Raw genomic sequence first — 93,467 nt, forward strand, 5'->3', positions numbered from 1 at the left:
GTACGCCCCGCCCTCAAGCAGGTCACGGGCGGCGGTCGCGGTGGCCGGCGCGGTGGCGGCAGCAGCAGTGACGGGCCGTACGGGCCCTACAACGGCGGCCGCTGACCCCTGCCGACGGTTCCTGACCGCGAGCCCCTGACCGCCGGTCCCCGGCGGTCAGCCCTCGGCGCGGGAGAGCAGGACCACGGCCACGTCGTCGGTGAGCTCGCCGCCGTTGAGGCGCCGGGCCTCGGTGACGGAGGCCTCCAGGAGACCCTCGCCGCTCAGCCCGCGGTCCAGGTGGCGGTTGATCATGTCGACCATGCCGTCCTGGCCCAGTCGCTCCTTGCCCTCGCCGATCCTGCCCTCGATGAGGCCGTCGGTGTAGAGCATCAGGCTCCAGGTGCCGCCCAGCTCGACCTGGCGGCGCGGCCACCGGGCCCTGGGCAGCAGGCCGAGCGCCGGGCCGCTGTTCTCGTACGGGAGCAGGCGCGCGCGGCGGCCCGGCCGGGAGATCAGCGGGGCCGGGTGGCCGGCCAGGCACAGGCCCGCGCGCCGGCCGTCCGGGGCGATGTCGACGGTGCAGAGGGTCGCGAAGATCTCCTCGTTCGGGCGTTCCACCTCCAGGACCTCCTGGAGGGTGGCCAGCAGGTCGTCGCCGCACAGGCCGGCCAGCGTCAGGGCGCGCCAGGCGATGCGGAGCTCGACGCCGAGGGCGGCCTCGTCGGGGCCGTGGCCGCAGACGTCGCCGATCATGGCGTGGACGGTGCCGTCGGGGGTGCGGACCGTGTCGTAGAAGTCCCCGCCGAGGAGGGCCCGGCTGCGGCCGGGGCGGTAGCGGGCGGCGAAGCGGAGGTCGGAGCCCTCCAGCAGCGGGGTGGGGAGCAGGCCGCGTTCCAGACGGGCGTTCTCCTGGGCGCGCAGTTTCGATTCTGCAAGCTTGTACTGGGCGATGTCGGCCCGTTTTCTCTCCACGGCGTAGCGGATGGCGCGGCTCAGCAGCCGGCCGTCCAGCTCGTCCCGGTAGAGGAAGTCCTGCGCGCCGACGCGGACGGCCTCGGCGGCGCGCTCGGCGTCGTCCTCGCCGGTCAGGACGAGGACGGCGTGCCGGGGCGCGATGCGCAGCACCTGACGGAGGGCGGCCAGCTGGTCCACGGCGGTGGGCGCGCCGGCGCCGACGGCTCCCGGTACGGCCGGTGCTTCCGCCATGCGGGCGCCGGCGTCCGGGAGGGACAGGTCGAGGAGGATGCAGTGCACGTCGGGGGTGAGCAGCCGCTCGGCCTCGGTGAGGTTGCGGGCGGTGCGGAGCCGGATGCGGTGGCCGTCGGCGTCGAGGATCTCGGGGACGGTGAGACCGCCGGCCGGGTCGTCCTCGATGACCAGGAGGGTCAGCGGGAACGTGTGAGGGGTCCCTTGTGGAGTCGCCGGCGGGGTCGCCTGCGCCGTCGCCTGGGCGAAGGCGACCGCAGTGGCAGTGGCAGCGCCGCCGGCGGTGCCGGTGGTGGTGCCGGTGGAAGTGGCGGTGGAAGTGGCGGTGGGCGGTGCGGCGGTGTGCAGAACAGCCTGACCGCCCTCCGTGGCCGGGGTGTCCCTCTGCCGCGGTACGGGTACGGACATCGTCTCCGGTTCCTTCCCTCCCCCCGAGGGTGCGCTCGTCCGCAGACCCTAGCGGTCCCGGCCCGGCGAGCGGAATGCCGTTCCGGGGCGGGGCCTCCGGCATATGCCGTTATCGCGGGGGAAAAACGGCCTCACTGATGACAAAGGTCACGGTGGGGCCGCAGTCCGTCCCGCCTGGCGAGACGTCGGGCAGGCCCGTGTGGTTGCCTCCGCGCGCGTTTTTCCGGGACTGCGCCCCGGACCCCGCGCCTGATCGCCGACGAGACCGGAAGGTTCCGGGGGCTACGCGTCGGGGCGGACCACGGCCTTGATCGGCATGGAGCCCGCGCCCGCCATCGTCACGTTGCGGCCGGGGCGCGGGGCGTGGACCATCGCGCCGTCGCCGACGTACATGCCGACGTGGCTCGCGTCGTCGAAGTAGATGATCAGGTCGCCCGGGCGCATGTCCTTGAGCGCGACCTTGGGCAGCAGCCGCAGCTGCTCCTGCGAGGTGCGCGGGATGCCCCGGCCCGCCGCCAGCCAGGCCTGCGAGGTCAGACCGGAGCAGTCGAACGAGCCCGGGCCCTCGGCGCCCCACTCGTACGGCTTGCCCATCTGCGCCGTGGCGAACTGCACGGCCCGCCTGCCGGCCTCCGTCGCCTTGCCGTTGACGTCCTTCATCGCGCCCGACGACAGCCACGCCGTCTGCGCCTTGTACTGGGCTTCCTGCTCCAGCTGGATCAGCCGGGCCTTCTCCTCGGCCTCCAGCTTGCTCTCCAGCTCCTCCGCCGCCTTGATCTTCTCCTGGATCTGCTTCTTCGAGTCCTCCTGCTTGACCCGGTTGGCCTCCAGCGTCTTCCAGCGGTCACTCGCCTCCTGGGCGTACCGCTGCAACTCGCTCTGGGTCCGGCTCAGTTCGGAGAGGAGGTCCGAGGTGGCCTTCTCGCCCTGGCGCAGCCGGCCCGCCCCGTCGAGGAACTGGTCCGGGCTGTCGCTCAGCGCCAGCTGCGCGCCCGGCGGCAGGCCGCCGGAGCGGTACTGGGCGCGGGCGGCGGCGCCCGCACGGCTCTTGAGGGTGGTGATCCGTTCCTGGCCGGCGACGACCAGGTTGGCGATCTCGACGATCTTCTCCGACTGGGCCTTGGTCTCGGCCTCGGCGAGGTTGTAGGCGTCCGTGGCGGTGCCCGCCTGCCGGTAGAGCTCCTCGATGTCCTTGCGGACCTGTTCGAGGGACTTGCCGCCCGGTCCGGGCAGCGGGGCGGCGGGATCCCGGGGCGAGGCCGGTGCGGCGGGTGCGGTGGGTGAGGCGGGGGCGCCCGGCGCCGCGTACGCCATGCCCGTCGCGAGACCCGGCGCCGTCAGTATCGCCATCGCGCACAACAGCACGAGCGAGCTTGCGCCTCGTCGCCTTACGGTCCCCATGGTCCCCCCAGGCACCCGTGTCAGATCTCGTATCAGATCTGACTATTCATCAGTAACTTTCCACTGCCATCGGGATGGTGCCACGAGTCGATGAATTCCGACACCCTTGTGGAGGGCGTTCCGATCTTGTCCGCCCCAACGGACGCCGTGCCCCCGCCCCGCACGGACCAACGGCCCGCCCACGCCCCCGGTTCCCCACCCGCACCCCCGGTTCTGCGCCGGCACCGCCTTCACCCCACCGGACGCAACGCCTCCCAGCGCACCGTCAGTTCCCCCTGCCGCCACCGCCCCGGCCCGTCCGCCAGCGGCCAGTCGACGGCCAGCGCCCGCGCCGTGCGGATCCAGCGCTGCCGCGCCCCGTACGAGGCGTACGGGGCCGCCGCCGCCCACGCCTTGTCGAAGTCGCGCAGGAACGCGTGCACCGGCTCGCCCGGCACGTTCCGGTGGATCAGCGCCTTCGGCAGCCGCTCCGCCAGGTCCGAGGGGCGCTCCAGGGAGCCCAGCCGGGTCGCGAACGTCACCGTGCGCGCCCCCTCCGGGCCCAGTGCCACCCACACGTGCCGCCGCCCGATCTCGTCGCAGGTCCCCTCCACCAGCAGCCCGTCCGGAGCCAGCCGGGCGCACAGCCGCGCCCAGACCTCCGCGACCTGCTCCTCGTCGTACTGGCGCAGCACGTTCGCCGCGCGGATCAGCGCGGGACGCGCCCCGCCGTCCAACGGGACCTCGAAGCCCCCGTGCCGGAAGCTCAGGCCCTCCCGCTCGTACGGCTTCGCCCCCGCCACCCGCGCCGGCTCGATCTCGATGCCGACCACCCGCACCCGCGGCGCCGCCTCCCGCAGCCGCGCCAGCAGCTCCACCGCCGTCCACGGCGCGGCCCCGTAGCCGAGGTCCACCGCGACCGGCGCCTCCGCGCGACGCAGCGCCGCCCCGTGCGCCGCCGCGATCCAGCGGTCCATCCGGCGCAACCGGTTCGGGTTCGTCGTCCCGCGCGTCACCGAGCCCACGGGGCGGCCAGGGGCGCGGCCGGGCGCGCGGCTGGGGGGCGGGGTGGTGCGGGAGGCCATGAGCCGAGGGTAAGCGGAGCGCCCGTGCCGCATGAAAACCCGGCGGTGCCCCGAGAAAAACGGGGAAACCCCGAGGAAAACCGGGGACCCCGGAATGCGGGGGACCGCCATCCGGGTTGCACTCCTTGCAGGGCGCCCCGCGCGTCCTCGCAGGCATGCCATCCAGTCATGCCGCCCGCCCGGCCGTCAGGCCGTCCCCCATGCCGTCCGAGCGTTTCGCGCACACCGTCCGAGCCGAGAGGAACTGCTCCCTTGAGCCAGTACGTGTCCCGCCTCGGCGGCAGCCTCAGCGGCCGCCTCGCCGCCGCCCGTGCCACCCGCCACGAGCCGCCGCGCCTGCGCCTGCCCGCCGTGGGCCACCACCGCAAGCCGCGCCGCGTGGCCATGCTCAGCGTGCACACCTCGCCGCTGCACCAGCCCGGCACCGGTGACGCCGGCGGGATGAACGTCTACATCGTGGAGCTGGCCAAGCGGCTCGCCGCGATCAACATCGAGGTCGAGATCTTCACCCGGGCCACCACCGGCGGGCTGCCGCCCGTGGTCGAGCTGGCCCCCGGGGTCCTCGTACGGCACGTGGACGCGGGCCCGTACGAAGGCCTCGCCAAGGAGGAGCTGCCGGCGCAGCTGTGCGCCTTCACGCACGGCGTGATGCAGGCCTGGGCCGGCCACCGGCCCGGCTACTACGACCTGGTCCACTCCCACTACTGGCTCTCCGGCCACGTGGGCTGGCTCGCCGCCGAACGCTGGGGCGTGCCCCTCGTCCACGCCATGCACACCATGGCCAAGGTCAAGAACGCGGCGCTCGCCGAGGGCGACACCCCCGAGCCCGCCGCCCGCGTCATCGGCGAGACCCAGATCGTGTCCGCGGCCGACCGCCTCATCGCGAACACCGCCGAGGAGGCCGACGAACTCGTCCGGCACTACGAGGCCGACCCCGGCAAGGTGGCCGTCGTCCACCCCGGCGTGAACCTCGACCGCTTCACGGTCGGCGACGGCCGGGCCGCCGCCCGCGCCCGCCTCGGCCTCCCGCAGGACGCCGTCATCCCGCTCTTCGCCGGGCGCATCCAGCCGCTGAAGGCCCCCGACATCCTGCTGCGCGCCGTCGCCGTCCTGGTCGACCAGGACCCCTCGCTGCGCCGCCGCCTCTTCGTCCCCGTCGTCGGCGGCCCCAGCGGCAGCGGCCTCGCCAAGCCGGAGGGCCTGCAGAAGCTCGCCGCGAGGCTCGGCATCGCCGACCTCGTGCACTTCCACCCGCCGGTGGCGCAGGACGGCCTCGCGGACTGGTTCCGGGCGGCGTCCGTGCTGGTCATGCCCTCGTACAGCGAATCGTTCGGGCTCGTCGCGATAGAGGCCCAGGCCGCCGGCACGCCGGTCCTCGCGGCCGAGGTCGGCGGACTGCCCGTCGCCGTCAACGACGGGGTCACCGGCATCCTCGTGCCCGGGCACGATCCGGTGGACTACGCGCGGGAGCTGCGGCGCTTCGTCGACGATCCCGCGCTCGCGGACCGGATGGGCACCGAGGCGGCGCGGCACGCGCAGTTCTTCGGCTGGGACACGGCGGCGAGCGGCACGGCCGACGTCTACACGGCGGCCATGCATGATCACCGCCGTCGCGTACGCTCCCACCATGGCTGACGCTGACACCGCCGCGATCATCGAAGCGACCCTGACCGGCGCGGAACTGAGCTGGGAGTGCCCCTCCCCGGGCACGTACGTCGTCCAGCTCCCCGGCACCCGCAAGCTGAGCACCACCTGCTCGCTCCGGGTCGGAAAGCACTCCCTCTCGGTGAACGCCTTCGTGATCCGCCACCCCGACGAGAACGAGGCGGCCGTCCACCGCTGGCTGCTGGAGCGCAACCTCAAGCTGTTCGGCATGGCGTACGCGGTGGACCGCCTCGGTGACGTCTACCTGACGGCCCGGCTCCCGCTGTCGGTCGTCACCGCCGAGGAACTGGACCGCCTCCTCGGCACGGTCCTGGAGGCGGCGGACGGCTCCTTCAACACCCTGCTGGAGCTGGGCTTCGCGAGCGCGATCCGCCGCGAGTACGACTGGCGCGTCTCCCGCGGCGAACCGACCTTCAACCTCGACGCCTTCAAGCACCTGACGCAGCCGTCCTGACGGGGCCGCGCCCCGGACCCGCGGGGCCCGCGGCGCCGCCGCCCCTAGCCTGGGCCGCCCCGAGCCTGGGCCGCGCCGTGCCTGGGCCGCGCCGAGCCTGGGCCGCGCTAGGCCTCGGCCCCGGCCGGAGCCGGCTTCGCCACCGGTGCGGGCGCGCCACCGGCCACGGCCGCGCCACCGGCCACGGCCGCGCTCGTCCCCGCCTCGTCCTCGGAGAGGCCCCGCATCAGGAGCCAGTACCCCGCCGCCGCCACCGTCCCCAGCACACCGGTGGCCCCCCACAGCCAGTCGGCCCCGTACCGGTCGATCACGAAGCCCGCCATCAGCGGCGCCACCAGCGAGGCCACCGCCCAGGACAGGTTGTAGACCCCCTGGTAGCGGCCGCGCCCGTGCACCGGAGACAGCCGCACGACCAGGCTCATCTGGGTCGGCGAGTTCACGATCTCCGCCAGCGTCCACACGCACACCGTCAGCGCGTACGCCCACAGCGGCCCGGCGAAGGCCGTCAGCGCGAACCCGTACCCGGCCAGCAGTGCCGAGATCACCAGCAGCTTCTGCGGGTCGTGCCGTTCGATGAAGGCCGTGACCGGGATCTGCAGCAGCACGATCAGCGCCCCGTTCACGGCGAGGACCAGCCCGTAGTCCCCGGGGGAGAAACCGGCGCCGCCCATCGCGACGGGCAGGCCGACCGAGCCCTGCGTGAAGATCAGCGAGATCAGGAACGACAGCCCGACCACGCCCATGAACCGCCCGTCCCGCAGCACGCCCGCGAGCCCGATCGCCGGCTCCTCCCCGGTGGTCGCCCTGCCCGCGGCGGCGGGTGAGGGCCCGCCTTCGGGCCGGGACTCGGGCAGCTTCACGTACACGAGCACCGCGCACGTCAGGGTGAGCGCGGCCTCGCCCAGGAAGCCGGCCAGGTAGCTGTACTCCGCGATCACGCCCGCCGCCGTCGCGCTGATGGCGAAGCCGAGGTTGATGGCCCAGTAGTTGAGCGCGAAGGCCCGTGCGCGGTCCTCCGGGCGGACGATGTCCGCCATCATCGCCGCGACCGCCGGCCGGGAGGCGTTCGAGGTCATGCCGACGAGCAGGGCCACGGCGGCGATCGCCGCCGGGTGCTCCATGAAGCCGAGCAGCGCCACCGAGAACGCGGTGGAGGCCTGGGCCGCCAGCAGGGTGGGGCGCCGTCCCAGCCGGTCGGTCATCACGCCCGCGACGAGCGAGGAGACGACGCCGCCGAGCCCGTGGAGGGCGACCACCAGTCCCGCGAAGGAGGCCGAATAGCCCCGGTCCAGGGTCAGGTACAGGGTCATGAAGGTGGCGACGAAGGCCCCGAGCCGGTTGATCAGTGTGCTCGTCCAGAGCCACCAGAACGCGCGGGGCAGACCCGAGACGCTCTCCCGGGCGGCCCGTCTCAGACTGGCAGCGGACATAAGGATTCCCCCCGGAGACGTAAGTGTCACTTAAGCAGAGTGAACATTACGATCGGTGGGCCCCCGGGCGCCAGTCGATTGACGCGCGAGGTCAATCGGAGGAGCCCGCCTCGCGCGCGGGCGCTCCCGCCCGTCCATTAGGCTCGTACGCATGGCCGACGCACCGTACAAGCTGATCCTCCTCCGCCACGGCGAGAGCGAATGGAACGCGAAGAACCTGTTCACCGGCTGGGTGGACGTCAACCTCACCGAGAAGGGCGAGAAGGAGGCGGTCCGCGGCGGTGAGCTGCTGAAGGACGCCGGCCTGCTGCCCGATGTCCTGCACACCTCCCTCCAGAAGCGCGCCATCCGCACCGCGCAGCTCGCGCTCGAGGCGGCGGACCGCCACTGGGTCCCGGTGCACCGCTCCTGGCGCCTGAACGAGCGCCACTACGGTGCGCTCCAGGGCAAGGACAAGGCGCAGACCCTCGCCGAGTTCGGCGAGGAGCAGTTCATGCTGTGGCGCCGTTCGTACGACACCCCGCCGCCGCCGCTCGAGGACGGTTCGGAGTTCTCGCAGTCCGACGACCCGCGCTACGCGTCGATCCCGCAGGAGCTGCGCCCGCGCACCGAGTGCCTCAAGGACGTCGTCGAGCGCATGCTGCCGTACTGGTACGACGGCATCGTCCCGGACCTGCTGGCCGGCCGTACGGTCCTGGTCGCCGCGCACGGCAACTCCCTGCGCGGTCTGGTCAAGCACCTCGACGGCATCTCCGACGCCGACATCACGGGCCTGAACATCCCGACCGGCATCCCGCTCGTCTACGAGCTGGACGCCGACTTCAAGCCCCTCAAGCCGGGCGGCACCTACCTCGACCCGGACGCGGCCGCGGCCGCCATCGAGGCCGTCAAGAACCAGGGCAAGAAGAAGTAAGCACCGCGATCAAGCCCCTGACCCGCGCGTACGGTGCAGGTCAGGGGCTTTCGGCTAGGCGCTCTCGAAGTGACTAGTCGGGGTAGGTCCTGAAGGTGACGACGGCGGCCTCCTCGCCCTCCCAGGTGGCGTCGACCTGCACCGCGTCGATCCCCCCGGCGCCGAAGTTGGGCGCCTTCGGGTAGCCGAGGTGGAGGTGGAGTCCGCTGTGGTCCTCGATCGGCCCGCGCGCGGAGCCCTGGGATGAGAACCGCCCGTCGGGGTGGGAGTCGAGCCAGCCCCGGACCTCCGAGCGCGGCATGCGGAACGTCCCCGACCACTGGCTTGGGAAGGCCGGGTCGTCCAGCTCGAAGCAGTCCTCGCGGTCCGCGTGGGGCGGCAGCTTCCAGCCCATCGCCGTCATCGCCTTCCCGCACCCCGCGGCGACCTCCGCCGTCTCGCCGGCGTGCTTGAGCGCGAAGAGCAAGCCGCAGAACCAGACCAGTGCGGGCAGCTCCACCGCGATCACGAAGAGGACTGCCCCGGCGATCATCCATTTCGTCCGCCGCGGCATGCACAACTCCAAGATCGATTCGAACGTGTTCAGGATCTAGGACGTGCAGGGGGGCCGCACGGTTGCGCGCGCACGCGAAGGGCCCCGGCCGAGGGAACTCGGGCGGGGCCCTTCACGTGCGTCGAGCCGGGACGGGCGGGGTCAGCCGCCGCACTGGCAGGGGGCGCCGGACTGGCAGCCGCAGCCGCAGCCGGAGCCGCAGCCGCACGCCGCGAGCAGCGGGAGCCGCAGCGGCTCGGGCCTTGGCGGCTGCTCCTGCTCCGGGGTGATGGGGACGGGGGAATCGGGCATGGTTCCTCCTCGCAGGCGGTGTACAGGGAGTCGTACGGCCTTCGCCTCATTCATGCCCAGCGGCACCGGCGCGTCAACGGCGCATTGGGGCTCGCCGTGCTCATCGCGCTTGCTGTACCCGCCGCGCTCGCCGTGCCCGCCGCCTCGCGGGGCGCCGTCGTGCCCGCCCCCGCCCCCGGTGTCAGATGCCCTCGACCTGCGTGGGCTGCTGGAGGTCGTCCGCGTGCTCACCCGTCACCAGGTAGACGACGCGCTTGGCCACCGACACCGCGTGGTCGGCGAAGCGCTCGTAGTAGCGGCCCAGCAGCGTCACGTCCACCGCCGTCTCGATGCCGTGCTTCCAGCGGTCGTCCATCAGGTGCTGGAACAGCGTGCGGTGCAGCTGGTCCATCTCGTCGTCGTCCTGCTCCAGCTGGAGGGCGAGGTCGACGTCCTTCGTGATGATCACCTCGGCGGCCTTCGCCATCAGGCGCTGCGCGAGCTGCCCCATCTCCAGGATGGTGGCGTGCAGGTCCCGCGGCACCGCCGTGTCCGGGAAGCGCAGCCGGGCGAGCTTCGCCACGTGCTGTGCCAGGTCGCCGCTGCGCTCCAGGTCGGCGCTCATGCGCAGCGAGGTCACGACGATGCGCAGGTCGGTGGCGACCGGCTGCTGGCGGGCCAGCAGGGCGATGGCGCGGGCCTCCAGGTCGTGCTGCAGGTCGTCGACCTTCTGGTCGGCGGCGATGACGCTCTCGGCGAGCTTCAGGTCGGCGTCGAGCATGGACGTCGTGGCCCGCCCGATCGCGGAACCGACGAGCCGGGCCATCTCGACCAGGCCTTCTCCGATCGAGTCCAGTTCCTCGTGGTACGCGTCGCGCATGTCTCGTGTCCCTCTCTCGACCTACTACTGCTGTACTGCCCGGGGCGGGCCGGGGCGGCCTTCGGCCCCACGTTGACACGGTGAGCCGCAAACGCGTCCGACTCCGGCATCACAAGTGAATCAGCCCCGTCGCCAGGGTGAACTCTGGGCGACGACTGTTCGAGCTGCCACCCGAACGGCTGTGGAAGTGTCGTCCGGCCTGCTTAACCTGGATCCATGGACGTGAACGCGGCGGTCGCCGCAGCTGCAGCGATCGCCGGTCTGTGCACCGGTGTGATCGCCATGCTGGCGTTCCGCTGGAGCGAGCGCGACCAGGCCCGCCCCACCCGGAGCTCCATGCGCCCCGACATCAACGCGGTGCTCCCGCCCGGCGTGGACACCGTCCTCTCCGTGCTGCGCTCCTCCGCCGTCGTACTGGACGAGGGCGACGCGGTGGTCAAGGCCAGCTCCGCGGCGTACGCCCTCGGCCTGGTCCGCGGCGGCAAGCTCGCCGTCGAGCCCATGCTCCACATGGCCCGTGACACCCGGCGCGACGGGGAGATACGCCAGGTGGAGCTGGACCTGCCCCGGCGCGGCACCGGCCGCGGCGAGGCCCTCGCCGTCTCGGCGCGCGTGGCCCCGCTCGGCTCCCGCCTGGTGCTCCTCCTCGTCGAGGACCTCACCGAGGCCCGCCGCATCGAGGCCGTACGCCGCGACTTCGTGGCCAACGTGTCGCACGAGCTGAAGACCCCGGTCGGCGCGATCTCCCTGCTGTCCGAGGCCGTCATGGACGCCTCGGACGACCCCGAGGCGGTCAGCCGCTTCGCCGGCCGCATGCAGATCGAGGCCACCCGGCTGATCAACCTCGTGCAGGAGCTCATCGACCTCTCCCGGGTACAGAACGACGACCCGCTGGAGGACGCCGAGCCCGTACGCGTGGACACGCTCGTGGCCGAGGCCATCGACCGCTGCCGCCACACGGCGTCCTCGAAGCAGATCACCATGGCCGCGGGCGGCACCGCCGACCTGCGGGTCTGGGGCCACCGCGGCCAGCTCGCGGCCGCCCTCGGAAATCTCGTCGAGAACGCCGTCAACTACAGTCCCGCCCGCACCCGCGTCGGCATAGCCGGCCGCAGGGTGGCGGCACCCGGGGGAGACTTGATCGAGATCGCCGTGACCGACCAGGGCATCGGCATCCCGGAAAAGGACCGCGAGCGCATCTTCGAGCGCTTCTACCGCGTGGACCCGGCCCGCTCCCGCGCCACGGGAGGCACGGGACTCGGCCTTGCGATCGTGAAGCACGTGGCGGCCTCGCACGGCGGGGAGGTCTCGGTATGGAGCTCGGAGGGCCAGGGCTCCACGTTCACCCTGCGACTCCCCGAAGCGGCCGCGCCGGCCCCGGCGCCGACCCCCCACACCCACTCCACCCCTGCCTGAACCAGAACCGCATCAGCCATTCCTGCCCCGGAGGTCCTTCCGTGACCCGAGTGCTCGTCGTCGAGGATGAGGAATCCTTCAGCGACGCCCTGTCGTACATGCTCCGCAAGGAGGGCTTCGAGGTCGCCATCGCCGCGACCGGGCCCGACGGGCTGGACGAGTTCGAGCGCAACGGCGCCGACCTCGTCCTCCTCGACCTGATGCTCCCCGGCCTGCCCGGCACGGAGGTCTGCCGGCAGCTGCGCGGCCGCTCCAACGTCCCCGTGATCATGGTGACCGCCAAGGACAGCGAGATCGACAAGGTCGTCGGGCTGGAGATAGGAGCAGACGACTACGTCACCAAGCCCTTCTCCTCGCGGGAGCTGGTCGCCCGCATCCGTGCGGTCCTGCGCCGCCGCGGCGAGCCGGAGGAGGTCACCCCGGCGGCCCTGGAGGCCGGGCCCGTACGGATGGACGTCGACCGCCACGTGGTCACCGTCGCCGGCGGCAAGGTGGACCTCCCGCTGAAGGAGTTCGACCTGCTGGAGATGCTGCTGCGCAACGCGGGCCGCGTACTGACCCGCATGCAGCTGATCGACCGGGTCTGGGGCGCCGACTACGTCGGTGACACCAAGACCCTCGACGTCCACGTCAAGCGCCTGCGCGCCAAGATCGAGCCGGACCCGGGCGCGCCGCGCTACCTGGTGACGGTCCGCGGCCTCGGCTACAAGTTCGAGCCGTAAGCCGCACCCCGCCGCGCGGGGCGGTGTGCGTACGGGAAGGGCCCCCAGCCGCCGGTGCGGATGGGGGCCCTTCCCGTACGCGTACGCGGACGGCGCTACGCCGCCCTCGGGCTCAGTGGCCCGCGCTGTGCGAGGGAGAACCCGACGGCGTGCCGGGGGCGGCGGCGCCCGACGGGGCGCCGGCCGGGCTGCCGGACGGGGTGGCGCCCGACGGAGTGCCGGAGGGGGAGCCGGACGGGGTGGCGCCGGCGGCCGGGGCCGCGGTCGGGGCCACGGTCGGACCGTAGGGCGCGTACATGCCGGTGGCCGGGACCACGAAGGCCTCCAGCTCGACGCCGCCCGTGCTGCTCAGCTGGAAGAGGACCTTCTGCACTTCGCCGTCCCGGACGGACGCGGCCCCGTCCTCGATCACGGCGGAGGCGTTGCCCTTGCCGCCGATCACCACGGAGCCGAGCGCCGGCACGGTGACCTTGCCCGAGCCCTCGGCCGGCTTCAGCGTGACCTTGCCCTTGCCACCCGGGAGGGTGATGCCGTCAAGGGTCTGCGCCTTGGTGCCGTTGTTGAAGAGCGTCGCCGAAACGACCGCGGGGCCCTTCTCGCCCTTCTGGCCCTGGGTGATCACCAGTCCGTTCTGGACCTCGATCTCGCCCTTGGTGACAGCGGCGTTGTCCGGCTTGATCTGGAGGGTCTGCGCGTCCCGGCCCGCACCGCACGCGGCCAGCGAGGCGATCGAGAACACGACGGCGGTGGCGGCGAGGGCGCCGCGTCGAAGGCTGCGGCTCACGGCGGCGGCAACTCCTTGGACGAACGGAAGGGGCGGGTGGGCGCTCGGAACGGCCGAGGTAAAGCCGCTCTAAGGGTGTGTCAGCGCGCTTAGGTTACCGAGCCGCCGCCCCGCCCCCGCACCCGACCCTCCGCAGCGGGGGCGCCACCCTGCGGGCGCCCCGCGATCTTGCATTCCGCCCGCCCTTCCGGGGGCCCTTCCCCGGGCCGATCATGTGGCGCGCGCATATCGTGCGCCGCGCGCCCGGTGATCAATTTCCGGGATTCCCCCGAACACCCCTCCGTGATCAATTCCGGATTGGGCCGGAACCCGCTGCGCGGGGGCGGCCGCCAGTCGAACGGAGTAGTTCGGTTTCCCGACTCCGAAACCGGCAAAACGGGACGTACATCACACGGGCGGGGGTGTCGGGCAGGTGTAGCGTGGCCCTTTCGCCCGGTCCGCGCAGCGCCCCCGACCTGCGAATACCCCCTTCCGCAAGCCCTTCGCAGCACGTTCGTGTCGCTGTTGTCAAGCCCCGAGATGTGCCCTGACCTGCGAAAACGCCATTCATAACAGTCAGTTCTCGTGTTACCCTGGATAGCCACGGAAGGGGTACCTGTCACATGACGTTCAAGGTTGGCGACACCGTGGTCTATCCCCATCACGGGGCCGCGCTGATCGAGGCCATTGAGACTCGTCAGATCAAAGGCGTGGACAAGACCTACTTGGTGCTCAAGGTCGCCCAGGGCGACCTGACGGTTCGTGTGCCTGCGGACAATGCGGAGTTCGTCGGCGTTCGCGACGTAGTCGGCCAGGACGGGCTGGACCGGGTCTTCGAGGTGCTCCGCGCACCGTATGCAGAAGAGCCGACGAACTGGTCCCGGCGCTACAAGGCAAATCTGGAGAAGCTCGCTTCTGGCGATGTCATCAAGGTCGCCGAAGTGGTGCGTGACCTGTGGCGTCGTGAGCGTGAGCGCGGGCTTTCCGCGGGTGAGAAGCGCATGCTCGCGAAGGCACGCCAGATTCTGGTGAGCGAGCTCGCGCTCGCTGAGAACACGAACGAGGACAAGGCCGAGGCCCTCCTCGACGAGGTGCTCGCGTCCTGACGCGAGGCACCCCGTGCACAGCCTCTGTGCACAGTCTGCCGCGGTGCCCGATGACAACGTCTCTCCTCCACGAGAGACCTGTTGCCGGGCGCTGCGGCATGTCTGTATCCGCACGTATCCGTACTCTTCTGCACTGCCGCACCGCCACCGCACCGATGGCGCGCCGGGCCCGGGCAGCCTGCTCGACCGGTCGTCACGGAAGGGGCGAGGGCGTCGCACCCGGCACCCTTCAGGCCATACCCATGTCGGCCGAAGTCACAAACCTGGCTCGGAGCTACTGATGTCTGACGTAACGCGCCCCCACCGCACCGCCGCGGTGATCCCGGCCGCCGGCCGCGGGGTACGCCTCGGCCCCGGTGCCCCCAAGGCCCTGCGGGCCCTCGGCGGCACCCCGATGCTCGTCCACGCCGTCCGCGCCATGGCCCGCTCCCGGGCGGTCTCCCTGGTCGTGGTCGTCGCCCCGCCCGCCGAGGCCGCCGAGGTGCGCCTCCTGCTGGGCGAGCACGCGCTGCCCGAGCGGACCGAGCTCCTCGTCGTCCCCGGCGGCGAGACCCGCCAGGAGTCGGTGCGCGCCGGCCTGGCCGCGCTGCCGCAGGACGTCACCTCCGTACTGGTCCACGACGCGGCCCGCCCGCTGGTCCCCGTGGACACCGTGGACGCCGTCGTCGAGGCCGTACGCGACGGAGCCCCCGCCGTGGTGCCCGCGCTGCCCCTGGCCGACACCGTCAAGGAGGTCGAGCCCGGCAAGCCCGGCGAGGCCGAGCCGGTGATCGCCACGCCCGAGCGGGCCCGGCTGCGCGCCGTGCAGACCCCGCAGGGCTTCGACCTCGCCACCCTCCTGCGGGCGCACGCCGCGATCGCCGTCGACGGCGAGGGCGCCACCGACGACGCCGGCATGGTGGAACGGCTCGGCGTCCCCGTCGTGGTGGTCCCCGGCCACGAGGAGGCCTTCAAGGTCACCCGCCCGCTCGACCTGGTCCTCGCCGAGGCCGTACTCGCCCGCAGGAGGGCCACCGATGCTTTCTAGTCCGCAGAGCCCGCAGAGCCCGCAGAGCCCGCAGAGCCCGCACGCGCCGCTGATCCCGCTCGTCGGCATCGGCACCGACGTGCACGCCTTCGAGACCGGCCGCGAGCTGTGGTGCGCCGGGCTGCTCTGGGAGGGCGAGGACGGCCTCGCCGGCCACTCCGACGGCGACGTCGCCGCGCACGCCGCGTGCGACGCCCTCTTCTCCGCCGCCGGTGTCGGCGACCTCGGCGCCCACTTCGGCACCTCCCGCCCCGAGTGGTCCGGCGCCGCCGGCGTCACCCTCCTGGCGGAGGCCGCCCGGATCGTCCGCGCCGATGGCTTCGAGATCGGCAACATCGCCATCCAGGTGATCGGGGTGCGCCCGAAGATCGGCAAGCGGCGCGAAGAGGCACAGAAGGCGCTCGCCGTCGCGGCCGGCGCCCCCGTCTCCGTATCCGGCACCACCACCGACGGATTGGGCCTCACCGGCCGGGCCGAGGGGCTCGCCGCGATCGCGACCGCCCTCGTGTACCGGACGAACCGGGCCTGAACACCCGTGGCAACGGCACTTCTTCCCCGACAAAGGTGCCCCGCGTCCCCAAAGGGCGCGGGGCACTGCTACAGGCGCACTACCCTGGATGCCGTGACTATTCGCCTGTACGACACCAGCGCCCGGCAGATCCGCGACTTCACCCCGCTCACCGCGGGCTGTGTCTCGATCTACCTGTGTGGCGCCACGGTGCAGGCCGCCCCGCACATCGGGCACATCCGCTCGGGCCTCAACTTCGACATGATGCGCCGCTGGTTCGAGTACCGGGGCTACGAGGTCACCTTCATCCGCAACGTCACCGACATCGACGACAAGATCATCGCGAAGGCCGCCGAGCAGCGCCGCCCGTGGTGGTCGATCGGCTACGAGAACGAGCGGGCCTTCAACGACGGCTACAGCGCCCTCGGCTGCCTCCCGCCCACCTACGAGCCGCGCGCCACCGGCCACGTCACCGAGATGGTCGAGATGATGCGCGGCCTCATCGAGCGCGGTCACGCCTACGAGTCCGAGGGCAACGTCTACTTCGACGTGAAGTCGTACCCCGGCTACCTCTCGCTCTCCCGCCAGGAGCTCGACAACATCCGCCAGCCGGAGTCCACCGGCGAGACCGGCAAGCGCGACGCCCGCGACTTCGCCATGTGGAAGTCCGTCAAGCCCGGCGAGCCCTCCTGGGAGACCCCGTGGGGCCGCGGCCGTCCCGGCTGGCACCTGGAGTGCTCGGCCATGGCGCACAAGTACCTCGGTGAGGCCTTCGACATCCACGGCGGCGGGCTCGACCTGATCTTCCCGCACCACGAGAACGAGATCGCCCAGGCCAAGGCCTTCGGCGACGCGTTCGCGAACTACTGGGTCCACAACGCCTGGGTCACCATGGCCGGCGAGAAGATGTCCAAGTCCCTCGGGAACTCGGTCCTCGTCTCCGAGATGGTCAAGCAGTGGCGCCCGATCGTCCTGCGCTACTACCTCGGCACCCCGCACTACCGGTCGATGATCGAGTACAGCGAGGAGGCCCTGCGCGAGGCGGAGTCGGCCTTCGCCCGGATCGAGGGTTTCTACCAGCGCGTCATCGAGAAGGCCGGCGGCACCGTCGAGGCCGCGGCCGAGGTCCCGCCCGCCTTCGCCGAGGCCATGGACGACGACCTCGGTGTCCCGCAGGCGCTCGCCATCGTCCACACCACCGTCCGCCAGGGCAACAGCGCGCTCGCCGCCGACGACAAGGACGCGGCCATCGCCCGGCTGTCGGAGGTGCGGGCCATGCTGGGGGTCCTCGGTCTGGACCCGCTCGACCCGCACTGGGCCGGCGAGGCCGACCGCGGGGAAGACCTCCACGGCGCCGTGGACACCCTCGTGCGCCTCGTCCTCGAACAGCGCGAGTCCGCCCGGTCCCGCAAGGACTGGGCGACCGCCGATGCCATCCGCGACCAACTCCAGCAGTCCGGGCTGGTCATCGAGGACAGCCCGACGGGCCCGCGCTGGACGCTCGGCCCCCGCTGAGCCCGGTGCCGGCCGCGTGCCTGCCGGCTGAGCCTGGTGTGCCGCCCGGCGCTCCGGGCGGCACACTCTTCATACGTACATACCGCAGCACCAACGAAAACAGGTAGAAGTCATGGCCGGGAACAGCCAGCGCAGGAACCGCCGCACGTCCAACAAGAAGGGCGCGACGGTCGGCAGCGGTGGCCAGCGGCGCAAGGGACTGGAGGGCAAGGGCCCCACGCCCAAGGCCGAGGACCGCAAGAAGCACAAGGCGAACCGCATCAGCAACGCCATGGCCCGCCAGGCGGCCAAGCGCCGTCCGGCCCCCCGCCGCGGTGGCCCCAAGGGCACCAGCGAGATGGTCGTCGGCCGCAACCCGGTCTTCGAGGCGCTGCGCGACGGCGTACCCGCCACGACGCTCTACGTGCAGCAGTTCATCGACAACGACGAGCGCGTCCGCGAGGCCCTCCAGCTCGCCGCCGAGCGCGGCAACATCAACCTGATGGAAGCCCCGCGCCCCGAGCTCGACCGCCTGACCAACGGGCTCAACCACCAGGGCATGGTGCTCCAGGTCCCGCCGTACGAGTACGCGCACCCCGAGGACCTCACCGCGGCGGCCTACGACGACGGCGACGACCCGCTGATCGTGGCCCTCGACGGCGTCACCGACCCGCGCAACCTCGGCGCGATCGTCCGCTCCGTCTCCGCCTTCGGCGGCCACGGCGTGGTCATCCCCGAGCGCCGCGCCGCCGGCATGACCGCCGGCGCCTGGAAGACCTCCGCCGGCACTGCGGCCCGCACCCCGGTCTCCCGCGTCACCAACCTGACCCGCGCCCTCCAGGACTACAAGAAGGCCGGCATGACCATCGTCGGCCTCGCGGCCGAGGGCGAGCACACGGTCACCGACCTGGAGGCGCTCGGCGGCCCGGTCGTCATCGTCGTCGGCTCCGAGGGCAAGGGCCTCGGCCGTCTCGTCGGCGAGAACTGCGACTACCTCGTGCGCATCCCGATGCCGGGCGGCGCCGAGTCCCTCAACGCCGGTGTCGCGGCGGGCGTCGTGCTCTACGAGGCGGCCCGCCGCCGCGCGGACCGCGGTCGCGTCTGATCGGCGGCCGCTTCCGATCCGCGGCCGCGTCCGATCCGCGGATCCCTTGATCCACTTGGCTCACGGAAAGTGACCCGTGAGCGTGTCACCCCGCCCGTTTCGGGCGGGGTGGCTTGATCTTGACGGGTCTCGGACACATCCCTGCCGTCAAGGCAGTGTCCTAAACACTGATCACTCGGTTAGATGAGTGTGGACACCAGAACGTCAGGGTTCGACGACCAGCCCGCGCTGAGCATGGTCAAGGTGCCGTGCGATCCCGCACAGGTCATCGTCAACCACGCCAGCTTCCGCGTGCGGCTCGCACCGAGCCCGAGCGCGCGTTCCAAGCCCGCCAAGGCCCCCGGCCGCGCGCCCGTCCTTGGCGGCGCCGTGGTGGCGGCCGCCGGGGCCACCCGCCGCCGCGCCCCCGTGGTGTGGAGCGGCAAGTCCGACGCCGGCGACGCCGCGGCCATGGGCGGACTGCTCCAGGCCGTGCGTGAGGCCGGGCGCGGCCACGACGGGTACGACGGCGGCGAGTACGACGGCGGAGCCACCCAGGTCATCCCGCGCATCGACCTCGCCCACGACCTCGCCGAGGACACCCTCGCCACGCCGACCGTCATCGGCCAGCGCAGCTACGGGGACCCCGCCGAGACGCGCCCGCTGGCCGCCGTACGGGACCTGCCCCACCAGGAGCCGCCCGGCTCCGGGCGCGGGCCGGACAACCGGCGGCCCGCAGCCGACAACCGGGGACAGGCCTCGTACTACCCCGGCCGCCGCATGAACCTCGGTGTCGTGCTGCTCCCGCTGCGCGTCTTCCTCGGCTTCATCTCCATCTACGCCGGCATGGGCAAGCTGTGCGACCCCGTCTACTTCGACGGCGGCGAGCGCGGCTCCATGGTCACCTGGCTGCACACGCTCACCCCGTGGGCGCTCGCCGAGCCGCTGCGCGACTTCGCCCTCGCGCACCCCGTCGGCGCCGGCCTGAGCGTGGCCTTCCTCCAGGTCATCGTGGGCGTGCTGACGGTGTTCGGCCTGTGGCAGCGGTTCGCCGCCTGCTTCGGGGCGCTCCTGTCCGCCGCGCTGCTGATGACGGTCAGCTGGAAGACCGTCCCCGCCTACGACGCGCCCGACATCATCTACCTCGCCGCCTGGAGCCCGCTGATCATCGCGGGCGCCCCGGTCTACTCCCTCGACGGGCGCCTTGCCGGCGAGGCCTGGCGCACCCTCGGGCCGCGCTCCGAGATCTGGCGGCTGCGGCGGCGCGTGCTGCGCCGCGGTGCCGTCATGGCCACCGTCGTGTGCGGGCTGACCCTGCTCGTCGGTTCGCTCCTCGGCGGCGCCGTCCGATCCACCACCGTCGTCACCGTCCCCGGGCCCGGGCAGGCCCCGACCAACTACCTGCCGGGCCGGCCGCTGCCGCAGACCCCGGCCAGGCAGCAGCCCGCCGCGCAGCCGACGACCAAGGCGGCCAGCCCCTCGGCCTCCGCCACTCCCACCGAGCCCGCCGCGAAGTCCGGCAAGAGCGCCTCGGGCGCCCCGAGCCGGGAGACCTCCGGGACGGGATCCCAGTCGCCCACGGCGACGCGGGGCACCACCGGCAAGCAGCAGACCCCGCGCAGCACTCCCCGTCAGTCCACCTCGCCCCGGCAGCCGTCCTCCTCGGGCAGCTCGAACGGCGGGGGCGGTACGCCGACGAAGCAGCCCGGCCTGATCGGCGGTCTCATCGGCTGAGCCCCGCCGACGCGGGTCGGTACGACGACAGGGGCCCGGCGCGCGCGAGCGTGCCGGGCCCTTCGCGTGCGCCGGGCGACGCGCGTGGCGCCGTACGCGGGCCGGGCCGGGCCGGGAAGGGTGGGCGCCGGGGCCGGGAAGGGGCTCAGGAGCCCGCCTGCGCCGCCAACTCCCGTGCGGCCTCGGTCAGGTCCTTCGCGGTGTCGATGGCCCGCCAGTAGGCCCCCTGGGGCAGCGGGAAGCCGGCCAGCCGCCGCTCGCGCGCCAGGCGCGGGAAGGTGGTGCGTTCGTGGTCCCCGAAGTCCGGGAGCAGCGCGGCGAATTCGGGTCCGAAGACGTAGACGCCGGCGTTGACGGGGTACGGCGACGGCGGAGCCTCGATGAAGTCCAGCACCTGCCCGAACTCGTTGGTCTCCACCACCCCCCAGGGGATCCGCGGCCGGGCCAGCGCCAGCGTGGCCACGGCGCCCCGCTCGGCGTGGAAGGCCGCCATCTCGCGCAGCGAGAACCGGGTCCAGATGTCGCCGTTCGTCGCGTACCAGGCGCCGTCCGGCTGCGGGAGGTGCTTTGCGGCGTACTTGAGGCCGCCGCCCCGGCCGAGCGGCTCCTCCTCGACCACCGTGGTCACGCGCAGCGGCAGCCGCGCCCCGGCCAGCCACTCCTGGAGCACGCCGGCGAGGTGCCCGCAGGAGATCACCGCGTCCGTGACGCCCTCGGCGGCGAGCCAGGCCAGTTGGTGTCCGATGATCGGCACCCCCGTCCCCGGGATCTCGACCATCGGCTTGGGGCGGTCGTCCGTGTACGGACGCAGCCGCGAACCCTGGCCGCCCGCCAGGACGACTGCCTGGGTGGGGGCGGCGGGGAACGCGGCTGCGGAGGAAGCGGACGGAGCGGATCGGTGGTCGTCGGTCATGGCCGCCAGCGTAGGGACGCGAGGTGCGTCAGCCCATGGAGGCGACGCCCGTGGCGTACGAGGTGTCGCACACGGGGCGGGCGTACGACTGGGCCTTCGTGGGGCCGTACACGTCGACGGCGGCCCGTCCCAGTGCCCGGGCGATCCCCACGCAGTGCTCGGCGAGCGACGGCCGCCGGTTCACCTCCTGCTGGAGGTGCGTGAGGACGTCGTCCGGCGCCTGGCCCTGCTGCAGATCGCCGACGAGCCGGTCACGCAGCACCTCGTGCGCGGCGCGCGGCTTCGCCGGGGCGGAGACGCCCTCGGCGGAGGCGGTCAGGATCTGGGAGGAGGACGTGTCCGCCCAGGGGACCATGGTGACCGCGAGGGTCCCGGACAGGACGAGGACGACGGGCAGGACCAGGGCGAGGGATCGGCCGATACGGCGGGCAGTGTGGGTCACGAGGGCGAGAGTAGCGCTCGGTGAAGATTTGGCGACATTTAGTCACCCTGTCGAGGGATGGTTCGACGTGGCTTTTCGAATTGCGGGTTGACGGAGAGGGCCGAATGGCCCGGTCTGCCGGAGTTGGGCAACGCACGGCCGAGGGGCGCCCCTTGGCGGAACGCCCCTCGGTCGAGCCCTGTTGCCCGGTCAGTCGGAGAGACGCTCTCCGGAGGAGGTCGAGAACACGTGGATCTCGCCGGCCCGCGGCACCACGTGCAGGCTGGAGCCCTTCTCGGGCACCTGGCGGCCGTTGACGCGGACCACGAGGTCCTGCGCGCCCTTCTCCGCCGGGGTGGAGCCGTACACGTACCCGTCGGCGCCGAGTTCCTCGACGACGTTCACGTCGATGGTCAGACCGCCGGTCTCGGCGAGGTCGAAGTGCTCGGGGCGCACGCCGACCGTGACGGTGCGGTCGCCCGCGTCGGCCGCGGCGGACAGGGCCTCGCGCGACACCGGGACGACGCTGTCGCCGAACTTCACGCCGCCGTCGGTGATCGGGACCTCGACCAGGTTCATGGCCGGAGAGCCGATGAAGCCGGCCACGAAGAGGTTCGCGGGACGGTCGTACATGTTGCGCGGGGTGTCGACCTGCTGGAGCAGCCCGTCCTTCAGGACGGCCACGCGGTCGCCCATCGTCATCGCCTCGACCTGGTCGTGGGTGACGTAGACGGTGGTGATGCCGAGGCGGCGCTGGAGGCTCGCGATCTGCGTACGGGTGGACACGCGGAGCTTGGCGTCCAGGTTCGACAGCGGCTCGTCCATCAGGAACACCTGCGGCTGGCGCACGATCGCGCGGCCCATCGCGACGCGCTGGCGCTGACCGCCGGAGAGCGCCTTGGGCTTGCGGTCGAGGTAGGGGCGCAGGTCGAGGATGTCGGCCGCCTCCTCCACCTTCTTGCGGATGGTGCCCTTGTCCACGCCGGCGATCTTGAGCGCGAAGCCCATGTTGTCGGCGACGGACATGTGCGGGTAGAGCGCGTAGTTCTGGAACACCATCGCGATGTCCCGGTCCTTGGGCGGCAGGTGCGTGACGTCGCGGTCACCGATGCGGATGGCGCCGCCGTTGACGTCCTCCAGGCCGGCGAGCATGCGCAGCGAGGTGGACTTGCCGCAGCCGGAAGGACCGACGAGGACGAGGAACTCGCCGTCCTCGATCTCCAGCTCCAGCTGGTCGACGGCGGGCTTGTCGCCGCCGGGGTAGAGCCGGGTCGCCTTGTCGAAGGTGACAGAAGCCATGGTGATGAATCCCTTCTACCGGCAGGAACGTGCCGGACGATCCGAGTGGAAGGAAGAATGGGTCTAGTCCAGTAGCACCGGACTCCGCCCGACGCTACCTCCCGGAACGCCGTCTGTCAGCACCCGGGGGCGGGGAGACCGGCGGACGCGCCCCGGGGCTCCGGCTCAGGTCGGGGCGTCCGAGGGGGGTTCGGGTTTCGCGTGGAGGATCTCGCGGGCCTGGTCCGCGGCGCGGGCGATGCTCTCGGCGACGAAGTCGACGAAGCGGGCGATGTTCTCCAGGCGGGCGGCGGCCGGGGTGCCGGGGCCGAGGACGCCGACGCCCTGGCGTGCGGTCTCGGCGAGCAGCGCGTTGGCGCGGGCGCCGGCGATCGTCGACTGGTACATGACGTCGTCGTCGACGACGTAGCGCTCGCGGCGGCGGTCGTCGCGCTCCCGGCGGATGAGGCCCTGGCTTTCGAGGAACGCGACGGCCTTGGAGATGGAGGCCGGGCTGACCTGGAGGCGCTGGACGAGTTCGGACGCGGTGAGGCTGCCCGCGTCGGTCGTGTAGAGGGCCGCCAGCACCCGGGCCGTCATCGTGGGCAGGCCCTGCTGGGTGAAGAGGGTCGTGAACGTCTCCTCGTACGCGCGCACGGCCTCGGCGTCGCGTCCGTGGGCCTGCTCGGGCGCCTGCGACCCCCGGGGTGCGGGCTGCCGGCGCCGGTGCGCGCGGCGTTCGGTGGCGCGGTGGGCCAGCTCCGCGCGGTAGGCGGCGGGGCCGCCGTTGCGCATGACCTCGCGGGTGATCGTGGAGGTGGGGCGGTCGAGGCGTCTGGCGATCTCCGCGTAGGCGAGGTCGTCGGCCAGTCCCAGCGCGATCTGCTGGCGTTCCTGCTGGGTGAGTCTGCCTCCCGGCATCGCGGTCTCCTTCGTGGTGCGGTCGCTCCAGCATAGCGTTCATCCGTCGCTCATTGCAACGCGATGAAGGATGGCTGTTGCGTTGAAATCAAAGCCATTGCAATGAAATACCTGCTCTGAGCTGCGGTGATTAGGTTCGTGCGCAACGAGTCTGTTGCTCGATCTGTGAATGCAACGTAGCTTTTCGTTCATCAGAAACGGCGGGCCGACCGAGTGCCCGCCACTGGAGAAAGAGCAGAACCATGCAGAAGTTCGCCACCGCCACCCCCGTCTCCGCCCACCTCGACATCCCCGCCGGCCTCATCCGGTTCATCGCCGCCGACCGCTCCGACACCACCGTCGAGGTCCTGCCCGCCAACGCCACCAAGAGCCGCGACGTGAAGGCCGCGGAACGGACCACCGTCGAGTACGCCGACGGAGTCCTGCGCATCACGACCCCGGACGCCAGGAACCAGCTCCTCGGCGCCAGCGGATCCGTCGAGGTCACCGTCCAGCTGCCGGCCGGCTCCCGCGTCGAGGCGAAGACGGCCGCCGCCGACCTCCGCGGCGTCGGACGCCTCGGCGACATCACCTTCGAAGGCGCCCAGGGCACGGTCAAGCTCGACGAGACCGCCACCGCCCACCTCACCCTCATGGCCGGCGACATCACCGTCGGCCGCCTCGGCGGCCCCGCCCGGATCACCACCCAGAAGGGCGACATCCACATCGCCGAGGCCGTCCACGGCGCCGTCGAACTGCGCACCCAGGCCGGCGACCTCACCATCGGCGCCGCCCGCGGAACCTCCGCCACCCTCGACGCCGGCACCGGCCTCGGCCGCATCCACAACGCGCTCCACAACACCGAAGGCGCCGCCGCCGGCCTCACCATCCAGGCCACCACCGCCTACGGCGACATCACCGCCCGCAGCATCTGACCCGCAGCCCCTGAGGAGCACCCATCATGACCAACCCGGCCATCGCGGCGAACGGGCTGCGCAAGGCGTACGGCGACAAGGTCGTGCTCGACGGAGTCGACCTGACCGTCCCCGAAGGAACGGTCTTCTCCCTGCTCGGCCCGAACGGCGCGGGCAAGACCACCGCCGTCAAGATCCTCTCCACCCTCGTCGGCGCCGACGCCGGCGAGCTGTACGTCGGCGGCCACGACCTGGCCGCCGCCCCGCAGGCGGTCCGTGCCGCGATCGGTGTCACCGGGCAGTTCTCCGCCGTGGACGGGCTGATCACCGGCGAGGAGAACATGCTCCTGATGGCGGACCTGCACCACCTGTCCCGGCGCGAGGGGCGGCGGATCACCGCCGAGCTGCTGGAACGCTTCGACCTGGTGGAGGCGGCGAAGAAACCGGCCTCGACCTACTCCGGCGGTATGAAGCGCCGCCTGGACATCGCGATGACGCTGGTCGGCAGCCCGCGGATCATCTTCCTCGACGAACCGACCACCGGCCTCGACCCCCGCTCCCGGCACACCATGTGGCAGATCATCCGCGAACTGGTCACCGGCGGCGTCACCGTCTTCCTCACCACCCAGTACCTGGAGGAGGCCGACGAACTCGCCGACCGCATCGCCGTCCTCAACGACGGCCGGATCGTCGCCCAGGGCACCGCCGAGGAACTGAAGCGGCTCGTCCCCGGCGGACACGTACGGCTGCGCTTCGCCGACCCGGCCGCCTACCGCTCCGCCGCAGCCGCCCTCGGCGGGGTGACCCGCGACGACGCGGCCCTGTCCCTGCAGATCCCGAGCGACGGCAGCCAGCGCGAACTGCGCTCCGTACTGGACCGCCTGGACTGCGCCGGCATCGAAGCCGACGAGCTGACCGTCCACACCCCCGACCTCGACGACGTCTTCTTCGCCCTCACCGGCGCGGGCGACATCCCCAACCAGCCCAAGGAGGCCGTCCGATGAGCTCCTTCTCCCTCGCCGTCCGCGACTCGACGACGATGCTGCGCCGCAACCTGCTGCACGCCCGGCGCTATCCGTCGCTCACGCTCAACCTGCTGCTGATGCCGATCATGCTGCTGCTCCTCTTCGTCTACATCTTCGGCGACGTGATGAGCGCCGGTATCGGCGGCGGCGCGGACCGGTCCGCGTACATCGCGTACGTCGTCCCGGGCATCCTGCTGATGACCGTCGGCGGGACCGTCGTGGGGACCGCCGTGTCCGTCTCCAACGACATGACCGAGGGCATCATCGACCGCTTCCGGACGATGGCGATCCACCGCGGATCGGTGCTCGTCGGGCACGTCGTCGGCAGCGTGCTCCAGTGCGTGACGAGCGTGGTCCTCGTCGGAGCCGTCGCCGTGGCCATCGGTTTCCGCTCCACCGACGCGAGCACCCTGGAGTGGCTGGCGGCGCTCGGACTGCTCGTCCTCTTCGCCACGGCGCTCACCTGGATCGCCGTCGGCATGGGCCTGGTCAGCCCGAACGCCGAGGCCGCCAGCAACAACGCGATGCCGCTGATCCTGCTGCCGCTCCTTTCCAGCGCCTTCGTCCCGGTGGACGCGATGCCGGGCTGGTTCCGGCCGATCGCCGAGTACCAGCCCTTCACGCCCGTCATCGAGACGCTGCGCGGCCTGCTCCTCGGCAGCGGGATCGGACACAACGGATGGCTCGCGGTGCTCTGGTGCCTGGGGCTCGCGGTGCTCGGCTACTTCTGGTCGGCCGCCAAGTTCAATGGCGACCCGAAGTAACCGCTCGGGTGACGTCCGCAGCTCTCAATCTGATGGCCCCGGGAAGAGCGGTCTGTGTAGAGTGATGGCGGCTTGCCTCCTTAGCTCAGCTGGCCAGAGCACCGCTCTTGTAAAGCGGGGGTCGTCGGTTCGAACCCGACAGGGGGCTCCGTTCCCGAAGGCCCCGGACCTGCTTGGTCCGGGGCCTTCGGCATGCCCGGGGTGCGGCCGGCCGGCCGCAGGGGCGTCCGCCGCCGGGGCGTCCGTGGCGGCGGCGCGCGTCAGTGGCGGCCGGAGATGCGGTCCGCCAGGCGGGCCAGCGGGGTCGTCGTGGGCCGGTGGGTGGCCGTCTCGCGGCGGTCGGCCTCGCGGTAGGCGGCGTAGAGGGCCTGGACGCCGAGCCAGCGGAAGGGCTCCGGCTCCCAGCGGCGGACCTTGTGGCCCACCCACGGGAGGGCGGTGAGGTCGGTGGACTCGCCGAGGACGAGGTCGCGCAGGGTGCGGGCGGCGAGGTTGGCGGTGGCGACGCCCGAGCCGACGTAGCCGCCGGCCCAGCCCAGGCCCGTGGTGCGGTCCAGGGTGACGGTGGCGCACCAGTCGCGGGGGACGCCGAGGACACCGGACCAGGCGTGCGTGATCTCCGTACCCGTGAGCTGCGGGAAGAAGGAGAAGAGGAGGTCGCTCAGGGCCTCGATGGTGGCGGGCTGGGTGCGGCCGTCGTTGTCCGTGCGCGAGCCGAAGCGGTACGGGACCCCGCGGCCGCCGATCGCGATGCGGTCGTCGGCGGTGCGCTGGGCGTACATGTACGCGTGGGCCATGTCGCCGAGGACCGGGAAGTCCGACCAGCCCAGTTGGTCCCAGGTCTCGGCGGGGAGCGGGGCGGTGACGATCATCGAGGAGTTCATCGGGAGCCACGAGCGCTTGTGGCCCTTGAGGGCGGCGGTGAAGCCCTCGGTGCAGCGCAGGACGTACGGGGCGCGGACGGTGCCGTACGGGGTGACGGCGCGGCGGGGGGCGATCTCGGTGACGGGGGTCGACTCGTGGATGACGACGCCGAGGCGTTCGCAGGCGGCGGCGAGGCCCTTGACCAGCTTGAGGGGGTGGATGCGGGCGCCGTGCGGGCTCCAGCTGGAGCCGACGGCGTCGGCGATGTTGATGCGGCGGTGGGTCTCGGTGGCGTCGAACAGTTCGCGGTCGCTCTCGCCGAAGGAGAGTTCGGCGGCGTGGAAGGCCTTGAGCCGGGCGAGCTGGGCGGGGGTGCGGGCGACTTCGAGGACGCCGCCGCGGTGGACGTCGGCGTCGATGCCCTCCTTGGCGGTGACGCCGATGACCTCGGTGACCGTCTCGTTCATGGCGTTCTGGAGGCGGCGGGCGGCCTCGTGGCCGTGGAGGGCGGCGTAGCGGTCGCGGCCGGCGATGCCGTTGTAGAGCCAGCCGCCGTTGCGGCCGGAGGCGCCGTAGCCGCAGAACTTCTTTTCCAGGACGGTGATGTGGAGGTCGGGGGCGGCCTGCTTGAGGTAGTAGGCGGTCCACAGGCCGGTGTAGCCGCCGCCGACGATGACGACGTCGGCGGTGGTGTCGGCGGTGAGGGGCGCGCGGGGTGGGGTGGCCGCGCTGCCGGGGTCGGTCGCGTACCAGAAGGAAATACCGCCGTTGATCGTCATGGGGGAGTTGGTACACCCGGTTCCGGTGGGGCGTCCAGGGGCTGGTTGTCGTGCGTTGGGGCGGGTTTCCAGGCCGGATGACCGATGTGGGAGGGGTGGCGGGGGCCGTAGGGTGGTGGATGTTTTGCCATGGTTTCGGGTGAGAGGTCTGGTTGCTGACGGGCGGCTTGCGACGGGCGGCTTGAGCAGGGCGGGGCGCGCGGGACGGCCGCCGGGTCTCGCCGAGCTACCTTCGGATCATGGTGGACTTCGGGGCGGTTCCGGACGGCCTGGTCGAGGCGCAGCTCAGGTTCAACGGCGACGCGGGGCGGGACTTCGTCGCCGCGCTGCCGGGGCGGGCGGCGCGGTTCCTGGAGCGGTGGGAGCTGCGGTGCACCGGGCCGGCCATGCACGGGGTGACGGCGTTGGTGCTGCCGGTGGAGCGGGCCGACGGGAGCGCGGCCGTACTGAAACTGGTGGCGCTGGACGAGGAGAGCGCGGGGGAGCCGCTCGCGCTGCGCGCGTGGGACGGGCAAGGCTGCGTACGGCTCCTGGAGCACGACGCGGAGACGGGCACCCTGCTGCTGGAGCGGCTCGACGAGCGGCAGCACCTGTCGGCGCTCGCGCGGCGGGACGCGCGGCGGGCGGTGGGGGTGGTCGGGGAACTGCTGGCACGGCTGACGGCGGTGCCCGCCCCGGCCGGGCTGCGCGGGCTGGGCGAGATCGCGGCGCGGATGCTGGCGGACGTACCGGGGGCGGTCGGGCAGCTGGCGCAGGAGCGGGAGCGGCGGCTGCTGCGGGACTGCGCGGCGGCGGTGGCGGAGGTCGCGGGCGAACCGGGGGACCGGCTGCTGCACTGGGACCTGCACTACGACAACGTCCTGGCGGGCGGCCGGGAGCCGTGGCTGGCGATCGACCCGAAGCCGCTGGCGGGGGATCCGGGCTTCGACCTGCTGCCGGCGATCGTCGACAACTTCCGTGCGCAGGAGGTGCGGTGGCGGTTCGACCTGCTGACGGAGGCGGTGGGACTGGACCGGGAGCGGGCCCGGGCGTGGACGCTGGGGCGGGTGCTGCAGAACTGCCTGTGGGACCTGGAGGACGGGGAAGTACGCCTGGACGAGCAACAGTTGACGGTCGTGGAGGCCCTGCGGGCGCGGTGAGGAGCGGCCGCCGGCCCCCAGGACGCCCCTAGGCCGTCTCTTTCGGATCTCGCCTGACCCGCGCGGCCTGGCACCGCACCTCGCCGCGTTGTCGGGGCGCCCAAGTACGTCCAGTACTCGGGCGCCCCTCCGCCTTGCGACGCACGGCGTCAGCCGACGCGGGCTTGACCGGCAAGATCCAAAAGAGACGACCTAGGCTGCCCGCATGATCCGTAACGCAGAAGTGACCGATGTGCCCGTCATCCACGCGATGATCCGCGAGCTCGCCGCGTACGAGAAGGTGCCGCACGAGGCGCGGGCGACCGAGGAGCAGCTGCGGGAGGCGCTGTTCGGGGACCGCCCGGCGGTGTTCGCCCACATCGCGGAGACCGACGACGGCGAGGCCGTCGGCTTCGCGGTGTGGTTCCTGTCCTTCTCCACCTGGCGCGGGGTGCACGGCATCTACCTGGAGGACCTGTACGTGCGGCCGGGCGCGCGCGGCGGCGGCCACGGCAAGGCACTGCTGGCGGAGCTGGCGCGGACGTGCGTGGAGCGCGGCTACGAGCGGCTGGAGTGGTCGGTCCTGAAGTGGAACGCCCCGACGATCGCCTTCTACGAGGGCCTGGGCGCGCAGCCGCAGGAGGAGTGGTCGGTGTACCGCCTCACGGACGACGCGCTCCGCAGGCTGGGCAAGGCCGAATGAGCGGACCGGCGCCCTTGCCGCCGATCGCCACCGCGCCCTGCAGCGATGCCGGGTACGTGGCGTGGCGGGATGACGTCGCCGAGGCTCTGGACAACCTGCCTGTGCACCTGGCGCACCTGGAGCAGCCTGCGGACCGGGGCACGGCAGGTGCCGAGGCGGTGGCCGCCCGCGCGGAGGCGGAACGCCGGCGTCAATCAGGCAGCGGGGAAAGCTCCTTGCCCTGTGTGTCTACGTCCCCCTGACCCTGCCGGGCACTGAGCACGAGGCGGGGTCTGCGGGGCGGGGCGAGCACGTGTGCGCACCCCCCCACGGTGGAGGAGAGCGGCTGGACCTCCAGCCACTCTGTCCTCGAGGTGGTCATGGACGACATGCCGTTCCTCGTGGACTCCGTGACGAGCCGGCTGTCCTGCCAGGGCCGCGGCGTCCACAGCGTGATTCGGACACCCCGTCCCGGGGCGGAGGCGATCGTCTACGTCACGCAACGGCGCGCGACGGGAGTCAGAAGGTATGAGACCCAAGCAGCGCCTCGCCCAGAGAGAGGACGACAGGATGACCCGCACCACGAAGCCCATCACGCCGCTTCCGGCATTCGAACTCCGTTGTGGGGGGATCCACCTGACCATTCAGCGCGTACCCGTGTGGCTGATCACTTTCGTCACCACTGCCGCCGGATCGGGCGCCGCCTGGTGGGCTCACCGGTGAGCAGCGTGCACACTCCACGCGGAAGCCATCGCGCTCACCGCGGCCCTCCGCCACCTGCGGAGTGTGCGCGGCCGGCGCCTCGGAGCGCGCGTCCTGCAGCGGTGCCGCGTACGTGGCGGGTCCGGGGTGATGCGGCGCGGGTTGTCAGTGGGGGCGGTCACGATGGGGGGATGGTGCGCAAAGGGCAGGAGCAGACGGTGAAGGCGGCGCGACGGCCGGAGTTGCGGTTGCCCGAGCTGGTGGCGTGGGACGGGGGTGGGCTGGAGTCGGACGGAGACTACGACGGGCTGGAGTTCGCGGACCTGGATCTGGCGGGACAGGAGGGGATCGGGGCCCGGTTCATGGACTGCGCGGTGCGGCGCTGCGCGCTGGACGAGGCGGGGCTGGCGAAGGCGCGGCTCCTGGACTCGGTGCTGGAGGGGGTCCGGGGGGTGGGGACGGACCTGTCCGGGGCCTCGTGGCGGGACGTGGAGCTGGTGGACGCCCGGCTGGGCGGGGTGCAGATGCACGGGGCGGTGCTGGAGCGGGTGGTGGTCCGCGGGGGGAAGATCGACTACCTGAACCTGCGGAAGGCGCGGCTCAAGGACGTGGTCTTCGAGGGGTGCGTGCTGGTGGAGCCGGACTTCGCGGGGGCGGTGCTGGAGCGGGTGGAGTTCCGGGACTGCGCGCTGCGCGGGGTGGACTTCAGCGGCGTGCGGATGAAGGACGTGGACCTGCGGGAGGCCACGGAGCTGGGGATCGCGCGGGGGGTGGACTCCCTGGCCGGCGCCGTGATCAGCCCGGCCCAGCTGTTCGACCTGGCCCCGGCGCTGGCGGCGCAGCTGGGGCTGCGGGTGGTGCCGTAGGCCGGGTCCGCCGGGGCGGGCGGGGTGGTGGGCCGGTCAGGGGTAGCGGTGGCGGGGGGCGTGCGGGTCGTTCCAGCGGGCGGCGTGCGGGAGGGCCAGCAGGCGTACGGCGTGGAGGAGTTGCGCGCCGGCGCCGTCGGCGCGCAGGCGTGCGGGGGCCTCGCGCGCGAGCCAGTCGGCCAGTTCCGTCCGGACGGCTTCCACCTCCTCGTCCGACCAGACGGCCCACGTCGACCAGGGGAGCGAGTCCTCCAGGAGGTCCCCTTCCCACTCGTCGACCGTGTCGGTGAGGTGCCGGTCGGCGACGGGGTGGCGCAGCTCCTCCCAGACCGCCAGCCAGGGGCCGATGGTGCCGGAGGCCTCGGCACACAGCGGCAGGAGTTCGTGGACGGGCACCGCGGGGGCCGGGGTGAGGAGCGTGTGGGCCCACCAGGCGTGCAGGAACTCCCGTACCGCCGCGCTCTGCGGTGCGGGCCACCGCTGCCATGCGGCGCGGTGGAACGAGGTGCCGACCCTGCCGATGTCGTACGCGTGGTCGCCGAGGCCGCCGGTCAGCGCGCGGGCGAACTGCGGCAGGACCCGGCGCAGCACGGCGCCGTGATCGTCCCAGTCGGCCGTGCTCCAGGTGCGGTGCAGCAGGTCGGGGTCGAGCCCTGCGTCGGGGAGCTTCAGCAGGGCGAGCTCCTCCGGGCTGCCCCAGTGGCAGTCGCACTGGGTCTCGTCGGCCCGGGCCGTCATCCCGCGGAAGGTGACGTCCAGGTGGTCCAGCGCCCGGTCGAGCCGGGCGGCGGCAGCGGCGGCGGAGGGGCCGGCGGGGCCCTGTCCGCGGCCGGGTCCGGCTTCGGGTTCGGGTTCGTTCATGGTCGCAGGTGCCTCACCGGGACTCCGGACCGTTCGGGCCCGAAGGGCGCGACCCTACCGGACGGTCGCCACGGGCGCCCGGCCCTGTCCTGCCGTTCAGGCCGGGACGCGCGGGAACTTGGCCTGGAGGGTCCAGATGACGGGGTTGTCGGCGAGGCCGTCGTGCATGTCGATGAGGTCCGCGACCAGGTCGTGCAGGAAATCGCGGGCCTCGCGGCGCAGCAGCCGGTGGCTGAAGGTCAGCGGGGCTTCCTCGGCCGGCATCCAGTCGGCCTCCACGTCGACCCAGCCGAAGCGGCGCTCGAAGAGCATCCGGTCCGTGGACTCGGTGAAGTCGAGTTCGGCGTGCTGCCGGTGGGCCGAGCGGTTGCCGCGGGGGTCCTGGTCGAGCTGTTCGACGATGTCGCAGAGCGCCCAGGCGAAGTCCAGGACGGGCACCCATCCCCAGGCTGTGGACACTTCCCGGTCCGCGGCGGTGTCGGCGAGGTAGACGTCCCCGCAGAACAGGTCGTGGCGCAGGGAGCGGACGTCCGCCGAGCGGTAGTCGGTCTGCGGGGGGTCGGGGAAGCGTCGGGAGAGGGAGTAGCCGATGTCGAGCACGTACCCGATGGTGTCACGGGTCCCGGGCCCGGGACGTCCGCACCCCGGACCGACGCAGGCCCCGGGAGGGCGGGGGACGCGTCAGGACGGGAGGAGCCGCTGCTCCTTCGCGACCGAGACCGCGCCCGCACGGGTGTCGACGCCGAGTTTGTCGTAGATGCGGCCCAGGTGGGTCTTGACCGTGGCCTCGCTGATGAACAGGGCGCGGGCGATGTCGCGGTTGCCCAGGCCGCGGGCCAGCTGGCCGAGGATGTCCAGTTCGCGGTCGGTCAGGGTGGGGCGGGCGCCGCGCATGTGGGCCATGACACGGCTGGCGACGGGCGCGGAGAGGGTGGTGCGGCCCTCGGCGGCCGAGTAGATGGCGGCGAAGAGTTCCTCCGGGCGTTCGGCTTTGAGGAGGTATCCGGTGGCGCCCGCGCCGATCGCCCGGGTGATGTCCGCGTCCGTGTCGTACGTGGTGAGGACGAGGACGTGCGGGGGGTGGGGGGCGGCGGTGATGCGGCGGGTGGCCTCCACCCCGTCGATGCCCGCGCCGAGCTGGAGGTCCATGAGGACCACGTCGGGGCGGAGCTTCGCGGCGAGGGCGACGGCCTCCTCGCCGCTGCCCGCCTCGCCGAGGACCTCGATGTCCGGCTCGCTGCCGAGGAGGGCGAGGAGGCCGGCGCGGACCACCACGTGGTCGTCGCAGAGCAGGATCGTCGTCATGGGGCCGGCTCCAGGGGGATGGCCGCGGAGAGGACGGTGCCCTCGCCCGGCGTGGACTCGATGGTGAGGGCGCCGCCGAGCTGGCGGACGCGGGCCCGCATCGCGGGGAGGCCGTGGCCGCGCTGGGCGGTGTCGGTCCGGGGCTCGGCGAATCCGTGGCCGTCGTCGGCGACGTCCAGGACCACCTGGTCCCCGAGGAAGCTGAGCGTGAGTGCGGCCGTACGGGCGCCGGAGTGCTCGCGGACGTTGGCCAGCGCGCCCTGGGCTATGCGCAGCAGGGCGGACTGGACGCGGTCGGGGAGCGGGGCGGGGGTGCCCTCGAGGTGGAAGCGGACCTCGATGCCCGGGCCGGCGTCCAGGCCGCGCAGCGCCTCGGCGAGGCCGGCGCCGTCGGCGAGCTCGGACGGGGCCAGGTCGTGGACGAGCCGGCGGGCCTCGGCGAGTCCGTGCGCGGCGATGCCGGTGGCGGTACGGACGTGCGCGCGGGCGGTGGCCGGGTCGGTGTCCCAGGTGCGGTCGGCGGCCTGGAGCAGCATCTGCTGGCTGGACAGGTTCTGGGCGAGGGTGTCGTGGATCTCCATGGACAGCCGCTGCCGTTCGGCGAGGGTGCCCTCGCGGCGTTCGGTGGCGGCCAGTTCCCGGCGGGTGCGGATCAGGTCGTCGATCAGCGCCCGCTGGGCCTGGGCCTGGCGTTCCATGTGGACGAAGACGGCGGTGGCGAGGGCGGCGACCGCGGGCGGGGCCAGGAGCAGGTTGGGGTCGAAGGACTTCGACAGCTTCAGCTGGGCGATCACCACGAAGCCGGTGAGGAGGGCGACCAGGACGACGGCGGCGCGGGGCGGGAGCGTGCGCAGCGCGGTGAAGAACAGCGGTACGGCGCACCAGGCGAAGCTCGGCGCGAGGACGACCAGGACCACCCAGGTGGTGACGACCAGGCCGAGCCAGAGGAGCCGGCGGGCGGTGGGGGCGGCGCCGAGGGCGGGGCCGAGTACGTAGAGCAGGGCCAGGGTGATGCTGAGGGCGATGATCCACGGGGTGCGGGGTTCGCCGGGGTGGCGCAGGAGGAAGCGGAGCAGGGAGGCGCCGAGGAGGAGGAAGAAGGCGGTGTGGGCGACGGTGGCCAGCGTGCGGGTGTCGTCGCGCGGCGGGGCGGGTGTCACAGGGTGCTCCTCGGTCGAGGCATGCGTCCATTGTCAGGTGCGGCGCCGCTGCCGGGGCTCCGCCCCCGACCCCGCGCCCTCAAACGCCGGCGGGGCTGAGAGAGCGGGGCTCCGCCCCGGACCCCGCGCCTCAAACGCCGGCGGGGCTGAGAGGGCGGGGCTCCGCCCCGGACCCCGCGCCCTCAAACGCCGGCGGGGCTGGAAGGGACCAGGAAATACCGCGCCGGAGGCGGCCCGCATCGACCGATCGGTTGACCCCCGGGTCAACCGGTGCGGTGGACGGGGCGAGCCGGTACGGGGACGGGGCGGCGGGGGGTTCGGGGACAGGCTTGGAGCAGCGAAGGAGCCGGTCCGACCGGCCCGGACCGAACCGAACCGATGCCGTCACCCCGGCCCCGCGTCACCGTTCTCAGGAGCAGAGATGAACACCCGCACCCGCGTCCTCACCGGTACCGCTCTCGCCGTCGCCCTGGGCGCCGGTGCCTTCGGCGCCGTGAGCGCCAGCGCCACCCCTGCCGACGAGGCCTCCCCGGCCGCCGCCTCCGCCGCCGTCGCCGGCAAGAAGGACGGCCCGAGCGACAAGAACTTCACCACGACGACGCACCTCACCGTCGACGCCGCCACCCGCGCCGCCCAGGCCGCGCTGCAGGCCGCGCAGGCCGAGAACCAGAAGGTGACGGTCGCGGTGGTGGACCGCAACGGCAACACCATCGTCACCCTGCGCGGCGACGGCGCCGGCCCGCAGTCCTACGAGTCGGCGCAGCGCAAGGCCTTCACCGCCGTGTCCTGGAACGCCCCGACCTCGGTGCTCGTGGGCCGCCTCGCCCAGACCCCGAACCTGAAGGACATCCCCGGCACCCTCTTCCTCGGCGGCGGCACCCCGGTGCAGGCCAACGGCGCGCCCGTCGCGGGCATCGGCGTGGCCGGCGCCCCGAGCGGCGACCTGGACGAGAAGTTCGCCAAGGCCGGTGTCGACGCCCTCGGCAAGTAGCCCGCGCGGACGGCCCGCCCGGACCCGGACGACCTAGGATCGAGTGCGTGGATCACCGCGCACTCCTCCGTCTCGCCGTCCCTGCCGTCGCCTCCGTCCTCGCCCTCACCACGGCGTGCACGGGAGGCACGGTGCAGGGGCGGCCGGGCGCGTCGGGCCTGCGCGATCCGTACTTCCCCAAGGCCGGCAACGGCGGCTACCAGGTCGACCACTACGCGCTGGACCTGGACTACGACCCCGCCGACGGGGAGCTGCACGGTACGGCCGTGATCACCGCCCGCGCCGAGCAGGGGCTCAGCTCCTTCAACCTCGATCTCAGCGGTATGCGGGTCGAGGGCGTGACCGTGCAGGGCGTCGGGGCCCGGTACAACCGGACCGGCAACGAGCTGACCGTGCGTCCGGCCGAGGACCTGAAGAAGGGCGAGGTCTTCCGTACGGAGGTCGAGTACGGCGGCAGGCCGAAGACCCTCACGGACGCGGACGGCTCCAAGGAGGGCTGGATCACCACCGAGGACGGCGGGGGCGCACCCGCCGGCGCGGCGACGCGCTCCGGTGCGGTCGGCGTCGGGGAGCCGGTCGGGTCGATGACCTGGTTCCCGGGCAACCACCACCCCAGTGACAAGGCCACCTACGACATCACGCTCACCGTCCCGCGCGGCTACGAGGCCGTGTCCAACGGCGAGCTGCGCTCCCGCACCGAAGGCGCGGACGGGCGGACCGCGTTCGCGTGGCACAGCCCGGAGCCGATGGCGAGCTATCTGGCCACCGCCGTCGTCGGCCCGTACAAGGTGACGACGGGGCGGACGCCGTCGGGGACCGGCCTCTACACCGCCGTGGCGCCGGGCGAGGCGGCCGCGAGCACGGGTCCGCTCGCGCGGCTGCCGGAGATGGTGGAGTGGGGCAGCGGCCGGTTCGGCCCGTACCCCTTCGGAACGGCGGGCGCGGTCGTGCTGCCGGCCGGCACCCTCGGATACGCGCTGGAGACCCAGACGAAGCCCGTCTTCTCCGGTCCGCCCGAGAGCGAGGAGCTCGTCCTGCACGAGCTCGCCCACCAGTGGTTCGGCAACTCGGTGTCGCCGAAGTCCTGGAAGGACATGTGGCTCAACGAGGGCTTCGCGACCTACGCCGAGTGGCTGTGGGCGGAGGAGCACGCGGGGCCCACCGCGCAGCGGCACTTCGAGGCGTTCCTGGCCGGTGACACGTCCGTCGACGAGGCGGCCGACTCCGACTGGGACGCCTTCCCGCCGGCCTCCCCGCCCGGTCCCGACCACATCTCGGACGAACCGGTGTACTACCGCGGCGCGATGGTCCTGCACCGGATCCGCCAGGAGGTGGGCGACGAGAAGTTCTTCGCCCTGGTGCGCGGCTGGGCCGCGGACCACCGCCACGGGAACGCGAGCACGGCCGACTTCACGGCCTACGCGGAGGAGAAGACGGGGCACGACCTGAAGAAGGTCTGGGACGTCTGGCTGTACGGCGAGGGCCGGCCCCGGTAGCCGGCCCGTCGGCTACCGGGCGTGGAGCGGCTTGCGCAGCACCGTGCAGGGGCGGCCCAGCTCCCGGTCCACGGCCCGGCGCAGTTCGGCGTATCCCTGGGACCGCCAGAAGGCGAGGGCCGGGAGGTTGTCGTCCAGTACGGCGACCTGCACGCCGGTGCGTCCGGCGGCGCGGAAGCGGTCCTCGACCAGGGTGGCGACGGCGCGGCCGAACCCCTCGCGGTGCGCGGTGGCGTCGATGAGCAGCAGGCCGATCCACGGGTCCGGGCCGGCGGTGGCCGGGTCCGGGTGGTGGGCCAGGGTGGCGGCCAGACCGACGAGGCGGCCGGCGGAACGGGCGAGGAGGACCTCGGCGCCGTCGTGGGCGAGTTCGTCGGCGAGGGCGGCCGCGACCTGTTCGACGGTGATGCGGCCCGGGTCGGGGAAGTCACCGCTGAGTTCGAAGAACGCGTGGTTCGTCGAGTAGAGGGCGGCGACCTCGGTGAGGACCGGGCCGGGGAGGGCGCCGTCGACGGGGACGAGCGGTTGGAGGATCACCTGTCGAACGGTAGCGAAACCCCCTCCCCGGACGGCCGGGAGGGGGCTTCGCCGGCGCTGGTGTCCCGTCGGCGCTCAGCGCCGTACCGGGCGGTGCCGGCCGTGCCGAGCCGTGCTCGGGCGCGTGCTCAGACGTTGACGCCGAAGTCCTGCGCGATGCCGGTGAGGCCGGAGGCGTAGCCCTGGCCGACCGCGCGGAACTTCCACTCCGCGCCGTTGCGGTAGAGCTCGCCGAAGACCATGGCGGTCTCGGTCGCCGCGTCCTCGGAGAGGTCGTAGCGGGCGATCTCGGCGCCGCCGGCCTGGTTCACGACGCGGATGTAGGCGTTGCGGACCTGGCCGAAGTTCTGGCTGCGGGCCTCGGCGTCGTAGATGGAGACCGGGAAGACGATCTTGTCCACGTCGGCCGGCAGGCCGGCGAGGTTGACGTTGATGGCCTCGTCGTCGCCCGCGCCCTCGCCGGTGCGGTTGTCACCGGTGTGGACGATGGTCTGGTCCGGGGTGGACTTGTTGTTGAAGAAGACGAAGTGGCCGTCGGAGACGACCTTGCCGGTCGGGTTGACCGCGATGGCCGAGGCGTCGAGGTCGAAGTCGACACCGGTCGTCGTACGGACGTCCCAGCCGAGGCCGACCGTGACGGCAGCGAGGCCGGGGGCCTCCTTCGTGAGCGAGACGTTGCCGCCCTTGGACAGGCTGACAGCCATGGGAATGTCCCTTTCCTCATCCAACATGCACGTACAGGCGGTCAAACTACCGCTGCCCCCTATAACGCGACGAGGGGCCTGTCGGGTTCCCGCCGGGAAATCTGGGTGACGGGGGCGGGGGCGGGCGCGGATCATAGGGGGCATGCCTGGTCCTTATGTCATCCGCGGTTCGGTCGTGCTCCCCGAGGGCGAGCTCGCCTGGCGCTTCTCGCGGTCCTCCGGGCCCGGCGGGCAGCACGTGAACACCTCCGACTCGCGGGTGGAGCTGATGTTCGACCTGGCGGCGACGAAGGCGCTGCCGGACGTGTGGAAGGAGCGGGCGCTGGAGCGGTTGGCGTCCCGCCTGGTGGGCGGGGTGGTGACCGTACGGGCCTCCGAGCACCGCTCGCAGTTCCGCAATCGGGAGATGGCGCTGGTGCGGATGGCCTCGCTGCTGGCGGAGGCGACGGCTCCGCCGCCGAGGCAGCGGCGGGCGACGAAGATCCCGCGGGGGATCAACGAGCGGCGGCTGCGGGAGAAGAAGGCGCGGGCCGAGACCAAGCGCGGGCGGACCGCCCGGGACTGGTAGCCGCCCCGCGCGCGGACCGCGCGGGACCCGGTGGCCGCCCCGGGCCCGGGACGCCGGCTACTGGCCGTTCAGGTGCCGGTAGCGGCCGCGGAAGTACGTCAGGGGCTGCTGGTCCGGGGACGGGACGGCCGCCGACAGGACGCGGCCGATGACCAGGGTGTGGTCGCCCGCCTCGACGCGGTTCTCGGTGCGGCACTCCAGGGTGGCCAGGGCGCCGGTCAGCAGCGGGGCACCGGAGGCCTCGCCGCGTACGTACGGCAGGTCCGCAAAGAGCAGCCGGTCGCTGATGCGGCCCTTCATCGCGAAGCGGCCCGCGACCTGGAGCTGGTGGTCGGCGAGGACCGAGACCGCCCAGAGGGGCTGCTCCGCGAGCAGGTCGTCCATCCGGGAACCCTCGCGCACGCTCACCAGGACCAGCGGCGGGTCCAGGGACACCGACATGAAGGCGGTCGCCGTCATGCCGACGTCCTCGCCGCGCGGGCCGTCGGCCGTCAGGGGGGTCTCGTGTGCGGTGATCAGGCACACGCCCGCCGCCAGCCGGGACATCGCGGCTCGGAACTCGTCATTGCTCACTCCCTCAGCATGCGGGTTTCCGTGGGGCGGGCGGGGCAGGGGGGTCGTCTTCAGCACGCTGAAACGCTAATCTCGCCCTCCCGCGCCACACATCGGGCCCTGGTCCGAGTCGCGCCCCCGCCCCTTGGCCTAGACCCCGGCGTATCGTTTGCTCCCGGGAATGTGGGGGAGCGCTCCCAGTCGGCACGAGCCTCTCCACGTACCGTTATTCATCTCATGTGACTTGAGTCACAGAGGGCAAGATTTGTTGACCCTGTGTACCTGCCGCACAGCTCACTGTGATTCAGTGGACGGGACACCGCAACGAAACGCCGATGACAAACCTGGAGTTGCTGTCGAGGTCTCGGGGAGAGCGAGCAATGGAGACCGAGTCGGAGCCGTACGTCCGTCTTGCGACCCTGCGGCAGCTGCATCGGGTGGTGGCCGATCTCAACACGGCCAGGAGCCTGGCGGACACCCTGCAGACCGTCGTGGACGGCATCGTCGTGGGCCTCGGTTACGAACTCGCCTGTGTCAACCTCGTACGCCCTGACGGCGATCTGGTCGTCGCCGCCTTCGCCGGGGACCCCGCCGCCGAAGCGCTCATCACCGGTCGCGTCGGCTCCCGCGCCTCCTGGGAACGCCGCCTGACGATGGGTGAGAACTGGGACGGGCTCCGGTTCATCCCGCACACCGAGGGCTGGATCCTCATGGAGGACGACGTCCCCCAGTGGCACACGGACGGCCCCGATCCGCGCTTCGAGGACGAGTGGCATCCCGAGGACCGGCTCTATGCCCCCATGTACGCGTCCGGCGGGGAACTTCTGGGTGTCATTTCGGTGGACAGACCGCGCAACGGCCGCCGCCCCGGCGCGTGGGGGCGCGAAGCGCTCCAGATGTACGCCTTCCAGGCCGCGATTGCGATCAGCAATGCGAGGCTCCGGGCGAACATGCAGCGGGCCCTGGTCCGGCTGGAGCGTGAACAGCAGGCGCTGCGCGCCAGCGAGGAGTCCTTCCGGCAGGCCTTCGAGTACGCGCCGAGCGGCATGGCCATCGCCGAGATGGGCGGGGACCAGCACGGCCGGCTGCTGCGGACCAACGACGCGCTGTGCCGGCTGCTCGGCCGGCCGGCGTCCGTGCTGCGCCGCTACTCCTTCTCCGACCTGGTCCACCCCGAGGACATCGGCACCCTGCTGCGGACCTCCGCCGAGGGCGGGCGCGCCGAGCTGCGCCTGGGCCGGCGCGACGGCACGTATGTATGGGTCTCGCTGCGCAACTCCGTCGTCGCCGACGCCGCCGACGGGCCGCGGTTCCTGCTGACGCACGTCGAGGACATCGAGGAGCGCAAGCGCCACGAGCTCCAGCTCGCCCACCGCGCCAGCCACGACTCGCTGACCGGCCTGCCCAACAGCGCCGAGCTGCGGTCCCGGCTCGGCGCGCGGCTGTGCCGTAGGCCACAGTCCGTGCGCGCCACCGCCATCGAGGCCCTGGACGCGGCTTTCGAGGGGCGTGACGGACACGACGGGCGCCCGGTGCACGACGGCTACGAGGTGCGCGCGGAGGCGGGTGGTGCCGGTGAGCACGGCTTTCAGGCCGACGGACCCGACCGGTACACCGGGTCCGACCCCTTCGACTTCCCCGGGGCGCCGGCCCAGGTGCCGACGGACGGTCCGTACGACCACCACGTGCACACGGTGGCGCCCGCGACCGACATCGACGACGGGACGAAGGGGCTCGCGGTGCTCTTCTGCGACCTCGACGGCTTCAAGTCGATCAACGACAGGTTCGGGCACCACACGGGCGACGCGGTCCTGATCGAGGTCGCCCGGCGGCTCACGACGGGCGTCAGGGACGGCGACACCGTCGCTCGGCTGGGTGGTGACGAATTCGTCGTCCTTGCCGACGGCCTCGGTGCGGCGGACGCCGCCGATCTCGCCGTCCGACTGCGCAACGCGATCATCCCGCCGATCCGGGTCGACGGCCGTGCGGTGCGGGTGGGAGCCAGTTTCGGCATCGGCTGGGCGAGCTGCGGGATGTCGGCGGACGAGGTGCTGCGCTCCGCCGACCAGCGCATGTACATCGAGAAGCGGTCCCGCTCCAAGGCCCACCGCAGGGCCGGCTGAGGCGGTCTGTCGCCCGTGGGCGCACGTGTTCGGGGTAGGCTCCCGGGGGTCGAAAGGAGTGACCTGCGATGACGACGCCCGCGAACAACGGCCCGCACGGTGGGGCGAACAAGCCCGAGGACGACGATCCGTTCGGCTACCTCTACGAGGACGGCCAGGCGGCCGGAGCCACACCGCCAGGTCAGGGCGGCGCATACGGCTACCCGGGCCCCGGGGCAGGCGGTCATTCCGGCGCGCAGCCCGGCGTTCCCCGCACCTCCCACCACCAGGTGCGGACGGTCGGCGAGCGCCGCAACGGCGGCCAGCGCGGTCAGGTCCCCGCGCAGCAGCCGCCCTACCAGGCCCAGTACCAGGCTCCGGAGGCGCTCCAGGCGGGCGGCTACGGCGTTCCGCAGCAGCCGCAGGCCCCGCAGCACCAGACCCAGACGATCACGCACTCCGGCGGCCACGGCTCCGGCGGTGGCTCCAGCCGCCGCGGCCTGCTGATCGCCGCCGTCGCGGTGGTCGCCGCGGTCGTGATCGGCATCGGCGCGGCCCTGGCCTTCGGTGACAAGGACAAGGACAAGAAGGGCCAGGACCAGGCGAACGGCGGCCAGCAGTCGGCGGCCCCGCAGAACCCCTCCGCCGCGCCCCCGAGCGGCTCTCCCGCGCCCTCCCAGGCCCCGCTGCCGAAGGGCGAGGCGGCCGGCGCGGGCATGTCCATCACGGGCGGCGCGGGCCTGGAGTCCACGATCCCGGGGGCGAAGAGCTCGGGCGGCCAGTACGTCGGCGGCTTCAACCGGCCCGGCGCGGCCGTGACGTGGACCCTGGACGTCCCCAAGGCCGGGAAGTACAAGTTCTACGTGCGCTTCGGCATCCCGGGTGAGGACGCCAACGGCACCCTGACCGTCAACGGCAAGCCGAACGAGTCGCCGATCAGCATGCGCAACTTCGCCAAGTCGCCCAAGGGCGACTGGGAGAAGGGCTGGCAGACGACCTGGGGTCAGGTGAACCTCGACAAGGGCACCAACACGATCAAGCTGTCGTGCGAGACCGGAAACAGCTGCAACGTGAACATCGACCAGCTGTGGCTGGAGAACTTCTAGGACACCCCGGGCCTCAGCCGGCCGTCGTGACCTTCACCGACCCCCGTACCTCCTCGTAGGTGCGGGGGTCGAACTCTCCCGCCACCGGGGCGAGGACGGTGGCCGCGGACAGGGCGACCGCGCGGGTGAGCCGTTCCTCCCAGTCCGCCCCCTCGACCAGGGCCGACAGCAGGCCGGCGACCGCGGAGTCGCCCGCTCCGGTGGGGTTGCCGGCCAGCGCGCGCGGCGGGGCGGCCTGCCAGGTGCCTTCCGCGGTGGCGGCCAGCAGGCCGTCCGGGCCCAGCGAGGTGACCACGGCGTGGGCGCCCCGGCGGCGGGCGTCGCGGGTGGCGGGCAGCGGGTCGCGGGACCCGGTGAGTTCGGCCAGTTCGGCGGCGTTCGGCTTGATGATCTCGGGCCGGGCGGCGACCCCGCGGCGCAGGGCCTCGCCGGCGGTGTCGAGGAGGACGGGGACCCCGGCCGCGCGGGCCGCCCGTACGAGGACCGCGTACGCGCCGACGGGCACGCCCGGCGGGAGGCTGCCGCACAGGGCCACGGCGCGGGCGCCGCGGACGAGTTCCCCGTACTGCGCGAGGAACCGGGACCATTCGGCGGGCGTGATCAGCGGCCCGGGTTCGTTGAACTGGGTGGTGTCGCCGGAGGACGCGTCGACCACGGCCAGGGTGCGGCGGCTGCCGTCCGCGCAGGGCACCAGGGCGTCCACCACCTGCGGGGAGCGTGCGAGCAGTTCGCGGACGACGGAGCCGACCGGGCCGCCCGCGAAGCCCGTCGCCGTCACCTCGTGGCCGAGCGCGGCCAGGACGCGGGCGACGTTGATCCCCTTGCCGCCGGGGCGTTCGGTGACGGCGGCGACCCGGTGCGAGGCGTGCGGAAGCAGCCTCGGCACGCGGTACGTGACGTCGAGTGCGGTGTTGAGCGTCACGGTCAGGATCATGGGCACCCCCGGGTCTGTTGCTGCCGGGATCATGCCAAACCGAAGGCGGTCGGCCCAGTCCTCGGGCCGACCGCCTTCGCCGATACAGCCGCTTGGCCGTCAGACGGCCGCCGCGGCGAGGGGGCTGACGACCCATTCGCCGCGCCGCATGACGCCCCTGACGTCGAACGCGGCGTCCAGGACGACGAGGTCCGCGTACTTGCCGGGCTCCAGCGAGCCGATCTGGTCGTACAGGCCGAGGAGCTTGGCCGGGTTGGCGGAGATCGCCTGGACCACGGACTCCACCGGCAGCCTGTCGAGGGTCACCGAGCGCTTGAAGGCGGTGTCCAGGGTCAGGGTGGAGCCGGCGATGGAACCGCCCTCCACGAGCCGGGCCACGCCCTCCTTGACCTCGACCTCCAGCGGGCCGAGGTGGTAGGTCCCGTCGCCGAAGCCGGCGGCGTCCATCGCGTCGGTGATCAGCGCCACGCGGTGCGCGCCCGCGTGGTGGAAGGCCAGTTCCAGGGCCGCCGGGTGCAGGTGGGTGCCGTCGTTGATGAGCTCGACGGTGATCCGCTCGTCCTCCAGCAGCGCGGCGATCGGCCCGGGCTCGCGGTGGGCGAGGGGCGGCATCGCGTTGAAGAGGTGGGTGGCCACGGTCGCGCCCGCGTCGATGGCGGCGCGCGTCTGCTCGTACGTGGCGTCCGTGTGCCCGATCGCGGCGATCACCCCGTGCTCGGCGAGCAGCCGTACGGAGTCCAGGCCGCCCGGGAGTTCGGTGGCGAGGGTGAACATGCGGGCCGTGCCGTGCGCGGCGTCGATCAGCTTGCGGACCTCGGCCGGGTCGGGGTCGCGGAGCAGGTCCTCCTTGTGCGCGCCCTTGCGGCAGGGGTTGATGAACGGCCCCTCGAAGTGGATGCCGGCGATCTCGCCCTGCCGGGTGAGCTCGGCGAGCAGTCCGGCGCGGCGGGCCAGTTCGTCCAGGTCGCCGGTGACGGTGGAGGCGATCAGGGTGGTGGTGCCGTGCTCGCGGTGGGTGCGGACGCCCTGGAGGACGTCCTCGGCGGTGCCGGAGGTGAAGGAGGCGCCGCCGCCGCCGTGGTTGTGCATGTCGACGAAGCCGGGGACGATCCAGTGCCCGGACAGGTCCACGGTCCGCGAGCCCTCGTGGGCGCTGCCGGCGATGCGGTCGCCGTCGACGATGACCCGGCCGCCCGCCACGGTTCCGGTGGGCAGCACCACCCTGGCGCCGGAGAGAACAGTGCTGCGCGCGCTTCCGGACATCAGGCAGGTACCTCCGTGGCGAGTAGGTCCCAGGCGAGCAGCCCTGCGCCCAGGCATCCGGCGGTGTCCCCGAGGGCCGCCGGGACGATGTGGGGGAGCCGCTGGAACGTCACGCGCTCCTCCACGGCCGTCCGTAGTGGTGTGAACAAGGTTTCCCCCGCCTCGGCCAGCCCGCCACCGATGATCAGCGTGCGGGGGTCCAGCAGGGTGATGGCGGTGACCAGCCCGTCGGCGAGGGCGCCGACGGCGGCCAGCCAGACCTCGCTCGCGCGCGCGTCGCCGGCTTCGACGGCCTTGGCGCAGTGGGCGGCGTCGGCCCCGGGGTCGCCGCAGGCGGCCGCCCAGGCGCGGCTGACGGCGGCGGCCGAGGCGAGGGTCTCCAGGCAGCCGCGCTGGCCGCAGCCGCAGGCGGGGCCGCCCGGGCGCACCACGATGTGCCCGATCTCGCCCGCGTAGCCGTGGGCGCCGGCCTCGATGCGGCCGGCGATGCCGATGGCTCCGGCGATGCCGGTGCCGAGCGGGACGAAGAGGAAGCGGTCGGCGCCGCGGCCGGCTCCGATGCGGCCCTCGGCGAGTCCGCCCGTGCGCACGTCGTGGCCGAGGGCCACCGGGATGCCGCCGAGTCTGGCGCTGAGCAGGGCGCGCATCGGTACGTCGCGCCAGCCCAGGTTCGCCGCGTAGACGGCGATCCCGTGGTCGGCGTCGACGATGCCGGGGACGGCGACGCCGGCGGCCGACGCGGGCCGCCCGAAGCGTTCGCGGCCGGTGTCGAGCAGCTCGGCGGCGAAGTCCTGGATCGTCTCGACGACGGCGTCGGGGCCCCGTTCGCGGCCGGTGGCGCGGCGCGCTTCGTGGAGCAGGGTGCCGTCGTCGGCGACGAGGGCGGCCTTCATCCCGGTGCCGCCCACATCGAGGGCGATGACGTGTTTCACGGGTTTCACAGAGACAGTCTCGCGTGCTCGGCGTGGAAAGGTCTAGTCCATTGAGGGGGATTGTTGAGTGGCCATACAAAATCCGGACCCCGGCCGGGATCCCGATGTGGAGGAGCCGCCAAAGTGGTGTAGACCTTACGTGGATCGTACGTACAACGAGGGATGGATCGAGAACTGTGAAGGGCCGTTACCTGAGCCTGGCCGCGTCCGGCGCCGCGCTGTGCCTGACTGCCGTGACGCTGACGGGCTGCGGAGCCCTCGGCGGGGTCACCGGAGACAACGACGTGACCCTGCGGGTCGTGGCGGCCGACTACGGGGACAATCCGCAGAACTCCTCGGCCGGGTACTGGAAGGGCCTCGCCGACGGCTTCGAGAAGGCCAACCCGGGCGTCAGGGTCGAGGTCTCCGTCTACTCCTGGTCCGAGGTCGACGCCAAGGTCGCCGACATGGTCAAGGCCGGCAAGGCGCCCGACATCGCCCAGATCGGCGCCTACGCCGACTACGCGGCCGCCGGCAAGCTGTACTCCACGGCCGAGCTGCTCTCGGTGAAGACCGAGGCCGACTTCCTCGCCCCGCTCGCGGACGCCGGGAAGGTCAAGCAGACCCAGTACGGCATGCCCTTCGTCTCCAGCACCCGGCTGCTCTTCTACAACGAGAAGCTGCTCGCCGACGCGGGCATGATCGGCAAGGACGCCAAGGGCGGCTGGCAGCCGAAGAGCTGGGCGGACCTGGAGGCGGCGGCCAAGAAGCTCAAGGGCGCCGGCGTGCCCACCCCCTTCGCGCTGCCGCTGGGCCGCGAGGAGGCGCAGGCCGAGACGATGATGTGGATGCTCGCGGGCGGCGGCGGCTACACCGACAACGAGGAGTCCTACTCGATCGACTCCCCCGACAACGTCAAGGCGCTGGAGTTCCTGCGGGACAAGATGGTCGGGCAGGGGCTGACCGGCCCCGTCGAGCCGGGGAAGCTGGACCGGCAGGCCGCCTTCGACGGCTTCACCAAGGGCGAGGTCGGCATGCTCAACGGCCACCCGTCGCTGATGAAGCAGGCCGAGGCCAAGGGCGTGAAGTTCGGCATGGTCCCGCTGCCGACGGCCAGCGGGTCCGCGGAGCCCGCCATGGGCGTCGCCGACTGGGTCATGGCTTTCAAGAACGGCCACCGCGCGCAGTCCGGGAAGTTCCTGGACTACCTGTACGAGCCGAAGAACGTGACGGCCTTCACGGACATGTACGACCTGCTCCCCGCCACCACCAGCGGCTACCTGGCCAAGCAGGGCGCCACCGGCGGCCATGCCCCGCAGCTGAAGCCCTTCCTGACGGCGCTGCCCGGCTCACGGCTGTACCCGGTCGGCAAGAAGTCCTGGGCGGGCGTCAGCGAGGACATCAAGCAGAACATCGGCAGGACCGTCCAGCCCGGCGGGCAGCCGGCGAAGGTGCTGGAGGAGATCGCCACGGCGGCGCGGGCCTCGGACCCGCGCTGAACGGTGGCGGCGGGCCGGCTGTCGGACGGCGGCGTTAATCTGGCGGTATGACGGACGAGGGGCAGTTGACGGCCACGGAGGCCGCGGTGCTCGCGTACGAGGGACGCACCTGGCCCGGCCCCGGAGCGAAGGAACGGGCCATCCGGGAAGGGCTGGGGATGACCCCCGTGCGCTACTACCAGCTGCTCAACGCGCTGATGGACGACCCGCGGGCGCTGGCCCACGCACCGGGCACCGTCAACCGGCTCCGGCGGATCCGCGAGGCCCAGCGGGCCCGGCGGTAGGCCCGCCGACGGCCGGACGGCGGCCCTCGCGGCGGGTTTCGCGGCGGGCATCGACCGTGCCGTAGCCGTCGCCGCGCCGGGCCGTTAGGGTCGTGCGTATGGGGAGCCATCCGCACGACCTGCCGATGCCCGTCACCGCAGCCGGACGGGAGGGGCTAGAAGCCCTCCTCCGCGCACCCCGCCGGTCCGTGGTCGCCCTGGACTTCGACGGCACCCTCGCCGACATCGTCCCGGACCCGGACCAGGCCAGAGCCCACCCCGCAGCCGTCCCGGCCCTCTCCGCGCTCGCCCCCGAGGTGGACTCGGTGGCCGTGATCACCGGCCGGCCGGCGGGCGTCGCCGTCCGCTACGGAGGCTTCGCGGGAGTCCCCGGACTGGAACACCTCGTCGTCCTCGGCCACTACGGCGCGGAGCGCTGGGACGCCGTCACCGGCATCGTGCACGCCCCGGCCGAGCACCCCGGGGTGGCGGCGGTACGCGCCGAGCTGCCGGGGTTCCTGGACTCGATCGGGGCCTGGCAGGGCACCTGGATCGAGGAGAAGGGCCGGGCGCTGGCCGTGCACACCCGGCGGGCCGCGGACCCCGCGGCGGCCTTCGCGGCCCTGCGCGAACCCCTGGCCGAGCTGGCCGCGCGGCACGGGCTGATGGTGGAGCCGGGCCGCGCGGTCCTGGAGCTCCGCCCCCCGGGCATGGACAAGGGCGTCGCCCTCACGGAGTTCCTCGCGGAGCGGGACGCGGAGGCGGTGCTGTACGCGGGCGACGACCTGGGCGACCTCGCCGCGTACTCGGCCGTCGAGAAACGCCGCGCCGACGGCCTCCCGGGCCTGCTCGTCTGCAGCGGCTCGGCCGAGGTCCCCGAGCTCGCCGCCCGAGCCGACGTGGTCCTGCCGGGCCCGGGCTCCGTGGCTTCCTACTTGGCCTCCCTGGCCGTGGCCCTCCGGGGCTGACCGCCGTTCGCGGGCGCGCCGCCGCTACGGGGGCTCCGCCCCCGACCCCCGCGCCTCGAACGCCGGCGGGGCTGGATGTTCCAGCCGTCCGGCGTTTGAGGACCGGGTCCGGGCAGCGCCCGGATTTACCGGCCTCGCCGGCGTTTGAGGCGCGGGGTCCGGGGCGCAGCCCCCGGGGGTCAGGACTGGAGGTCGGCCAGCTGGGCGGTGAACCAGGCGGCCGGGGGGAGGGCCGTGGCGGCGGCGGCCAGGCGCTTCGTGCGCTCCGCACGCTCGGCGTCCGGCATGGCCAGCGCCGCGTGCAACGCCTCCGCCGTCGCCGACACGTCGTACGGGTTCACCGTCAGCGCGTCCGCCCGGAGCTCGTCGTACGCCCCCGCCCCGGTGGACAGCACCAGCGCGCACCCCGCCTCCGACACCACCGGGATCTCCTTCGCGACCAGGTTCATCCCGTCCCGGACCGGGTTCACCAGCGCCACGTCCGCCATCCGGTACACCGCCAGCGACCGCGCGAAGTCGTCCTGCACCGACACCAGCACCGGCTGCCAGTCCGCCGTGCCGAACTCCTCGTTGATCTCCGCCGCCAGCTCCCGCACCGACTCCGTGTACGCCCGGTACACCGCCAGGTCCTGCCGCGACGGGTACGCCGAGGCCAGGTGGACGACCCGGCCCCGCCACTCGGGGTGGACCGTCAGCAGCTCCCGGTACGCCAGCAGCCCCCGCAGGATGTTCTTCGACAGCTCGGTCCGGTCCACCCGGGCGATCGTCTTGCGGTCGCCGACCTCCGCCCGCAGCTGCGCCAGCTTCTCGTCGACCTCCGGCCGGTGCGCCAGCGCCCGCAGTTCGTCCGCGTCCACCCCGAGCGGGTACGCGCTCACCTCGGTGAACCGGCGCTTCGCGTAGCCGCGCCCGGCCGGGTCCGCCCGGCGGTGCCACACCCCGCGCTCCGGGCTCCCCGCCGGGAAGTGCGCCTGCGCGATGCCGTCCTGGTCGTCCCTGCTCGCGCCGGCGGCGAAGTTGCCCGCCCACGTCGCCGTGTGGAAGCCCAGCCGGTCCGCCCCGAGCATCCCCCACACCAGCTGGCTCCGGATGTCGTCCGGGATCATGCTCATGAACTCCCGCGAGGCCCACGGCGTGTGCGTGAAGTGCCCGATCCGCAGGTCCGGCCGAAGCTGCCGCAACTGCCCCGGGACCAGCGCCAGGTGGTAGTCCTGCACCAGGACGCGGGCCCCTTCCGCCGCCTCCTGGGCGAGGGCGCGCGCGAAGGCCTCGTTGTACTCGACGTACGCCTGCCACCGCCGCCGAAACTCCGCGTCGAAGACCGGCTCGCGCGGGACGTCGTACAGGTGGTGGTGCGTGAACCACAGCACGGAGTTGGCGATGCCGTTGTAGGCCGCGTCGTACACCGTGGGATCGATGTCCAGCATCCGGACGCCCGGCTCGCTCACCCCCCGGCGGACCGCCTCCCGGTCCGCCTCCGACAGCGCCGCACAGATCCACAGCGCCCCCGGTTGCTCCGCGAGGGCGGCGGAGAGCCCGGAGACGAGTCCGCCCCCGCCGCGCCGGGCGCTGAGCCCGCCTTCGGCGTCGATCGCGTACGAGAGGGGGCCGCGGTTCGCGGCTACGAGTACCTGAGAAGCCATGCGGCGAACCTAGCCCGACCTGGACTCGCTCAAACTTTCCAGGCCGACGTCACGCCACGCGGCGCAGCGCGTACTCCTTGATGCCGAGCATCGGCGGCCGCTCCTCGGTGTCCACGGCGTAGGTCCGCGGGACGAACCCTTCCGGCCCCCGCTCGAACTGCGTCAGCTCCGGCCGTACGAGGTGCCCGCGCGAGAGCCGCAGCAGGGCGGTGCGGTAGATCGCCGCGGCCATCCGGCCCAGCGCCTGCCCGTCCTGGTGGCGGTGGACGCGTACGCCGACGTCCACCTGGGCGAGCGCGTCGAGGCCGACCGTGTGCAGCGCGTCGACCAGCAGGCCCAGCTCGACGCCGTACCCGACGGGGAACGGCAGCCGCTCCAGCAGGGAGCGGCGTACGGCGTACTCGCCGCCCAGCGGCTGGACGAAGCCGGCCAGCTGCGGCCAGTGCAGGTTGAGGAGGGGGCGGGCCACCAGTTCCGTGACCCGGCCGCCCTGGCCGGGGGCGTCACCGAGCGGGCGGTCGTACATGGCCTTGACGAACTGCACGTCCGGCTCGGTCAGCAGCGGTCCCACGATCCCCGAGACGAAGGCGGAGGAGAAGTCCCGCAGGTCGGCGTCGACGAAGCAGACGATGTCCCCGTCGGTGGCCAGCAGGGAACGCCACAGCACCTCGCCCTTGCCGGGCAGCGCCGGGAGCCTCGGCAGGATCTCGTCGCGGTGCACCACCCGGGCGCCGGCCTTCGCCGCGACCTGCGCCGTACGGTCGGTCGAGCCCGAGTCGACGACGACCAGCTCGTCCACCAGGGGGAACGGCAGTCCCTCGATCAGCTCGCGCCGGATGACCTCGACGATCGCGCCGACCGTCGCCTCCTCGTCCAGTGCGGGCAGCACCACGCTGACCGTGGTCCCGGCCGCCCGTTTCCGGTCGAGCAGCTGGTCGAGCGGTCGGTCGGCGGCTGACCAGGAGCGGTCTGCCAGCCAGCGCTCCACCTCTTCCAGCACCCTCAGCACTCCCTGCGTGTCGGCGTTATCGGCCGTTTTGTGATCCATCTCGCGGTTCGGACGGCTGTCTCAACCGCCCGGCCCTTCGGTTACAGTCTTGAACAACGCGAAGGACCACCGCATGCCGGGGGTCCCGCGTACAAACGCACCGGCGCGCCACAGAGCGCGTGTGCCGGTGCCATACCGCTCATCCAGAGGGGCAGAGGGACACGGCCCGTTGAAGCCCCGGCAACCCTCCAGTCGGTTCTCGCGATCGCACGTCAGCGACGTCAGCGAGGTCCCCGGCTAGGGAAGGTGCCAATTCCGTCTCATGGCGAAGTGCGCCATGGGGAAGATGAGGAGAAAGGGCCTCGCCATCATGGCTGCACAGACTGTCGCCACCTCTGTCGATCTCGGACCTGCCAACGGGCTTTCCTGTCGCGAGTGCGGTACCCGCTTCGAGCTCGGCCCCATCTTCGCGTGCGCCGAGTGCTTCGGACCTCTGGAAGTCGCCTACGACCTCCCGACCGGTGACCCGGAAGCCCTGCGCGCCGCGATCGAGGCCGGCCCCACCAACATCTGGCGGTACGCGCCGCTGCTGCCCGTCCCCGCGGACGTGGCCGCCAAGCCGAGCCTGAACCCGGGCTTCACCAAGCTCGTGGACGCCGCCAACCTGGCCAAGGAGCTCGGGGTCACCGGCAAGCTCTACGTCAAGGACGACTCCGGCAACCCGACGCACTCCTTCAAGGACCGCGTCGTGGCCATCGCCGTCGAGGCCGCCCGCGCCTTCGGCTTCACCACTCTCTCCTGCTCCTCCACCGGCAACCTGGCCGGCGCCGTCGGCGCCGCGGCCGCCCGGGCCGGCTTCCGCTCGTGCGTGTTCATCCCGCACGACCTGGAGCAGGGCAAGGTCGTCATGGCCGGTGTGTACGGCGGTGACCTGGTCGGCATCGAGGGCAACTACGACGACGTCAACCGCTTCTGCTCCGAGCTCATCGGCGACCCGCTGGGTGAGGGCTGGGGCTTCGTCAACGTCAACCTGCGCCCGTACTACGGCGAGGGCTCCAAGACCCTCGCCTACGAGATCTGCGAGCAGCTCGGCTGGCAGCTGCCCGACCAGCTCGTGATCCCGATCGCGTCCGGCTCGCAGCTGACGAAGATCGACAAGGGTCTGCAGGAGCTGATCAAGCTCGGTCTCGTCGAGGACAAGCCGTACAAGATCTTCGGCGCCCAGGCCGAGGGGTGCTCCCCGGTGTCGACCGCCTTCAAGGCCGGTCACGACGTGGTCCGCCCGCAGAAGCCGAACACCATCGCCAAGTCGCTCGCGATCGGCAACCCGGCGGACGGCCCGTACGTCCTGGACATCGCGCGGCGCACCGGTGGTTACGTCGAGGACGTGAACGACGAGCAGGTCGTCGAGGCCATCAGGATCCTCGCGCAGACCGAGGGCATCTTCGCCGAGACCGCGGGCGGCGTGACCGTCGGCGTGACGAAGAAGCTCATCGAGAACGGGCAGCTCGACCCGACGCTGACCACCGTCGTCCTCAACACCGGCGACGGCCTGAAGACCCTGGAGGCGGTGGCCGCGGAGAGCGGGCAGACCGCCACCATCCGCCCGAGCCTGGACGCGTTCCGCGCCGCCGGCCTGGCCTGACCACACCCTCCTGCTCAACCGGAAAGGCAGTAGCGCCATGAGCGTCAACGTCCGCATCCCCACCATCCTGCGCACCTACACCGGCGGTCAGGCCGAGGTGCCCGCCGAGGGCGCGACCCTCGCCCAGGTCATCCAGTCCCTGGAGGCGAGCCACCCGGGCATCGCCGCGCGCGTCCTGGACGACCAGGGCAAGCTGCGCCGTTTCGTGAACGTCTACGTCAACGACGACGACGTGCGCTTCGAGGGTGGGCTGGAGGCGAAGACGCCGGACGGCGCCGGCGTCTCGATCATTCCGGCCGTCGCGGGCGGCTGCTGATCCGCACGGCCCCTTTGTCACCCGACTGGTGACACGCGCAAACCGAAATTGCCCCCTCCGCTAAAAGCGGAGGGGGCAATTCTGCTTGATTGGGCGCGGTAGAGTTGGGGAAGTCCCCTCCGCCGGACTTGCCCGCCGCATATGAACGGGTCGCGTGAGGGTCGACATCGGGTCAATGTGCAAGCGCGGTATGGGGCTTTGGCGAGATATGTCAGGCCCGAGTTGCCCGGGAGTATGGCAAATTTTCACTCTATTTCAATGTTTCCCGGTGTCCAGAATTCTCGTCGGATTGACCTGTTGCAGACAGCACTCGCGCAGATACATTCAGCCTCGGTCGACGCGTTCCGACGCAAGTTCTGACCCGGGAACGCGAAGTGCGTTCCCGCGCAAGGGCCAGTAATAGGGGAGTTAGGCATGGCTCAGGGCACCGTCAAGTGGTTCAACGCGGAGAAGGGCTACGGCTTCATCGCGGTCGACGGTGGTGCGGATGTGTTCGTCCACTACAGCGCCATCCAGATGGACGGGTACCGCACCCTTGAAGAGGGTCAGCGGGTCGAGTTCGAGATCTCGCAGGGCCAGAAGGGTCCGCAGGCGGACATGGTCAAGCTCGCGCTCGGCTAGTCCCGGAGCATCGACCACCGACGCTCGGTCTTCCGTCGAAGACCCGGAAGACCCACGAGGGGCCCACATCCTGGACACGGGATGTGGGCCCCTCGCGTGTGTGCCCGGTAGTGGCGGGGTGTTCCCCCGAGCCGCTTGCACTCGGAGGGGTCGAGTGCTAATCATTGGCGTTAGCACTCTCCCGGTGAGAGTGCTACTGAACGAGGACCGGGTCGGTGAGGCCCGCAGGGTCCGGTGGGAAGGAACCGCCGGGCACGCAGGCCGTCCGTCGCGGGCGCGGGCGCGGTCCTGGGAGCAATCCACCGCTGTCCGGGAGGACCACTTCAGATGGCCAAGATCATTGCGTTCGACGAGGAGGCCCGCCGCGGCCTCGAGCGTGGGATGAACCAGCTCGCCGACGCCGTCAAGGTCACCCTTGGCCCCAAGGGTCGCAACGTCGTCCTTGAGAAGAAGTGGGGCGCCCCCACGATCACCAACGATGGTGTCTCCATCGCCAAGGAGATCGAGCTCGAGGACCCGTACGAGAAGATCGGCGCCGAGCTGGTCAAGGAAGTCGCCAAGAAGACGGACGACGTCGCGGGCGACGGTACGACCACCGCCACCGTGCTGGCCCAGGCGCTCGTCCGCGAGGGCCTGCGCAATGTCGCCGCCGGCGCCAACCCGATGGCCCTCAAGCGTGGTATCGAGAAGGCCGTCGAGGCCGTCTCCGCCGCCCTGCTCGCCCAGGCCAAGGACGTCGAGACCAAGGAGCAGATCGCTTCGACGGCCTCCATCTCCGCCGCCGACACCCAGATCGGCGAGCTCATCGCCGAGGCCATGGACAAGGTCGGCAAGGAAGGCGTCATCACCGTCGAGGAGTCGCAGACCTTCGGTCTGGAGCTCGAGCTCACCGAGGGCATGCGCTTCGACAAGGGCTACATCTCGGCGTACTTCGCCACCGACATGGAGCGTATGGAGGCGTCCCTCGACGACCCGTACATCCTGATCGTCAACTCCAAGATCGGCTCGGTCAAGGACCTGCTGCCGCTCCTGGAGAAGGTCATGCAGTCCGGCAAGCCGCTGCTGATCATCGCCGAGGACGTCGAGGGCGAGGCCCTCTCCACCCTCGTCGTCAACAAGATCCGCGGCACCTTCAAGTCCGTCGCCGTCAAGGCCCCGGGCTTCGGCGACCGCCGCAAGGCCATGCTCGGTGACATCGCCATCCTCACGGGCGGCACGGTCATCTCCGAGGAGGTCGGCCTCAAGCTGGAGAACGCCGGTCTCGACCTGCTCGGCCGCGCCCGCAAGGTCGTCATCACCAAGGACGAGACCACCATCGTCGACGGTGCCGGTGACAGCGACCAGGTCGCCGGTCGCGTGAACCAGATCCGCGCCGAGATCGAGAACTCCGACTCGGACTACGACCGCGAGAAGCTCCAGGAGCGCCTCGCGAAGCTGGCCGGCGGCGTGGCCGTCATCAAGGCCGGTGCCGCGACCGAGGTCGAGCTCAAGGAGCGCAAGCACCGCATCGAGGACGCCGTTCGCAACGCGAAGGCGGCCGTCGAGGAGGGCATCGTCGCCGGTGGTGGCGTGGCCCTGCTCCAGGCCTCCGCGGTCTTCGAGAAGCTGGAGCTCGAGGGTGACGAGGCGACCGGCGCCAACGCCGTGAAGCTCGCCCTGGAGGCCCCGCTGAAGCAGATCGCCGTCAACGGTGGTCTCGAGGGTGGCGTCGTCGTCGAGAAGGTGCGCAACCTTCCGATCGGTCACGGCCTGAACGCCGCGACCGGCGAGTACGTCGACATGATCGCCGAGGGCATCATCGACCCGGCGAAGGTCACGCGCTCCGCGCTGCAGAACGCCGCGTCCATCGCCGCGCTGTTCCTGACCACCGAGGCCGTCATCGCCGACAAGCCCGAGAAGGCCGGCGCCGGCGCCCCGGGCGGCATGCCGGGCGGTGACATGGACTTCTGATCGACCCCCGGGCTCCGGCCCGAAGGTTGATCGGCTGTTCTCGAACGAGGGCGGCACCCCCAGGGGGTGCCGCCCTCGGGCGTTCCCGGCCGGCGCGGTGAGCTGCCGCCGAGCGGGGGTAAAACCGCTGGCCGGGGTCGGTGGGGGCGTGGCACGGTTCGGCCATGGGCCACTGCGTCGCGTATCCCGTCCACCGCACCACCGATCCCGCCGAGGCGTACGCCACGGCGCGGGGCTGCTGACGCGATGGGAAGTTCGCACGCCTACCCCGTGTTCCGGACCGACGACCTCGCCGAGGCCCACCGGCGGGCCCGACTGCTGTGCGCGCGGATGAAGCCGCTCGACGCGGAGATGTGGCTGTGCGCGCGGGCGCACACCGTCGAGGAGGCCCGGGGGCTGGCTCGGCTGCTGCCGACGGGCTTCTTCGAGCCGTCGTACGACTGGGACCGGGACCGGGACGTCTGGTTCGCGGGCGCCGAACTGCCCGGCGACGACCGGGAACTCGCGGCCGAACTGCCGCTGACCGTCGACGCGTACGCGGCCCCGGGCCCCGTCGAACAGGGCTTCCTGCGCGCGCTGGGCCGCGGAGCGGCCACGCTGCTCTGGTACGGGGACTGGCCGTGCGTCCCCGAGATCCCGTCCGCGTCGCCGCACACGACGAACCAGCGGGTGGAACTCGACGTCAACGAGGGGCATCCCGACGGCCGGCACACGGTCTACGTGCACTTCGCGTACGCCGACGAGGTGGGCGCGGCCCATCTGGCGGCCGCGATCGGCGGGTCGGTGCTGGGGCCGGGGCGGCCGGGCCGCTGAGGCGGTCGCCCTGGCCGGGTCCGGTCCGGTCCGGGTCGGGTCCGGTCCCGTCCGGTCCCGTCCCGTCCCGTCCGGGTCGGATCGGGGCCGCATAGGCTGGGCGCATGGCTGATCTCTTCGTCAAGATCTGTGGGCTGAAGACCGTGCGGGACCTCGACGCCGCCGTGGCGGCCGGGGCCGACGCCGTGGGGTTCGTGTTCGCGCCCGGCAGCCCGCGCACGGTCGATGCCGCCACCGCGCGGGAGCTCGCCGCGCGGGTGCCGGACGGCGTGCTCACCGTCGGCGTGTTCCGGGGGCAGACGGTCGCGGAGGTGCGCCGATTCGCCGAGGAGAGCGGTGTACGGGGGGTGCAGCTGCACGGCGAGGAGGGGCCCGAGGACTTCGCGGCGCTGCGCGCCGAGGGCCGGACGCTGCTGCGGGCCACCGCCGAGCACGTGAAGCGCTGCGGGGAGTACGGCGAGGACCTGCTCCTGCTCGACGCCCCCGACCCCGGCTCCGGCAAGCCGTGGAACTGGGGCTCGGCGGACTTCGCCGCGCCCGAGGGGCGTTGGCTGCTGGCGGGCGGGCTGAACCCGGGCAACGTGCGGGAGGCGGTCGCGGTGACCGGCGCCTGGGGCGTGGACGTGTCCAGCGGGGTGGAGCGCGAGCGCGGTGTGAAGTCGCCGGAGCTGATCCACGCCTTCATCGAGGCGGCCCGGCACCCGGTCGCTTGACCCGCGCTTGCGGGGTCGGCGGGTGGGGGCCGGTTGGCTGCGCCGCTTGGGCGGGGTCGGGGGGTGGGCCGGTTGGGGTGGGGGCGGGCGCCGGTTGGCTGCGCCGCTTGGGCGGGGTCGGCGGGGGGTGGGGGTCGGTTGGGGTGGGGGCTCGCGCCGGTTGGCTGCGCCGCTTGGGCGGGGTCGGGGTGGGGGCCGGTTGGGGGGGGGGGGGGGGGGGGGGGGGGGGGGGGGGGGGGGGGGGGGCGCCCGGGGGGGGGGGGGGGGGGCCCCGCGCCGGGGCGTCTCCTCGGGCGCCGAACGTGACGGGAGGTCGGGCACCTCGGCGGCAGTGCGTTCGGCACCCTGCGGGGATCACCCCGACACACACCCACCCCCACCCCACCCGACCCGGCTGCCATCCAGCGCCGACGCACCATCCAGCCCGGCCGCGCAAATTCAGCCCCGCCGGCGATTGAGGCGCGGGGTGCGGGGCGGAGCCCCGGGCTTTGAGCCGCACCGTCCAGCCGCGCCGCACAGCTCAGCCCCGTCGGCAGGCCGAAACTCGCTGGAGGGCGCTGGTGGGGCGTGGAATGATCTTGGGCGACCGAAGGAAGGGAAGGTCGAGAAGGTGTACGTCCCACCATCCGCACGAGCCCTCGATGATGACGAGCGCGAGCTCGTGGCCCTGGCCCGCCGCACCATCGACGCGCACACCGACGCCGACCCCGACGAAGACGGGGTCCACACGGTGGGCGCCGCGGTCATGGCCGCCGACTACCGGATGTTCCCCGGCGTGAACCTCTACCACTTCACCGGCGGCCCCTGCGCCGAACTCGTGGCCCTGGGCGCCGCGCGAGCCCGAGGCGCCCGCCAGATGCGCTGCATCGTCGCCGTGGGAAACCACGGGCGCGGGGTCCTCGGCCCGTGCGGACGCGATCGGCAGGTCTTCGTGGACTACTACCCCACCATGCGCGTCATCGTGCCCACCCCCGAGGGGCTCAGGTCCGTGCTCGCCGCCGACCTGATGCCGCTGGCTCAGCGGTGGACCCCGGAGGCGGGCATGAACGGTCTCGACCCGTTGCTCTACCAGGACCCCGAGACGGCCGGTCCCCCGATCATCCGGTTCCACCCCCGCTACCTCGAAGCCGTCCGCTCCGGCGCCAAGACCAGGACCACCCGCTTCCGGGACCCGGCGCGGCCCGGCCCGGCCCGGCTGGTGTTCGCGAGCGACCCCGAGGTCGTCCTGTCGGCAGAGGTGACCGGCGTCAGGCACTGCCCGGTCGCCGACCTCACCGACGGGGACGCCCGAGCCGAAGGGCTGACGACCGCAGCCGAACTCCGGGACGTCCTCAAGGGCCACTACCCGGAGCTGGCGGGAACCGACGAGGTCGACGTCGTCACCTTCCGGATCGACGACCGCCAGGTGACGACGAGCACGCGCTAGGGGGTGCGCCAGACCGTCATGTCCATGGTGAGCCAGCTGGGCAGGCCCGCCAGCCGCGTGTTCGACTCGATCTGCACCACGAACATCGCGACCTCCCCCGTGGAGCGCCTGACGCAGATCTCGGTGCCGGCGGCGACCGCGGCGAGCGGGATCGCGTGGGGCTTGGCGACCTCTCCGTAGCGGCGGCACGTGTCGTAGTTCGCGGAACCCGCCTTGCCGTACATCGTGGTCATCACGCTGGTGTCGCTCGTCAGGTCGCAGTCCAGGCGGTCGCATTCCAGACGGATGTCCCCGGCGCGGTCGCCGTCCTTGCGCTCGACCGGTTCCTTGATGTCGATCGAGTTCTCCTCGCCCAGGCGCACCCCCGGGTAGGGGACGGGCGTGGGCGGCTTGGACGGCTCGGGGGACTTGGGCGCGCCCGAGGCGGAACCGGCGGCCGCCTTGCCGCCGGTGGGCGCGCCGGACGCGCCCGACGCCGCCGGGCCGGGTGACTTGGACGCGGCGGCCCTGGCCGCCTCGTCCCGGCGTACCTTCTGTGCGGCGTCCACGAAGAGCCAGACCAGGCCGCCCACCATGAGCGTTCCGATCACCGACAGCGTGGTGATGATCACCGCTGCGCGGCGGCCGCGCTTGCGCCGTTCCTCCGGGGTGACCGGCTTCGGCCCCCACGCGAACGGCGTCACGTGCGCCGACGTGGGGTGCGGGCCGGGGGCGGCCGGGGTCGGGGCCGGGTCGGGGACCACCACCTCCGGCCCCAGCACCTCCCGCCAGATCGCCGGGCCGCCGCCGCTCGTGTCGTCGGCGTCCTCGCCGAGCTGCTTGCGGCACCACTCCACGATCTCCGTCGGGGTGGCCCGGTCCTCCGGGTCGGCGGCCAGGCACCGGGCGAGCAGCGGCTGCAGTTCCTCCGGCAGCCGGGACAGGTCGGGGGCGGAGTGCACGATCCGGAACAGCACGGTCATGGAGGGGCCGGTGCCGTAGAGGGGCTCGCCCAGTGCCGCGAACGCCGCCGTCTGCCCGAGCGCGAAGACGTCGGTGGCGGCGGTGGTCTCGCCCGCCAACGCCTGTTCGGGGGCCATGTACTGGGGCGTGCCGATGGTGCTGCCGGTGGCCGTGGGCGCGGTGGTGTCGGACGCCGTCGATATGCCGAAGTCGATGACGCGGGGCCCGTCGGAGGCCAGCAGCACGTTCGACGGCTTGAGGTCGCGGTGCACGATGCCCTCGGCGTGGATGGCCTGCAGGGCCTCGGCCACGCCCGCCATCAGCCACAGCACCGCGGGCACGGGCAGCGCACCGCGTTGGGCGACGGCCTCTGACAGCGAGGGCCCGGGTACGTAGAGGGTCGCCAGCCACGGCGGCACCGCGTCGGCGTCGGCGTCGATCACCTCGGCGGTGTACGCCCCCCGGACGCGTCGGGCGGCCACCACCTCGCGGCGGAACCGCCGCCGGAACGCCGGGTCTTCGGCCAGCTCCGGCCGCACCATCTTGATCGCCACCGGGCGGCCGCCCGGGGTGTGCGAAAGGTAGACGCGGCCCATGCCGCCAGCGCCGAGCCGCGCCGCGAGGCGGTACCCGGCCACGGTCCGCGGATCCTCCGCGTGCAGCGGCTCGAACACCTCGGTCGCGCTGTTCATCGGCCTCCCCGATCCCCCGGACCCCCCCGATCAACCGATGAGTTGATCCGCCTCACTTTAAGCGGCGCGTAAAGGCCGGGGGGTGCCGGGGGAGCCCGGCGAGGTCAGATGCCGGAGCCGAACGAGGTCGCGCCGCCGTCCTTCTCGATGGACTCCACGACCGCGGTCGCCCTCAGGTCCTCGACCTGCTCGGGAGAGAGGCGGGCGGCGAAGCCGTTGAGCGTGCTGCGGTAGACGTGCAGCGGGGTGATCCCGTAGGCGTCCGCGACGGCGGCCGGGTCGAGGCCCGGGTGCACGGTGACGATGTACGTGGCGTGGTCGGCGGGGGCTGCGTGGGACACGGGCGCGGACACGGCGGCGGCGGCCGCGGACACGGGCAGGGCGACGGTGACGGCGGCCAGGACGGCTACGGCCACCGGCAGGGCTCGACTGAGGCGGTTGCGCATGGGGCGAGGCCATCACGCGCTGCGGTGCAGGTCAACGAGGTGCATGGGTGAGGCGGGGGCATGGGTGGCGCACCGGCCGTGCGCTCCCCGGTGTGGGGGCGGACCGTACGGGTGATCTTGCTGCGGTGGTGTGGGGCGCGCGGGCCGGGGCGGGGCCGGGAGGGCGCAGTGGCACAACCCCTTCTGCGCGGCCGGGCGACCGCCCGTCCGACGCGGGCGCCGGGCGGGCAACCAGGTGAGGGGGTGGTTCAACCCGTGGAGAGGTGGCACCGATGGAGCTGAGGCCGCCCCGCACGAGCACCCGGTGCCGTGAGGCGGCTCACCCATGTGTGTCTTCCACCCCGTCAGGGAGTCCTTTCCATGCGCCTGCTCGCACGTCTGGCCACCGCCACCCTCCTCACCGTCACCCCGGTCGCGGCCGGCACGGCCTCCGCCGCGGCCCCGGAGCCGACCCCGGCCCCGCTGGTCAAAGCCGCCCATCCGGTGCCCGGCAAGTACATCGTGACCCTGGAGAAGGGCCAGGACGCGGCGGAGGTCGCGAAGCGGCTGGGTCTGAAGCCGTCCTTCGTCTACACGTCGGCGATCAGCGGCTTCGCGGTCCCGCTGACGTCGCCGGAGCTGACGCTCGTCCGCAACGCCCTGGGGGTGAAGTCGGTCGAGGAGGACGCCTCCGTGCAGTCCGCGCCGGTCAGGAGCTCTTCGGAGGGAATGCGGGCCCCGGCGAACTCGTGGGGGCTGGACCGCATCGACCAGAAGGTGCTGCCCCTGGACAACGACTTCACCACCGACGGGAACGGCGCCGGGGTGAACGTGTACGTCCTCGACACCGGCATCGACTACCAGCACACCGAGTTCGGCGGTCCCGACGCCACGCGCGCCACCTTCGGCTTCGACGCCGTCAACGACGGCCTGGGCGGCGGCGACTGCAACGGTCACGGCACGCACGTCGCGGGCACGGCCGCGGGCAAGACGTACGGGGTGGCGCGCAAGGCGAACCTGGTCAGCGTCCGCGTCCTCGGCTGCGACGGCAAGGGCACGTGGTCGGGGATCATCGCCGGGCTGGACTGGGTGGCCAAGAACGCCCAGCAGCCCGCTGTCCTGAACGCCTCCCTGGGCGGGGACAAGTCGGATGCCGTGAACAACGCCGCCGACGCCGTGACCGATGCGGGCGTCCTGCCGGTGGTCGCGGCGGGCAACTCCGCGAAGAACGCCTGCAACGTCTCCCCGGCTTCCGCGAGCAAGGTGCTGACGGTGGCGGCGTCCAACCGGTACGACGAGAAGACCTCCTTCTCCAACTACGGCCCGTGCACCACCGTCTACGCCCCCGGCGAGGCCATCGTCTCCGCGAAGCTCGGCGGCGGCTCCGTCGCCCTGGACGGCACCTCCATGGCCGCCCCGCACGTCTCCGGAGTCGCCGCCCTCTACAAGGCCAAGCACCCCTCGGCAGCGCCTGCGGAGATCTTCGAGTTCATCGAGGAAGAGTCCACCAAGGACGTCCTGTCCGGCATCACCCAGGGCTCGCCCAACAAGCTGCTGTTCACCAACGGTCTCTGAGCGACCCCACGAACCGGTCCCAGGCCTGCGCGTGGAACACCACGTGCGGGCCGTCGGGCTGCTTGGAGTCCCGTACGGGGACGAGGCCGGGGTGGCCGTCGGCGACTTCGAGGCAGTTGCCGCCGTCGCCCCCGCTGCGGGTGGGCTTCCGCCAGGTGGCCATCTCCAGGCAGTCGCCGCCGCTGCCGCCGCTGTAGCTGGACTTGTGCCATGTGGCAGTCGACAAGTCGTACTCAGGCGTGCTGGTCATCTTCGTATTCCTCCGCCACCGACTCGATCAGGGCCAGGGACTTGCGCGGTGACAGCGCGTTGGCCGTGAGGAGATCGTAGGCCAGGGTGTGTTGCGTGACCGTGGCCGGATCGTCGAACAGCTGCCCCGTCCCCATGCCTTGGACGTAGGCGAGCGGGGGCGCGTCCTCGAAGGACATCAGCTTGAGGGATCCCTCCATGGCTGCATGGGGACCCGCGCTGAAGGGCAGCACCTGCACGATGATCCGGTGGGACCGGATCAGTGTGGCGATGTGCCGCAGCGCTTCGGCCATCACTGCCTTGTCGTCCCCCCTACGTCGGAGGACCGCCTCATCAAGAACACACCAAAACAGCGGTTTTGTTGGATCGTTGAGCAGGGCGGCTCGCGCCAGTCGGTTCGCCACCAGCTCATCGATGGCTTCTTCCGTGGCCGTCGGCTGGTACGCGCGGAACACCTCCCGCGCGTACGCCTCCGTCTGCAGCAGTCCCGGGATCAGCTGCGGCGCGTACTCCCGGATGGCCGTCGCCAGAGCCTCCGCTTCGGCCGCCGCTGCGAAATGGTCCGGGTACTTGGACTTGGCCGCCGCCCCGCAGTTGCGGACGAAGAAGCCGTTCGTGTCGAGGATGTCGTCTATCTGACGCGCGAATTCGATGTGCATGCGGCGCGTGCCGGCTTCGAGTTGGCCGATGAACGAGCCGCTGACGAAGAGCGGTTCGCCCAACTCGGCCTGGCTCAGCCCGGCTCGTTCGCGTGCCACGCGCAGCTCGGCGCCGAGCAGGGCGCGGGGTGAGGAGGAAGGGTCGAGGTTTTTGCCTGCCATGGCAACTCCCGGGCCAACAGGTGGGGTTGTTCTCGGTGCTTCCTTGAAGGCTAGCGAGCCCGTCGCCACTCTGTGTGTCGAAGGCGAACACTCAGAGTAGAAAGGTGACATGTCATGGTGCTCACTCCCCAGGAGCGCATGCAGGCGGCGGAGGAGGCGGTGCGGCAGCTCAAGGAGTCCCTGGCCGGGGTCGGAGTGCTGTTCCCCTCGCTCGACGTGGAGCGGGTCTCGGCGGCGGGCTCGTACGGGCTGCCGCTCGTGGATCTCGGCCGCTGCAACCTGGACACCGCCCTCCGGCTGGCAGCCGTACTGCACGAGCGGGCGGCGGGCGAGTGAGCGAGGCGGTCGATGCCGCCCAGTTCGCCTTCGAACTGGGCTGGAGGCTGCGCGGCTTGGAGTCCGTGGTCGTCCCCGGCGGGTGGAAGCGTGCGGGTACGGGACTTTCCGTGCGCGTGCGGTGCGATGAGGGCAGCGGGGTGTGGACCGCGGTCGGCGATGACGGGGACCGGCGGGAGAGGCGGTCGGCGGAATCGGCGGACGAGGCGAGGGCGCTGGTGCACGAGGCCTTCGGGCTGACGGCGACGCGGCCGCTGCCGCCTCCGTCGCCGGACAGGCAGCGGTTCACGTTGATCCACTGCCCGCTCGGGGAGCATGCGGGGTTCGACGATCCGCGCTACGAGGGCCTCAAGGCGGGGCCGCCGCAGGGGTGCGCCGTCGAGGACGTCGGCGGGTACTTCGGGCTCCGCTGCGAGCGGCCGGGCGCGCGGCTGCTGGACGCCGTGGCCGAGACCTGCCGGGAGGTCCGGGCGGAGCACGGGCTGCTCATGTCCGACCTCGGCATCGAGAAGCTCTGGGAATGGTCGCAGGACGGTGCGGACGGCTGGGGCGCGGAGATCGTGGGCCAGCTGCTGCTGATGGCCGCGGAGCGCGGCCCGAAGCTCGGCTACGGCACCGATGACCTGGTGCGGTTCCTGCGCACCGCCGCCGGCTGAGCCGGTTGCCGCAAGCGCGCGTGCGGCCGCCGCTCAGGTCTTGGTGATGAGTTCGCCGTCGTACGCGCCGCCTAGACAGATCCACTGGCCGGCGGTGGAGTCGTACTCCACCGTTCCGCTTCCGTCCACGCACACCGGCCCGGTGACGGCCGGTACGGCGGCCTGTGCGACGGGGACGGTGGCGCCGAGAACGGCCAGTGCGAGGGCGGCGGTGACGCCGAGAAGTCGTGCTCGCATGAGAACTCCTGTGGGGACGAGGGACGCCAACACCTCAACACCAGCTTCCCCCTGCGCCGCGCCCGGCGCACCCTGACGTGCGGGCCCCCGTGCGGGGCGCGCTCCGGAAGCGCCCGCCGTGGACAAGCGTCAGGCTGGTGTCATGGCGAACACGCGCATCGTGACCGTGGGAGCGCCGGATGACCTCGGTTTGCGGAAGGTCCTGATCGACGGCAGGTCGGTGGGCAGGGTCTGGTCCGAGGAGCAGTACCAGAGACTCCTCACACGTGAAGGTGTGGAGGACGGACCGCATGTCCGGTTCGTCGGCGAGGACCGCGATTACTGGCCGGACCAGGCGTGGATCCGGCGAACCACCGGCGTCTGCGTGGTTTTCGGCCTCCTCGTGACCGCATGTCTGCTCTTCCGGATCGGCATAGAGGACAGTGGTGACGCCCTGACCTACGGCGGGCGCATCGCCGGATTCACCATTCTGGTCGTGGCCTTGGTGGAGGTGCTCGCCGCCGTGGCCGCCGTCGACTTCTGGGAACTGCGGCTGTGGAGTTACTCGGGGGTGGTCGTCCTGATCGGAGTGCTCATCACCCTCCTCTGTAGCGTTTCCTTCTTCCTGCTGCAGATAGGCGAGCGTTTCACCGGCTACACCGTGATCGCGATGGGCCTCCTCGTCTGGTCCTCGGTGGCCCTGGTCGAACTGGCCAAATGCCGGGCCTGGAGGGGTCTCAGCATCCCCAGGAAAATCGCGATCGGGGCGATCGCCTCCGCCCTTCTCGCCGTCGCCAACCTGGCGTACTCGCAGGTCTACGTTCCCTATGTGACGACCCCGCTGATCCAGAGCGGGGCGGAGTTCGGGGAGTCGAACCAGATGAAGGCCGGGGCGTCCCTGTACGTGACGGCCCATCTGTACGTGAAGAACGCCGGGGAGGTGCCCGTCTACATCCTCGGCAGCATCTACTGGATCCATGGCGGGCCTGCGAGCGGTCCCCCCGCGGTGAAGACCACCGACTACGAATTGATCTACGACGGCGAGTTCGTCACTCCGGTGGGCCACGTGTTGAATCCTGGGGAAGAAGTCGCACAGGACGTGGTGGTGGAGATCAAGAATCCCGAGAAGCGCCGTTACGAAGCGATCAGGGCGCAGACCGAGGTGTACGTGATCAGGAAAGACAGAATGACGATGGCCACGGACTTCAAGCTTGCCAACCTGGAGAAGTGGACTGGCGGGGTGGATTGCGAGGAGGGTGATCCGCCCGGTGCGAAATCGAGGTATTCGACCAAAATTTCGAACAGCAGTGAAATGTTGAACGTGACCCGAGGGCAACAGCGCATCACCGTGTGGAGGGTCGACAGTGGCGACTGGCCGCGTGTCGATGCGTACGTGTCACCCCCGGGTGAACGGCTTTCCTTCGACCCCACCCTGCCCTTGCAGAACCAGGAGGCCTCCGAGCGGTACGGCCTCTCGCCGGTGCGGGGCGCTACGGCGCAGACGCCTTACCGGGAGCTCCTGGAGGAGGCGCGTGCCACCGAGAAGGACGCGAGCCCGCCCCCGCCCTCGCCCACGCCCAAGTGAACGGCTAACCCGGGTAGTCGGTGCGCAGGCGGGCGTGCAGGTGCTCGTCGTGCCAGCCGTCCGCGTGCAGGAGGGCGCCGCGCATGGTGCCTTCGAGGGGGAAGCCGGCCTTCGTCGCGACGGCGCAGGAGGCCGGGTTGGCCACGGAGTGGGTGATGCGGACGCGGTGCAGGCCGAGGTCGTCGAAGGCCCAGCGGGTGACGTGGGTCGTGGCCGGGACCATGACGCCGGTGCCGCGGCCGGCGGGCAGCAGCCAGTAGAGGATCTCGCCGCTGCCGCCGGGGAGGTCGAGGTCGGCGAGTCCGATCAGGCCGAGGGCGGGGCCGCCGGTGGCGGGGGCGATGGCCCAGATGGCGGCCTCTTCGGCCTGCCAGCGCTCGTGGAAGCGGGTGATCCGTTCTTCGGCCCCGGGGAGGTCGAGGCGGCTCGGGCGGTTCCAGTGGCGGATGTCGGGGTCGAGGAAGCAGTCGACGAGTGCGGGGGCGTCTCGCGGGGCGGCCCAGGGGCGCAGGCGCATGCCGTGGGGGAGGTCGAACTCCGGCTGGCGGAGTGCGCGCATGCGGCCGGGCGGGACCACGGGGGGTATCGAGTCGATCATGGACGCATCCTCGCGCACGCGCGGGCTCCAGCGGCGGGGGCGGCGGCCCCGGCTTTCACGGCTGACGCAGGCGACCCGCTGGTCGGTCAGGACAGGGCACCCGTCCCGCCACCGGGGCACGGGTGCCGGCGCGCTCACGGCAGGGGCGGGCGTCAGGTCAGGGCGGGTTCCCTGGAGGGCTCGGCGGTTCCGGCGGTCGCGTCCGGGTCGGTGTTGAGGTCGGTCAGCATCTGGCGGGTGAAACCGAAGAAGTAGGTGGCGGCGAAGCCGACGAGGTAGCCGACGGCGAGGCCGCCCGCGTAGACGGCGATGGTGAGGCCGGGGCTCGACCTGCCGTCCAGCAGGGGGAACAGGGCCCAGCCCGAGGGGCCGATGGCGGTGGAGCCGAAGGCAACACCGAGCTGGTTGAACAGGCCGACGAAGGCGCCGCCGGCCGCGCCGCCGACGCAGGCGGTGACGAAGGGGCGGCCGAGGGGGAGGGAGACGCCGTAGATGAGCGGCTCGCCCACGCCGAGGAAGCCGGCCGGGAGGGCGGACTTGATGGTGGTGCGCAGCGACCGGTTGCGCGGGAGCCGGTAGTAGACGGCGATGGCCGCGCCGACCTGGCCCGCGCCCGCCATGGCGAGGATGGGCAGTAGGACGGTGTAGCCGGACTGTTCGATGAGCGTGGTGTGGATGGGGATCAGGGCCTGGTGCAGGCCCAGCATCACGAGGGGCAGGAAGAGGCCGCCGAGGACCAGGCCCGCGAAGGCGCCGCCGGTCGCGAGCAGCCGGTCGGCGAAGGTGCCGATGGCCGCCGAGGCCGCGCCGGCGAGGAACATCAGGCCGAAGAGGGTGACCAGACCCGCGATCAGGACCGTGAGGGTCGGGGTGACCAGGACGTCCAGGGCCTCGGGGACCCACCTGCGGCACCACTTCTCCACGTACACGGCGAGCAGGGCCGCGGCGAGCGCGCCGAGGACGCCGCCTTGTCCGGGGGAGAGCTGCTGGCCGAAGGCGTCGATCTTGGCGACGCCCGGGAAGACGATGATCGCGGCGACCGCCCCGCCCAGGATCGGCGTGCCGCCGAACTCCTTGGCCGTGTTGTGGCCGACGAACACGGCGATGAGCGACATGAAGCCGGACGCGATCGCGGCCAAGGCCGGGACGACGGCCGGCAGCAGGCCCAGGTTCGTCAGCAGGCCGTTCAGGCCCGCGATGACGCCGCAGCCGATCAGCGCCGGGATCAGCGGGACGAAGATGTTCGCGATCCGGCGCAGGAGGAGCTTGAAGGGGGTGGCGTTGCGGGCCGTCCGGGCCTCCTTCAGCGCCGCGCCCCGGGCCCGCAGGTCCTCCGCGGTGACGGCGTGCGGGGTGGGCGAGGCGGTCGCCGCCGCGCGGCCCTCCTCGACCAGTGCCTCGAACTCCGGGGTGACGCGGGCGACGGCGCCCGGCCCCAGCACGATCTGGTACGTGTCGTCCTCGACCACGCCGAGGACGGCGGGGAGGGCCCGCAGGGCCTCGTCCTGGACCAGGGAACGGTCGCGCAGGGTGATGCGCAGCCGGGTCATGCAGTGCGCGATGGAGGTGACGTTGTCCGGGCCGCCGACCAGAGGAAGGATCGCGGCGGCTGTGGCGCGGTTCTTGTCAGTGGACATGTGGTGGTCGCCTTGCGTCGGGTGGTGAGGGGATGCGGGCTCGGGGGTGCGGGCTTCGGCCGGGGGCTCGTCAGCGGGCTTCGGCGAGGGCCGCGCGGAGGTGGCCGTGCGAGGCGGCGAGCAGTTCGGCGGCCTTCGGGCCGTCGACGCCGCCGAGGATCACGAGAACGGCATTCTTGACCTCGCCGTCGGTGGCGGCGAGCGCCGCCTCGATCTCGGCGTCGGGTGCGCCGGTGGCCAGCGCCACGATGCGGCGGGCACGGGCGCGCAGCTTCTCGTTCGAGGAGCGCATGTCGACCATCAGGTTCCCGTAGGTCTTGCCCAGCCGGATCATGGTGATCGTCGAGATGAGGTTGAGGACCAGCTTCTGGGCCGTACCCGCCTTCAGGCGGGTGGAGCCGGTGAGGAGTTCGGGCCCGACGACGACCTCGATGCCGTGCTCGGCGGCCGCGGCGAGGGCGGAGCCCGCGTTGCAGGAGAGCCCGACGGTGAGCGCGCCGCGCGTACGGGCGAAGGCGACGGCGCCGATCGCGTACGGGGTGCGGCCGGAGGCGGAGATGCCGACGACGGTGTCGTCCGGGCCGATCCCCAGCGCGGTGAGGTCCGCGGCGGCCAGCTCCGGCGAGTCCTCGGCGCCCTCGACGGACTTGACCATGGCGCGGGGGCCGCCCGCGATGAGGCCGACGACGTCGGCGGGGTCGGTGTTGAAGGTGGGCGGGCACTCGCTGGCGTCCAGGACGCCCATCCGGCCGGCCGTGCCGGCGCCCGCGTAGACGAGGCGGCCGCCGCGGGCCATCCGTACGGCGATCGCGTCGATCGCGGCGGCGATGTGCGGCAGCTGCGCGGCGACGGCGGCCGGCACGGTGGCGTCCTCGGCGTTCATGGTGCGGGCGATGTCGAGGGTGGACAGCCGGTCGATCTCGGCGAGGTCCTGGCGGAAGGCCTCGGTGGTGAGGGTGTCCAGCTGGGCGCGGAGGTCTGCGTGTGCGGTCACGGGTGGGGCTCCCTGGTGGTCGGTGCCGGAGTGCGGGCCGGGCTTCGGGATCGGGGCTCCGCCCCTGCCCCGTGGGGCTGCGCCCCGACCCCGCGCCTCACGCTCCGGAGGGGCTCGATCGGGCGGTGTGGCGGTGGGCCAGGGCTTCGTAGGAGGCGGCGAGGGCGGGGGCGGCGGTTTCGTACGTGCGCTGGGCGACGCCGACGAAGAGGCAGTCGACGACGAGCAGCTGGCTGGTCCGGCTGGACATGGCGGCCGGGCGCAGTCGGGTCTCGCGGGCGGCGGAGGTGGCCAGTACGAGGTCGGCGTAGCGGGCGACGGGGGCGTTCGGGCGGCCCGTGAGGGCGAGGGTGGTGGCGCCGCGCTCGAAGGCGACGCGCAGCGGCTCGATCACGTCGCCCGTGGAGCCGGAGTGGGTGATCGCGACGGCGACGTCGCCGGGGCCCAGCTGGACGGCACCCGTGACGGCCAGGTGGGGGTCGCCGTGGGCGTGCGCGACGAGCCCGATGCGCAGCAGCTTCTGGGCGAGGTCCTGGCCGACGAGGGCGGAGGCGCCGACGCCGTAGACGTCGATGCGGCGGGCGGTGGCGAGGGCGGTGACGGCGGCGGCCAGCTGGGTCAGGTCGAGTCCGGCGGCGGTGTCGGTGAGGGTCTGCGCCTCCTCGTGGGCCAGCTTCGCGACGACGTCGGCGAGCGGATCGTCGACGGCTATGTCGACGGTGACGGCGGGGGCGGCGCCGGACTCCTGCTGGGCGGCGAGGGCGGCCAGCGCGAGGCGCAGGTCGCGGTAGCCGGGGTAGCCGAGGAGGCGGGCGGCGCGGACGACGGTGGCCTCGCTGGTGCCGGTGTGCGCGGCGAGAGCGGAGACGGTGAGGCGTGCGCACCCGGCGGGATCGGAGGCGACGGCCTCGGCGACGGCCTGCACGGAGCGCGTCATGGACGGAGCGAGGCTCCGGACTCGGGCCCGCAGGGCCGAGGGTGCCGGGGCGGGCACGGACTGCGCCCGCGGCTGTGCCCGCGGTGTGGTCCCCGGCGCGGGCTGGGAAGTTTCTTTCGTGTTCTCGCTCACACCTGAAACCTATTTTCGGGGGTGGTGGGCGTCAATACGCCATGCGGCCCCCGGAAAGACGGCCTTCGTCACCGGGCCTCCGCAGGTCCACAATGGGCCCATGGACCACGCGACCCCCTTGGAACAGGCGCTGCACGTCGCCCGTGCACTTGTTCTCGCCGATCTCGCCGCCGGCGAGGTCGCCGACGCCGATGTCGTCTCCCTCGTCGAGGACTCGGTCACGCACCGCCGGTGGTGGGTGGAACAGTGGCCGGAGGGCGTCGACTACCTCCCCGGACTCGTAGCCCAGGACGTGCAGGACGCGCTGCTGGAGAAGTACGGCCGCTGGCCGCTGTGCCCGGTCTGCACCCACGGCGATCCGCACGCGCTGGACGTGGAACCGGAACTGGGACCCGACCCGCACTGGGTGTGCTCGGAGGCGGGCGTGAGAGTGGCCGCGGTCGGAGGCCTGGGCCCCGTCTTCGGTCTCCGGTGAGCCGCCCGTGACCGTCTACATCGACCCGCCGACCTGGCCGGGCCACGGCCGCATGTGGTCCCACCTGGTCAGCGACGTCTCGTACGAGGAGCTGCACGCCTTCGCGGCGGGCATCGGCTGTCCGCCGCGGGCCTTCGAGCGGGACCACTACGACGTGCCCTCGTACCGGTACGCGGACGCGGTCGGCGCGGGCGCCGTGGAGATCGGCAGCAAGGAACTCGTCCGCCGGCTCACCGAGGCCGGCCTGCGCCGCCCGAAGGGCCGCCCGGCGCAGCAGCGGCCGTAGCCGCCGAGCCCCGGCCGCAGGCCCGCTAGACCTTCTCGGGCGTGCCCGCCGGGGCCGGGGTCGAGGAGGCCACGACGCGGGTGGGGGAGCTCCGGCGGCGGTCCAGGCGGAGGGCGGCCACGGCGAGGGCGATGGCGGTGATCGTCATCGCGCCGCCGGCCCAGGCGGTGGCGGCGAAGCCGAGGCCCGCGTCGATGACGGTGCCGCCGAGCCAGGGGCCGCCGGTGTTGCCGAGGTTGAAGGCGGCCGTGGTGGTGGCGCCGGCCAGGGTCGGGGCGGCGCCGGCCACGTTGAACATGCGGGCGTTGAGCGCCGGGGCGGTGAAGAAGGCCGAGAAGCCGATCAGGAAGGCGAGGGCCACGACCGCGACCTGGAACGAGGCCAGCAGGGCGAGCGCGCCGAGGAAGACGGTCGAGGCGGTGATGCCCCAGATCATCACGCCGAACAGGTGCGCGTCGGCGACCCGGCCGCCGACGGTGGTGCCGGCCAGCGCGCCGACGCCGAAGAGCGCGAGGATCCACGGGACCCACCGGGAGTCCAGCCCGGCCACGTCCGTGAGCAACGGCGACAGGTAGCTGAAGGCGCAGAAGACGCCGCCCGCTGCGAGCGCCGTGACGGCGATGGAGAGCCACACCTGGCGGTCGCGGTAGATGCGCAGCTCGCGCCCGAGCGAGGGCTTCTCGGCGGGCAGCGGGATCTTCGGGATCAGCGCCAGGATGCCGGCGAGGGCGATCGCGGAGGCCGCGCCGACCGACCAGAACGCGGAGCGCCAGCCCAGGTGCTCACCGAGGAAGGCGCCCGCGGGGACGCCGAGGACGTTGGCGATCGACAGCCCGCCGATCATGACGGCCATCGCGCGGGCCCGCTGGTCGCGGTCGACCATGGCGATGGCGACGGCCGCGCCCACGGCCCAGAAGCCGGCGCAGGCGAACGCCGAGACCACGCGGGAGGCGAAGAGGAGCTCGTACGTGGGGGCCAGCGCGCCCGCGACCTGCCCGAGGCCGAAGAGGCTGATGAGGGCGATCAGGGTGGTGCGGCGCGGTAGCCGCAGGGTGGCGACGGCCAGCAGCGGCGCGCCGACGACCATGCCGATCGCGAAGGCGGATATGAGCAGGCCCGCCTGCGGGATGGTGACGCCCATGTCCTCGGCGATGGGCGGCAGCAGCCCGGAGAGCATGAACTCGCTGGTGCCGAGCGCGAAGACGGACAGTCCGAGGACGTAGACGGCGACGGGCATGCGGGGGCGTGCGGCAGCTGCGGGCATGACTGTCACCAACCGTCGCGCACGCGATCACATTCCCCCGGGGGCTTCGGGAGCACCGGGAGCCTCCGGCGCGGGGAGCTCGGCGAGCGCGGCGAGCTCGGCGGTGAGGTTGGCGCGGGCCGGGGCCTCCCAGTGCGCGGCGCCGTAGGGCGTGCGGAACAGCCGGGGCAGGTCGAGCAGCCCGCGCAGCACCTCGGCGCGGCCGGTGCGGAAGGCCTCGTCCGGGACGAACCCGTACTCGTCGCGCACGGCGGCCGCGTAGGCGGCGTACGCCTCCGGGGCGCCGGCCAGGACGGCCAGGTCGGCGTCGCAGAGCACCTCGCCGTCGGTGTCGCCGGGGGCGGGGTCGTGGGTGACGGTGAGCCGGACCAGCCGGGCCACCTCGGCGGTGCGGGCGGCGCCGATGCCGAGCTCGGGGAGGGCGCGCTCGGCGAGGGCGGCGCTGCGCTCCTCGTTCTCGGAGCGGTCGGGGCGGTAGACGGCGTCGTGGAACCAGGCGGCGAGCTGCACGGCGGCGAGGTCGGCGGCGTGCGCGGCCAGTACGTCGATCCGCGCGAGGACGTCGGCCAGGTGCGCGGTGGTGTGGTAGCGGCGCTGGGGCTCCGCCCAGGCGGCGAGCAGGCGCTCGGCGTAGGGGGCGGGATCGCGGGATGCGGCGGCGCCGGCGGCGGTGACGGTGGCCCGCCAACGGGCCCGGAGGGCCGTGGTGTCGGGGCCGGTGCCCCGGGGGGCGTCGCGGTGCTGGGTGCCTGTGTCCATGGGCACATTGTGGGGGTGGCGTGATTGTGCTGGTGGAGCCCGGGTGGAGGCCCGTACCCTGGATATTGGACTAGACCTATTTTTCATACCGGACGAAGGACGGCAACGAATGAGCAACCGTGCGCTCCTGGAGGTGATCGCCCTCGACGCGGAGGACGCGATCGCGGCCCAGGCCGGTGGGGCGGACCGACTCGAACTGGTCACCGACATGGCCGCCGACGGGCTCACCCCGGCGCGCGAGACCTTCGCGGCGATCAGGGCGGCGGTCGACATCCCGCTGCGCGTGATGCTCCGCAAGACGGACGGCTTCGCCGCGGGCGACCTCTCCGTCCTGGTCCGCGCGGCGCGGGAGCTGCGGGCGGAGGGCGCGCGGGAGTTCGTCCTCGGCTTCCTGAACCCGGACGGCACCCCCGACCTGGCCGCCGTCGAGGCGGTCGTCGCGGAACTGGACGGCTGCCGCTGGACCTTCCACCGGGCGATCGACCGCGCGGCGGACCGCGACCAGCTGCGCAAGGCCCTGGCCGACCTTCCCGGTCTGGACACCTACCTGACGGCCGGCTCGGCGGCGGGCGTGGAGGCGGGGCTCGCGGTGCTGCTCGCGGAGGCGGCGCGCGGGGGCGAGCCGGGGTACGGCTCGCGGATCCTCGTGGGCGGCGGCCTGACGCTGGAGCACCTGCCGGTGCTGCTCGCCGGGGGCATCGACGCGTTCCACATCGGCGGGGCGGCCCGCCCCGACGGGTGGGGCCGCCCCGTCTCGGCGGCGGCCGTCGCGGCCTGGCGCACCGCCCTGTCCTGACGGCCGCCGCGGCCCCACGGGGCCGGGGCGGAGCCGCCGGGAGCGGACCCGCAGGTCAGGTCAGGTCACGTCACCGTCGGCGAGAGCCGCAGGCAGGGCGGCCGTGTGCACCACGCTCAGGCCCGACACGGCGCGGGTGAGGCAGACGTACAGGCGGCGCAGGCCCGTGCGTTCGTCCGGCTCGCCGTCGACGATCGCGGCGGGCTCGTCCAGGACCACGTAGTCGTACTCCAGACCCTTCGCCAGCGAGGCCGGGACGAGGGTCAGACGGGACTCGGCCGTGGTCTCCTCGCCCGGCGACAGGTACGGCAGGTCCGCCGCCGTCAGGGCCTGCGCCAGGGCGGGGATCCGCGCGTCCGCCGCGATCAGGCCGATCGAGCCCTCGTGGGCGAGCGACGCGCGGCAGGTCGCCACCACGTCCGCCGTCAGGTCCGAGGTGTGCGCGACCAGCAGGGAGCCGGGGGTCTCGCGGACCGAGGAGACCGGGGCCAGGCCCGGGGAGATCGACGGCAGCAGCCGGGAGGCGTACGCGATCACCTCGCGCGGCACGCGGAAGCCCGCCGTCAGCTCCTCCAGCACCGCCTGCGGCTTGCCCAGGTGGGTCAGGGCCTCGTCCCAGCTGCGCGTGGCCCACGGGGTGGTGCCCTGCGCGAGGTCGCCGAGGACCGTCGCCGAGCCCGTCGTGCAGCGCCGGCCCACCGCCCGGTACTGCATCGGCGACAGGTCCTGGGCCTCGTCGACCACGACGTGACCCAGCGAGGGGGTGCGTTCCACCAGGTCCGCGGCCTCGTCGATCAGGACCAGGTCCGCCGCCGACCACTTCGCCGACTTCACGCTCCGGAACGGCTTCGGCCACAGGAGGAGCTTCTGCTCGTCCGCCGAGAGGACGTCGGCCGCGTGCAGCGCGAGGAAGTCGGGGTCGGACAGGAGGCGCAGCACCAGCTTCGCCGGCTCGACGGGCGGCCAGACCGCCTTCACCGCGGCCTTCACCGCCGGGTTGCGGGCCACCGCGTCCTGCACGCGGTCGTCCGGCGCCTCGCCCGCCTGCTCCATCCGTACGAGCACCGCGTGCGCGATGCGCTGCGGCAGCGCGTCCCGGGCCGCGCCGTAGCGGATGTCGCGCTGCTGCAGCTCCTCGACCATCTCGGCGATCTCGTACGCGGGCACCCGCCAGCGCCGCGAACCGCGCACCACCATCAGCGGCTCGGTCGGCGCGGTGACGTGCGAGCCGAGCGCGCGGCGCAGCACTTCCGCCATCCGGGCGTCGCCCTTGACCACGGCGGTTTCGGCGGCGTCCGTGCCGCGTACCTCCAGGCCCTCGCGGGCGACCAGGTCGTCGACGGTGGCCTGCTTGACCTCCAGCTCACCCAGGGCGGGCAGGACCTGCTCGATGTAGTGCAGGAAGGAACGGTTCGGCCCGATGACGAGCGTGCCCGTGCGGGCGAGGCGCTCGCGGTGCGCGTAGAGGAGGTAGGCGACACGGTGCAGGCCGACGGCGGTCTTCCCGGTGCCGGGACCGCCCTGCACGCAGACGGAACCGGACAGCCCGGAGCGGACGATCTCGTCCTGCTCCGGCTGGATCGTCGCGACGATGTCCCGCATGGGGCCGACGCGCGGACGCTCGATCTCCTGCTGGAGCAGCTTGCTGACGGCGGCGGCCTCGGCCGGGTCGGACAGGTGCTCGTCCTCGTACGCGGTCAGCTCGCCGCCGGTGTAGCCGAAGCGGCGGCGCAGCGAGATGTCCTGCGGGTCCTTCTTGGACGCCCGGTAGAACGGCTGGGAGACGGGCGCGCGCCAGTCGATGACCATCGGATCGCCGTCGGCGTCGTGGACGTGGCGGCGGCCGATGTAGAACTGCTCGCCCTCCGCGCCCTCGGCGAGCTCCGCGCCGGGCGCGTGCAGGTAGTTGAGGCGGCCGAAGAAGAGCGGGGTGTGCGAGAGGTCGGCGAGGGCCTTGATGCGGTCGTCGATCTGGGCCTGGAGGACGATCGCGTTGACCCAGTTCGCGGTGACGTCGCGGATGTCGAGGGCCTCGACGTCCTCGCGCATCGCGCGCAGGGCGGAGCGCGAGCGGGAGAGGTGGGCCCGTTCGCGGGCGAGCGGGTCGGACTCGGACTCGGGGGCGTGCGCGGGCACGGGACTGCCTCCAGCTGCTGGTGCGGAACAGAAGCCCGCCGGTTTCCAACCGGGGGGCGGCTCTCCCCGATGAGGCGGTGGGAGGCGGCAAGAGCGGAGATTGTAGCCACCGGGGCGGGGCGGCGCGAACGGATTTCGTCGTCCCGCACGGGACCCCCGTACGGGTGTCATACGGGGGAGTGTCATACCTGAGGGAGGGCCTCGGGGAGCGGCATGAGCCGGGAGGAGGAGGCCGTGGGGCCCGAGGTTCAGCCCCCAGGGCGATGTGACGCGCGCGGCGGAAAAGCACCATGGACACATGAGCACCGCAACCTTCACCCCGGTCCAGGGTGGCCGCCCGCGCGGCGCCACCGCTCTCTCCGACGCCCGTCCCACCCACCCCCTCGGCCGTGCGCTGCACGCGGCCAGGATCTTCGCCGCGGCGGCCGTGAGCGTCGTCGTCCTCGGCGAATACGCCGAGGACGCCGGCGTCATACGCCGCTGACCACTCCCGCCGCCCGCCCGTGGGGTGGTCGCGCTCGGACCGGGCGTGCGGCACGGTGCGTCGGGTGATCCACTAGGGTCACGCGCGTGACCCGGAGCCCTGCCCACAGCCGCTCGCCGTTGCCTTCCGCCGGCGTGCTGGTGACCGGGTCGCTGCTCGTGCTGGGCGTGCTCGGCGTCGCGCTGCGGGTGCCGGTGGCCGATGCCCTCCTCGACGGGTTCTGCGCCGCCGAGTGGCGTCCGTCCGACGCGTATCCGCCGTTCGCGGCGATCCTGTTCACACCGGCCGCCGGGCTGCCCGCCGGCGTACTGAAGGCCGTCCTCGTCCTCGGCGACGCCGGGCTGCTCGCCCTGCTGATCAGCCTGTCCTGGCGGCTCGCGGGACTGGCGGCCAGGCCAGGGCCCGTCCTGGCCGCCACCGTCGCCGGACTGTGGCTGGGGCCGCTGTTCCAGGCCCCGCTCCCCGGCCAGGTCAACCTGGCCCTCGCCTGCCTGGTCCTGTGGGACCTCGGCCGGCCCGGCGCCGCGCTCGGCAAGGGCTTCGCGCTGGGCATCGCCGCCGGGATCACCCTCACCCCGGCGGCTTTCGTCCCGTACCTGCTGGCGACCCGCCGCGTCCGGGCCGGACTGACCGCGCTGGCCGCCCTCGCCGGTACCGCGCTGCTCGGGCTGCTGGTCCTCCCGGAGGAGTCGGCCGCCTTCTGGACCCGCCGACTGCCCGCCGCCGCCGGCACCACCCCGCTGACGGACTGGCCGGCCCTGTGGGTCTGGTCCGTCCCCCTGCTGGCCCTGCTGATCGCCGCGGCCCGGGCCACGGCCGCCCCGGGCCGGCGGGACGCTCACCCGGCGTCCGTCAGTCGCTCGCCAGCAGCTCGTCGGCGTCCATGATCCGGTAGGCGTAGCCCTGTTCGGCCAGGAAGCGCTGGCGGTGCGCCGCGAAGTCCTGGTCGATTGTGTCGCGCGCGACGACCGAGTAGAAGCGGGCCTCGTGCCCGTCCGCCTTCGGACGCAGGACGCGGCCCAGGCGCTGCGCCTCCTCCTGGCGGGAGCCGAAGGTGCCCGACACCTGGATGGCGACCGTGGCCTCCGGCAGGTCGATGGAGAAGTTCGCGACCTTCGACACGACCAGCACGCTGATCTCGCCCTCGCGGAAGGCGTTGAAGAGCTTCTCGCGCTGCGCGTTGGAGGTCTCGCCCTTGATGACGGGGGCGTCCAGGTGCTCGCCGAGCTCGTCGAGCTGGTCGATGTACTGGCCGATGACGAGGGTCTGTTCGCCCTGGTGCTTGCGCACCAGCGCCTCCGTGACCTTCCGCTTCGTGGCGGTCGTCGCGCAGAAGCGGTACTTCTCCTCCGTCTCGGCGGTCGCGTACGCGAGCCGCTCCGACTCCGTCAGGTTGACGCGGACCTCGACGCAGTCCGCCGGCGCGATGTAGCCCTGCGCCTCGATCTCCTTCCACGGCGCGTCGAACCGCTTCGGCCCGATCAGCGAGAAGACGTCCGACTCGCGCCCGTCCTCGCGGACCAGCGTCGCGGTCAGGCCCAGCCGGCGGCGGGCCTGGAGGTCGGCGGTGAACTTGAAGACCGGCGCCGGCAGCAGGTGCACCTCGTCGTAGACGATCAGGCCCCAGTCCCGGGAGTCGAAGAGCTCCAGGTGTGGATAGACGCCCTTCCGCTTCGTCGTCAGGACCTGGTAGGTGGCGATCGTGACGGGCCGGATCTCCTTGCGGGTGCCGGAGTACTCGCCGATCTCCTCCTCCGTCAGCGAGGTCCGCTTGACCAGCTCGTGCTTCCACTGGCGGGCCGAGACGGTGTTCGTGACGAGGATCAGCGTGGTCGCCTTGGCCATCGCCATGGCCCCGGCGCCCACCAGCGTCTTGCCGGCGCCGCAGGGCAGCACGACCACGCCGGAGCCGCCGTGCCAGAAGCCCTCGACGGCCTGCTGCTGGTACGGGCGCAGCGCCCAGCCGTCCTCGGCCAGGTCGATCGCGTGCGCCTCGCCGTCGACGTACCCGGCGAGGTCCTCCGCCGGCCAGCCCAGCTTGAGCAGCGTCTGCTTGATCTGACCGCGCTCGGAGGGGTGCACGGCCACGGTGTCGGCGTCGAGCCGCGCGCCGACCAGCGGGGTGATCCGCTTGGACCGCAGGATCTCCTCCAGCACGGGCCGGTCGGTGCTGGTCAGGACCAGACCGTGCACGGGGTGCTTGGAGAGGGTGAGGCGGCCGTAGCGCGCCATCGTCTCGGCCACGTCGACGAGCAGCGCGTGGGGGACGGGGTAGCGGGAGTACTCGACGAGCGCGTCGACGACCTGCTCGGCGTCGTGCCCGGCGGCCCGGGCGTTCCACAGGCCGAGCGGGGTGATCCGGTAGGTGTGGATGTGCTCGGGGGCGCGCTCCAGCTCGGCGAACGGAGCGATGGCGCGCCGCGCGGCTCCGGCGAGCTCGTGGTCGACCTCGAGCAGGAGGGTCTTGTCGCTCTGGACGATGAGCGGTCCGTTCACGCGCGTCCCTTTCCGGCGGGGAGAGGGCCGCCCGGGGGCGGGCGGCCAAACCTCCAGTCTGCCGTATCCCCGGGCGGGGCGGGAGATTCTCCTGCGCCTCCGCCCCCACCCCGCGGGGCTCCGCCCCACACCCCGCGCCTCAATCGCCGGCGGGGCTTAAAGATCGGGGCTCCGCCCCGGGCCCCGCGCCTCAAACGCCGGCGGGGCTGAGTTTGCGCGGCGCAGCGGGACGGTGCGGCTCAAAGATCGGGGCTCCGCCCCGGACCCCGCGCCTCAATCGCCGGCGGGGCTGGATTTGGCGGCGTAGCTGGACGGTGCGGCTTACAGATCGGGGCTCCGCCCCGGACCCCGCGCCTCAATCGCCGGCGGGGCTGGATTGGCGGCGTAGCTGGACGGTGCGGCTTACAGATCGGGGCTCCGCCCCGGGCCCCGCGCCTCAAACGCCGGCGGGGCTGAATTTGCGCGGCTGGGCTGGATGGTGCGCAAGCAGCGGGTAGCAGGCTGGCCGGTTGGGGTGGGGGTGGGTGTGTGTCGGGGTGATCCCCGCAGGGTGCCAAACGCACTTCCGCCCAGCTCTCCGACACCCCGACACGTTTGGCGCCCGAGGAGACGCCCCGGCGCGCGCCCGCCCCCACCCCAACCGGCCCCCCGCCGACCCCGCCCAAGCGGCGCAGCCAACCGGCGCGAGCCCCGGCCGGGACTGCGGCCGAACGGGTCGTCGGTGCCGTCCGGCGACGTTGCGGCCGGATCATCGCGGACCGGCGTCATACGGTGGCCGTCGCTCACAGGCGACGTAAGAACGGACGCTCATGACGCAAGACCGACGGGACCAGGCGCTCATGCGTGCCGTCTCGGCCCCCGCCACCGTCACCACCGCCACCCACGACATCGGCCTGCTCGTGCTCCGGCTCGTCGTCGGGCTCAGCATGGTCGGCCACGGCACCATGAAGCTCTTCGGCTGGTTCGGCGGCCCGGGCCTCGACGCGACCGGCAAGGGCTTCACGATGGCCGGCTACCCCGCCGGGGACACCATGGCCGTCATCGCCGGCCTGTCCGAGACCCTCGGCGGTCTCGGGCTCGCCCTCGGCCTGCTCACCCCGCTCGCCGGCGCCGCCCTGATCGGCATCTTCATCAACGTCCTCGACGTCCGGGGGCTGAGCGCCTACTTCCCGCCCAAGGGCGTGGAACTCGAAGTGCTGCTGTTCGCCGGGGCCGTCGCCCTCACCCTCACCGGACCGGGCCGCTTCGCCGCCGACCACTACCTCCCGGTGCTGCGCGAGTCGCGGCCCCGCTTCGCCTGGGCCGGCGTGCTGTTGGGCGTCATCGCGGGATTCGTCGTCCTGCTCATCCGGGACTGACGGCTCCTCCCACGCCTCCCACGCCTCCCGCACTTCCCGCACTTCCCGCACCGAGGTGCTCCAGCGGGCCCGCCGGGTACGGCGTCTCCGCGGGGAGCAGCGCACGCGCCGCCTCGGTGTCGCCCGACCGCAGCAGGTCGTGGATGCGCCGGACCAGCGGGGTCACGTCGCGGATGGAGACCGTCCACTCGTCGGCGTACGCCCGCGAGGCCGGCCCGGACAGGCCCAGCTGGAGCGAGCGGTACGGCAGCGGGTTCAGGTGCAGGTCGCGCTCCGGGTCCCACTGGACCCGGGCCGGCGCCCCGCGCAGGGACTCCTGCCAGGCGGCCCGGTCCGCGTGCACCTCCGGCACGTAGTGGGAGAGGCAGGCCTCGCGCAGGGCCCGGTCGAAGCCCTCACGGGTGATCTCGACGGCCAGCACGGTCTCCTGGTCGACCTTGGTGGCCCAGCCGCAGCGGTACATCATCCACAGGAACGAGGGCTTGATCCACGTCATCCGCTCCCGCTTCCAGGCGGGCGGGAAGCGGCCGTCGCGGGCGGCCGGGGCCCCCAGGCTGGGGGCGTAGGCCTGGTAGACGGTGAGCGTCGTGTCGGTGTGCGCGGCGCGGATCCGGCGGGTGGGCGGTGGGGTGGGTACGGCGGACATGGCCCCAGCGTGCGGGATCGCCCGACGGCCGGCCAGCTGTTTTCCGCGCGGGCGCCGGGCCGGAGGCGCTAGATCTGGTCCTCCGCCAGTTCGGCCACGCCCGTGATGCGGTGGAGGGCGTAGGTGCGGACCTCGTCGGCCGTGTGGTCGTAGCCGGTGACGAAGCCGCCCTCCACGCGGACCGGGGCGATGACGCGTTGGCTGGCGGCGCCGTCCGCGTTCACGTAGCCGATCCACACCGCCGAGCCGGTCAGGGCCGCCGCCTGGACGGTCGCCAGGGTTTCCGCCGCGCTCGTGCGCGGGAGTTCGCCCGGTGCGCCCGCGGACGGCGCGGGCTCCTTGCGGACCGCCGTCGCCGCCAGGTCGCCCGCGCGGATCGCCCGTACCGCCGCCGCCAGCAGCGTCGCGTCCGGCACCGGCGGACCGTCCGGGACCGGTACGGGCGCCGAGCGGGCCGGTGCGCGATGGGCGTCGGCCCGCGCCACCAGCACGTCACCGGTCAGGGACTCCGCGGCCGGCGCGTATCCCATCGCCCGCAAACCCTCCAGCAGGGTGGTCGGTTCGGCTTGCGCGGCCAGGACCGTGGGGGCCAGGCGGCGCAGACCCAGCCCGGCCGAGCGCTTGTCGGCCAGGATCTCGCCCAGCATCGCGTCGTCGTCGCAGCGGACGTAGGAGGAGGCCGTGCCGACGCGCAGGTGGCCGTGGCGGCGGGCCACGTCGTCGATGAGGTAGGCCAGGGGCTGCGGGACCGGGGTGCGGCTGTGTTCCTTGAGGAAGGCGTGCAGGTCGGCGGCGGCATGCCCGGCGTCCAGGGCCCGGCGCACCGAACCGGGCGTGAAGCGGTACACCGTCGCCCCGCCCTTGGACTCCACGTCCGCCAGCACCGCCAGGGTGTCCCCGAGCGGCCGGCGCAGCGGGCCGGGGGCCACCGCCGTCAGGTCGGCCTGGAGCAGCACGTGGTCCACCGGCTCGGGAAGGAGGGGGGCCAGCAGCGGCGCCGGGTCCTCGTGCGCGAGCAGGGCCCGGCCGGGCCCGGACAGGGCGCCCCGGCCGGTCACGCCGAGGACCTCCGCCTCGGTCAGCGCCCAGCGCGCGAGGCGGGTGCGCAGGGCGCTCGTACCGCGTACGGGACGCTCCCACGCGAGCCGGTCCAGCACGGCCTCCGGGTCGGGGGACCCGCCCTCGGGCAGGGCGGCGAGGAGTTCCAGGACGCGCCGGCGCACCTCGGGCGCGGCGGAGCGGTCGAGGTCGGGTCCGAGCGCGGACAGCGTGCGCCCCTTGGCGTCCTGTTCGCCGACCAGACCGGACGTGCGGGTGGCCGGCAGCCAGGCCTGCGCCAGCGCCGACCAGCGGTCGGCGGGCGGCAGTTCGCACCAGTCGTCGAAGGCGGGCGTGGGCGCGTACCGCTCGTCCGCCTCCCCGTCGCCGGCCAGCAGTCCGGCGGCGTAGGCGAGTTCGATCCAGAAGGCCGCCGACTGCTCGCTCGTGTCCAGGGCGGCCGCGGCCCGCTTCAGGTCCCGTACCGCGAGCCCGCCGGCCCGCAGCACCAGCGGAGCGGCGTGCTCCCAGGACTTCACCAGCTCCTCGACGGTCGACAGCGCGGCCAGCGCCTGCCCGGCGGCGTTCGCGTCCACAAGCTGTGGACGGTGCTCGCGGTGCGCGGTCACCGGCGGGGCCACCGGCGCGGTGTCCCGGTGCGCGAGGCCGCCGCGCAGGTGGAGCGCCACCTCGCGGGGCAGTACGACGGTCCGCGCCGTCGCGGGCAGCAGCAGCCCGCGGTCGCGCAGCCAGCGCACCGGCGCGGTCGGTTGGGGGGTCACCTCCCCGTACGGCGGCCCCCACACGAGCCGCCCCAGCACCTGGTGCGCCTCGGCCGGAGCCTCGTCGAGCAGCGCGGACATCCGCTCCGGGTCGGTGAACAGCCCGGTCAGCGCCGAGACCGCGGACACCGGGTCGTGCGTCGGGGGCAGCCCGGCCGCCGCCACGATCTCCTGGATCCGGGTCGGCGACATGCCGGCGGTGGCCTCGGCGACCGTGGGCCCGAGGCCGGTCGGGGAGGGCCGCTGGGCGGAGGGCGCGAGCAGCTCGCGGGCGGTGCGCACGAGGCGCAGCCGGTCGTCGTCGCCCCACACCAGGGCCTGGTCGCGCAGGGCGCCCAGGGCGCGGGGGAGCGCGGCGCGGGCGCCGTTGTCCTCGCCGGTGGTGCCCTCCTCGCCGGTCAGCAGCGACTCCAGCACCGGGTACGGGCACGGGTCGGGGGCCACGGCGAGCGCCTCGGCCGTCTGCAGCGTGAAGCGGTCCAGACGCTCCAGCGCGCGCACCACCGACGCCCGGGTTCCGGCGCGGGTGGCCAGCTGCGTCACGTCGCCGGGCACCGGACCGAGCAGGTCCGGGCGGGCGTGCAGCAGCGCGGAGAGCGCCGCGTCGTCGCGGGCGCGCAGCGCCTCGGCGAGGGAGCGCGGGGCTCCGCTTCCGCCGGATCCCCCGGCAGTGCTTGCCTCGGGCACAGTCGCCTCCTGGTCGCGTCGGCCGGTCAGTCGGCCGGTCCCCATCCGGCCAACGGTATCCGCTGTGCCCGCGGCGGCTCCACGGGCGCACGCGCTACCTTTCGGGTGGGCGGTAGGGGAGGAGCCGGGGCATGGGGATCGAAAGCGACCATCTGGTCTACGAATATCTGAGCCGCGTCGGGGACTTGGCCCAGCAGCGGCAGCTTTCCTCCGGCGACCGGATGCGCCTGGTGGCGGGCCTGCGGGACGAGATCGACCGTCGGCGCGCCAAGTACGAACCGGAGACCCCGGCGGCCGTGCGCCGCATCCTGGAGCGGATCGGCACGCCGGAGGAGGTCGTGGACGGCCACGGCTCCCGGCCGGGCCCGGCCGCGCCCGCCCCGGAGTCCGCCCCGCAGTCCGGCGCGGTGTCCGGCCCGGGCGCATCGGTGCCGGCCCAGCGGGCTCCCGGGCGCCTGCGCCGCCCGGGCGCGCCCGCGGCGCGGCCGGCGGCGGAGCCCGTGAACGTGCCGCCGCACCTGGCCGGGCTCGACGAGCTGGGCCCGTCCGGCGGGGCCGAGCCCGAGTGGTGGCGGATGTCGCCGGGCGTGTACGGATCGGGTCCGCAGGTCGACGGCTTCGTCGGCGGCATCGAGAGGCCGGACCTGTTCGAGGAGGAGGAGCGGCAGGAGGCGGGCAAGGAGGCGCAGGACGTGCCCGGGCCGCCGCCTTCGGGTGCGCGCGGCCTCGTACGGTTCCTGCGCGAGCGGCGGCGGGCCAGGAAGGAGGCCGCCGGCGCGGGCGGCCGGGCGGAGGGGGCGGGCGCGGCGCCGGCCCGGCCGCGTCCGAACGCCTTCCTGCTGCTGGCCGCGGCCGTGCTCGTCGTCGGCGCGGTCACCGGGTACTGGCTGCTGCTGGTCATCGGCTGGCTCCTGCCGTACGCCTCGCGGGTGCTGCGGCCGGCCGAGCGGAAGTGGGCCGTCTTCGGGCCGCCCGGCGTGGTCCTCGCGGGGGCGGGGGTGTGGCTGTGGGGCCGGATGAACGGCAAGTGGGGCGAGACGCTCGCCGACGAGCAGCTGAGCGGGGCCGTGCAGGGCATGTGGCCGTGGCTGCTGCGGGGGGCCGCCGCCGCCTCCGTGCTCTACCTGGTCTGGCGCGCCCGCCGCCGCTGAGGGCGGGGCCGGACAGGTCGCCCACGGCGCGAAAGGGTGCGGCGACCCGACGGGTTCGTTCCCCCGTGGTTGCCCCGGGGTCGGCCCCCTGTCACCCTGCCTCGGCACAATGGCCCGTATGAACCTCACCGTCGGCTTCGACCTCGACATGACCCTCATCGACTCCCGTCCGGGCATCCGGGCCGCCTACCGGGCCCTGTCGGCCGAGACGGGCACGTTCATCGACGCCGACGAGGCGGTCACGCGACTGGGCCCGCCGCTGGAGGAGGAGCTCGCGTACTGGTTCCCGGAGGCCGAGATCCCGGCCATGACCGAGCGCTACCGCGAGATCTACCCCACCTACGCCATCGAGCCGACCCCGGCGATGCCGGGCGCCCGCGAGGCGATCGAGGCCGTCCAGGCGCTCGGCGGCCGCGCGATCGTCGTCACCGCCAAGCACGAGCCCAACGCCCGGCTGCACCTGGCGCACCTCGGCATCGAGCCGGACGCGGTCATCGGCTGGCTCTGGGCGGAGGCCAAGGCCGGCGCGCTGCGCGAGTACGGCGCACAGGTCTACGTCGGCGACCACGTCGGCGACGTGCGCGGGGCCCGTACGGCCGGCGCGCTGTCCGTGGCGGTGCCGACAGGGCCGTGCCCGGAGCCCGAACTGCGCGCGGCGGGCGCGGACGTGGTGCTGCCCGACCTCACCGCGCTCCCGGACTGGCTCGCCGCGTACGTCGCAGCGCAGCCGGTGCGGGCCGGCTCAGGCCTGTGAGGCCCGGGCCGCCTTGCGCTGGGCCGCGGCCGAGCGCAGGACGCCCGCCGCGGAGATGGCGAAGCCGACGCCCATGAGCATGCACACCGCCCACGCGTACGGCGGGAACGGATCGACGTCCAGGAACAGCGGGGCCATCGTGGCCAGCGTGGCCACGGCCCCGGCGATGAACACGATGCCGCCGGCCTTGACCAGCCCGTCGCCGGGCCGCGCTTCGTCGGAATGAGGAGTAACAGTCACCCCACCAGGGTAGTTCCCTGGCCGAAGGCAGCCGACGGTGAAGGACCGGGGAACGTCTTGTCACCCGGCCCCCGACCATTAGCCTTGAGGTGGCGGGTCACCCATGGCCCGCTGCGCTGTTGTCCGGAGCCGTTCACGGCCCTTCGGACCCCGACGAGCACAAGGACAGAGGACGGACGTGCCTACCGGCAAGGTCAAGTGGTTCAACAGTGAGAAGGGCTTCGGCTTTCTCTCCCGCGACGACGGCGGCGACGTCTTCGTCCACTCGTCGGTGCTCCCTGCCGGGGTCGACGCCCTCAAGCCCGGCCAGCGCGTCGAATTCGGTGTCGTCGCGGGACAGCGCGGTGACCAGGCACTTTCGGTGACGGTACTGGACCCGGCGCCGTCCGTCGCGGCGGCGCAGCGCCGCAAGCCCGACGAGCTCGCCTCGATCGTGCAGGACCTCACGACCCTGCTGGAGAACATCACCCCGATGCTGGAGCGCGGCCGCTACCCCGACAAGGTGCACGGCACGAAGATCGCCGGTCTGCTGCGCGCGGTGGCCGACCAGCTCGACGTCTGACCTCCGTACGCACGCCAGCGCCCCGCCACTCGAAAGAGCGGCGGGGCGCGGTCGTGCGCAGGGCGGCCGCGGCTACGGGAAGGCCAGGGCGTCGGGCGCGATGGCCGGCACGAGTCCCTCCGCGGCCGCCCGGGTCAGCAGGCCGCGCACCGCCGCGTAGCCCGAATCGCCTAGGTCGGCGGTGAACTCGTTGACGTACAGCCCGATGTGCTGGTCGGCGACGGCGGGGTCCAGCTCCTGCGCGTGCGCGCGCACGTACGGGCGGGAGGCCTCCGGGTCGTCCCAGGCCATCCGGACCGACGTACGGGCCGACTCGGCCAGCTCGCGCAGCCGCCGCGCACCCAGCGTGCGCTTCGCGATGATCGCGCCGAGCGGGATCGGCAGGCCGGTCGTGGACTCCCAGTGCTCGCCCATGTCGGCCAGGCGGTGCAGCCCGTAGTCCTGGTAGGTGAACCGGGCCTCGTGGATGACCAGTCCGGCGTCCACCCGGCCGTCGCGGACGGCCGGCATGATCTCGTGGAACGGCAGGACGACCACCTTGCCGACGCCCTCGGGCAGGACGTCCGCCGCCCACAGCCGGAACAGCAGGTAGGCGGTGGAGCGTTCGCTCGGCACCGCGACCGTCTTCCCCGTCAGGTCCAGGCCCGGCTCCCGGGTCAGGACCAGCGGGCCGCAGCCGCGCCCGAGCGCACCGCCGCACGGCAGCAGCGCGTACTCCTCCAGCACCCAGGGCAGCACGGCGTACGACACCTTCAGCACGTCCAGCTCGCCGCGCTCGGCCATGCCGTTGGTGAGGTCGATGTCCGCGAAGGTGACGTCGAGGGCGGGCGCGCCCGGGACCCGGCCGTGCGCCCAGGCGTCGAAGACGAACGTGTCGTTCGGACAGGGCGAATAGGCGATCTTCAGCGGTTCACCGGTGATCGTGCTCATGGCGTTCTCCCCAGGTCGCGAGTACGGGCCCCAGCACGCGGAAGCCGGCGGTGAGCGCGGTGAGCGCGTCCCCGATCCGCCAGGCGGCACGGTCGCGCGGGCCCACGGTGTTGGAGACGGCGCGGATCTCCAGTACGGGCAGCCCGTGCGCGGCCGCCGCCTCCGCGACGCCGAAGCCCTCCATGGCCTCGGCCCCGGCCATCGGGTGCCGGGCGGCGAGCTCGGCGGCCCGGGCGGCGGTCCCGGTGACCGTGGAGACGGTCAACACGGGCGCGAGCAGCGCCCCGGTCGCCTCGGCGGCGCGCGCGGCGAGCTCGGTGGGCGGCAGGTGCACGGCGTGCCCGAAGCCCAGCGCGCTCACGTCCACGAAACCCTCGGGGGTCTCGGCGCCCAGGTCGGCGGCGACGATCGCGTCCGCGACCACCAGGGAGCCGAGCGGGGCGGCGGGCTCGAAGCCGCCGCCGATGCCGGCGCAGACGACGAGGTCGTACGTGCCGAGGGCCAGGGCGGTGGCGGTGCCGGCGGCGGCCGCCGCCGGCCCGACGCCCCCGACGAGCACGTCGAAGGCGATGCCCGGAAGGTCCCGGCGGGTGATGGGGTACCCGCCGGGAAGCGTGCGCGGCTCAGGACCGGGAGAGTCCGGATGAGGGGTCAGACCGGTGGTGACGGAATCGGCCTCCGCCACCACCGCGGTCACGACGAGCGCGCGCACCGGTGCCGTCCGGTTACTTGAGCTTGAGGTTGAAGGACCAGACGGCGAGCGGCTTGCCGTCCTCGCCGATCTGCAGGAACGCCAGCTTCTTCGAGGCGGGGGCCTCGCCCTGGCCGCCGGTCGCGAAGACGTCGGCGCCCGGGAAGCTGCGGTACGTGTTCGAGGAGGGCTCGGTGATCGGCTGGCCGTCGAGCACCGCCGACCAGCGCTTGCCGTCCTCGACGACCTCCGGCTCGACCCCGAGGCGCAGGGTCTCGCCACGGGCGTACTCGATGGTCTTGGGGTCCTTGAGGTTGGTCAGGCAATCCTGGACCTTCTCCATGGACAACGGCTCCTTGCCGCCGTGGCAGGAGGCTTCGGTGGACACCGACGAGGTGCCGACCGTCACGGTCGCCAGCGGTGTCGGCTTTTCCTCCCCACAGGCGGAGAGGAGGAGGAGGCCGGCGGACACGGCTCCGAGGGCCGCGACGCTGCGGCGGGCCCTACCCGAGAAAAGCGGTGCGGTCATGAGCCGAAGGCTATCGGGCCCCTGGGCTGCGCTGCTGCATGGGGTACCCGTGGCCTGCGGCGCGGCGCATTGTCCGGCTGCGGCGCTGTTGCGGGGGCGCTGCCCCCGAGCCCCCGCGCCTCAAACGCCGGCGGGGCTGGATTTTCCGGCCCGCCCGGCGTTTGGGGGCACGGGCGCGAAGCGCACGTACGGGGTGCGGGGCGCAGCCCCGGCAGTGGTGGTGCGTCAGGCGACCCGGGGGTGGGAGGCGCTGTGGTGGCCGGGCGCGGAGGCGACACCGCGCAGGGCCATCGTCGTGCCGAGGGCGACGATGGCCGCGGCGACGGACATGCCGAGTACGCCGTTCAGCGGCAGGGCGATGCCGATCGCGCCGCCCAGCACCCACGCCACCTGGAGCAGCGTCTCCGAACGGGCGAACGCCGACGTGCGCACCGCTTCGGGGACGTCCCGCTGGATCATCGCGTCCAGCGAGAGCTTCGCCAGCGCCTGGCAGAAGCCCGCCGTCGCGCCCAGCACGGCCATGAACAGCCCGCTGAAGAAGATCGCCGCGAGCACCGCCACCCCGAGCGTGAGACACAGCACCGACGCGATGATGGCCTCGGGCGCCCTTGCCCGCAGCCAGGCGCCCACCGCCGTCCCGCAGGCGTTGCCGACGCCCGCCGAGACGCCCACGATGCCCAGCGACACCGCCGCGCTCTGCCCCGCCAGCGGATGCTCGCGCAGCAGGAACGCCAGGAAGAAGATCAGGAACCCGGACAGCGCGCGCATCGCGGCGTTCGCCAGCAGCCCGCACAGCACCGAGCGGCTGACCGTGCGCAGCCCCGGCCGCTTCGAGTGCGCCTCGTGCGTGGACAGCCGCGCCCGGCGCTCGCCCTTCGCCTCGTCGACGCGGTGCGGCAGCGTGAACGCCGCGAAGGCCCCCCACACGAAGATGGCGCAGGCCCCGTACAGCGGCCACTGCGGCCCGATCGAGTTCAGTCCGGCGCCCACCGGCGCCGCCACGCCCGTGGCCAGCAGCCCGGCCAGGGTGACCCGCGAGTTCGCCTTGACGAGGGAGAACTTCGGTGGCAGCAGTCTCGGCACCACCGCGCTGCGCACGACCCCGTACGACTTGGAGGCGACCAGCACGCCCAGGGCCGCCGGATACAGCTGGATCCCCCCGGTCTCCACGGCACCCGACATGATCAGCGCCAACAGCGCCCGGGCCAGCATCGCGGCCGCCATCGAGGCCCGGCGGCCGTGCGGCAGCCGGTCCAGCAGCGGCCCGATCACGGGAGCCAGCAGGGTGAAGGGGGCCATCGTGATCGCCAGGTACAGGGCCACCCGGCCGCGCGCCTCGTCCGTGGGCACGGAGAAGAACACCGTCGAGGCCAGCGCCACGGTGATCATCATGTCGCCGGCGCCGTTGATGGCGTGCAGCTCGATCAGCTTGCCGAGGCCCGATTCCCCCGCCCCGTGCGCGTGCGTGGCCCGCCGGATCCCGCGCGCCGTACCCGTGAACGGAAGGTGCAGGGCACGCCCGACAGCCCGGCCGGCCCGCCTGGCCGGTCCCGAGCCGTCGTCGGACGACCGTGCGGGTGCCACACTCGACATAGTGCCCCACCCGGCCCTCGTGGGCGCCTCCCGGCGCGTCGCGGAGCCGGTGGCTTGTCCGCGAATCGGACCTTGCATGTGTGCCCGAGGCTTAAGAGGAGGTAGCGTGCGTAGCGCGCCACCGGCGGTTGCTCCTGGCCGCGCGCCTCTTCGTGATCCCGCAGAATGGGTTGCAGTGAGGTGCGCCCGGAGTCCGATCGGGTGCGGACGTCGACGCGGCCCTCTGGTCCGCTCCGCCCGCGCCACGTACGGACAGCACCGACGGGTCGTTGTGGACGACAGTACGGACGGCGCACACGTGAGACGGCGTAGGAGAGAACGAGACCAGTGAGTGCTGCGACGACGCGAAGCCGTACCCCGCGTACCCCCGACCGCCTGTGCGTCGAGGCGGTAGAACTCGCCCGCGCGGCGGCCGAAGAGGCCGCCTTCCCCGGAGTGGTGGGCGCGCACGTCTCCGCCGTGGCGGAGGGCGACCGCGTCGTCACCCACTTCTTCGAGTCCAAGGAACCGGGCTACCGGGGCTGGCGCTGGGCCGTCACCGTGACCCGCGCCTCCCGCGCGAAGAACGTCACGCTCGACGAAACGGTGCTGCTGCCCGGCGACGACGCCCTGCTGGCCCCCGAGTGGGTGCCGTGGAGCGAGCGGCTGCGCCCCGGCGACATGGGGCCCGGCGACCTGCTGCCCACCGACGCCGAGGACCTGCGCCTGGAGCCGGGCTGGTCGGGCGAGGACGCCCCGCCGCCGAACTCGGTGGTCTCCACCGAGATGGCCGAACTGGTCGAGGCCGAGGACGCCGACGTCACCGACCGCGCGGTGGTCCCCGTACGGGGCTCCATCACGTCCGTCGCCGAGGAGCTGGGCATGCGCCGGGCGCGCGTGCTGTCGCGGTACGGGCTGCACAGCGCGGCCGACCGCTGGGACGAGAACTTCGGCGCGAAGACCCCGATGGCGCAGGCCGCGCCCGCGTCCTGTGTCTCCTGCGGCTTCCTCGTCGCGATCGGCGGCTCGCTCGGCCAGGCCTTCGGTGTCTGCGCGAACGAGTTCAGCCCGGCCGACGGCCGTCTGGTGTCGCTGTCCTACGGCTGCGGAGGCCACTCGGAGGCCGCGGTCATGCCGACGCCGCTGCGGCCCGCTCCGCCGGTGCTCGACTCGATGGCCTCGGACGAGTTCACCCTGCGGCCGCCCGTCTCCGAGGACACCGGCTCGGTCCCGGTCTCCGGCCTCCCGGCCGAGGACCTCGGCCACTCGTAAGGCCGCGCCGCCGCGGCCGGGCCGCCGCCGGCCCGGCGGCGTACCCTCGCCCCATGGGGGACACGGGCTCGTACACGGACATGGTGGGAATGACCGGCCGGGTGACCGGGACGGTCGGGCCGGGCCTCGTCGGCGAGGTGATCGTACGGATCCGGGGCGGGGCGGAACACTTCCTCGCCCACCCGGTCCACGGCACCGGCCGGCTGGCCGTCGGCACGGTGGTGACGGTGGTCGAGTACCAGCCGCCGCGCACGGTGTACGTGATGGCGGCCTACGACAGCTGAGACGGCCGCCACCCCCGTACGACCTGTGCGTATCAAGATGGCGACAAGAACGACCCCCCGTCTTCACGCCGGGTCGCGGCAGGCGCAGACTCGCCCTCGTCGGTGCCGAACGGCACTGGAACAAAGGGGGCGTTGCCGATGGCTATCGGCGTCGTGGCGGGAATCGTTCTCGCCGCAATCGTGGCCGCGATAGGCCTGTTCAAGCTCATGTGGCGGGTGGCCGAGCCCAACGAGGCACTCGTCATCTCCGGTTCCACGCACAAGACCGAGGGTGTCGGTCAGGGCATGGGGTTCCGGATCGTCACCGGGCGCGGAACGCTCGTCCTGCCGGGGGTGCAGGCCGTGCGCAAACTGTCCCTGGACCTCAACGAGACGCAGCTGTCGGTGGACTGCGTCACCCACCAGGGCATCCCGCTCCGGGTCAAGGGCGTGGTCATCTTCAAGGTCGGCGACGACCTGGTGTCGATCGCCAACGCGGCCCGCCGCTTCCTCGACCAGCAGAAGATGATGCCCGAGCGGGTGCACATCGTCTTCGCGGGCCATCTGCGCTCCATCGTGGGCGGGTTGACCGTCGAGGACATGATCCGCGACCGCGAGAAGCTGACGGGCCAGACCCGGATGGCCTGCGGCACCGAGATGGAGAAGCTCGGCCTGATCGTCGACTCGCTGCAGATCCACGAGATCGAGGACCCGACCGGCTACATCAAGAACCTGGCGATGCCGCACGCGGCCGCCGTGCAGCGGGACGCGCGGATAGCCCAGGCCGAGGCGAACCGGCTGGCCACGGAGGCCGAACAGGCCGCCTTCGCCCGGATGGCGGAGGCCACGCGCGACAGCGAGATCCTGCAGGCCGGCTACCAGGCCGAACGCGACAAGGCGGCGGCGACGGCCCGTCAGGCGGGTCCGCTGTCCGAGGCGGCCGCCCGGCAGGAGGTCGTCGTCCAGGAGACCCGCGTCGCGGAGCTGGAGGCGCACCGGCGCGAGCAGCAGCTGCAGGCGGACGTACGCAAGCCCGCGGACGCGGCGGCGTACGAGACGCGGACCCGGGCGGAGGCCGAGCGCGACGCGCGGATCTCGGCGGCGCAGGCGAAGGCCAAGGAGACGGAGCTCGCGGCGGCCGCGGAGGCCACGCGGGTGACGACGGCGGCGACCGCGGACGCGACGGCCACGGAGGCGCGCGGTCTGGCGTCGGCGAAGGCGACGCGGGCGACGGGTGAGGCCGAGGCGGCGGCGACGCAGGCGCGGGGCCTCGCGGAGGCCGAGTCGGCCAAGGCGCGCGGCCTGGCCGAAGCCGAAGCGATCAAGGCACGGGCCGCCGCGCTGGCGGAGAACCAGGAAGCGGTGGTCGCGCAGCAGCTGGCCGAGAACTGGCCGGCGATCGTGGAGGCCGGCGCGGGCGCCTTCGGGAACGTGGAGCACATGGTGCTGCTGAACGGGGCCGAGGGCATGTCGGAGATGTTCGCCAAGGCCCTGACGATGGGCGGCACGGGCCTGGGCGTGGCCCGCCAGCTCCTGGCCTCGATGGGCCAGGCCCCTGCGGGTGGCTCCGCCGGCCCCGCGGTGAACGGCCGCGTCCCGATCCGGGAGGAGTAGCTCCGCGCACGGTCGGGTGCGGCGCCTCGTCCGGGGGCTCCGCCCCCGCACCCCCGCGCAGCGGCATATCCAGCCCCTCCGGCGTTTGAGGAGCGGGGTCTGGGGCGGAGCCCCAGCAGCGGCGCGAGCGCCGAAGTGCGTGGTCAGTGCGGCGCCGCGGTGGGGGGGCCGCCCCCCCCCCCCCCCCCCCCCCAAACCCGCCGGGGGGGGGGGGGGGGGGGGGCCCCCCATGCGCGGGCCCCCGCG

General features: G+C 72.9%; 94 protein-coding genes, 1 tRNA gene, 1 pseudogene and 1 riboswitch (1 of these 97 only partly in view). Of the genes and pseudogenes, 51 read left to right on the top strand and 45 right to left on the bottom strand.

Features of this window, described 5'->3' with window-relative positions; genetic code table 11:
• A protein-coding gene (locus tag ACFYP3_RS20395) for a DUF2516 family protein (RefSeq protein WP_388834266.1) crosses the window boundary here: on the top strand, positions 1–105 show its 3' portion. It extends 243 nt beyond the left edge of the window; only the last 105 of its 348 coding nucleotides appear in the window; its start codon lies off the left edge, out of view; its stop codon occupies positions 103–105.
• Between the two features lie 51 nt (positions 106–156).
• Here the strand turns inward: ACFYP3_RS20395 and ACFYP3_RS20400 are convergent, their stop codons facing one another.
• The 3 genes from ACFYP3_RS20400 to ACFYP3_RS20410 form a co-directional block, all read right to left on the bottom strand.
• Entirely contained in the window at positions 157–1,596 is a 1,440-nt protein-coding gene (locus tag ACFYP3_RS20400; protein ID WP_388834269.1) for a PP2C family protein-serine/threonine phosphatase, read from the bottom strand.
• Between the two features lie 282 nt (positions 1,597–1,878).
• The gene (locus tag ACFYP3_RS20405; RefSeq protein ID WP_388834271.1) at positions 1,879–2,997 is read right to left on the bottom strand and encodes an NlpC/P60 family protein; all 1,119 of its coding nucleotides are present in this window, start codon (positions 2,995–2,997) and stop codon (positions 1,879–1,881) included.
• Positions 2,998–3,227: 230 nt separating this feature from the next.
• On the bottom strand, positions 3,228–4,061 hold the full coding sequence (locus tag ACFYP3_RS20410; protein WP_388834273.1) for a class I SAM-dependent methyltransferase: 834 nt from the start codon (positions 4,059–4,061) through the stop codon (positions 3,228–3,230).
• A 252-nt stretch (positions 4,062–4,313) separates the two neighbouring features.
• On the opposite strand from ACFYP3_RS20410, the gene mshA reads away from it, so the two are divergent.
• A complete protein-coding gene (gene mshA, locus ACFYP3_RS20415) occupies positions 4,314–5,696 on the top strand; it encodes a D-inositol-3-phosphate glycosyltransferase (RefSeq protein WP_388834275.1) in 1,383 nt (460 codons plus the stop codon).
• Positions 5,689–6,180, top strand: coding sequence for a YbjN domain-containing protein (locus ACFYP3_RS20420; protein WP_388834277.1), 492 nt, complete (start codon positions 5,689–5,691; stop codon positions 6,178–6,180). The genes mshA and ACFYP3_RS20420 overlap by 8 nt, the downstream gene beginning before the upstream one ends.
• A 107-nt stretch (positions 6,181–6,287) precedes the next feature.
• Here ACFYP3_RS20420 and ACFYP3_RS20425 read toward each other — a convergent pair whose 3' ends face one another.
• Positions 6,288–7,610 (bottom strand): MDR family MFS transporter, encoded by a 1,323-nt coding sequence (locus ACFYP3_RS20425; RefSeq protein WP_388834279.1) that lies wholly within the window; start codon positions 7,608–7,610, stop codon positions 6,288–6,290.
• Between the two features lie 151 nt (positions 7,611–7,761).
• Here ACFYP3_RS20425 and ACFYP3_RS20430 point away from each other — a divergent pair, with 151 nt between their 5' ends.
• A complete protein-coding gene (locus ACFYP3_RS20430) occupies positions 7,762–8,523 on the top strand; it encodes a phosphoglyceromutase (RefSeq protein WP_388834282.1) in 762 nt (253 codons plus the stop codon).
• 73 nt (positions 8,524–8,596) lie between these two features.
• Here ACFYP3_RS20430 and ACFYP3_RS20435 read toward each other — a convergent pair whose 3' ends face one another.
• The 3 genes from ACFYP3_RS20435 to phoU all read right to left on the bottom strand — a co-directional run bounded on the left by ACFYP3_RS20435 (position 8,597) and on the right by phoU (position 10,226).
• Positions 8,597–9,055 (bottom strand): hypothetical protein, encoded by a 459-nt coding sequence (locus ACFYP3_RS20435; RefSeq protein ID WP_388834285.1) that lies wholly within the window; start codon positions 9,053–9,055, stop codon positions 8,597–8,599.
• 162 nt (positions 9,056–9,217) lie between these two features.
• Positions 9,218–9,367 carry a hypothetical protein gene (locus tag ACFYP3_RS20440; protein ID WP_167344738.1) on the bottom strand — a complete coding sequence of 50 codons (150 nt, stop codon included), beginning with the start codon at positions 9,365–9,367 and terminating at the stop codon, positions 9,218–9,220.
• Between the two features lie 181 nt (positions 9,368–9,548).
• Positions 9,549–10,226: a phosphate signaling complex protein PhoU gene (gene phoU, locus ACFYP3_RS20445; RefSeq protein WP_388834289.1), complete on the bottom strand. Its 678-nt coding sequence runs from the start codon at positions 10,224–10,226 to the stop codon at positions 9,549–9,551.
• A 216-nt stretch (positions 10,227–10,442) separates the two neighbouring features.
• Here phoU and ACFYP3_RS20450 point away from each other — a divergent pair, with 216 nt between their 5' ends.
• Entirely contained in the window at positions 10,443–11,642 is a 1,200-nt protein-coding gene (locus ACFYP3_RS20450; protein WP_388834292.1) for a sensor histidine kinase, read from the top strand.
• Positions 11,643–11,683: 41 nt separating this feature from the next.
• Positions 11,684–12,364, top strand: coding sequence for a response regulator transcription factor (locus tag ACFYP3_RS20455; protein ID WP_030387286.1), 681 nt, complete (start codon positions 11,684–11,686; stop codon positions 12,362–12,364).
• Between the two features lie 112 nt (positions 12,365–12,476).
• Here ACFYP3_RS20455 and ACFYP3_RS20460 read toward each other — a convergent pair whose 3' ends face one another.
• Positions 12,477–13,148, bottom strand: coding sequence for a DUF461 domain-containing protein (locus ACFYP3_RS20460; protein ID WP_388834295.1), 672 nt, complete (start codon positions 13,146–13,148; stop codon positions 12,477–12,479).
• A 602-nt stretch (positions 13,149–13,750) separates the two neighbouring features.
• Between ACFYP3_RS20460 and ACFYP3_RS20465 the strand changes: the two genes are divergently transcribed.
• From ACFYP3_RS20465 to ACFYP3_RS20490, 6 genes are all read left to right on the top strand, one after another.
• Positions 13,751–14,233, top strand: a complete 483-nt coding sequence (locus ACFYP3_RS20465; RefSeq protein ID WP_003953493.1) for a CarD family transcriptional regulator — start codon at positions 13,751–13,753, stop codon at positions 14,231–14,233.
• Positions 14,234–14,513: 280 nt separating this feature from the next.
• A complete protein-coding gene (gene ispD / locus ACFYP3_RS20470) occupies positions 14,514–15,260 on the top strand; it encodes a 2-C-methyl-D-erythritol 4-phosphate cytidylyltransferase (protein ID WP_388834298.1) in 747 nt (248 codons plus the stop codon).
• Positions 15,250–15,789, top strand: coding sequence for a 2-C-methyl-D-erythritol 2,4-cyclodiphosphate synthase (ispF, locus tag ACFYP3_RS20475; protein ID WP_388834301.1), 540 nt, complete (start codon positions 15,250–15,252; stop codon positions 15,787–15,789). Before ispD ends, ispF begins: the two co-directional genes overlap by 11 nt.
• A 93-nt stretch (positions 15,790–15,882) precedes the next feature.
• Positions 15,883–17,283 carry a cysteine--tRNA ligase gene (gene cysS / locus ACFYP3_RS20480; RefSeq protein ID WP_388834304.1) on the top strand — a complete coding sequence of 467 codons (1,401 nt, stop codon included), beginning with the start codon at positions 15,883–15,885 and terminating at the stop codon, positions 17,281–17,283.
• 112 nt (positions 17,284–17,395) lie between these two features.
• A complete protein-coding gene (rlmB, locus tag ACFYP3_RS20485) occupies positions 17,396–18,367 on the top strand; it encodes a 23S rRNA (guanosine(2251)-2'-O)-methyltransferase RlmB (RefSeq protein ID WP_388834307.1) in 972 nt (323 codons plus the stop codon).
• Positions 18,368–18,550: 183 nt separating this feature from the next.
• On the top strand, positions 18,551–20,080 hold the full coding sequence (locus tag ACFYP3_RS20490) for a DoxX family membrane protein (RefSeq protein WP_388834310.1): 1,530 nt from the start codon (positions 18,551–18,553) through the stop codon (positions 20,078–20,080).
• A 145-nt stretch (positions 20,081–20,225) separates the two neighbouring features.
• On the opposite strand, the gene ACFYP3_RS20495 is transcribed toward ACFYP3_RS20490, so the two are convergent.
• The 4 genes from ACFYP3_RS20495 to ACFYP3_RS20510 all read right to left on the bottom strand — a co-directional run bounded on the left by ACFYP3_RS20495 (position 20,226) and on the right by ACFYP3_RS20510 (position 23,613).
• On the bottom strand, positions 20,226–20,993 hold the full coding sequence (locus tag ACFYP3_RS20495; protein WP_388834313.1) for an NDP-sugar synthase: 768 nt from the start codon (positions 20,991–20,993) through the stop codon (positions 20,226–20,228).
• A 28-nt stretch (positions 20,994–21,021) separates the two neighbouring features.
• Positions 21,022–21,435 (bottom strand): hypothetical protein, encoded by a 414-nt coding sequence (locus ACFYP3_RS20500; protein ID WP_388834316.1) that lies wholly within the window; start codon positions 21,433–21,435, stop codon positions 21,022–21,024.
• Between the two features lie 189 nt (positions 21,436–21,624).
• Positions 21,625–22,713 (bottom strand): ABC transporter ATP-binding protein, encoded by a 1,089-nt coding sequence (locus ACFYP3_RS20505; RefSeq protein ID WP_388834319.1) that lies wholly within the window; start codon positions 22,711–22,713, stop codon positions 21,625–21,627.
• Positions 22,714–22,878: 165 nt separating this feature from the next.
• Positions 22,879–23,613 carry a helix-turn-helix domain-containing protein gene (locus tag ACFYP3_RS20510; protein ID WP_388834322.1) on the bottom strand — a complete coding sequence of 245 codons (735 nt, stop codon included), beginning with the start codon at positions 23,611–23,613 and terminating at the stop codon, positions 22,879–22,881.
• 242 nt (positions 23,614–23,855) lie between these two features.
• On the opposite strand from ACFYP3_RS20510, the gene ACFYP3_RS20515 reads away from it, so the two are divergent.
• The 4 genes from ACFYP3_RS20515 to ACFYP3_RS20530 all read left to right on the top strand — a co-directional run bounded on the left by ACFYP3_RS20515 (position 23,856) and on the right by ACFYP3_RS20530 (position 26,443).
• Complete coding sequence (locus tag ACFYP3_RS20515) at positions 23,856–24,527, top strand: DUF4097 family beta strand repeat-containing protein (protein ID WP_388834325.1); 672 nt, start codon at positions 23,856–23,858, stop codon at positions 24,525–24,527.
• A 26-nt stretch (positions 24,528–24,553) separates the two neighbouring features.
• Positions 24,554–25,510, top strand: a complete 957-nt coding sequence (locus tag ACFYP3_RS20520) for an ATP-binding cassette domain-containing protein (protein WP_388834328.1) — start codon at positions 24,554–24,556, stop codon at positions 25,508–25,510.
• Positions 25,507–26,295 (top strand): ABC transporter permease, encoded by a 789-nt coding sequence (locus ACFYP3_RS20525; protein ID WP_388834331.1) that lies wholly within the window; start codon positions 25,507–25,509, stop codon positions 26,293–26,295. Before ACFYP3_RS20520 ends, ACFYP3_RS20525 begins: the two co-directional genes overlap by 4 nt.
• A gap of 74 nt (positions 26,296–26,369) precedes the next feature.
• Positions 26,370–26,443, top strand: a tRNA-Thr gene (locus ACFYP3_RS20530).
• 112 nt (positions 26,444–26,555) lie between these two features.
• On the opposite strand, the gene ACFYP3_RS20535 is transcribed toward ACFYP3_RS20530, so the two are convergent.
• Entirely contained in the window at positions 26,556–27,938 is a 1,383-nt protein-coding gene (locus ACFYP3_RS20535; RefSeq protein WP_388834334.1) for an NAD(P)/FAD-dependent oxidoreductase, read from the bottom strand.
• Between the two features lie 239 nt (positions 27,939–28,177).
• On the opposite strand from ACFYP3_RS20535, the gene ACFYP3_RS20540 reads away from it, so the two are divergent.
• The 4 genes and pseudogenes from ACFYP3_RS20540 (at position 28,178) to ACFYP3_RS20555 (ending at position 31,306) form a co-directional block, all read left to right on the top strand.
• Positions 28,178–29,077: an aminoglycoside phosphotransferase family protein gene (locus ACFYP3_RS20540; protein WP_388834337.1), complete on the top strand. Its 900-nt coding sequence runs from the start codon at positions 28,178–28,180 to the stop codon at positions 29,075–29,077.
• 205 nt (positions 29,078–29,282) lie between these two features.
• Complete coding sequence (locus ACFYP3_RS20545; protein ID WP_388834340.1) at positions 29,283–29,759, top strand: GNAT family N-acetyltransferase; 477 nt, start codon at positions 29,283–29,285, stop codon at positions 29,757–29,759.
• 311 nt (positions 29,760–30,070) lie between these two features.
• Positions 30,071–30,190: pseudogene (locus tag ACFYP3_RS20550) on the top strand (hypothetical protein); the annotation flags it as partial.
• Between the two features lie 441 nt (positions 30,191–30,631).
• Positions 30,632–31,306, top strand: coding sequence for a pentapeptide repeat-containing protein (locus ACFYP3_RS20555; protein WP_388834489.1), 675 nt, complete (start codon positions 30,632–30,634; stop codon positions 31,304–31,306).
• A 36-nt stretch (positions 31,307–31,342) separates the two neighbouring features.
• On the opposite strand, the gene ACFYP3_RS20560 is transcribed toward ACFYP3_RS20555, so the two are convergent.
• The 4 genes from ACFYP3_RS20560 to ACFYP3_RS20575 all read right to left on the bottom strand — a co-directional run bounded on the left by ACFYP3_RS20560 (position 31,343) and on the right by ACFYP3_RS20575 (position 34,632).
• On the bottom strand, positions 31,343–32,167 hold the full coding sequence (locus ACFYP3_RS20560; RefSeq protein ID WP_388834342.1) for a hypothetical protein: 825 nt from the start codon (positions 32,165–32,167) through the stop codon (positions 31,343–31,345).
• Positions 32,168–32,263: 96 nt separating this feature from the next.
• Positions 32,264–32,767 (bottom strand): hypothetical protein, encoded by a 504-nt coding sequence (locus ACFYP3_RS20565; RefSeq protein WP_388834343.1) that lies wholly within the window; start codon positions 32,765–32,767, stop codon positions 32,264–32,266.
• Between the two features lie 81 nt (positions 32,768–32,848).
• Positions 32,849–33,472, bottom strand: a complete 624-nt coding sequence (locus ACFYP3_RS20570) for a response regulator (RefSeq protein ID WP_388834345.1) — start codon at positions 33,470–33,472, stop codon at positions 32,849–32,851.
• Positions 33,469–34,632 carry a sensor histidine kinase gene (locus ACFYP3_RS20575; protein WP_388834348.1) on the bottom strand — a complete coding sequence of 388 codons (1,164 nt, stop codon included), beginning with the start codon at positions 34,630–34,632 and terminating at the stop codon, positions 33,469–33,471. The genes ACFYP3_RS20570 and ACFYP3_RS20575 overlap by 4 nt, the downstream gene beginning before the upstream one ends.
• A gap of 421 nt (positions 34,633–35,053) precedes the next feature.
• Between ACFYP3_RS20575 and ACFYP3_RS20580 the strand changes: the two genes are divergently transcribed.
• Together ACFYP3_RS20580 and ACFYP3_RS20585 are read left to right on the top strand one after the other, a co-directional pair.
• The gene (locus ACFYP3_RS20580; protein ID WP_388834351.1) at positions 35,054–35,623 is read left to right on the top strand and encodes a heme-binding protein; all 570 of its coding nucleotides are present in this window, start codon (positions 35,054–35,056) and stop codon (positions 35,621–35,623) included.
• Positions 35,624–35,670: 47 nt separating this feature from the next.
• Positions 35,671–37,119, top strand: a complete 1,449-nt coding sequence (locus tag ACFYP3_RS20585) for a M1 family metallopeptidase (protein WP_388834354.1) — start codon at positions 35,671–35,673, stop codon at positions 37,117–37,119.
• A gap of 12 nt (positions 37,120–37,131) precedes the next feature.
• On the opposite strand, the gene ACFYP3_RS20590 is transcribed toward ACFYP3_RS20585, so the two are convergent.
• Together ACFYP3_RS20590 and ACFYP3_RS20595 are read right to left on the bottom strand one after the other, a co-directional pair.
• Entirely contained in the window at positions 37,132–37,656 is a 525-nt protein-coding gene (locus ACFYP3_RS20590) for a GNAT family N-acetyltransferase (RefSeq protein ID WP_388834357.1), read from the bottom strand.
• Between the two features lie 128 nt (positions 37,657–37,784).
• Entirely contained in the window at positions 37,785–38,360 is a 576-nt protein-coding gene (locus ACFYP3_RS20595; RefSeq protein WP_030718836.1) for a TerD family protein, read from the bottom strand.
• 142 nt (positions 38,361–38,502) lie between these two features.
• Here ACFYP3_RS20595 and arfB point away from each other — a divergent pair, with 142 nt between their 5' ends.
• Positions 38,503–38,928, top strand: a complete 426-nt coding sequence (arfB, locus tag ACFYP3_RS20600) for an alternative ribosome rescue aminoacyl-tRNA hydrolase ArfB (protein ID WP_388834360.1) — start codon at positions 38,503–38,505, stop codon at positions 38,926–38,928.
• A gap of 57 nt (positions 38,929–38,985) precedes the next feature.
• Here the strand turns inward: arfB and ACFYP3_RS20605 are convergent, their stop codons facing one another.
• The gene (locus tag ACFYP3_RS20605) at positions 38,986–39,474 is read right to left on the bottom strand and encodes a flavin reductase family protein (RefSeq protein WP_388834493.1); all 489 of its coding nucleotides are present in this window, start codon (positions 39,472–39,474) and stop codon (positions 38,986–38,988) included.
• Positions 39,475–39,860: 386 nt separating this feature from the next.
• On the opposite strand from ACFYP3_RS20605, the gene cdgB reads away from it, so the two are divergent.
• Together cdgB and ACFYP3_RS20615 are read left to right on the top strand one after the other, a co-directional pair.
• Positions 39,861–41,603 carry a diguanylate cyclase CdgB gene (gene cdgB / locus ACFYP3_RS20610; RefSeq protein WP_388834362.1) on the top strand — a complete coding sequence of 581 codons (1,743 nt, stop codon included), beginning with the start codon at positions 39,861–39,863 and terminating at the stop codon, positions 41,601–41,603.
• Between the two features lie 68 nt (positions 41,604–41,671).
• A complete protein-coding gene (locus tag ACFYP3_RS20615; protein ID WP_388834365.1) occupies positions 41,672–42,688 on the top strand; it encodes a CBM35 domain-containing protein in 1,017 nt (338 codons plus the stop codon).
• 13 nt (positions 42,689–42,701) lie between these two features.
• On the opposite strand, the gene ACFYP3_RS20620 is transcribed toward ACFYP3_RS20615, so the two are convergent.
• The 3 genes from ACFYP3_RS20620 to ACFYP3_RS20630 form a co-directional block, all read right to left on the bottom strand.
• The gene (locus tag ACFYP3_RS20620; RefSeq protein ID WP_388834368.1) at positions 42,702–43,622 is read right to left on the bottom strand and encodes a 1-phosphofructokinase family hexose kinase; all 921 of its coding nucleotides are present in this window, start codon (positions 43,620–43,622) and stop codon (positions 42,702–42,704) included.
• A gap of 99 nt (positions 43,623–43,721) precedes the next feature.
• Positions 43,722–44,885: an N-acetylglucosamine-6-phosphate deacetylase gene (gene nagA / locus ACFYP3_RS20625; RefSeq protein ID WP_388834371.1), complete on the bottom strand. Its 1,164-nt coding sequence runs from the start codon at positions 44,883–44,885 to the stop codon at positions 43,722–43,724.
• Positions 44,885–45,817 carry an ROK family protein gene (locus tag ACFYP3_RS20630; RefSeq protein WP_388834496.1) on the bottom strand — a complete coding sequence of 311 codons (933 nt, stop codon included), beginning with the start codon at positions 45,815–45,817 and terminating at the stop codon, positions 44,885–44,887. The genes nagA and ACFYP3_RS20630 overlap by 1 nt, the downstream gene beginning before the upstream one ends.
• Positions 45,818–45,993: 176 nt before the next feature.
• On the opposite strand from ACFYP3_RS20630, the gene ACFYP3_RS20635 reads away from it, so the two are divergent.
• From ACFYP3_RS20635 to otsB, 3 genes are all read left to right on the top strand, one after another.
• Positions 45,994–47,295: an ABC transporter substrate-binding protein gene (locus ACFYP3_RS20635; RefSeq protein ID WP_388834374.1), complete on the top strand. Its 1,302-nt coding sequence runs from the start codon at positions 45,994–45,996 to the stop codon at positions 47,293–47,295.
• A 47-nt stretch (positions 47,296–47,342) separates the two neighbouring features.
• The gene (locus ACFYP3_RS20640) at positions 47,343–47,579 is read left to right on the top strand and encodes a DUF3263 domain-containing protein (protein ID WP_030031449.1); all 237 of its coding nucleotides are present in this window, start codon (positions 47,343–47,345) and stop codon (positions 47,577–47,579) included.
• 98 nt (positions 47,580–47,677) lie between these two features.
• Complete coding sequence (gene otsB, locus ACFYP3_RS20645) at positions 47,678–48,526, top strand: trehalose-phosphatase (RefSeq protein WP_388834377.1); 849 nt, start codon at positions 47,678–47,680, stop codon at positions 48,524–48,526.
• Between the two features lie 179 nt (positions 48,527–48,705).
• Here the strand turns inward: otsB and ACFYP3_RS20650 are convergent, their stop codons facing one another.
• On the bottom strand, positions 48,706–50,169 hold the full coding sequence (locus ACFYP3_RS20650; protein WP_388834380.1) for a trehalose-6-phosphate synthase: 1,464 nt from the start codon (positions 50,167–50,169) through the stop codon (positions 48,706–48,708).
• A gap of 49 nt (positions 50,170–50,218) precedes the next feature.
• Positions 50,219–51,169, bottom strand: a complete 951-nt coding sequence (locus tag ACFYP3_RS20655) for a glucosyl-3-phosphoglycerate synthase (RefSeq protein WP_388834383.1) — start codon at positions 51,167–51,169, stop codon at positions 50,219–50,221.
• A 184-nt stretch (positions 51,170–51,353) separates the two neighbouring features.
• A riboswitch (SAM riboswitch) is annotated at positions 51,354–51,510 on the top strand.
• A 17-nt stretch (positions 51,511–51,527) separates the two neighbouring features.
• Between ACFYP3_RS20655 and thrC the strand changes: the two genes are divergently transcribed.
• The 7 genes from thrC to ACFYP3_RS20690 all read left to right on the top strand — a co-directional run bounded on the left by thrC (position 51,528) and on the right by ACFYP3_RS20690 (position 58,641).
• Entirely contained in the window at positions 51,528–52,802 is a 1,275-nt protein-coding gene (gene thrC, locus ACFYP3_RS20660) for a threonine synthase (RefSeq protein ID WP_388834386.1), read from the top strand.
• A gap of 37 nt (positions 52,803–52,839) precedes the next feature.
• On the top strand, positions 52,840–53,118 hold the full coding sequence (locus ACFYP3_RS20665) for a MoaD/ThiS family protein (RefSeq protein ID WP_388834389.1): 279 nt from the start codon (positions 52,840–52,842) through the stop codon (positions 53,116–53,118).
• Between the two features lie 414 nt (positions 53,119–53,532).
• On the top strand, positions 53,533–53,739 hold the full coding sequence (locus ACFYP3_RS20670) for a cold-shock protein (RefSeq protein WP_030009783.1): 207 nt from the start codon (positions 53,533–53,535) through the stop codon (positions 53,737–53,739).
• A gap of 327 nt (positions 53,740–54,066) precedes the next feature.
• Positions 54,067–55,689, top strand: coding sequence for a chaperonin GroEL (gene groL, locus ACFYP3_RS20675; protein ID WP_388834392.1), 1,623 nt, complete (start codon positions 54,067–54,069; stop codon positions 55,687–55,689).
• Positions 55,690–55,935: 246 nt separating this feature from the next.
• Positions 55,936–56,502, top strand: coding sequence for a hypothetical protein (locus tag ACFYP3_RS20680; RefSeq protein WP_388834395.1), 567 nt, complete (start codon positions 55,936–55,938; stop codon positions 56,500–56,502).
• A gap of 104 nt (positions 56,503–56,606) precedes the next feature.
• Complete coding sequence (locus ACFYP3_RS20685; protein ID WP_388834398.1) at positions 56,607–57,215, top strand: phosphoribosylanthranilate isomerase; 609 nt, start codon at positions 56,607–56,609, stop codon at positions 57,213–57,215.
• A 610-nt stretch (positions 57,216–57,825) separates the two neighbouring features.
• Complete coding sequence (locus ACFYP3_RS20690) at positions 57,826–58,641, top strand: ASCH domain-containing protein (RefSeq protein ID WP_388834400.1); 816 nt, start codon at positions 57,826–57,828, stop codon at positions 58,639–58,641.
• Here ACFYP3_RS20690 and ACFYP3_RS20695 read toward each other — a convergent pair.
• Both ACFYP3_RS20695 and ACFYP3_RS20700 read right to left on the bottom strand, forming a co-directional pair.
• A complete protein-coding gene (locus ACFYP3_RS20695) occupies positions 58,638–60,275 on the bottom strand; it encodes a serine/threonine-protein kinase (protein ID WP_388834402.1) in 1,638 nt (545 codons plus the stop codon). The two genes, ACFYP3_RS20690 and ACFYP3_RS20695, sit on opposite strands and share 4 nt — an antisense overlap.
• A 104-nt stretch (positions 60,276–60,379) precedes the next feature.
• Complete coding sequence (locus ACFYP3_RS20700) at positions 60,380–60,721, bottom strand: protease inhibitor I9 family protein (protein WP_388834405.1); 342 nt, start codon at positions 60,719–60,721, stop codon at positions 60,380–60,382.
• Between the two features lie 360 nt (positions 60,722–61,081).
• Here ACFYP3_RS20700 and ACFYP3_RS20705 point away from each other — a divergent pair, with 360 nt between their 5' ends.
• Complete coding sequence (locus tag ACFYP3_RS20705) at positions 61,082–62,275, top strand: S8 family serine peptidase (protein ID WP_388834408.1); 1,194 nt, start codon at positions 61,082–61,084, stop codon at positions 62,273–62,275.
• On the opposite strand, the gene ACFYP3_RS20710 is transcribed toward ACFYP3_RS20705, so the two are convergent.
• Positions 62,259–62,525 (bottom strand): DUF397 domain-containing protein, encoded by a 267-nt coding sequence (locus ACFYP3_RS20710; RefSeq protein ID WP_388834411.1) that lies wholly within the window; start codon positions 62,523–62,525, stop codon positions 62,259–62,261. The two genes, ACFYP3_RS20705 and ACFYP3_RS20710, sit on opposite strands and share 17 nt — an antisense overlap.
• Positions 62,509–63,345 (bottom strand): Scr1 family TA system antitoxin-like transcriptional regulator, encoded by an 837-nt coding sequence (locus ACFYP3_RS20715; RefSeq protein ID WP_388834414.1) that lies wholly within the window; start codon positions 63,343–63,345, stop codon positions 62,509–62,511. Before ACFYP3_RS20715 ends, ACFYP3_RS20710 begins: the two co-directional genes overlap by 17 nt.
• 114 nt (positions 63,346–63,459) lie before the next feature.
• On the opposite strand from ACFYP3_RS20715, the gene ACFYP3_RS20720 reads away from it, so the two are divergent.
• Both ACFYP3_RS20720 and ACFYP3_RS20725 read left to right on the top strand, forming a co-directional pair.
• Positions 63,460–63,681: a hypothetical protein gene (locus tag ACFYP3_RS20720; protein ID WP_030718954.1), complete on the top strand. Its 222-nt coding sequence runs from the start codon at positions 63,460–63,462 to the stop codon at positions 63,679–63,681.
• On the top strand, positions 63,678–64,337 hold the full coding sequence (locus tag ACFYP3_RS20725) for a hypothetical protein (RefSeq protein ID WP_388834417.1): 660 nt from the start codon (positions 63,678–63,680) through the stop codon (positions 64,335–64,337). Before ACFYP3_RS20720 ends, ACFYP3_RS20725 begins: the two co-directional genes overlap by 4 nt.
• Positions 64,338–64,370: 33 nt before the next feature.
• Here the strand turns inward: ACFYP3_RS20725 and ACFYP3_RS20730 are convergent, their stop codons facing one another.
• Positions 64,371–64,574, bottom strand: coding sequence for a hypothetical protein (locus ACFYP3_RS20730; protein WP_388834420.1), 204 nt, complete (start codon positions 64,572–64,574; stop codon positions 64,371–64,373).
• A gap of 142 nt (positions 64,575–64,716) precedes the next feature.
• On the opposite strand from ACFYP3_RS20730, the gene ACFYP3_RS20735 reads away from it, so the two are divergent.
• Entirely contained in the window at positions 64,717–66,138 is a 1,422-nt protein-coding gene (locus tag ACFYP3_RS20735) for a hypothetical protein (RefSeq protein WP_388834423.1), read from the top strand.
• 4 nt (positions 66,139–66,142) lie between these two features.
• Here ACFYP3_RS20735 and ACFYP3_RS20740 read toward each other — a convergent pair whose 3' ends face one another.
• The 4 genes from ACFYP3_RS20740 to ACFYP3_RS20755 form a co-directional block, all read right to left on the bottom strand.
• Positions 66,143–66,736 carry a GNAT family N-acetyltransferase gene (locus tag ACFYP3_RS20740; protein WP_388834426.1) on the bottom strand — a complete coding sequence of 198 codons (594 nt, stop codon included), beginning with the start codon at positions 66,734–66,736 and terminating at the stop codon, positions 66,143–66,145.
• Positions 66,737–66,888: 152 nt separating this feature from the next.
• Positions 66,889–68,373: a PTS transporter subunit EIIC gene (locus ACFYP3_RS20745; RefSeq protein WP_388834429.1), complete on the bottom strand. Its 1,485-nt coding sequence runs from the start codon at positions 68,371–68,373 to the stop codon at positions 66,889–66,891.
• Positions 68,374–68,443: 70 nt separating this feature from the next.
• On the bottom strand, positions 68,444–69,367 hold the full coding sequence (murQ, locus tag ACFYP3_RS20750) for an N-acetylmuramic acid 6-phosphate etherase (RefSeq protein ID WP_388834432.1): 924 nt from the start codon (positions 69,365–69,367) through the stop codon (positions 68,444–68,446).
• Between the two features lie 97 nt (positions 69,368–69,464).
• On the bottom strand, positions 69,465–70,361 hold the full coding sequence (locus ACFYP3_RS20755; protein WP_388834435.1) for a MurR/RpiR family transcriptional regulator: 897 nt from the start codon (positions 70,359–70,361) through the stop codon (positions 69,465–69,467).
• Between the two features lie 175 nt (positions 70,362–70,536).
• Here ACFYP3_RS20755 and ACFYP3_RS20760 point away from each other — a divergent pair, with 175 nt between their 5' ends.
• Both ACFYP3_RS20760 and ACFYP3_RS20765 read left to right on the top strand, forming a co-directional pair.
• Positions 70,537–70,911 carry a hypothetical protein gene (locus ACFYP3_RS20760; protein WP_388834437.1) on the top strand — a complete coding sequence of 125 codons (375 nt, stop codon included), beginning with the start codon at positions 70,537–70,539 and terminating at the stop codon, positions 70,909–70,911.
• Between the two features lie 7 nt (positions 70,912–70,918).
• On the top strand, positions 70,919–71,197 hold the full coding sequence (locus ACFYP3_RS20765) for a DUF4031 domain-containing protein (RefSeq protein WP_388834439.1): 279 nt from the start codon (positions 70,919–70,921) through the stop codon (positions 71,195–71,197).
• A 25-nt stretch (positions 71,198–71,222) separates the two neighbouring features.
• On the opposite strand, the gene ACFYP3_RS20770 is transcribed toward ACFYP3_RS20765, so the two are convergent.
• Together ACFYP3_RS20770 and ACFYP3_RS20775 are read right to left on the bottom strand one after the other, a co-directional pair.
• Positions 71,223–72,434 carry a Cmx/CmrA family chloramphenicol efflux MFS transporter gene (locus ACFYP3_RS20770; RefSeq protein ID WP_388834499.1) on the bottom strand — a complete coding sequence of 404 codons (1,212 nt, stop codon included), beginning with the start codon at positions 72,432–72,434 and terminating at the stop codon, positions 71,223–71,225.
• Between the two features lie 54 nt (positions 72,435–72,488).
• The gene (locus ACFYP3_RS20775; RefSeq protein ID WP_388834442.1) at positions 72,489–73,220 is read right to left on the bottom strand and encodes a hypothetical protein; all 732 of its coding nucleotides are present in this window, start codon (positions 73,218–73,220) and stop codon (positions 72,489–72,491) included.
• A 109-nt stretch (positions 73,221–73,329) separates the two neighbouring features.
• On the opposite strand from ACFYP3_RS20775, the gene ACFYP3_RS20780 reads away from it, so the two are divergent.
• Positions 73,330–74,016 carry a copper homeostasis protein CutC gene (locus ACFYP3_RS20780; protein WP_388834445.1) on the top strand — a complete coding sequence of 229 codons (687 nt, stop codon included), beginning with the start codon at positions 73,330–73,332 and terminating at the stop codon, positions 74,014–74,016.
• Positions 74,017–74,076: 60 nt separating this feature from the next.
• On the opposite strand, the gene ACFYP3_RS20785 is transcribed toward ACFYP3_RS20780, so the two are convergent.
• Complete coding sequence (locus ACFYP3_RS20785) at positions 74,077–76,152, bottom strand: HelD family protein (protein ID WP_388834447.1); 2,076 nt, start codon at positions 76,150–76,152, stop codon at positions 74,077–74,079.
• A gap of 298 nt (positions 76,153–76,450) precedes the next feature.
• Here ACFYP3_RS20785 and ACFYP3_RS20790 point away from each other — a divergent pair, with 298 nt between their 5' ends.
• On the top strand, positions 76,451–76,636 hold the full coding sequence (locus ACFYP3_RS20790) for a hypothetical protein (protein WP_388834449.1): 186 nt from the start codon (positions 76,451–76,453) through the stop codon (positions 76,634–76,636).
• Positions 76,637–76,722: 86 nt separating this feature from the next.
• On the top strand, positions 76,723–77,523 hold the full coding sequence (locus ACFYP3_RS20795; protein ID WP_388834451.1) for a glycosyltransferase family 87 protein: 801 nt from the start codon (positions 76,723–76,725) through the stop codon (positions 77,521–77,523).
• Here ACFYP3_RS20795 and ACFYP3_RS20800 read toward each other — a convergent pair.
• Entirely contained in the window at positions 77,489–79,132 is a 1,644-nt protein-coding gene (locus ACFYP3_RS20800; RefSeq protein ID WP_362813946.1) for a DNA repair helicase XPB, read from the bottom strand. The genes ACFYP3_RS20795 and ACFYP3_RS20800 overlap by 35 nt on opposite strands.
• An 809-nt stretch (positions 79,133–79,941) precedes the next feature.
• Here ACFYP3_RS20800 and ACFYP3_RS20805 point away from each other — a divergent pair.
• The gene (locus ACFYP3_RS20805) at positions 79,942–80,490 is read left to right on the top strand and encodes a DoxX family protein (protein ID WP_388834455.1); all 549 of its coding nucleotides are present in this window, start codon (positions 79,942–79,944) and stop codon (positions 80,488–80,490) included.
• Here ACFYP3_RS20805 and ACFYP3_RS20810 read toward each other — a convergent pair.
• Positions 80,477–81,136 carry a DUF4291 domain-containing protein gene (locus ACFYP3_RS20810; RefSeq protein ID WP_388834457.1) on the bottom strand — a complete coding sequence of 220 codons (660 nt, stop codon included), beginning with the start codon at positions 81,134–81,136 and terminating at the stop codon, positions 80,477–80,479. The genes ACFYP3_RS20805 and ACFYP3_RS20810 overlap by 14 nt on opposite strands.
• A 68-nt stretch (positions 81,137–81,204) precedes the next feature.
• Entirely contained in the window at positions 81,205–83,688 is a 2,484-nt protein-coding gene (locus ACFYP3_RS20815; RefSeq protein ID WP_388834460.1) for a helicase-associated domain-containing protein, read from the bottom strand.
• Between the two features lie 86 nt (positions 83,689–83,774).
• Here ACFYP3_RS20815 and ACFYP3_RS20820 point away from each other — a divergent pair, with 86 nt between their 5' ends.
• Together ACFYP3_RS20820 and ACFYP3_RS20825 are read left to right on the top strand one after the other, a co-directional pair.
• Positions 83,775–84,794, top strand: coding sequence for a hypothetical protein (locus ACFYP3_RS20820; protein WP_388834463.1), 1,020 nt, complete (start codon positions 83,775–83,777; stop codon positions 84,792–84,794).
• Positions 84,795–84,903: 109 nt separating this feature from the next.
• The gene (locus ACFYP3_RS20825; RefSeq protein ID WP_388834466.1) at positions 84,904–85,548 is read left to right on the top strand and encodes an HAD family hydrolase; all 645 of its coding nucleotides are present in this window, start codon (positions 84,904–84,906) and stop codon (positions 85,546–85,548) included.
• Here ACFYP3_RS20825 and ACFYP3_RS20830 read toward each other — a convergent pair.
• A complete protein-coding gene (locus ACFYP3_RS20830) occupies positions 85,537–85,788 on the bottom strand; it encodes a hypothetical protein (RefSeq protein WP_385816887.1) in 252 nt (83 codons plus the stop codon). The genes ACFYP3_RS20825 and ACFYP3_RS20830 overlap by 12 nt on opposite strands.
• Before the next feature lie 178 nt (positions 85,789–85,966).
• Here ACFYP3_RS20830 and ACFYP3_RS20835 point away from each other — a divergent pair, with 178 nt between their 5' ends.
• A complete protein-coding gene (locus ACFYP3_RS20835) occupies positions 85,967–86,350 on the top strand; it encodes a cold-shock protein (RefSeq protein ID WP_030012939.1) in 384 nt (127 codons plus the stop codon).
• A 72-nt stretch (positions 86,351–86,422) separates the two neighbouring features.
• Here the strand turns inward: ACFYP3_RS20835 and ACFYP3_RS20840 are convergent, their stop codons facing one another.
• The 4 genes from ACFYP3_RS20840 to ACFYP3_RS20855 all read right to left on the bottom strand — a co-directional run bounded on the left by ACFYP3_RS20840 (position 86,423) and on the right by ACFYP3_RS20855 (position 90,093).
• The gene (locus tag ACFYP3_RS20840; RefSeq protein ID WP_388834470.1) at positions 86,423–87,280 is read right to left on the bottom strand and encodes a 1,4-dihydroxy-6-naphthoate synthase; all 858 of its coding nucleotides are present in this window, start codon (positions 87,278–87,280) and stop codon (positions 86,423–86,425) included.
• On the bottom strand, positions 87,261–87,992 hold the full coding sequence (locus tag ACFYP3_RS20845) for a futalosine hydrolase (RefSeq protein WP_388834472.1): 732 nt from the start codon (positions 87,990–87,992) through the stop codon (positions 87,261–87,263). The genes ACFYP3_RS20840 and ACFYP3_RS20845 overlap by 20 nt, the downstream gene beginning before the upstream one ends.
• 13 nt (positions 87,993–88,005) lie before the next feature.
• Positions 88,006–88,500: a DUF2771 domain-containing protein gene (locus tag ACFYP3_RS20850; protein WP_388834474.1), complete on the bottom strand. Its 495-nt coding sequence runs from the start codon at positions 88,498–88,500 to the stop codon at positions 88,006–88,008.
• Positions 88,501–88,725: 225 nt separating this feature from the next.
• The gene (locus ACFYP3_RS20855; protein ID WP_388834476.1) at positions 88,726–90,093 is read right to left on the bottom strand and encodes an MFS transporter; all 1,368 of its coding nucleotides are present in this window, start codon (positions 90,091–90,093) and stop codon (positions 88,726–88,728) included.
• Between the two features lie 327 nt (positions 90,094–90,420).
• Here ACFYP3_RS20855 and ACFYP3_RS20860 point away from each other — a divergent pair, with 327 nt between their 5' ends.
• The 3 genes from ACFYP3_RS20860 (at position 90,421) to ACFYP3_RS20870 (ending at position 93,221) form a co-directional block, all read left to right on the top strand.
• On the top strand, positions 90,421–91,344 hold the full coding sequence (locus ACFYP3_RS20860) for a DUF3027 domain-containing protein (RefSeq protein WP_388834479.1): 924 nt from the start codon (positions 90,421–90,423) through the stop codon (positions 91,342–91,344).
• A gap of 80 nt (positions 91,345–91,424) precedes the next feature.
• Positions 91,425–91,628, top strand: coding sequence for a hypothetical protein (locus tag ACFYP3_RS20865; protein ID WP_388834502.1), 204 nt, complete (start codon positions 91,425–91,427; stop codon positions 91,626–91,628).
• Between the two features lie 138 nt (positions 91,629–91,766).
• On the top strand, positions 91,767–93,221 hold the full coding sequence (locus ACFYP3_RS20870; RefSeq protein WP_362815231.1) for an SPFH domain-containing protein: 1,455 nt from the start codon (positions 91,767–91,769) through the stop codon (positions 93,219–93,221).
• Positions 93,222–93,467: the final 246 nt, after the last annotated feature.

Source organism: Streptomyces sp. NPDC005533 (assembly GCF_042871845.1).
In the GTDB taxonomy this organism is placed as follows: Bacteria; Actinomycetota; Actinomycetes; order Streptomycetales; family Streptomycetaceae; genus Streptomyces.

Coding starts and splice junctions, on each gene's coding strand:
- ACFYP3_RS20510 (WP_388834322.1), bottom strand. CDS start 23,613: ATGCCGGGAGGCAGACTCACCCAGCAGGAACGCCAGCAGATCGCGCTG.
- ACFYP3_RS20615 (WP_388834365.1), top strand. CDS start 41,672: ATGACGACGCCCGCGAACAACGGCCCGCACGGTGGGGCGAACAAGCCC.
- ACFYP3_RS20870 (WP_362815231.1), top strand. CDS start 91,767: ATGGCTATCGGCGTCGTGGCGGGAATCGTTCTCGCCGCAATCGTGGCC.
- ACFYP3_RS20425 (WP_388834279.1), bottom strand. CDS start 7,610: ATGTCCGCTGCCAGTCTGAGACGGGCCGCCCGGGAGAGCGTCTCGGGT.
- nagA (WP_388834371.1), bottom strand. CDS start 44,885: ATGTCCGGAAGCGCGCGCAGCACTGTTCTCTCCGGCGCCAGGGTGGTG.
- ACFYP3_RS20850 (WP_388834474.1), bottom strand. CDS start 88,500: ATGACCGCACCGCTTTTCTCGGGTAGGGCCCGCCGCAGCGTCGCGGCC.
- ACFYP3_RS20700 (WP_388834405.1), bottom strand. CDS start 60,721: ATGCGCAACCGCCTCAGTCGAGCCCTGCCGGTGGCCGTAGCCGTCCTG.
- ACFYP3_RS20535 (WP_388834334.1), bottom strand. CDS start 27,938: ATGACGATCAACGGCGGTATTTCCTTCTGGTACGCGACCGACCCCGGC.
- ACFYP3_RS20525 (WP_388834331.1), top strand. CDS start 25,507: ATGAGCTCCTTCTCCCTCGCCGTCCGCGACTCGACGACGATGCTGCGC.
- ACFYP3_RS20720 (WP_030718954.1), top strand. CDS start 63,460: ATGGTGCTCACTCCCCAGGAGCGCATGCAGGCGGCGGAGGAGGCGGTG.
- ACFYP3_RS20665 (WP_388834389.1), top strand. CDS start 52,840: ATGAGCGTCAACGTCCGCATCCCCACCATCCTGCGCACCTACACCGGC.
- otsB (WP_388834377.1), top strand. CDS start 47,678: ATGGGGAGCCATCCGCACGACCTGCCGATGCCCGTCACCGCAGCCGGA.
- ACFYP3_RS20555 (WP_388834489.1), top strand. CDS start 30,632: ATGGTGCGCAAAGGGCAGGAGCAGACGGTGAAGGCGGCGCGACGGCCG.
- ACFYP3_RS20815 (WP_388834460.1), bottom strand. CDS start 83,688: ATGGGGACCGGCCGACTGACCGGCCGACGCGACCAGGAGGCGACTGTG.
- ACFYP3_RS20790 (WP_388834449.1), top strand. CDS start 76,451: ATGAGCACCGCAACCTTCACCCCGGTCCAGGGTGGCCGCCCGCGCGGC.
- ACFYP3_RS20650 (WP_388834380.1), bottom strand. CDS start 50,169: ATGGCTTCTCAGGTACTCGTAGCCGCGAACCGCGGCCCCCTCTCGTAC.
- ACFYP3_RS20685 (WP_388834398.1), top strand. CDS start 56,607: ATGGCTGATCTCTTCGTCAAGATCTGTGGGCTGAAGACCGTGCGGGAC.
- ACFYP3_RS20605 (WP_388834493.1), bottom strand. CDS start 39,474: ATGTCCCGGCTGGCGGCGGGCGTGTGCCTGATCACCGCACACGAGACC.
- ACFYP3_RS20840 (WP_388834470.1), bottom strand. CDS start 87,280: ATGAGCACGATCACCGGTGAACCGCTGAAGATCGCCTATTCGCCCTGT.
- ACFYP3_RS20670 (WP_030009783.1), top strand. CDS start 53,533: ATGGCTCAGGGCACCGTCAAGTGGTTCAACGCGGAGAAGGGCTACGGC.
- ACFYP3_RS20780 (WP_388834445.1), top strand. CDS start 73,330: ATGAGCAACCGTGCGCTCCTGGAGGTGATCGCCCTCGACGCGGAGGAC.
- ACFYP3_RS20730 (WP_388834420.1), bottom strand. CDS start 64,574: ATGCGAGCACGACTTCTCGGCGTCACCGCCGCCCTCGCACTGGCCGTT.
- ACFYP3_RS20465 (WP_003953493.1), top strand. CDS start 13,751: ATGACGTTCAAGGTTGGCGACACCGTGGTCTATCCCCATCACGGGGCC.
- ACFYP3_RS20435 (WP_388834285.1), bottom strand. CDS start 9,055: ATGATCGCCGGGGCAGTCCTCTTCGTGATCGCGGTGGAGCTGCCCGCA.
- ispF (WP_388834301.1), top strand. CDS start 15,250: ATGCTTTCTAGTCCGCAGAGCCCGCAGAGCCCGCAGAGCCCGCAGAGC.
- ACFYP3_RS20770 (WP_388834499.1), bottom strand. CDS start 72,434: ATGCCCGTCGCCGTCTACGTCCTCGGACTGTCCGTCTTCGCGCTCGGC.
- ACFYP3_RS20620 (WP_388834368.1), bottom strand. CDS start 43,622: ATGATCCTGACCGTGACGCTCAACACCGCACTCGACGTCACGTACCGC.
- ACFYP3_RS20775 (WP_388834442.1), bottom strand. CDS start 73,220: ATGGACACAGGCACCCAGCACCGCGACGCCCCCCGGGGCACCGGCCCC.
- ACFYP3_RS20495 (WP_388834313.1), bottom strand. CDS start 20,993: ATGACCGACGACCACCGATCCGCTCCGTCCGCTTCCTCCGCAGCCGCG.
- rlmB (WP_388834307.1), top strand. CDS start 17,396: ATGGCCGGGAACAGCCAGCGCAGGAACCGCCGCACGTCCAACAAGAAG.
- ACFYP3_RS20420 (WP_388834277.1), top strand. CDS start 5,689: ATGGCTGACGCTGACACCGCCGCGATCATCGAAGCGACCCTGACCGGC.
- ACFYP3_RS20810 (WP_388834457.1), bottom strand. CDS start 81,136: ATGTCCGCCGTACCCACCCCACCGCCCACCCGCCGGATCCGCGCCGCG.
- ACFYP3_RS20760 (WP_388834437.1), top strand. CDS start 70,537: ATGGACCACGCGACCCCCTTGGAACAGGCGCTGCACGTCGCCCGTGCA.
- ACFYP3_RS20740 (WP_388834426.1), bottom strand. CDS start 66,736: ATGATCGACTCGATACCCCCCGTGGTCCCGCCCGGCCGCATGCGCGCA.
- ACFYP3_RS20680 (WP_388834395.1), top strand. CDS start 55,936: ATGGGAAGTTCGCACGCCTACCCCGTGTTCCGGACCGACGACCTCGCC.
- ACFYP3_RS20440 (WP_167344738.1), bottom strand. CDS start 9,367: ATGCCCGATTCCCCCGTCCCCATCACCCCGGAGCAGGAGCAGCCGCCA.
- ACFYP3_RS20540 (WP_388834337.1), top strand. CDS start 28,178: ATGGTGGACTTCGGGGCGGTTCCGGACGGCCTGGTCGAGGCGCAGCTC.
- ACFYP3_RS20825 (WP_388834466.1), top strand. CDS start 84,904: ATGGCCCGTATGAACCTCACCGTCGGCTTCGACCTCGACATGACCCTC.
- ACFYP3_RS20735 (WP_388834423.1), top strand. CDS start 64,717: ATGGCGAACACGCGCATCGTGACCGTGGGAGCGCCGGATGACCTCGGT.
- ACFYP3_RS20855 (WP_388834476.1), bottom strand. CDS start 90,093: ATGTCGAGTGTGGCACCCGCACGGTCGTCCGACGACGGCTCGGGACCG.
- ispD (WP_388834298.1), top strand. CDS start 14,514: ATGTCTGACGTAACGCGCCCCCACCGCACCGCCGCGGTGATCCCGGCC.
- ACFYP3_RS20490 (WP_388834310.1), top strand. CDS start 18,551: ATGAGTGTGGACACCAGAACGTCAGGGTTCGACGACCAGCCCGCGCTG.
- ACFYP3_RS20640 (WP_030031449.1), top strand. CDS start 47,343: ATGACGGACGAGGGGCAGTTGACGGCCACGGAGGCCGCGGTGCTCGCG.
- cdgB (WP_388834362.1), top strand. CDS start 39,861: ATGGAGACCGAGTCGGAGCCGTACGTCCGTCTTGCGACCCTGCGGCAG.
- ACFYP3_RS20400 (WP_388834269.1), bottom strand. CDS start 1,596: ATGTCCGTACCCGTACCGCGGCAGAGGGACACCCCGGCCACGGAGGGC.
- ACFYP3_RS20705 (WP_388834408.1), top strand. CDS start 61,082: ATGCGCCTGCTCGCACGTCTGGCCACCGCCACCCTCCTCACCGTCACC.
- ACFYP3_RS20710 (WP_388834411.1), bottom strand. CDS start 62,525: ATGACCAGCACGCCTGAGTACGACTTGTCGACTGCCACATGGCACAAG.
- ACFYP3_RS20715 (WP_388834414.1), bottom strand. CDS start 63,345: ATGGCAGGCAAAAACCTCGACCCTTCCTCCTCACCCCGCGCCCTGCTC.
- ACFYP3_RS20580 (WP_388834351.1), top strand. CDS start 35,054: ATGAACACCCGCACCCGCGTCCTCACCGGTACCGCTCTCGCCGTCGCC.
- phoU (WP_388834289.1), bottom strand. CDS start 10,226: ATGCGCGACGCGTACCACGAGGAACTGGACTCGATCGGAGAAGGCCTG.
- thrC (WP_388834386.1), top strand. CDS start 51,528: ATGGCTGCACAGACTGTCGCCACCTCTGTCGATCTCGGACCTGCCAAC.
- ACFYP3_RS20545 (WP_388834340.1), top strand. CDS start 29,283: ATGATCCGTAACGCAGAAGTGACCGATGTGCCCGTCATCCACGCGATG.
- ACFYP3_RS20595 (WP_030718836.1), bottom strand. CDS start 38,360: ATGGCTGTCAGCCTGTCCAAGGGCGGCAACGTCTCGCTCACGAAGGAG.
- ACFYP3_RS20695 (WP_388834402.1), bottom strand. CDS start 60,275: ATGAACAGCGCGACCGAGGTGTTCGAGCCGCTGCACGCGGAGGATCCG.
- ACFYP3_RS20515 (WP_388834325.1), top strand. CDS start 23,856: ATGCAGAAGTTCGCCACCGCCACCCCCGTCTCCGCCCACCTCGACATC.
- ACFYP3_RS20430 (WP_388834282.1), top strand. CDS start 7,762: ATGGCCGACGCACCGTACAAGCTGATCCTCCTCCGCCACGGCGAGAGC.
- ACFYP3_RS20745 (WP_388834429.1), bottom strand. CDS start 68,373: ATGTCCACTGACAAGAACCGCGCCACAGCCGCCGCGATCCTTCCTCTG.
- ACFYP3_RS20820 (WP_388834463.1), top strand. CDS start 83,775: ATGGGGATCGAAAGCGACCATCTGGTCTACGAATATCTGAGCCGCGTC.
- ACFYP3_RS20405 (WP_388834271.1), bottom strand. CDS start 2,997: ATGGGGACCGTAAGGCGACGAGGCGCAAGCTCGCTCGTGCTGTTGTGC.
- ACFYP3_RS20410 (WP_388834273.1), bottom strand. CDS start 4,061: ATGGCCTCCCGCACCACCCCGCCCCCCAGCCGCGCGCCCGGCCGCGCC.
- arfB (WP_388834360.1), top strand. CDS start 38,503: ATGCCTGGTCCTTATGTCATCCGCGGTTCGGTCGTGCTCCCCGAGGGC.
- ACFYP3_RS20520 (WP_388834328.1), top strand. CDS start 24,554: ATGACCAACCCGGCCATCGCGGCGAACGGGCTGCGCAAGGCGTACGGC.
- ACFYP3_RS20560 (WP_388834342.1), bottom strand. CDS start 32,167: ATGAACGAACCCGAACCCGAAGCCGGACCCGGCCGCGGACAGGGCCCC.
- ACFYP3_RS20450 (WP_388834292.1), top strand. CDS start 10,443: ATGGACGTGAACGCGGCGGTCGCCGCAGCTGCAGCGATCGCCGGTCTG.
- ACFYP3_RS20865 (WP_388834502.1), top strand. CDS start 91,425: ATGGTGGGAATGACCGGCCGGGTGACCGGGACGGTCGGGCCGGGCCTC.
- groL (WP_388834392.1), top strand. CDS start 54,067: ATGGCCAAGATCATTGCGTTCGACGAGGAGGCCCGCCGCGGCCTCGAG.
- ACFYP3_RS20505 (WP_388834319.1), bottom strand. CDS start 22,713: ATGGCTTCTGTCACCTTCGACAAGGCGACCCGGCTCTACCCCGGCGGC.
- ACFYP3_RS20805 (WP_388834455.1), top strand. CDS start 79,942: ATGACGCAAGACCGACGGGACCAGGCGCTCATGCGTGCCGTCTCGGCC.
- ACFYP3_RS20570 (WP_388834345.1), bottom strand. CDS start 33,472: ATGACGACGATCCTGCTCTGCGACGACCACGTGGTGGTCCGCGCCGGC.